A 112,999-nucleotide genomic window follows, 5' to 3' on the forward strand; every position below is an offset into this window, starting at 1 on the left:
CTCCCGGGAGCCAGGCGTTCCGGGGTTGGTCGCGCCAAGGACTTAGCGGACAACCTTCACATAGTCGGTTGCCGACGACCCAGACAGGCCGCGTGAGCCCTCGAAGACGACCTTCCAGGTACCGGACCAGTAGGCCGGAATCTTCGTGTAGAAGCTTCCGTCCGGGTTGGTCTCGATCGTGTCGACGTACTCCCACTTACCACCGTGTGCGCGGTGGAAGTACACCTTGATGTCCTGCCAGCCGAGGTGACGCCAGCTGTGCCAGCGGTGATCGTCGCGGCAACGGTTGCCGCCCACCACGTAGGCGTCGCCGTCCCACCACCAGTCGCCGTAGCACCGGGCGGTCTGAAGCTGGCCGGTGAGGGAAAGCTTCCGGCCCTTCTTGACGGGCTCAGGGCTCGCGTCGAAGTCCGCGATCCGCGTCGCGCGCGGTCCGCGGTGCCGGTCCGTGACGACCTTCACATAGAAGGACGACTTGGCCTTCACGACCTTGCCGTCGAAGCCGGTGGCCTCGACGTAGACGTTCCACTTCCCAGCCGGATCGTGCCGGTCGAGAACGATCGTCTTGGACCAGGTCTTGGTCTCCGAGCCGCCGGACGCCTTCGCCGCTCCGGGACACGGGTTGCAGTCGGACTGCCCGCCCTGTCCCGTCGGGTCGAAGTCGAGCTTGACGCTCTCCGCGGCCACGGTCTCGACCGTGGCCGTCACCGCGACGCGGTCGCGTCCACGGATGACCACGGGATCCGGGGTCACCTTGACGGACTCGATGCTGACCGCGGTGTCCGGCGCTGTGTCCGCCAGCGCCGGCGCCGCCACTGTGAGCACCGAAGCGCCCATAGCGGCCGCTACCAGGGTGGTAGCGATGCGTTTCATCATGCGGAACTTCCTCTCCCCGTAGAGAAAGGCATCCCAGTGGGGGTGTGCCTACGTCATAGACGCTTCCAGGCAGGAAAAAGTTGACTGGCAACCCCCAGCAAATAACCCCAAATCGGACATGTAACAATATCGTTATACTTGTAAATATACCTATTTGTCCTGGCTTCAAGTCTAATGTCGGGCTGTGCGGGAAACATAGGCGTAATGGCGTGTGCCGGGATACACGACCCGCCACGTGCCGCGTGCTCGTCTCACGCGCCTGGCGAAACGGCCCTCACCGTTGGTCCTCGCCTTGGCCACGCTCTTCCAGCCTTTCCGGCCGTGTTTCCTGTACTGCAGCGTGACCCGCTGCCGCGGGAACGACCAGTAGTCGAACCTGCCCGTCGGATCGACCCGCATGAGCGTCCCGGTCATCCGTACGGCCCGCCCCCGTTTCCGTACGCGGACGATCCGGACCCCGCTGAACGCGGTCCTTTTCCTGAACAGGAACGAGGAGGACGCGGTGGTCTTGCCCCCTCGGGTGTTCCTCGCGGTCGCGACGGCCCGCCAGCGCCCCGAGGGGTACCACCGGTTCAGGCCCACGGGAGGGTTGAAGCGCCACACCTCCCATCGGGCGGCACGACCTGCGGAGGCGGGAGGAAGGGCCCCGGCCGCGCGTGCGGCGGGCGTTCCCGGCGCGCCACCCCCGCGCCGGGCCGGGGCCGGTGGGCGGGACCTGCCGCGCCGTCCGGGGGGCTCGACCCGCAGGCTCACCCCGTTGGGCCCCGAGACGCCCCGCGCGACGACGACCACCACCAGCCTGACCGCGCCCTTGGCCCCGGCCACCGGGGTCCGCGGGCGGACTCTCACCGACCGGATCACCGGCCGGTCCGGGCCCGGCGGGGCCGTGTGCGCGGCCGGGCCCGAGGCGGCCACCGTCGATCCGCCCGGGGACGGTGGCGCCTTCATCGCGCGTCCGGCGAAGGAGGGGGGCGCCTCCGCCAGGACCGTGAGCGCGGCCAGCCCTGCCGCCGACGACGTGAGCAAACGTCTCATGGTCATGGCCTGGAGGCTAGGGACCGAGGGGTAACGGCCCGGGGCCGACACGCCCCCCGCCCGGTAAAGCACCCGCGGAGCAGCGGCCGGATCAGTCGTCGTACATCGCGTCGATCGCCTCGGCGTACTTGGCGTGGATGACGCGGCGCTTGAGCTTGAGGCTCGGCGTGAGCTCCTCGGTCTCGGCGGTCCACTCGACCGGGAGCAGCCGCCACTTCTTGACCTGCTGGACGCGGGCGAGCTTCTCGTTGGCGGCGGCGACGGCCGCCTCGACCTCCTTGACCACATCAGGGTGCTCGGCCAGGTCGGCCAGCGAGGTGAACTCGATGCCGCGGCCCTGCGCCCACACCGGGGCGACCTCGCCGTCGAGGGTGAGGACCGCCACGACGTAGGGCCTGCGGTCGCCGTACGCGAGCGCCTGGCCGATGATCGGGTGCTCCTTGAGGAAGTTCTCGGTGTTGGCCGGGGAGATGTTCTCGCCGCCGGCGGTGATGATGAGCTCCTTCTTGCGGTCGACGATGCTGACGAACCCGTCCTCGTCGACGGAGCCGACGTCGCCGGTGTGCAGCCAGCCGTCCTCGTCGAGAAGCTCGGCGGTGGCCTCGGGGCGGTTGAGGTAGCCCTTGGTGTTGGCGGGGCTGCGCGTGATGATCTCGCCGTCGTCGGCGATGCGCACCTCGACGCCGGGCCCGGGGCGGCCGACCGTGCCGAGCTTGTACTGCTCGATGCTGTTGGCGGTGAACGCGCCGCTCGTCTCGGTCATCCCGTACACGTCGAGCACCTTCAGCCCGAACCCGGCGAAGAACCGCTGGACCTCGAGCGGCATCGGGGCGGCGGCGGTGGCGAGCCAGCGGGCGTTCTCCAGGCCGATCAGCGAGCGGATGATCGACAGCAGCGCCGCATCGGCACGCTCGTACGCCGCGACGACCTCGGGGCTCGGGACCCGGCCGTACTGGGAGCCCTCGATGTAGGCGAGCCCGGCGGCCATGGCCGCGCGGACGTTCTCCTGCTGCTCCTCGGGCTGGGTGCTGAGCAGAGCCTGCAGGCGGGCCATCATCTTCTCGTAGACCCTCGGCACGCCGAAGAACAGCATCGGCTTGACCTGGCCGAGCACCGCGCCGAGCTGGGCCAGGTCGGTGCAGAAGTGGACGTGGCAGACCTTGAACACCGGCAGGTACAGGCTGAGCACGCGCTCGGCGATGTGGGCGTAGGTGAGGTAGGAGATCTGCGCGCCGTGGGAGGGCAGCATGGTCATGCGGTCGGTGGCGACGACCTCGAAGAAGATGTTCTCGTGGGTCAGCGGCACGCCCTTGGGGTTGCCGGTGGTCCCGGAGGTGTACAGCACGGTGAGCACGTCGGTGGACTGGACGGCCGCGGCGCGCGCCTCCACGGCGTCGGGATCGGCCGCGAGGGATCGCTCGCCGAGGTCCAGGAAGTCGTCCCAGCTCATGAAGAGCTCGCCCTCGGGCGCGCCCTCGACGACGATGACCTTGCGCAGGCCCGGCAGCTCTCCGAGGATCGGTTCCCAGCGCGCGAGGTCGGCGGCGCTGCCGAGCACCACGATCTTGGCATCGACGTCGCGGGCGACGAAGGCCACCTGCTCGGGCGCGAAGGTGGAGTACACCGAGCACGCCATGCCGCCGGCGTGGACCGCGCCGAGGTCGGCGAGCACGTGCTCGCTGCGGTTCACCATCATCAGGGCGACGGCCTCGCCGGGCGCTAGACCGAGGGCGCTGTAGGCGGCGGCGATCGCGAGCACCCGCCGCCTGGCCTCCCCGTAGGTCATGGTCGTCCAGCCGCCGTCGGCGGGGTCGGAATAAGCGGGGGCGTCGGGAAAGCGTTCGGCGGTGAGCTTGAGCTGTTCGCAGATGGTGCGACCCGCGATCTCCTGCTCGATCTCGGAACGTTCCGCAAGGACCCGGGGGTCGGCCATGTCACGCCTCCAGAAAGTGCTCACTTGCACGAGTGGAGTGCATCGCACCACAGGCTGTTCACCGTAGACAAGTCCCACGAAGTGAGAAGAACGGCCGCGCTTGCCTCCATCGGTCAATGGGCATTCATTCAACCACGGAGCGTGATCAAGTAAGGAGGATATTTGCCTATGTTGGCATATTTACCACATTAAGCCACAAAATGGATATTAGCCTCTCTTCCGGCCAATAGGGCAAGCCAGGTGGCCGGGGAGGCGTCACGGGGTACGGGGGTGGACCGGCATGGCCGGAGATGTCGGCTCGCGCGTGCAGGAAAGGACGATCTTCGGGCATCCGCGCGGTATCGTCACGCTCTTCCTCACCGAGATGTGGGAGCGGTTCAGCTTCTACGGCCTGCGCGCCATCCTGTACTTCTTCCTCATCGCCACCGCCGCCGGTGGCGGTCTCGGGCTGCCCAAGCCCACCGCCACCGCCGTCGTCGGCGTCTACGGGGCACTGGTCTACCTGCTCGCCCTGCCGGGCGGCTGGATCGCCGACCGGATACTCGGGGCGCGCAGGGCCGTGCTCACCGGCGGCGTGATCATCATGCTCGGCCACATCTGCATGGCCCTCCCGATCAGGGGCGCCGCGCTGATCTGGCTCGGCCTGGGCCTCATCGTGGTCGGCACCGGGCTGCTCAAGCCCAACATCTCGACCATGGTCGGCCAGCTGTACCCCGAAGGGGAGAACGCGCGGCGCGACGCCGGATTCTCCATCTTCTACCTCGGCATCAACCTGGGCGCCTTCGCCGCCCCCTACGTGGTGAGCAACCTGGCCAAGGACGGCCGCTGGCATCTCGGCTTCGGCGCGGCGGCGGTGGGCATGGCCATCGGCCTGACCCAGTACATCCTCGGCAGCCGTCACCTGCGCGGCGTCGGGGAGACCCCCGGCCACCGCCTCACCCCCAAGGAGCGCCGGCACTTCGGCCTGATCGCGCTGACCGGCCTGCTGGCCGCGACGCTGGCGGTCGTCGTGTGGGCGGCGACCGGCACGCTCACGGTCGACCGCTTCACGGTCGCGCTGACGGTGCTCACGATCGTGGTCCCGGTCGGCTATTTCGCCTACATCCTGCTCGGCAGCCACAACCTGACCGCCGACGAGCGGCTGAAGATGAAGGCCTACATCTGGCTGTTCGTCGCCGCCGCGATCTTCTGGATGATCTACGACCTGGCGCCGACCGTGCTGAACGAGTTCGCGGCGGAGAAGACGGACCTGCGGATCTTCGGCCACCCCATCACGGCCGCCACCACGCAGTCGTTCAACCCGCTGCTCATCATGATCTTCGTGCCGGTCTTCGCGGTGCTGTGGGTGCGGCTCGGCGACCGGGTGGGGGCCGCCCAGAAGTTCGCCTTCGGCCTGTTCATGATCGGCGTCAGCTTCGTGGTGATGGCCATCGCGGCCGCCCTGGCCCAGTCGGGCAGGATCTCGGTCTGGTGGCTGTTCCTGGTGTACCTCATCCAGGTGTTCGGTGAGCTGTCCCTGAGCCCGGTAGGCCTGTCGGTCACCGTCGAGCTGGCCCCGCACGCCTTCAGGAGCCAGATGCTCGGCGTCTGGTACCTGTCGTTCGCCGTCGGGGACGCCATCGGAGGGCAGACGGCGCGGCTGCTGAGATACGTGTCCGAGCCCGTCTACTTCCTCACGCTCGCCGCCATCGCGATCGCCGCCGCCGCCGTCCTGATCGGGTTCTCCCACCGGCTACGCGTGCTGATGGGAGAGCGGTGACGCCCGCGCGGGCCGTCCCGGCTCACAGGGTCGGCGTCAGCGGAGCCGCGCGTGCGCCATGGACGCCGAGGGACGAGCCGAGTGCCCGGGCCATGGCCAGGCGCCGGGCCGCGTCGGCCAGAGGCCGCGGTGGCATGGTGAACGGCAGGCGCAGGTAGCGCTCCAGCGTTCCGTCCACGCCGAACCACGGGCCGGGCGCCAGCCGTACCCCCTGGGCCGCCGCGGCGTCGGCGAAGGGGGTGGCGACCGGGGCGTCCAGCCGCACCCACAGCGAACCGCCGCCCCGCGGCACGGTGAACCGCCATTCGGGCAGCTCCGCGCGGAGGACCTCGACCAGCGCCGACCGTGAGGCCCCGAGGGTGCGCCTGCGTTCGGCCTTGGTCTCCTCGATGCGCTCGAACAGGCGGGTCACCACCAGTTGCTCGAAGAGCGGGGCGGCGATGTCCACCGAGGAGCGCAGCACCGCCAGGCGGCGGATCAGCGCGGCCGTGCCCCGGATCCAGCCGATGCGCAGCCCGCCCCACCACAGTTTGGAGGCCGACCCGATGCTGATCACGCGGCTGTCGGTGTCGAAGGCCGCCAGCGGAGAGATGGCCGGCACCTCGTCGATGGCGAGCTCGGCCCAGCTCTCGTCCACCACCAGCGTCGTGTCGTAGCGTCGCGCGGCCCCCACCAGCGCCGCGCGGTCGCCGTCGGCCATCAGCAGGCCGGTGGGGTTCTGGAAGTCGGGGATCACGTAGGCGAGCCGCGCCGCCGACTGGCGCATGGCGCAGCTCATCAGCTCCAGATCCCAGCCCTCGTCCGGTATGCCGACCGGGACCAGCCGCGCGCCGCGCATGCGGGCGGCGTCCAGCCCGTGCGGGTAAGTGGGGGACTCGACCACGACCGGGTCGCCCTGGCCGGCCAGGAGCGTCATCAGCAGGTGGATGGCGTGCTGCGCGCCCAAGGTGACCAGGATCTGGTCGGGCCGGGTGGCCAGGCCCCTGGCGCCGTACCGCGCGGCGATGGCCTCGCGCAGCGGCGGCAGGCCCACCGCGTCGTAGCCGGCGCCGAGTCCGTAGCGGGGGTAGGCCTCGGTCGCGGCGGCGATGGCGTCCGGCAGCAGGCCGGTCGCGGCGGGGGCGGCGCTGTGCAGCGGGAGCAGGCCGTCGCCGTCGGGGGCGACCCACGGGTTCTCGGTGCCCTGCGCCCCCGGGCCGGGAAGGGCGGTCCAGCTGCCGGACCCCTGGCGGCTGTCGAGGTATCCCTGCTCACGCAGCCGGTCGTAGGCGGTGGTCACGGTGGTACGGCTGACGCCGAGCGCCTGCGCCAGGTGGCGCTCGGCGGGCATGCGCACCCGTATGGGCAGGCGGCCGTCCAGGATCAGCGTGCGCACGGTCTCCGCCAGCACCCGGTAGTACGGCCGGGCCTCCGGGGAGATGCCGACGAGCCTGGCGAGCTGTGGTCCGCTCAGATGGCGCTCCATATGGCCACTTTCTCTGATTGGCTCTTTAGTTGCAAGCCAATGACCGCAGACCATTGCTACCACTATGAGCGAACTCTCCCTCCCCCGTGTCGAGTCCTTTCCCAGCCGCCTGCTCCGCCTGTACGCCGGCCTGGCGCTGTACGGCGCCGGGGTCGGCGTACAGGTCGAGTCCCGGCTCGGCAACAACCCCTGGGACGTGTTCCACCAGGGCCTGGCCGTCCGCACCGGCTGGTCCATCGGGACGTGGATCATCCTCGTCGGCGCCATCGTGATGGTCTTCTGGATCCCGCTCAGGCAACGCCCCGGCGTCGGCACGCTCAGCAACATCATCTTTCTCGGGCTCTTCGTCGACCTGACGATCTGGCTGGCCCCGACGCCGGACGCCCTTGTGGTGCGGTGGATCTACCTGCTGGCGGCGGTGGTGTTCGTCGCGGCCGCCACCGGGCTCTACCTCGGGGCGGGGATGGGCCCGGGCCCCAGAGACGGCCTGATGACCGGCCTGCACCGGCTCGGGCTGTCGATCCGCACGGCACGCACCCTGATCGAGCTGACCGTGCTCGCCGCCGGCTGGCTGCTCGGTGGCACCGTCGGCGTCGGCACGATCGTGTTCGCGATCGCGATCGGACCGCTCACGCAGTACTTCATGCAGCTCATGCGTCCCGGGCGGTGATCCGGCGCGTGTTTCGGGATCAAGCCGTCCATCGCCGAGGTAAGTGGCGGTGGCCGAACCGTACTAGCGTGACGGCATGCGGATCGAGGACTACGCCATCATCGGCGACATGCAGTCGGCCGCCCTCATCGGGCGCGACGGGTCGGTCGACTGGCTCTGCCTGCCCCGTTTCGACTCCCCCGCCTGCTTCTCGTCCCTGCTCGGCGAAGATCGCAACGGCCACTGGTGGATCGGACCGGCGGGACCGGACCGTCAGCTGAGCACCCGCCGGCGCTACCGGGAGAACACTCTGGTCCTGGAGACCGAGTGGGACACCGCCGGCGGCACCGTCCGGGTCACCGACTTCATGCCGCCCCGGCAGTCCAACCCCGACCTGGTCCGCATCGTCGAGTGCGTCGCGGGCAGCGTGGAGATGGCCACCCAGATCCGCATCCGCTTCGACTACGGCCGCATCGTGCCCTGGGTGCGCCGCAACGACGGCCAGCTCCAGGCCATCGGCGGGCCGGACTCGGTCTGGCTGCACTCCCCCGTGCCGCTGCAGGGCGGCGACTACGCCCACCGGGCGACGTTCAGGATGTCGGCGGGCGACCGGCTGGCGTTCGTGTTCACCTGGCATCCCTCCCACTCCCCGAAGCCCGAGCAGATCGACCCGTTCGCGGAGCTCGAGGAAACCGAGCGCATGTGGCGCGACTGGGTCGCCCGGTGCGACCCCCACGCCGAGGACCGGTGGCGTGACGCGGTCATCCGCTCGCTGATCACCCTCAAGGCGCTGACCTACGCCCCCACCGGCGGCATCGTGGCCGCGCCGACGACCTCCCTGCCCGAGGACCTCGGCGGCATCCGCAACTGGGACTACCGCTACTGCTGGCTGCGCGACGCCACGATGACGCTCGACGCGCTCATCTGCGCCGGGTACGTCGAGGAGGCGCGCGACTGGCGCGAGTGGCTGCTGCGCGCCATCGCGGGACGGCCGCAGGACCTCCAGATCATGTACGGCGTGGCCGGCGAGCGCCGCCTGCCCGAGATGGAGCTCCCCTGGCTCGACGGCTACGAGGACTCCCGCCCGGTGCGCATCGGCAACGCCGCCGTCGACCAGTTCCAGCTCGACGTCTACGGCGAGGTGATGAACTGCCTGTACGTGGCGCGGGCGTCGGGGCTCGCGGCCATCTCGCGCACCTGGGCCATCCAGCGATCGCTGATGGACTTCCTCGAGTCCCACTGGGACGAGCCCGACGAGGGCCTGTGGGAGGTCCGAGGGCCGCGCAGGCACTTCGTGCACTCCAAGGTGATGGCCTGGGTGGCCGCCGACCGCTCGATCAGGCAGATCGAGCGGTTCGGCCAGAACGGCCCGGTCGAGCGCTGGCGGGCGCTGCGTGACCGCATCCAGGCGGAGATCATGGAGAAGGGCTACGACCCGGTCAGGAACACCTTCACCCAGTCGTACGGCTCGCGCGAGCTGGACGCGGCCCTGCTGCTGATCCCGCAGACCGGGTTCCTGCCCCCGAGCGACCCCCGGGTCACCGGCACCATCGCGGCCATCGAGCGCGAGCTGATGTCGGACGACTTCGTGCTGCGCTACCCCCTCGCCCAGGACAACTCCATCGACGGCCTGGTGGGCGGCGAGGGGGCGTTCCTGGCGTGCAGCTTCTGGCTGGCCGAGGCGCGGGCCATGGTGGGCAGGCGGCGCGAGGCCGCCGAGCTGTTCGAGAGGCTGCTGTCGCTCCGCAACGACGTGGGGCTGCTGGCGGAGGAGTACGACCCGCGCTACGGCCGCCTGGTCGGCAACTTCCCGCAGGCCTTCAGCCACGTCCCGCTGATCCACACCGCCCAGACGCTGTCGCGCACGAGCACCACGCCTCGCTACGCCGACCTCCTGTGACGGCTCCGCCGGGGACTTCGCGGAGCCGGTGAGCCCTACCGGCCCTGGGCGAGGTCGGCGAGCAGGCGGGCGAACTCGGGGGGCGGGGCGACGACGAGGCGGCGCTGGCCGTCCTGGATCACCAGGTCCGCCTGGATGCGGGTCAGCCGCCCGTGGTTCCACCAGTAGACATGCGGGCTGAGACCGTCCTCGCGGGAACGGTACTCCCGGCGGGCGAACAGCCACAGCCGCTCGATGGCACGCATGACCGACAGGCCGTCGATGGGGTGGACGACCATCTCACCGGGATGGGGAAGCGCCACCATGAGACCGTCGGGCGAGACCAGCAGGTAGTCCTGGATCCGGCGCAGGTGCACGGCCGAGCTCACCGTCGAGCCGGTCATGATCCAGGCCGGGGTGCCGTCGAGGTCGACGCGGTGGGCGGACAGCTTCTCGTCGGCGAGCACGTTCCCGGCCGCCAGGTCGAGGGCCTCGGCCGGGGAGATGGGCCAGCAGAAGGCCTCCTCGGGCCGTACGGGACGGCCGGACACGGTGAGGATCTCGACCAGGTCGGAGCCGACGTGCCGTCCGATCAGCCGGGACGGGTCCTCGTCGAGGCTGTCGGCGAGCACCACTCGGGTGCGCAGCAGCGGGCGGATCTCGGCGAGGTCGCACACGTCGGGCAGGTCGTCCGCCCGGGCGACGGCGCGGGCCAGGTGGTCCGACACCAGCACCGGCCAGTCCTCTCGGGAGCGTCGTCCCGCCTCGCGGCGCAGCCCGGTGAGCTGTACGGTGATCCGCCGCGGTCCGGCGAGGACCACTGAGGCTCCGCCGGCCTCGAACACGCAGGCGTAGCCCAGGTTTTCCGCCACGAGCGCGAGCAGGGAGTCGAGATCGACCTCTTCGACCGGGCGGCGAGGCGCTTCGGCCCGCCGGTCCCGATATCGCCTGATCCAGCCCACGCAGGCTCCCTACTACCGCTTCGTCTTCCCCCGGACCAGCGCTACAGTGCCGTAGCAGGGTCGCGGAACAGGCAAGTCAAAGAGCACGATTCGGTATCAATCACCGCGTCTGCGCCCATCCATGCCGTGAACTGTGGTGTTCCGTGCCCGATGGGCAATCCGGCGATCATGGGCACCTCCAGCCCGGCGAGCCGCTCGATCAGCACGCCCAGCGGGTCTCCGCACCTCTCCCAGGAGCCGAGCACGATGCCGATGGCACCGTTCAGGCAGCCGGCCTCGAGAAGCTGGGTCAGCATGCGATCGATGCGGTACGGCTCCTCGCCGATGTCCTCCAGCAGCACGATGTGCCCCTTGCCGCGCATGGCGTACGGGGTGCCGCACAGGGCCGCGAGCAGCGAGAGGTTGCCCCCGGTCAGCGGGCCCTCGGCATGCCCGGGCACGATCACCTGGTCGCCGGCCACCGGAGCGGGCGTCTCCAGCTCGAACAGCGACGAGGTCAGGTGGGCGAGCGAGACCGCATCGGGCCCTCCGGCGTCGCCCAGGGTCTGGCAGGCGGGCATCGGCCCGAAACAGCTCGCCACGCCGAGCCGTACGGCGAACGCCTGGTGCAGGGCGGTGACGTCGCTGGATCCGAGCAGGATCTTGGGCCGGGCGGCTCCCATGACGGTCCAGTCGAGCAGGCCGAGCAGCCGGGTGGCGCCGTAACCGCCGCGGGCGCAGATCACCGCCCGGATGTCCGGGTCGCACCACGCCTCCTGCAGGTCGGCCGCCCTGCCCGCGTCAGAGCCGGCCAGATATCCCCGGCGGTTGAGCACCCTGGGCATCACGACCACGTCCAGGCCGAGCTCGGCCAGGATCTGCCGCCCCCGCGCGAGACGCACCGGATCCACCGGTCCCGAGGGCGCGACGACGGCCACCCGGTCGCCGGGACGCAACCGGGCCGGGATCCAGAGCCGCTGGCTGGTCATCGGGATACTCCGGGACGGTCACGCGCTACCGGTTCACGAAAGGCCAAAAGGCATGAAACTGCGGAAATGCCCGCAACAATGAGTAGTCTTACCCAGGTGACGCCATGTGCCACCGACGGGCGGGGCGTGGCCGGTTCGTTCACCTCGCAAAGGGTGTCAGACTGTCCTCACTTATGCGACCCCCGCCCCACATTCTCGTGGTCAACGGCATCAAGGTCCGCAGGCCGGTGTTCGTGCTCGGCGCCCCGCACTCCGGCGCGGATCTGCTCGCGCGTGCCCTGAAACGCTCTCCTGGCTTCCACGTGACCATGGGCAGGACGGCGGTCGCGCACGTCGTCTACGCCTTCGCGCGGCGGCCGTCGATCATGCGCAGGAAGGGCGGCGGCGCGGTGCGGGTGCTCCGTGACGCGCTCGCAGAAGCCTGGCAGATCATTCCCGGCGCCTGTGCCGAGTGCCCGGCGTCGTGCCGGGAGGCCGGGGCGGTGACCGGCGCGGGCCCGTGCGCCTCCCCCGCAGGCATCGTCCGGTTCGGTGACGCCAATCCCGACCTGCTGTACAGCGCCCCGGTGCTGCTCCAGGCGTTCCCCGACGCCCGTTTCGTCCAGCTCATCCGTGACGGCAGGGACGTCACGGCCGACATGCTCGCCGACCGCGCCTCCATGAGCTGGTCGCGGCCGGGCATGCTGAGCGACGAGACCGAGTTCCCCAACCCGTTCCTCGGCGTCAACGCCAGCGAGCACCGCGACAAGTGGACGACGATGCGGCCCGCCGGCAAGTGCGCCCTGCGCTGGCGCAGCGCCGTGCGACTGAGCGCCGCGCTGCGCCAGGAGCTGCCCCGCGACCAGCTCCTCACCCTCCGCTACGAGGACATGGCCGCCTCACCGGGCGAGACGATCGCCGCCATCTCCGGCTTCCTGGAGACCCGGGTCTCCAAGGTGGCCCTGTACGGCACGACCGCGCCCAAGGTCGGCGCGTGGCGCGCCCGGCTCAGGCCGGACGACGTCACGCTCGTGGAGAAGATCGCCAAGGAGGAGCTCACCCGGCTCGGCTACCTCTGACGTCGTGGCCTAGCGGCGCGCGGCTCGCGGATCACTCTGGTGCTCGAACTGGGTGCGGTAGAGCTCGGCGTAGGCGCCGTTCTGGGCGAGCAGCTCGTCGTGGCGGCCCCGCTCGGCGATGTGGCCGTCCTGGACCACCAAGATGGCGTCGGCTTCGCGGATCGTGGAGAGCCGGTGCGCGATGACCAGCGAGGTCCTTCCCGCCAGCGCCGTCTTCAGCGCCCGCTGGACGGCGGCCTCCGACTCGGAGTCGAGGTGCGCCGTGGCCTCGTCGAGCACGACCACCTGGGGGGCCTTCAGCAGCAGCCGGGCCAGCGCCACCCGCTGCTTCTCCCCGCCCGACAGCCGGTAGCCCCGGTCGCCGACGACCGTGTCCAGGCCGTCCGGTAGCGCCTCGATCAGCTCTCCGATCTGCGCGGCGCGCAGCGCCTCCCAGATCTCCTCGTCGCTCGCCCCCGGGCGGGCGTACCGCAGGTTGGCGCCGATCGTGTCGTGGAACAGGTGGGCGTCCTGCATCACGACGCCCACGGTGTCGCGCAGGGACGCCAGGGTGGCATCGCGCACGTCGACCCCGTTGACCCGCACGGCTCCGCCGGTCACGTCGTACAGCCGCGAGACCAGCGAGGTGATGGTGGTCTTGCCCGCGCCCGAATGCCCGACCAGCGCGATCAGCTCGCCGGGCCGGGCGGTGAACGTGACGCCCTTCAGCACCTCCTGGCTCGGGCCGGTGTCGGGCCGCGCGACCGACTCCAGCGACGCGAGCGACACCTCCTCGGCGGCCGGGTAGCGGAACTGGACGTCGTCGAACTCGATCGTGACCGGCCCGCTCGGCACCGGCCTGGCGTCGGGGGCCTCGGCGACCATGGGCTTGAGGTCGAGCACCTCGAAGACCCGGTCGAAGCTCACAAGCGCGGTCATCACGTCGACGTGGACGTTCGACAGGCTGGTCAGCGGGCCGTACAGGCGCATGAGCATCGCCGCCAGGGCCACCAGCGTGCCCAACGGGAAGGCCCCGTCGACCACGAGCACGCCGCCCGCGCCGTACACCATCGCGGTCGCGAGCGCCGCGACCAGGCCGAGCGCGACCCGGAAGACGGTGGCGTACATGCCCACCGTGATCCCCACGTCGCGCACCCGGCCGGCCCGCTCGCCGAAGTGCGCGGCCTCGTCGTCCGGGCGGCCGTACAGCTTGGCGACCATGGCCCCGGCCACGTTGAACCGCTCGGTCATGACCGAGCTCATCTCGGCGTCGAGTTGCATCTGCTCGCGGGTCAGCTTGGACATGCGGCGCCCGACCCACCGCGCGGGGAGGACGAAGATCGGCAGCAGGATGAGGGCGACCAGCGTGACCTGCCACGAGAGGACCAGCATGGCGCCGAGCACCACGACCAGGCTGACCACGTTGGACACCACGGCCGAGAGCGTGCTGGTGATCGCCCGCTGCGCGCCGATGACGTCGCCGTTCAGACGCGAGACCAGCGCGCCGGTCTGGGCGCGCATGAAGAACGCCACCGGCATTCGCTGGACGTGGTCGAAGACCTCGGTGCGCAGGTCGTAGATCAGGCCCTCGCCGATGCGCGAGGAGAACCAGCGCTGGGTCAGGCCGAGCCCGGCGTCCACCACCGCCAGGACCGCGATCACCATGGCCAGCTTCACGACCACGTCGGTACGGTGCGGGATGATGCCCTGGTCGATGATCGACTTCAGCAGCAGCGGGTTGGCGATCACGATGACCGCGTCGAGCACCACCAGCCCCAGGAATCCGGCGATCTGCCAGCGGTACGGCCGCGCGTATCGGGCGATGCGCGGCACCGTGCCCGGCGTGAGCCGCTCCTTGGTCACCGAGCTGTCGCGCCGCAGCGACCTCATCGTCTGGGGCCCGAATCCCCCGCCCAACATCGCCATCGTGGTGCTTCGCCGATCCTCTCCCCGCGTGTTCGGTACGGCGGCGCGTGCCCCCGTCTCCTCCTCCGGCGGAAGCACGAGAACCGGTTGCATGATTCCCGGGTCAGCTCAGGGCGAACGATCACTCCCTTGAGCCGGCACCCCGCCACCGGCCCTCTGTTCGGCTCTGGCGATTATCCTCCCAGGTCAGGGCTGGTCTTACTACTCGGAGCCGGCTGGGCGGCCACCGAACAGCGCCCTGATGCGGACGGCCTGCTCGGCACGCTCGGCGGCGCTCTGCTCCTCCAGGGTCCGCCCCCCGGCGCTCTGGAGCAGTCGCTTGGTCGCGGCCGCCGCGTCCCTGTCGGTGGTGAGCAGGGCGGCGGCGAGCCTCCTGGTGGCCGCCGACAGCTCTTCGCCCGGCACCACCTGCTCGGCGAGACCGAGCCTGAGCGCCTCCTCGGCCTCGACGACGCGGGCCGTGAGACAGATCTCCACGGCCCTGGCCAGACCGATCAGATCGACCAGCGGCTTGGTGCCGGTCAGGTCAGGGACCAGCCCAAGCGCGGGCTCTTTCATGCAGAACTTGGCGTCGTCGGCGAGTATCCGCAGGTCGCACGCCAGGGCCAGCTGAAACCCTGCGCCGATCGCGTGCCCCTGAACCGCCGCTATCGACACGATGTCAGGGCGGCGCAACCACAGGAAACCCTGCTGGAACTCCGCGATCCGCTCCTCCAGCGTGCCGCCGTCGAGCGCGGCCGCGGAGGCGAACGAACCCTGCCCCGGAACCCCTTCCGGGGTGAACATCCGCCGGTCGATGCCCGCTGAGAAGGACGGCCCCTCACCTCGGACCACGACGACACGCACCTGCTCCGGCAGCGTCCTGCCGATCTGAGCAAGCGCCGACCAGGTCGCGGACGTCTGCGCGTTCCGCTTATCAGGCCGGTCCAGTGTGATCGTCGCGATCTCGCCGTCCACCTCGAAGCGCAAACCGATCTCCGCGAGCTCCTCGCTATCGAGGGTCATGTCAGCCTCGCCGCGCACCCCTCCGGCGCGCGTCAGCGCTCCATCTGTGCCCGGCTCGGCATCCTGGCTCGCCGAGATCGCCGCCGCACTCCCCCCAAGCATCGCTTCCGGCATCGCCCGCTCCGTCCGTCATGTCGCTGTCCCGTCACGCCCGAACCCGGTGAGGTTCCAGAATGAGATTCTACCGGCGCGGGCGGGACGGGTCTCGACTGAACGGGACGAGCGGCTGCGGTCGCGCGTATCCGAGGCGGTTTTCTAGCGCTTCGACTTGCCTCGGGTGGCTCCCCCACGCCCCCGCAGAGTCACGCCGGACTCGCTGAGGATGCGGTGGATGAACCCGTATGACCTGCCCGTGGAAGCGGCCAGCGCGCGGATGCTCTCACCCGCGGCATAGCGCTTCTTAAGGTCGGCGGCCAGTTTTTCACGGTCGGCCCCGGTCACCCGGGTGCCCTTCTTCAGAGTCTCGGCCACGAGTACCTCCTGTAGTGCCAGACTTCCGCAGCGTTACTCACGCCATGATCAGTCATTTCAGCCGGATCGGCTACCTACTCCATGGGAAAAGATCCGTACCCGCTCAAATTAAGATCAGGCAAGTGCCACAAGATCGGAAAATTCATCGCTCCAAGCGTCTTCTACTCCGTCAGGTAGCAAGATCACCCTATCCGGTCGCAGGGCCGATACGGCACCCTCATCGTGTGTGACAAGGACAATTGCCCCAGAATAGGACCTCAACGCTGAAAGTACCTGATCGCGGCTGACCGGATCGAGGTTGTTCGTCGGCTCGTCGAGCAGCAGGACGTTGGCGCTCGAAAGCACCAGCGTGGCCAGGGCCAGGCGGGTCTTCTCCCCTCCGGAGAGCACGGACGCGGGCTTGTCGGCGTCGTCCCCCGAGAACAGGAACGAGCCGAGGACCTTGCGCAGGGCGACGTCGGGCACGTCGGGCCCGGCGGAACGCATGTTCTCCAGCACGCTGCGCCCGGGGTCCAGGGTCTCGTGCTCCTGGGCGTAGTAGCCCAGCTTGAGGCCGTGGCCTGGGCGAACCTCGCCGGAGTCGGGCTTTTCTATGCCGCCGAGCATGCGCAGCAGCGTGGTCTTGCCTGCGCCGTTGAGGCCGAGGACCACGACGCGGCTGCCCCGGTCGACGGCCGCGTCGACATCGGTGAAGACCTCCAGCGAGCCGTAGGACTTCGACAGGGCCGACGCGGTGAGCGGAGTGCGGCCACAGGGGGCCGGATCGGGGAAGCGGAGCTTGGCGACCTTGTCGCTGCGCCGCTCCTCCTCCACCCCCGCCAGCAGGCGCTTGGCCCGGCGCTCCATGTCCTGCGCGGCCTTGGCCTTGGTGGCCTTGGCGCGCATGCGGTCGGCCTGCGAAAGCAGCTGCGAGGCCTGGCGCTCGGCGTTGGCGCGCTCCCTCTTCCTGCGGCGCTCATCGGTCTCGCGCTGGGCGAGATAGGTGGTCCACCCGACGTTGTAAGTGTCGATGACACAGCGGTTTGCGTCGAGGTGCAGAACTTTGTTTACCGTCGCTTCAAGAAGGCCGACATCATGGCTAATAATGATCAAGCCGCCCTGGTGGGATCGTAAAAAATCACGAAGCCACCCGATTGAGTCTGCATCGAGGTGGTTTGTCGGCTCGTCCAGGAGGAGAGTCTCCGCTCCACTGAAAAGTATTCGCGCCAGTTCGACGCGGCGCCGCTGGCCACCGGAGAGGGTCTGGAGAGGCTGCTTCAGCACCCGGTCGGGCAACCCGAGGCTGGAGGCGATCGACGCGGCCTCGGCCTCGGCGGCGTACCCGCCGAGGACGTGCAACTGGTCCTCCAGGCGGCCGTACGCGCGCACCGCGCGGTCGCGGACGCGCACGTCGTCGGAGGCCATGCCGACCTCCGCCTGGCGCAGCTCGTGCAGCACCTGGTCGAGGCCGCGGGCCGAAAGGATGCGGTCGGTCGCGAGGACCGAGAGGTCGCCGGTGCGGGGGTCCTGGGGAAGGTAGCCGACGGCCCCACTCGTGGTCACGGTGCCGGCGGCGGGGAGGCCCTCGCCGGCCAGGATCTTGGTCAGCGTGGTCTTGCCTGCTCCGTTGCGGCCCACGAGGCCGATGCGGTCGCCGGGGTTCACCCGGAAGGACGCCCCTTCGATGAGCAGGCGGGAACCGGCGCGCAGTTCGATGTCAGACGCGATGATCATGATGAGGGAACACTCCCAGAACGGGGAACGAGGTCGAAGGACGTGCTTTCGGAGGCGGCCGGAGTGTCGTGAGCGGCCGAACGGCGCGGCCCGCTTCCATGCGTGCGCCGATCAATCGGGAGTGCGCATGCCTCATAGTGTACGGCCAGTCCTCCGGCGAGGCTTGATAGTTAAGAAAAAACTAATATGATGGCTCCCATGAGCGGAAAGTCCGGGCGTCCCCGGCTGCGGAACGACCGGCCCGACGCCTTCGCGGCGCTCGCCGACCTGACGCGCCGCCACCTGCTGGAGAAGCTGACGGCGGGCGAGCGCTCGGTCTCCGAGCTCATGGCCGATCTGGCCGTCACCCAGGCGGCCGTCTCGCAACACCTCAAGGTGCTGCGAGACGCGGGGCTGGTCGAGGTGAGACCCGAGGGAAGGCACCGGCTCTACCGGCTGCGGCCCGAGGGCCTGGCCGAGCCACGCGAGTGGCTGACAGACCTTGAGCGCTTCTGGAAGGAGCGCCTCAAGAGCCTGAGGGACGTGCTCGACGAGACCGAGATCGAAACCGGATCCGAGCACGAACCCGAAGCGGCACCGCCCGCCTGACCCATACGGGCGGCGCGCCCGGCACCCGGCCGTCCGCCTCAATCGAAAGGAAATCCCATGGCACTGCGATCGATCAGCATCGTCTCCATCCCCGTCTCCGACCAGGACCGGGCCGCCGAGTTCTACGAGCACAAACTGGGGTTCACCCTGGTCGCCGACAACCCGATGGGCGACCAGCGCTGGGTTCAGCTCGCGCCGCCCGGAGGCGGCGCCACGATCACGCTCGTCACCTGGTTCCCCGCCATGCCCCCCGGCGGCGTCCGCGGCCTGGTCATCGAGTGCGACGAGGTGGCCGAGACCCTGGAACGGTTCCGTGCCCAGGGCGTCACCGTCCACCAGGACGGCGTCGAGAAGGCTCCGTGGGGCACCTTCTTCACCTTCGAAGACCCCGACGGCAACGGCTGGGTGGCCCAGGAGTCCGCGTTTCCGGCCTGAGCCGTGAAAGCGGGCGGTCGAACCGCCGGCGGCGTGCGCGTGCCGCGCGGTCCCCGCCTGATCGCCGATGCCAATGCCGCAGGTCAGACCGGTGATGGAAGCGCTAAAGTTAAGACGTTGCAGCTACCGCTTACGCCCGTCCGGCACCTCGCGGAACGGGCGTGCTCTGATCGTCCGCGCGGCGTGACCATCCGGATGGCGATCCCGTCGACATCCCGCTATGAGCCAGGACACGGAGAACCTGATCCGGCTCGGACGGGAGGCATTTTTGAAGACGAAGAAGAGCCGGCCACGCACGCGGACCGGCGCCGGGTCGCCGCGTGCGAGACGCCATACGGGCCATGGGAGGGCATGGGACATGGTGGCGATCGCCACCGTCGTCCTGGCCGGCCGCAAGCTGCGCAGGAGGATCCTCCGGCGGATCGGAGACGTCTCCTACCGCCTCGCCGGGATCAACGAGATCGATGCCTACGACGAGATCGAGTCGGGGCGTGACCCGGCCGAGATCCTCCGGCTCATCCGGAACATCAACATCACCCTGGAGATCGTCGACCGGCAGCGGCAGTACGCCAACAACGTCTCCCACGAGCTCCGCAACCCCCTTTCCGGACTGCGGGTGGAGCTGGAGGAGGCCCAGCTCCACCCTGAGCAGACCGACATCCACCGCCTCGTCAAACAGGTGCTGCAAGGCATCGAGCGGCTCGAGGGCATCGTCGCCGACCTGCTGTTCCTGGGCCGGATCGGCAGCCAGAGCGAGGGCCGCGAAGTGCTCGACCTGGGCGAGATCGCGCGGCAGGAAGTCCTCGGGCGTGACGGGAAGATCCCTATCAGGTGTGCGATCGACCCCGGCGTGATGACCTGCGCCGTACGCGCCCAGATCAGCAGGCTCCTGACGAACCTGCTGGACAACGCCCAGCGTTACGCCGAGCATTTCGTGGACGTCGAGGTCCACCGGCGCGGAGACATGGCGGAACTGGCGGTGTCGGACGACGGCGAGGGGATCCCCGAGAAGGACCGCGAACGGGTCTTCGAAAGGTTCACCCGGCTGGGCACCTCCGCCAAGCGTGACGGCCCCGGCACCGGTCTCGGCCTGGCGATCGCGCGGGACGTCGCCAAGACCCACTCCGGGACCATCCACGTGGAGCCCTCCGCGACCGGCGGCGCCCGCTTCGTCTTCCAGATCCCCATATCCAGCTGCTGACGGCCACTACTCCCACAAGGCCCTGGACCACGAGAACGACCCGTCCTGCACCACACCCAACGAGGCCCCGGACCACGAGATCACCAGTCCTGCACCCACACCCAACGAGGCCCTGGACCGCGGAATCACCAGTCCTGCGCCCACACCCAACGAGGCCCTGGACCGCGGAATCACCCGTCGTGCGCCCCACGCCTCACGGGTGCGCGTCACGCCTCCGGGTCCACCACGCGGATCCGGACGGCGCGGAACTGCTTGGGCGTCTCCTGGAGCACGGCCAGTCGGGGGTCGGGCACGTCCAGGAACGGACCGCTCTCCAGGGCGAACAGCGCGCTCAACCTGCGATCCTCGCGCAGCGCGTCGATCGCCCTGCGGTCTCCCCCGAAGACGACCGCGTCCAGGGTCCCGGCCTGGGGCACGAGCACTCGTACGGCCACGTCGGCGGCGGCACGCGACGCCTCGCCGGCCTGCTTCTCCCTGCGGCGCGCGAAGCGGTGCTGGGACCATCCGCCTGCCGCGCTGCGCCCGTGGACGAGCCGGGAGCCCACCTTGGAAGAGACCAGCCGCCCACCCTCGAAGATCCCCGCCGCGTGTCCGCCCAGCCGTACCAGGAACACCCCGACCCGCCGGTCCTTCCCCGCATGGACGACGAGCGCCCGAAGAAGATCGCCGGAAGCCGAACTCGGCTCCACCTCTGAGACCGCCCCCGACCCGGCACCGGAAACCGCGTCCGGCTTCCCGCCAGAGACCGCTTCCGCCTCCGTACCAGAGACCGCTTCCAGCACTGTGAGCGGGGGGAAAGGCACGTGGCATTCGGCCACGGCACCGTCCTCGGCGCGCAGCCGTACGACGTCGGCGTCCAGCACCGCCTCGGCGGCGCCGTGCCGTTCGGCGAACCCGCGCAGCCAGCCTTCCAACCGCTCGGGAGCGACCGGCACCCATCGGCCCCCGCCTGCGGCCGGTCGTGACGTCATGACCCGGGACAGTACCCGACCCGCCACCGGCCAAGACGCCATCACCCGACCCCGCGACGCCATCACCCGACCCACCACCGGCCATAACGCCATCACCCCAGCCCGCGACGGGCCATGACGCCATCACCAGATCCACCACGGGCCATAACGTCGTCTCCACGGGGCGGGCAGCCCTGGGTACCCCGATCGAACGGGTGCCGGGAGGGCCTCCACACCCACCAGCCCGCTCAAACCTTCAACTTTCAAACCACCGCCCAGCCTGTCCACACGGATCACGTGGAGGTCGACTCTTACACCACCCCGCTGTCTCACCAGTCGGCGGATCTTCCAAAGCGCACCAGACGATCTTGCCGCCGGTCACCGGTAGGCGATAGCCCCAGCTGTATGCCAGTGCGTCCACGAGCTGCAGGCCGCGTCCGCTCTCGTCGTCAACAGCAGGCTCCCTCAACACCGGAGGCTTTCTGCCGGCGTCCCACACCTCCAGCACCACCAACCCGGTGGCCCGGTGGAGGTCCATCCAGATGTAATCAGGAATGCCACACCGTGCCGCTGATTCAAGGGATGAGCCGATATCCCTCGTCGCCTTGACGGCGTTCGTCACCAGTTCCGAGGTGATGAGTTCGGCGGTGTCGGTCAGCTCTCGGCACCCCCATGCCAGGAGCACCCGCCTGACGTGTTGACGCGCATAGAACGCGGCATCCGGCCGGGCTGAAATCTCGACGTACTGCTCCCGCATTCTGACACCGGCCATCAACCGCCTCCGTTACACGCAACCGTTTCGATCTCACAGGCATCGAGCAGGTCTCATTTCGCGACCGTGCTCATCAGTGGCCCGCCGGATACCGATTCACCCCACCATCCTGTACACGGTCGGCTACTTTGGGTATTCGATTAAGCCCACGGAAAGGCACTCTCGGAGTGGGACCTCGGTGGGTCTGTCGGATGTCATTCAGGCGGCGAGGAGATCAGATGGGCAAAATGGTCGACATCGACCCTGAGGAATCCCCGGCGGCGCGGTTCGCGTACGAGCTTCGCCGCAACCGGCTCGCCGCGGGGCTGACCCAGGGGCAGATCGGCCGGAGGATCGGATTCTCCGAGAGCATGATCGGCATGGTCGAGACGCTGAAACGCGACCCCACCGAAGGTTTCGCCCGGCTGTGTGACCAGGCCTTCGGCTTGGACGGCGTCATGCTCGGGCTTTATCTGGAGGCCTGGCCCCCTCCCCCGCCGGTCCCGGAGCACTTCCGCGACTGGGCGGCCGAAGAATTGCGAGCCACCACACTTCGGCTGTGGGATCCCCTCCTGATCCCCGGCCTGTTCCAGACCGAGGCGTATGCGCGACTAATCTTCGAGGACGAGCCGGGGATCTCTGCGGAACAAATCGATCAACGCATCATGGGCCGCATGCAACGCAAAAGAGTACTGTCCCGTGACGACCCACCCATGATCTGGGCGCTCATTGACGAGGGTGTCCTTCACCGCCCCATCGGAAGCCCCAAGGTTATGCGAGAGCAACTCGAATGCTTGGTGGAGTTGTCTCAGCGCCCGAGAATCACGATCCAGATAGTTCCGTACGGCTCCAGGGCGTCTGCGGGACTGCTCGGCGCCTTCGGGATAGCAGAAGTCCGCGGTACCGCTTATACCGTATATGTGGAGACTCAACCTCGGGGACGGACCATCGATGATCGCACAGTGATCATTCAGCTCCTCACTCGATACGACATCATCCGGGGTGAGGCCCACTCCCAATCCTTGTCCGTTGACCTGATCGAGAAAGCGGTACGGAGATGGATCTGAGTAAGGCCAAGTGGCGCAAGTCGAGCATGTCCGGCGGAGACGGCGGCATGTGCGTCGAGGTGGCGACCAACCTGCCGGACGTCGTCGCCGTACGCGACTCCAAAGACCCCGGCGGCCCCGCCCTCATCCTCACCCGCGGCAACTGGACCGCCTTCCTCGACAGCATGCGAAACGAAGCCCGACCCACCCGACCCGACTGAGTCCACCGACCTGACCCGGCGGAGCCTGCCGACCCGACCCGACCCGGTAGGCCCTGACCTGGGCGGGTAGCCCCGGGTGCCCCGATCAAACGGGCGCCGGGAGGGCCAACACGGCTACACCAGGCTGGTAGCGGCCCTGCGGGGCCTCGACCTCGCCGAGGCTGGTCAGCGCGGTGGCCTCGCCCCCGCGTTGGGGTTCGCGGCGACATGTCCAGGGACGTGGACGGCTGTTTCGCCTGACCGGTGAATCAGGGTGCGGCCAGGGCTGTACCCGATGCCAGGCATGACGGTGGCGGTCGACGCTGTTCCCATGACTCGCTTACTGAGACCCCGTGGCGGCCGGAGGACAGTGTCGATCCTCCTCGCCGTCCTGCTGGCGCTCTGCGCCACCGCCGGGCTCGGGTCGGCAGCGCTCGCCGCACCCACCCGCGCGCACGTCGTCGACGAGCAGCCGGTACGGTCCCGCGTCGTCGACCTGACCATCGACTCGCCCGCCCTCGGGACGACCGCGAAGGTACGGCTCCTCACCCCGGACGGCTGGCAGAAGCGCGGCCCCCGTGACCGCTGGCCGGTGCTCTACCTGCTGCACGGCCTCGGCGACTCGCACGAGACCTGGACCCGTGACAGCGACGTCGAACGGCTCGCCGAGCTACGCGACGTCCTGGTCGTGATGCCGGAGGCCGGATTCGCCGGCTACTACACGAACTGGTGGAACGACGGGGCGTACGGGCCACCGGCATGGGAGACGTTCCACCTGACCGAGATGCGCCGCATTCTCGAACGCGACTACGGCGCAGGAACGCGGCGGGTCGTCGCGGGCCTGTCCATGGGCGGCTACGGGGCTGTGGTCTACGCCGCTCGGCATCCCGGCCTGTTCCGGGCGGTGGCCAGCTACAGCGGGCCCGTGCACCTGCTGCATCCCGAGCACGTGGGCAGGTGGCGCGAGGCGTTCAAGGAGGCGCCGGAGTACCGCGGCCTCTGGGGCGATCCCGTCGCCCAGCGCGCGATCTGGGAACGCCACGACCCGTACGTGCTGGCTCGGCGGCTGCGGCCCGTTCCGGTGTTCCTGAGCTGTGGTGACGGGCGTCCCGGCCCGCTGGACAAGGCCGGAGCCGAGGCTGACGAAACTGAGGCGTTCCTGAACGTGCTGAACCTCTCACTGGCCAGGCGGTTGGAGCGGGTCGGGGTGCGGGTGTCCACCGACTTCTACGGGCGGGGCACGCATTCGCCGGCGTACTGGGAGCGGGAGCTCCATCGGTCGCTGCCCATGCTGCTGAGCGCGTTGCGGCCGGTCAGATAGCTCAAGAGGGCCGGAAATCGGGTGCCGGGAGCTCGCCCGGCCGCAGCCCCTGCTCGACCATCGTCGTCCTCACGAGCAGGAGCCCAACCCGAACACCGAGAACTCCTCGCCACCAACCCGGAACACGCGGAATCGGTCATGCGCTTGCTTGCCAGGACTGCTCCACCCGACGCGACCTCGGCGACCGAGCACCAGGCCGGCCCAACGCACGCCGCCGATCCCGAGCCACCCGCAACAACTCCACCGAATTCACCCGACCCCCGACTGTCCCCGCCGACGTGCGCCGCGGCGCGTACGGCGGCGATGAGTCGGCCTGGGTCGCTGATCCTGGCGATCAGGCGATCACTCTGACAGGCGAGGTGACCTTGCCTGTCGCGGCACTAGGGCCTGTGTCGAAAGTGGATCTTGGGGGTGAGATCGGCAACTAGGGGTCCCGGTAGTGACCGCTGCGAAAACAACGGAAATGCCGGTCAGAGCTGGCGAAGGCCCTTCCAGGGCGAGCCCCTTGAAGGGCCCCTGACCTGCATATCTGTTGGAATTTCGCCGATACTACTGGAACCCCAAGTTCTCGGCCTGGATGTCAGCGACCTCGTGCTGGAGGCCAGGCGCGGCAGCGTACGCCGCAAGGGAGGCGCCACCGACTGGATCTTGTGGCAGTCTGGCGCCGCCCGGCTGCTACCACGCCTGCTCGCCGGCCGCACCCGAAGCCCCGTCTTCCTCACCGACCGGCGTCCCGCCCCCGCCTGTAGCCCTGCCACGGCCGACCTCACTAAATCCCTCCGGGATGGGCGGGGTCAGGAGACGGATTGCGCCACCAAGGCCATGGCCTGCCGCATGGCGTTGCGTACCTCGTTGGGTCCGTCGCCGCGCTCCAGCGCGGTCAGTGCGGATGCGCTGATCGCGCCCACCATCGCGCCGACCAGGGCGGAGGCGGTGATCGTGTCGAGTCTGTCGGGGAATGCCCGCTGCAGCGCCTGGGCCAGTTCGGTCTGCGCGGTGAGGTAACGCTGCAGCAGCCGGGCCTGCAGCGCCGGCACCGAGGCCGCCAGCCGTGCGCGAAGTGCCGCGAGCCCGCTGGGGAGGTCGCTGTCCCAGGTGTTGGCGATCATCTGGTCCATCGCCCGCACCAACACCTCGGGCAGCCGTTCCCCGGCGCGGCGCTCGGCGATCGCCTGCAGCGCCAGATCGACGCGCACGTCGGCATTGGCCAGGAGTACATCCTCCTTGGCCTGGAAGTGGAGGAAGAAGGTGCGGGGGGACACCTCCGCGGCGTCGGCGATCTCGGCCACGGTCACATGGTCGTAGCCCTTGTCCTCGAACAGGCGCACCGCCGCCTCGATCAGTGCCTGCCGGGTGCGCAGCTTCTTGCGCTCCCGCAGTCCGTGTTTTTCCACCACGCAGGGCAGCTTAGTTCATCTTCCAAATTGATGCATACTATGAATCGCTACATAGACTGTAGTCAATGGAAGGTGATCATCCATGGGAAGTCTGGACCGACGCGTCGTCCTCATCACCGGAGCAGGGCGCGGCATCGGGCGGGAAGAGGCGCTGTTCTTCGCCGCCGAAGGCGCCAAGGTCGTCGTCAACGACCCCGGCGTCGCCATCGACGGCACGGGCGGAGACGCCGGCGTGGCCGCGAAGGTCGTCGAAGAGATCACTGCCCGCGGCGGACAGGCCGTGGCCAACACCGACAGCGTCGCCGACTGGGACGGCGCCCGCCGCATGGTGGAGACGGCCCTGGAGTCCTTCGGCGACCTGCATGTAGTGGTCAACAACGCGACCATCGAACGGAACATGGGCCTGACCGACCTGTCGGAGGAGGACTTCGACGACGTCGTGGCCGTCAAGCTGAAGGGCGCCTTCGCGGTGACGCACTGGGCGGCCCGCCACTGGCGCGACCGGTATCAGGCAGGGGCCCACGCCGACCGCGCCGTGGTCAACACCTCCTCCGGCTCCGGGCTGCTCAACCCGCTGCCCGCGCAGGTCCCCTACGCCGCGGGCAACGCCGGCGTCGCGGCGGTGACCACCGTGGCCGCCCTCGAACTCGGCCGATACGGCGTGCGGGTCAACTGCATCTCGCCCTCAATGGTCCGCACCCGCCTCACTCTCGCCGTTCCAGGCATGAGCCAGGAACCGCCGGCGGGCCGGTTCGACCCACTGCACCCAGCCGCCAGCGCGCCTGTTGCCGCCTACCTGGCCGGCGCAACCTGCCCGCTCACCGGCCAGGTGCTATCGGTGCGGGGCGGAACGGTCGCGGTCAACCACGGCTGGTCCCTCGGTGGCCACATCCACAAAGACGGGCTGTGGAGCGTGGAGGAACTGGCCGAGAAGGTGAAGGAGTTGCCGATGGACGACCCGTTCGACAAGCTCGCCCAGGCCCTGACCGGCGCACTCGGCACCATCGGACGCGACCAACTACAGGAGATGATCAACGCCCTGCTTGACCAGGGAGTCCACTCAGACGCGGCCTCCGCATGACGCGATGAACCACATCCCGGACCGCGTGCTCAGTCACGCGGTCCGGCACGGACGGCGCTCGGCCCCAACGGTCACGGGGCCTCAAATGACACCCGTCGCCCGATGAGCCTGCACGAAGGACAAACGACGGGCCTACGAGCCCGGCTTGGCCCCGCTCACCGACTGCCCGCAACGCTACTTTGTGGCTGGTCGACGCCCAGGCCGGCATCAGCCTCGCCCAGGTGTGGGGCGGCGGTGCTGCTGCGAGTGAGTAGGGGGCTACTCATGCCCTTGGCCGGGAGCTGCCATATCACTGGAGGAGCGGCGAGGGTGTCATCCTCACTCGAAGGAGATAACGGTGAAGCAGAGCAGTCGCTTACTCGAAGTCGCCGCGGTCGCCGGCGTCCTCACCCTGAGCCTCCAGGCCATGGGCGCACCGGCGAACGCGTCGGTCGGCGTCGCGCCCGGGTGCGCGGCCGCGTCGGCCTACTATGACACCGCTCCCGCGAGCGCCAACATCGCGATGCTGCGCAATGCCGTCCACTGCCTCATCGACACCGAGCGGGCCGCGGTGGGGCTGCCCGCGCTCACGCGCAAGAGCGCGCTGGACGCCGCGGCGTCCGCCCACGCCGGCGCCGCCGCGAGCCTGAAGTGGTGGAGCCCGGGGGCGGATTCGCACACCAACCCGCAGACCGGTTCGACGCCGTGGAGCCGGATCACCGGAGCGGGCTACTGCCCGAACCCCGTATCTTGGGCCTACGCGGAGACCACCTACACCGGGTGGGGGACCGGATACGGCACCCCGAGGGCCGCCGTCCACTGGTGGGTGCACGTCAGCACATACGGCCACCGCCAAATCGTGCTGAGCCCGACGCTGACCGATTTGGGCGTCGGCGTCGCGGTGGGAGCGGCGAACCCGGCTGGGGCAAGCGGGACCGGCGGCGGCACCTACGTCGTTGACTTCGGACGCTGCCAGCAGTGATGCGGTGCCCGGCATTGATGCTCGGACGGCGCCGCGGTGACCGGTCCGCGGTCACCCATCGGTGGCGGCCGCGCACGGCGAGGAGCGCGATGTCGTCGATCACGTCGTGCAGCATCGGGCGAGGACCTCGTCGCAGAAGCACGGCAGCAGCTGCCCGGCGAGCGAGGCCGCGTACCGGCGCAGCCGGTACGCGGCCATTCCCAGGGTGAAACCGGGTCCCTCGACCAGGCCGTCGGTGGAGAGCAGGACGGTGGCCCGTGACGGGATCCGCATGCGGCCGTCGGGCCGGTCGGTACGCAGGCCGGTGCCGAGCATCACCGAGATCGACACCGCGCTCACCGACCTGTGGGGAGCGAGCGCGCCGGCGACCTGGAACCGCAACCGCGCCGCCATCGCCTCCTGGCTGATCTGGTGCCAGACCAAGAAACACTGGCCCGCCCCGTCGGTCCCGGCCGACGCCGAACGCCGCAAAGGAAACGCCGACGAGACCCACGCGGTCGCCAAGACCCCATCCACCGGCTGCTGTTACGCCGCGACATCTCGCTCCTGGAGCACCGTAGTGCGCCCCCGGGATCACTCCTGAAGAGATCGAGCAGCGTGTGACCGGCCGAATGCTGCGTAAGAGGGCCCTGTCTCGTGATGACGGGCCAATGGTCTGGTCCGTCATCGACGAAGGGGTGCTGCACAGGCCGATTGGAAGCCCTCAGATCGTACGCGAGCAACTGGAATACCTGACGGAGGTGGCACGCCATCCCAAGGTTGCTGTGCAGATTGTTCCGTACGGCGCCAAAGCCGGCGCGGGGCTACTGGGAGCGTTCGGTATAGCGGAAATGCGAGGTATCCCATATACGGTATATGTGGAGGGCCAGCCGCACGGACGCACGATAAGCGATCGAGGTTTGATCGCGAAGCTCGTCACCCGATATGACACCATCCGGGGCGAGGCCCACTCCCAGCCCTTGTCCCTGAAGGTGATCGAGGAAGCGATACGCATATGGATCTGAGCCAGGCCAGATGGCGCACGTCCAGTCGATCCGAAGACGACGGTGGCATGTGCGTCGAGGTGGCGACCAACCTGCCCGACGTCATCGCCGTACGCGACTCCAAGAACCCGGCGGCCCCGCCCTCATCCTCACCCGCGGCAACTGGACCGCCTTCCTCGACAGCATGCGAACAGAAGCCCGACCCACCTGACCCGACCCGGCGCAGCCTACCGACCCGACCCACCCGACCCGATCCGGTAGGTCCTGACCTGGGCGGGTGGCCACGGGTGCCCCGATCAAACGGGTGCCGGGAGGGCCTCCACACTCGACCGGCGCGGTGGCCTCAAGCGGAGGGCGGGTTCGTGTCCAGGGTGTCGAGGCGGGTGCGGATGTCGTCGGCGGCAGGGACGCCGAGTTCGGTGTAGGCGCTCAAAGCCTGCCGCCAGTGCGACCGGGCCGAGGCCAGGTCGTCCAGGGCGTGGTAGGCGTGGCCGAGGCCGTCGTGGGCGCGGGCCTCCTCGTCGCGCTCGCCGATGTCGATCGCCAGGTTGAGCGCGGCCGTGTGCCGTTCGACGGCGTCGGCGGGGGCGCCGCCATGGCTGCGGGCGTCGCCGAGGCCGTTGAGCGCGCACGCCTCGCCGTAGCGCTCGCCGATCTCGCGGAAGATGTCCAGGGCCCGCAGGAAGTGCTCAGCGGCCCGCTCGTAGCGGCCCAGCCGGGCCTCGACCTCGCCGAGGTTGGTCAGCGCGGTGGCCTCGCCCCCGCGGTGGCCGAGCTCACGGAACAGTTCGAGGGCGCGCAGGTTGTGGGTGGCGGCCGGCTCGTCGCGGCCGAGCAGGACGAACACCGCGCCGAGGTTGGCCAGCGTGTTGGCCTCTCCGACCTGGTCGCCGAGTTCGCGGAAGAGGGCCAGGGCCCGGGTGTGGTCGTCGAAGGCGCGGCCGGGGAACCCCATCCGCGAGTGGAGGATGCCGAGGTTGCCCACGGTACGGGCCTCGCCCACCTGGTCGCCGATCTTCCTGAAGAGGTCCAGCGCCCTCTGCAGATGGCCCGCTGCCTGCTCATAGTCGCCGAGCTGCCAGTGAACGACGCCGAGGTTGGCCACGGCGCCGGCTTCACCGGCGAGGTCCCCGGCCTGCTGGGCGGCGTGGCGGGCGTGGGTGTGGGCGGTCAGCGCGTCGGCGAAGTGGCCGCCGTTGTCCAGGTAGGCGTAGAGGGTGGCGGCAAGCCGGACGGCGTGGCCGGGCAGGCCGTGCCCGGCGGCGTGGGCGCACACGGCCAGCAGCGCGGGCCTTTCGCTTTCCAGCCAGACTCGTGCGCTCGCCGTGTCGGCGACGCCGGGCGCGGGCGAGGCCGGCGGGGCGACGCGGGGACGGCGGTGCCGCTCGGCGGGGTAGAGCGTGTCCATGGCGGTGGCCGCGGTGGCGAGGTAGTGGTCGAACAGGCGGGTCAGCGCCGCGCGCCTTTCGTGCTCGTCGTCGTGCTCGGTGACCAGCCATCCGGCGTAGGCGCGTAACAGGTCGTGCATGTCGTACCGGCCGGCCGCCGCGGGGTGGACGAGGTGGGCGCGGGCGAGCAGGTCGAGGGCGCGGCGGGCGTGCTGGAGGCTCTGGCCGGTGAGGGCGGCGACGGCGTAGGAATCGAGGCCGGGTCCGGGGTGCAGGCTCAGCAGCCGGAACGCCCGGGCGGCGTCGGCGGGCAGCCGCTGGTAGGACCAGGAGAACACCGCACGCACCGCCGCTCGTGGATCTCCTCCGGCGTCGAGGTGGTCGAGCCTGCGCTGCTGGTCGGCCAGCTCGCCGGCCAGCTCCGCCAGCGAGGCGGCGGGCCGGGCGGCGGCCAGCTCGGCGACCAGCCGCAGCGCCAGCGGCAGCCGCGCGCACTGGCCGGCGAGGAGGGCGGCGGCCTCCGGCTCGGCCTCCACCCGGTCGCCGATGAGCGTGCGCAGCAGGGCGATCGCCTCGGGAGGGGGAAGCAGGTCGAGGTCGATCCGCTGGGCGCCGTGCAGGGCGACCAGACCGGCCAGGGAGTCGCGGCTGGTGACGACCACGACGCAGGTCGGCGAGCCGGGCAGCAGCGGACGGGCCTGCTCCACCGAGGAGGCGTTGTCCAGGACGACCAGCATGCGCCGTCCGCTGACCGCGCTGCGGTACCGGGCCGCCCGCTGGCCGATGTCCAGCGGGATGTCCTGCCCTGACATGCCGAGGGCGGACAGGAAGTCGGCCAGCGCGTCGGCCGCGGTCATCGGCTGCTGGGGGTCGTAGCCGCGCAGGTTCACGTAGAGCTGGCCGTCGGGGAACCGATCGCACACCCGGTGCGCCCACCGTACGGCGAGCGCGGTCTTGCCCACCCCGGCCGTGCCCGACAGCGCGGAGATGATCACGGAGGTGGGGTGGTGGGCGGTCTCGGCGAGGACCGCGTCGAGGCGGGCGAGTTCGTGGGCGCGTCCGGCGAAGCCGCGCACGTCCAGGGGCAGCATGGCCGGGACGGCCCGCGCCGGAGCGGACTCCTGCGGGTTCGGCTGGTTCAACGGGCTCGCCGGGCTCGCCGGGCTCGCCGGGCTCGGCTGGCTCGGCTGGTGGAGGTCGCCGCGGAGGATGGCCTGGTGCACTCTCTGCAGCTCGGCCCCCGGTTCGGTGCCGAGCTCCCCGGCCAGCCGCTTGCGCATGGCCGCGTAGCAGTCGAGCGCCTCGGCGGCGCTTCCCGACGCGTACAAGGCGCGCATCAGCGCCGCGACGAGCGGCTCCACCAGGGGATACTCGGCCACCAGGTCGCGCAGCCGGGCGGTGACGGTGCTGTGCTCGCCCGTCTGGAGCTCCGCGTCCGCCCAGGCGACGACCACGTCGAGACGCTGCCGTTTCCAGCCTTCGCGTACCCGTGCCGCCCACTCCCCCGTGATCCCGGCCAGGGGCTCGCCCCGCCACAGCGCCAGCGCCTCGCGCAGCAGGTCCAGCCGTTCCGCACCGTGTATTCCGGCGTTCCTGGCCCGCTCCGCCAGCCGCCGGAACCGGTGCAGGTCGACGCGTTCCGGTTCGGCCTCCAGCACGTATCCCCCCGCCCGGCGCGCCAGGGTGACCCGATCGTCCGCGCCGGAGGCGACCCGCTCCAGCATCCGGCGGATCCGCGTGAGATGGGCCTGCAACGCCCGCCGGGCCCCGTCCGGGAAGCCCTCCCCCCACACCCGCTCGATCAGTACCTCGACCGGCACCGGACGGCCGGCGTCCACGGCCAGCGCGGCGAGCACGCTACGGCGTTGCGGCGGCCCGACGTCCACCACACCTGCGCCCGTGATCACTTCCACCGGACCCAATAGCCGGAATTCCGTCACCTTGCCACCCCCGAGCTGGACTGACCCGTTTCCCCGTACGAATCACCGCCCACGACAACATATTGACAACATTTCCACCTATTCGTCAGCCCGAGAGTGAAAGAGAGCAGATCTGCCGACCAGTCATCAACGGGGAATAGGACAAAGGATGAAGAAAAGGCTGATAACCGCTCTCGGGATCGTCGGCGTGAGCCTCCCGATCCTGCTCACCACCCCCCCGGCGCACGCGGGGGCACTGGACGGGGACGTCACCAACCGGCTGTCTTCCAGCTACACCGTCAAGATCGCGACCTTCTCCGGCTCCAACCTGAACGAATCGTGCTCCGTGGACGGCGGCGCGACGTACAGATGCCGGACCTACTGGCTTCCGTCAGGACGGTCCGACGACCAGATCAACGGAACGAACTGGGACACCGACGCAGTAATGGTGGAACAGAGGTACAAGGTCGAGCGGTGGGGCGGCACCAGCAGCCATTGGGTGCCCGCGTTCAAGTGGACCAAGTTCTCCAGCATCGAGAACGCGACCTGCTTCTACGACGGCGCCCCCATCTGCGACATCGAGTAGACGTGGCGCTCGGCCGGGTCTCTCCCGCCCGGCCGAGCGTTGACGGGGGCACGGCCTCGGGGGCCCGGCGGTGCCTTCAGTCCCGGCCTCGGGGGCCCGGCGGTGCCTTCAGTCACGGACGCGGGGGCCCGGCGGTGCCTTCAGTCCCGGACACTCGCGGCTGGGGGCACCGAAGGACGCCTGTGCCGGCGGTCAGAGCCGGCCCTGGGCGTGGGCCCGCTGGACCGCCTCGATGCGGTTGCGGGCGTGGGTCTTCTGGATGGCCGTAGAGAGGTAGTCGCGGACGGTGCCCTCCGACAGGTGCAGGCGCAGGGCGATGTCACCGATCGTGGAGCCGTCGGCGGCTACGGCAAGGACGTCCCGCTCACGCTGGGACAGCGGGTTCGGTCCGGCGCTCAGCGCGGCGGCGGCGAGCGCCGGATCGATCACCCGCTCCCCGGCCAGGACGCGCCTGCCGGCGTACGGCGAGGCGCCCGCGGTCGGTTAGGCCAGGGCGAGCCCAGACCCTGGGTCTGGGCTCGTTGGACGGCTTTTCTCTGCGGTTGCGGGTGTGGGTCTTCTGGATGGCGGTGGACAGGTAGTCGCGAACGGCGCCCTCGGACAGGTGGAAGCGCGACGCGATGTCGCCGATGGTGGAGCCGTCGGCGGCGGCGAGGACGTCGCGCACGCGGACGGACAGCGGGTTCGGGCCGGCGCTGAGGGCGGCGGCCAGGCCGGGATCGAACACCCGCTCGCCGGCGAGCCGTCATCAGGAACGCCGCTTCCGACTCCCGGATTCCCGCAGGGAAGGCGCTATCCGGTCCGGTCCGGATTGCAGTTTTGTGACCGAGAGCCCGCATGGCGAGCGGAGTCACGAAAAGACACGGTGCCCGGCCGATCAATGATCGGCCGGGCACCAGGAAGCATGAGATCGCCGGTGATGACAACCGTTTCATCCTCACCCTACGCTGCCCGGCCGAGAAGAAAGCGCGCGGTCGATGCCGCCGACCATAAAGAAGGATCAAATCGAGGATTCACACCGTCGAGTCAGCTGGAGGAGAGAATGGTACGAAGCCTCAAAGCCTGGACCGTTGTGGCCGTCGTGGCGATATTCGCGGCGGTCGGGCTCAACACCGCACCGGCCTACGCCGATTCCGTAAGCTACTTCGATATCAGTGGGCCCTCCGGCTACACGATGGGCTCCATCACGTGGCACGACTACCGATCTGTCACGCTTCAGGGCAAGATGTGCGACCACCTCGGTTACGGCAGCACGGCACGGTTCGACTTCTACCTGGCGAACGAAGTTTATTACGACAAAGAAACTCGCACAGCCGACTACGAGTGCATACCATTCCACTGGACCCAGCAAGGGCCAAAGGGGGGTATACAGCAGGTCAACATACGCGTATGCGAGGTCGGCGGCGCGTGTGGATCTACGTCTATATTCTATAGATGGCTTGGCGAGTGATGCTGATCTGGTCGGCGACATAAGCGACTTGTGACAGAACCACTCAGCCATCGCTCGGCCTGGTCGACGGATCACGCACGAGCAGCCCGCATGGCGAGCGGAGCTCATACCGGCAACGGTAGGAAACGCCGGGACGATCCTCAGTGCCGGCCGTCCGGCCTCGGCGATGACATTTGTCATCGGCCACCCCGCCCGTACGACGAGCCGGCCGCGATCCGTGAGGGCCGTGGAGCCCGAAACCGGGAACGATCGAGCAGAATGGCTGCAGGGGGAGCACGTTCGCGAATGCCTGCGCGGCTCCTCCGGCCGAGGCGCCCCCGGCGGGGGCAGGCCTTCCGGTCGCTGTGGCGGATGGAAGGAGTGGCAATGACCTCTCGCGCACCACACGGTCTGCTTCCTCGCATGATCGCGGCGATGGTCCTGCTCATGCTCGTCTACGCGATCCCCACCGGGGCGGCCCTCTGGGCCGGGGTACCCTGGCCGGCGATCATCGCCGTGGTGGTGCTCGTCGTCGCCGCCCAATGGTTCGGAACCGAATACCTCGCCCGCCGGGTCGCCCACGCACGACTGGCCGGCCCGGAAGCGCAGCCTCAACTGCATGCCGTGCTGGACCGCCTCTGCGCGCTGAACGACCTGCCGAAGCCGCGTGTGGCGATCAGCCATGACCGGGCGCCCAACGCTTTCACGGTCGGCCGCTCCCACCGGCACACGACGATCATCGTGACGGCCGGCCTGCTGGACGCCCTGGAGCCGGACGAGTTGACGGCCGCGATGGCGCACGAGATCGCGCACATCCGCCATCGGGATGTGGCCGTCATGACACTGGCCAGCTCGCTCGCCATCTTCATGGCCTGGATCGGGCGCGGGACCGGCGCGGTCGCGAGGAGTGCGCCGGGCGCGTTCTTCGAGGCACCGATGCTGGGCGCGGCGGTACTGGTGGGAGGGGCCGCCGCGGGCCTGCTCAGCGCCCTCGCGCATCTGCCCCTGCGGGCGCTCAGCCGATACCGGGAGATCGCGGCCGACCACGACGCCGCCGAGCAGCTCGGACAGCCCGCGCTGCTCGCCGCCACACTCCTCAAGGTGAGCGACCGTAAGGGGATCCCGAAGACCGACCTGCGGGCCGCGGGGGTGCCCGCGATGGGCCTGGTGGCCGCCAGACCGGCCAGGTTCGCCTGGTGGTCGACACACCCGCCGATCACCAAGCGCGTCGACCGGCTCACCAAGACCTAGCGCGGAACGGCGCTCAGATGCGGCAGGCGAAGATGGCGGTCGCGAGGACGGCCTTGGCGCCGATGTCGTAGAGCTGGTCCATGATCTGCTGGTGGCCCTTGCGGGGGACCATGGCGCGGACGGCGACCCAGCCCTCGCGGTGCAGCGGGGAGACGGTGGGACCCTCCATACCCGGCGTGATCGAGATGGCTTCGTCGATGCGCTCGGCCCGGATGTCGTAGTCGATCATGACGTAGTCGCGGGCCACGAGCACGCCCTGCAGCCGCCGGACCAGCTGCGTGACGCCGACGGTCTCCTCGGCCCCCACCTGCTTGATCAGAGCCGCCTGGGAGTGGGCGATCGGCTCGCCGAAGACCTCCAGCCCGACGTTGCGCAGCGTGGTGCCGGTCTCCACGACGTCGGCCACGGCGTCGGCCACGCCCAGGCGGATCGCCGTCTCGACCGCGCCGTCGAGCTTCATCACCCTGGCCTCGACGCCCATCTCGGCGAGGTACTTGCCGAGCAGCCCGGCGTAGGAGGTGGCGATGCGCATGCCCGCCAAATCCTTGACCGAGGAGAACGCGCCGGGCCTGGCCGCGAAGTGGAAGGTGGAGACGCCGAACCCCAGCGGCATGATCTCCTCGGCGGGGGCGCCGGAGTCGAAGAGCATGTCGAGGCCGGTGATGCCGGCGTCCAGCGTGCCCTCGCCGACGTAGACGGCGATGTCGCGGGGCCGCAGGAAGAACAGCTCGCAGGAGTTGTCGGGGTCGATGACCACGAGCTCCTTGGAGTCCTTGCGGACGCGGTAGCCCGCTTCCTTGAGAATGGTCTGGGCGGCCTCGGTGAGGATGCCCTTGTTCGGTACGGCGAGGCGGAGCATGGCTTGGGTGAATCCTTCGGATCGGAGAGGACGAGGCCGGTCGGTGAAGGCCGGAAGGAGCCCGGCCTAAAGATGCTTGTAGACCTCGTCGAGCCCGATGCCTCGGGCGATCATGAGAACCTGCACGTGGTAGAGGAGCTGGGAGATCTCCTCGGCCGCCCGGTCGGTGGATTCGTACTCGGCCGCCATCCAGCTCTCGGCGGCCTCCTCCACGACCTTCTTGCCGATGGCATGGACGCCGGCGTCCAGGGCCGCGACGGTGCCCGACCCGGCGGGCCGGGTGCTCGCCTTCTCTGACAGCTCGGCGAACAGCTCTTCGAAGGTCTTCATGATCTCTCTCACGTCGGTGTGCCTGCCCGTCCAGAGTAGTCGGCCACGAGCGGAACACGTGCTAACCACCACATTCGCTCGATGACATCAGGCCTCCGGGCGTGTCCCGGCGTGATGGCGGGCCCTGAAAGGAATCCGGGGAGGTCCCGGAAGGAATCCCCCGGTCAGGGCGTTCCCCGGAGGACCAGCGCGGCGGCGCCGTACAGTCCCGCGTCGCGTCCGAGGGAGGTCGCCTCGACCCGCAGGCGGCGCAGGAAGGGCAGCCCGGCCCGCGCGGCGATCTCCTCGCGGAGCGGCGAGAGCAGGGTGGGTCCCGCCGCGGCGACGCCCCCGCCGATGACAACGTTGTCAAGATCGAAGAGGGCGGCCGCGGTGAGCACCGCCGTCGCCAGGGCCACGGCCGCGCGGCGGAAGGCCGCGACCGGCACCGGCACCCCCGCCCGCGCGTCCGCCGCCAGCGCGTCCGCGCCCGGGGCCTGCCAGGTGCTTCCCGCGCGCATCCCCCGGGCGGTGCAGGACCGGGATCTCCAGCCGTTCGCGAGCGCCCAGCGGACCATGCTGGGCCCGCTGGCGATCATCTCCACGCATCCCGCGCCGCCGCACGGGCAGGGCTCGCCGCCGGGCTCCACCGCGATGTGCCCGATGTGCCCGGCGTTGCCGGTGGGCCCGAGGTACGGCTCACCGTCGATCACCAGGCCGCCGCCGATCCCGGTGGAGACCACCATCCCGAGCATCGCGCCCGCCGGGCCGTACGGCCCCCGCCACCACTCGCCGAGCGCCATGCACTGGGCGTCGCCCGCCAGGCGCACCGGCACGCCGGGGACGGCGGTGCGCACCGTCTCCACCAGCGGGAATCCGCGCCACTGCGGGATGTTGACCGGACTGACCGTTCCGGCGCGCGGGTCCACGGGCCCGGCCGAGCCGATCCCCACGCCCGCGATCTCGGGCGCCCGCGCGGCGATCTTCGCCACCACCTCCAGCAACGCGCCCGTGGGGTCGCCCCTCAGCGGTACCTCGACCCCGGTGAGCGGCGAGCCGTCGTCCCGGACGGCCGCTCCGGCGATCTTGGTACCGCCGATGTCGAGGGCGAGGGCGACCCTCATCGCGCGGCCTCGTTGACGCAGCGCAGCACCGGATGGCGGGTGAGCGCGGCCGGGTCCAGCTCGCCGGGAGCGCGTACGAGGAAGGTCGCGGTGGCGCCGGGGAGCAGCGTGACCAGCATGTCGTCGACCTCGGCGGCCGGGTCGAGCCGGTCGGGGAACAGCGCGAGGTCGCGCACCAGCGTGCGCGCGGTCACGGTGACCCGCACGCCGCCCGGCACAGGTTCGGCCGCCACGTCGAACTCGGCCTCGGGGAACGCCACCTGCGGGTCCTCGGCGAAGAACCGCAGGGCGGCCTCCTCGCCGAGACGCGCCGTCAGGACCTCACTCGTTGGGTCGCCGGCCGTCGCGAGCGTCGCCGGGAACCGCACGGGCAGGGTGCCGCGCGCGGGAACCGTCACCTGGAAGGCGCCCTTGGCCAGGGGCTCCCCGGTCAGCGCGAGCCGGGTCACCGACAGCTCGCCGGTCCACTCCGCGTCGCGGTCGTTGACCAGCACCACCCCTCCGTCCTGGAAGGTGATCAGCCGGTCGGCGTAGACGCGGCGCAGCGCGTACCAGAGGGGCTTGCGGCGGGCGTCGCCGTCGATCGCAGCCCACGAGACCACCGGCCAGCAGTCGTTGAGCTGCCACATGATGGTCCCCATGCAGTACGGCGCGAGCGACCGGAAGCGCTCGATGCCGAAGGTCATGGCACGCGCCTGGTTGAGCTGGGTCCAGTAGTGCCAGTCGTCGAACGTCTCGGGCGCCGGGAGATGGTCGCCGAGACCGCGCAGCAGCTTGGCGTTGCCCTCGATGGCCTTCTGGTGGTGCCGCACGCCGGGCGAGTCGGGGGTCAGCGGGTCGTCGCCGAGCGCGCGGCGCAGCGTGGCGTAGGCGGGCGGCCCTTGGAAGCCGAACTCCGCGACGAACCGCGGCCTGTACTCCCCATACCGCAGGTAGTCCTCGCGGTTCCACACGTCCCAGATGTGGACGGTGCCGCGGGAGGGGTCGTTGGGGGGCAGGTCCGGGGCGCCGGAGTAGGGGCTGCCCGCCCAGTAGGGCCGCGCCGGGTCGAGGTCGGCGACCAGGCGCGGCAGCAGGTCGTAGTAGAACCCGGCGCCCCACGTCCGCCCGTCGAGCTTCTCCCGCCAGCCCCAGTCGGCGAAGCCCTCGACGTTCTCGTTGTTGCCGTTCCACAGCACCAGGCTCGGATGGGGAGCGAGGCGCACAATGTTGTCCCGGGCCTCCGCCTCGACCTCGGAGGCGAACGGCTCCTCCTCGGGGTAGGCCGCGCAGGCGAACGGGAAGTCCTGCCAGACCATCAGCCCGAGCCGGTCGCACCGGTCGTAGAACTCCGTGCTCTCGTACAGGCCGCCGCCCCAGATCCGCAGCAGGTTCAGGTTGGCCTCACACGCCTGGCCGAGCCGCTGGGCCAGGCGCTCGGGGGTGATCCGTGTGGGGAAGCAGTCGTCGGGGATCCAGTTGGCGCCCTTGACGAAGACGGGCACGTCGTTGACGACGATCGCGAAGGCGTCGTCGGCCCGGTCGAGCCGGAGCGAGCGGAACCCGATGTCCCTGGTCCAGGTGTCCCGGTTCTCCCCCGTGTCCTGCTCCGGGGCCTCCGGGCCGAGGCCGACCGTCAGCGGGTACATCGGCTGCTCGCCGTACCCGCGGGGCCACCACAGGCCGGGCTCGGGCACGCTCAGCTCCAGGACGGCCGCGCGCTCGCCCGGCGCGAGCCGCGCCTCGGCGGTGACGCCCGCCACCGACGCGGTCACCACGAGGGGGGCCGCCGGCCGGCCGCCGGCCGCGCGCTCCACGGTGACGTGCGCCTGGACGCGGCCGTCGCGTCCGTCCAGCGTGACCACGGGGCGCACGGACGCCAGGCGGGCGCCGCTCCAGGAGTGCAGGCCGATCCGCCGCCAGATGCCCGAGGTGACCAGGGTGGGCCCCCAGTCCCAGCCGAAGTTGCAGGCCATCTTGCGGATGAACTGGTAGGGCTCGTCATAGGATCCCGGGCGGTCGCCGAGCTCGGCCCGCCGCTCATCGATGTAGGAGTACGGCGAGCCGAACCTGACCTGAAGGCTGTTCTCGCCCTCACGCAGCAGGTGGCGCACGGGGAAGCGGTAGGACCGGTGCATGTTCGCCGTCGAGGCCACCTCGGCGCCGTTGAGGACCACGGTGGCCACGGTGTCCAGGCCATCGCAGACCAGGTCGATCTCGTCGTCCCCGCCGGAGCCGTCGCCGGACGCGTGCCAGGTGAAGGAGGTCGCGTAGGACCAGGTGGTACGGCCGATCCAGGTGAGCCGGTTCTCGTTGTCGTCCAGGTAGGGATCGTCGATGAGACCGGCCGCGAGCAGGTCGGTGTGCACGCAGCCGGGGACGGTGGCCGGGATGCCGGCGATGTCCACCTCGTCCGATACGGCGGTCAGGGTCCAGCCGTCGTGCAGCGGACGGTACATGCTCAAGTTTCCTCCTGTTGCGGAGATGGAGGCACGCTGAACCGGATAAGTATCGCGAAACTACGGCGCGTATGACAGAGGTGTCAACGGCGCATGGACGTCATGCTCCGGCATTCATCGGCACGGCCGTCCCGTCGAGGTCGATCCTGCGCTCCCCGGCAAAGGAGAGTGGTCCTGGTCATTACCGCAGCATGGGGCCGTAGTAAGGTACGGACAGCCGCGCTTAGTGTAGACCGGTTCAGCGAGGGGGCCCCTATGAAGCGACCGACCATCGCTGACATCGCTAAGCAGGCGGGTGTCTCCAAGGGGGCGGTCTCCTACGCTCTCAACGGCCAGCCCGGGGTGTCGGCGTCCACACGGGCGCGGATCCTGGCCATCGCGGACGAGATCGGCTGGCGCCCCAACAGCGCCGCCCGCGCCCTGAACGGCGCCCGCGCCGACACCGTGGGGCTGGCCCTGTGCCGTCCCGCCCGCTTCCTCGGCGTGGAGCCCTTCTTCATGGAGCTGATCAGCGGCATCGAGGGCGAGCTGTCCCCACGATCGTACGCGCTGATGATCCAGGTGGTCACCGACCACGACGAGGAGATGGCGGTCTATCGCCGCTGGTGGGGCGAGGGACGCATCGACGGCGCGATCATGGTCGACCTGCACTTCGCCGACTCCCGCGTGGCGGAGCTGGAGGCGCTCGGCATGCCGGTCGTCGTGCTCGGCGACCCCTCCAAGTCGGGCTCGCTGATCCCGGTCTGGTCCGACGAGGCGGTGCCCGTCCGCGAGACCGTCGAGTACCTCACGGCGCTCGGCCACCGCCGCATCGCCCGGGTCGCGGGACTTCCCAAGCTGCTGCACACCGTGCTGCGCGACAAGGCGTTCGACGTGGCCTGCGAGCGGCTCGGGGTGTCGGAGTCGGTGACCGTGCACACCGACTACACCGGCGAGGAGGGGGCCCGCGCGACCCGAAGGCTGCTCAGCTCACCCTCCCGGCCCACCGCCGTGGTCTACGACAACGACATCATGGCCGTGGCCGGGCTGTCCGTCGCCCAGGAGATGCGCCTCGACGTGCCCGGGGACCTGTCGATCGTCGCCTGGGACGACTCCCCGCTGTCGCAGGTGGTCCGGCCGCCGCTGACGGCGCTGAGCCGCGACATCCCCGCGTACGGGGCGCACGCCGCCCAGCGCCTGCTCTCGCTGATCCAGGGCGAGCGCGTGACGGGGTTCGAGGACCACGCCGCCCGCCTCACCCCTCGTGGCAGCACCGCTCCTCCGCCCGTCCGATCCTGACGCGGGGAACACCGGCGCGGGGAACACGACGAGGCCCAGGGCGGTGTCATGCCGTCCTGGGCCTCGTCGATCAGTCAGCGGTCGATTTTACGGGGCCGGTCAGCGGCCGTAGCCGCGTCCGCCGGAGCGGTCGGGCGAGCCCGAGGCGGGCCGGCCGCCGCGGAAGCCGGAGCTCCGCGTTCCCGGAGCGCCGCGGAAGTCGCCACGGCTCTCGGGACGGCGCTCACCCTGGTAGCCGCCCTCGCGGCGCTCCGGGGCGGCACGACGCTCGCCGTCCTCGCGGGGACGGTCGTGGAACCGGCGCGGACGGCGCTCGCCGCCGCCGTGGCCGCCGCCTTCACGGCGCGGGCGCTTCGCCACCGGGGCGGACGGCTCCCACACGGGGATCTCCACGCCACTCGGCTGCTGGGCACCGGCCACCTCGGCCAGGCGCGGGTGACCCGGCGTGGCCTTGAGGCGGAACGGCTCGACGCCGGCCCGGCGGGTCATCGTCTCGGTGGAGCGGCGCTCGTTGGGAAGCACGAGGGTCATGACGGTGCCGCGCTCCCCGGCGCGGGCCGTACGGCCGCCACGGTGCAGGTAGCTCTTGTGGTCCATCGGCGGGTCGACGTGCAGCACCAGGCTGACGTCGTCCACGTGGATGCCGCGGGCGGCGACGTCGGTGCAGACCAGCACCTTGACGGTGCCCTCGCGGAACTCCGCGAGGATGCGGGTGCGCTGGTTCTGCCGCTTGCCGCCGTGGAGGCCGCCGGCGCGGACGCCGACCCGGGCGAGCTGCTTCACCAGGCGGTCGACACCGTGCTGGGTGCGCACGAACATGATCGTGCGGCCCTCACGGTTGGCGATCTCCGCGGTGACGGCGAACTTGTCGTCACGCGTGACCTGGAGCACGTGGTGCTCCATGGTGACGACCGAGGAGGTGGCCGGGGACAGCGAGTGCGTCACCGGGTCCTTGAGGAAGCGGCGGACCAGCTTGTCCACGTCACCGTCGAGGGTGGCCGAGAACAGCAGGCGCTGGCTGTCCGCGGGCGTCTGCTCGAGCAGCGCGCTGACGACGGGGAAGAAGCCGAGGTCGCACATGTGGTCGGCCTCGTCGATCACGGTGACCTTGACGTCCTGGAGCGAGCACTCACCCTGCTGGATGAGGTCGGTGAGCCGCCCGGGGGTGGCCACGACGATCTCGACGCCGCGACGCAGGGCCTCGATCTGCCTGCCCATCGACATGCCGCCGACGACGGTCTTCAGCCGCAGGGACAGCCCCCGGCCGAGCGGCTCGAGAGCGTCGGTCACCTGCATGGCGAGCTCGCGGGTGGGGACCAGGACGATGGCGAGCGGGCGGCGCGGGGCCGCCTTGGCGCCAGAGACGATCTTCATGGTGGGCAGGCCGAACGCCAGCGTCTTGCCCGAGCCGGTCTGGCCCCGGCCGAGCACGTGGCGGCCCGCGAGAATGTCGGGGATGGTGGCCCGCTGGATCGGGAACGGGCTGGCGATGCCCTGCCGCGCCAGTCCGGTCACCAGCGGCTTGGGGAGGCCCAGAAGGGTGAACTCCGAGGGCCCTGCGGGGATCTCCGCGGTCGCCTCTACGGAAGCACCGGCGGGTACCGCGGTCGCGGAACCCGTCTGGCCGGACACCGCCGGGTCCGGCAGCGCGGTCGGCGCCGCCTCATCGTGCCCGGCAGCCATCAGGATGTCGGCGGGCATGGCGGTGTTAATGCTGGTCACGTTTTGTCGTGCCTTTCGATCGAAGAGACATGGCACGTCACTTCTGCGAAAGGACGAGCCGGGGCGTACGGCATGGGCCGTACTCGAACACGTGGGCATCCGGGGGGACGCCGAGTGGTGCGTTTATCGCGACACGCGAGCACCACTCATCATGGGCGACGAGAAGTCTAACCCAACCTGGTAAGGCCGCGATCAAGCGGGTACGGCCGGCAACTGACGATCAGGTGCCTGGGGTGGCCGAACCACAGTGGAGCAGGGCCGGGAGAGACGCCCGTGTGAACGTCACGCGCAGAACCCGGCAGGTGAAGCACCGTCCCGGCCGTGGCCGGGACGTTCGCGATCAGACGTTGAAGCCGAGCATGCGAAGCTGCTCGCGCCCATCGTCGGTGATCTTGTCGGGCCCCCACGGGGGAAGCCAGACCCAGTTGATCTTAACGTCGGAGACCATGCCATCCAGAGCGGAATGCGCCTGCTCCTCGATGACATCGGTCAACGGGCAGGCCGCACTGGTCAGCGTCATGTCGATGGTCGCGACCGGCGCCGCGCCAGAATCTCCGGCGTCAAGATTCACACCATACACCAACCCGAGATCGACCACGTTGATTCCCAGCTCGGGGTCGACGACGTCCCGGAGGGCTTCGAGGACCTCGTCCAGCGAAGTCTCACCATCGAACCCGGTGGGGGTCTCCACAGGCTTGCTCACGCCGCCGTCTCCTCGCCTAGTCGTGCTCGGGCCGCCCGTCGGGCGGGACCGCTGTTGTATCCGTCGACCGGCTCATCATGGTCTCTCATGCCGAGCTCCTCACCACCGCGTCCTTGTAGGCCATCCACGCGAGCAGGGCGCACTTGATCCTGGCGGGATACTTGGCCACACCGGCGAACGCCACAGCGTCCCCCAGCACGTCCTCATCGGGCTCCACCTGGCCCCTGCCCTGCATGAGCCGGGTGAACTCGTCCACGACCGCGAGGGAATCGTCCACGGTCGAGCCGGTGGTCAGCTCGTGAAGCACCGACGCGGCGGCCTGGCTGATCGAACAGCCTTGGCCATCATAGGAGACGTCCTCGACCTTACCGCCATCACCCAGTTTCACCCGCATCGTGACCTCGTCACCGCAGGTCGGGTTCACATGGTGGACCTCGGCGTCGTACGGCTCACGCAGGCCGCGGCCCTGCGGGTGCTTGTAGTGCTCCAGGATCAGCTCCTGGTACAGCGACTCGGCGATCATCTCTTATCCGAACACCTTCTGGACGTGGTGGAGGCCCCGGACCAGAGCGTCGATCTCGTCCGTGGTGTTGTACAAGTAGAAAGACGCCCGCGTGGTCGCCGGTATTCCGAACCGGAGATGCAGCGGACGGGCGCAGTGGTGGCCGACCCGTACGGCGACGCCGAACTGGTCATCAAGGATCTGCCCCACATCGTGGGGGTGAATGCCTGGAACCGTGAACGACAGTATGCCGCCGCGATCCTCGGCCGTGGTGGGACCGATGATCCGCAGCCCGGGGAACTCCCCCAGCGCCGCCAGCCCGTAGACCGTGAGCTCGTGCTCGTGGCGCTCGATGTCGGCCATGCCGACGCTCGTGAGGTAGTCGACGGCGGCGCCCAGCCCGATCGCCTCGACGATCGGCGGGGTGCCCGCCTCGAACTTGTGCGGCACCGGGGCGTAGGTCGAGTGGTCCATCCAGACCGCCTCGATCATCTCGCCGCCACCGAGGAACGGCGGCATGGCGTCGAGCAGCTCGTGGCGCCCCCACAGCACGCCGATGCCGGACGGGCCGACCATCTTGTGCCCGGTGAAGGCGACGAAGTCGACGCCGAGCGCCGCCACGTCGACCGTGCGGTGGGGCACCGACTGCGAGGCGTCCAGCATCATCAGCGCGCCGACCCGGCGCACCCGCGCGAGGACGTCGGCGACGGGGTTGACCGTGCCGAGGACGTTGGACTGGTGGACGATCGACACGATCTTCGTGCGCTCGTTGACCAGGTCGTCGAGCCCGGAGAGGTCGAGGCGGCCCTCGTCGGTGACGGGGAACCAGCGCAGCTTCGCGCCGGTGCGCTGCGCGAGCAGCTGCCAGGGCACGATGTTGGAGTGGTGCTCCATCTCGGAGACGACGATCTCGTCACCGGGGCCGATCGTGAACCGCTCGTCGGTGTTGGTCGGGTTGCCGAAGGCGTACGCCACCAGGTTGAGCGCCTCAGAGGCGTTCTTGGTGAAGATGATCTCTTCGCGGCTCGGCGCGCCGACGAACGCGGCCACCTTGTCGCGGGCGCCCTCGTAGGCCTCGGTCGACTCGCTGCCCAGCACATGCAGGGCGCGCCCGACGTTGCTGTAGTGCTGCTCCAGGTGATCACGCATGGTGTTGATGACCTGCGCGGGCTTCTGCGAGGAGTTGCCCGAGTCGAGATAGACCAGCGGCCTTCCGCCGGGCAGCTCGCGGGAGAGGATCGGGAAATCCTTCCTGATCCTCTCCACATCGAACATGCTCTCTGTCATGCACTCGCCTTCGTGTAACGCTCGTAGCCCTCGGCCTCGAGCTTGTCGGCGAGCTCGGGCCCGCCCTCTTCGACGATCCGGCCGGCCGAGAAGACGTGGACGAAGTCCGGCTTCACGTAGCGCAGGATCCGGGTGTAGTGGGTGATCAGCAGCACGCCGGTGTCGCCCTCGGCGCCGAAGCGGTTGACGCCCTCGGAGACCACGCGCAGGGCGTCGACGTCGAGCCCGGAGTCGGTCTCGTCGAGAATCGCGATCTTGGGCTTGAGCAGCTCAAGCTGGAGGATCTCGTGGCGCTTCTTCTCTCCGCCGGAGAAGCCCTCGTTGAGGTTGCGCTGGGCGAAGGCGCTGTCGATGGACAGGGCCTCCATGCCCTGCTTCAGCTCCTTGGTGAAGGTGCGCAGCTTCGGCGCCTCCCCGCGCACGGCCGTGACGGCGCTGCGCAGGAAGTTCGACACCGAGACGCCGGGGACCTCCACGGGATACTGCATGGCCAGGAACAGGCCGGCACGGGCGCGCTCGTCGACGGTCATCGACAGGACGTCCTCGCCGTCGAGGGTCACCGTGCCGGAGGTGATGGTGTATTTCGGGTGACCGGCGATCGCGTAGGCGAGCGTCGACTTGCCCGAGCCGTTCGGGCCCATGAGGGCATGGGTCTCCCCCGACCGGACGGTCAGGTTGACGCCGCGCAGGATTTCCTTGTCCTCCACGGCGACATGCAGGTCACGAATTTCGAGGGTGGACACTTAAGACTCCCCATTTTCAGCATTGTCAGCGCTGTCGAGCGAGACGAGCACGTCGTCGCCTTCGAGCTTCACTCGGTAGACAGGGACGGGCCGCACCGCCGGTGGTCCGGTCGGCTTGCCCGAACGGATGTCGAAGCACGATCCGTGCAGCCAGCACTCCAGCGTGTCGTCGTACACCTCGCCCTCGCTGAGGCGGACCTCGGCGTGCGAGCACACGTCGTGCAGGGCGAAGACCTCGCCGTCCTTGCGGACCAGCGCGACGGGCTTGCCCTCCACCTCGACGCCGACGACGCCGCTGTCGGGAATGTCGGACAGAGAGCAGACCTTCACGAACGTCATCGCGCGAGCTCCGCCTCCACGGCCGCGAGCACGCGGTCGCGAATCTCCTCTACCTCGATCTTCGCGATCAGCTGGGCGAAATAGCCGCGGATGACCAGGCGTCGCGCCTCGTCGTACGGGATTCCTCGCGCCTGCAGATAGAAGATGTGCTCGTCGTCCATGCGGCCCGACGCGGAGGCGTGGCCCGCCCCGGCGACCTCGCCGGTGAGGATCTCGAGGTTGGGCACCGAGTCGGCGCGGGCGCCGTCGGTGAGGATGAGGTTGCGGTTGAGCTCGTAGGTGTCGGTGCCGGTGGCCTCGACGCGGATGATCACGTCGCCGATCCACACGGCGTGCGCCTCGTCGCCCTGGAGCGCGCCGCGGTAGTCGACGTTGCTCCGGCAGTCGGGCACGGTGTGGTCGACCAGCAGGCGGTGCTCGATGTGCTGGCCGGCGTCCACGAAGTACAGCCCGCTCAGGTCGGCGTCGCCGCCGCGCCCGGTGTAGGACACCGACGGCGACAGGCGTACCAGGTCGCCGCCCATGGTGACGACGAAGCTCTTGAACGTCGCGTCCCTGCCCAGGTGGGCGTGGTGCTGCGAGACGTGCACGGCGTCGTCGGCCCAGTCCTGCAGGCTGACGACCTTGAGCGTCGCGCCGTCGCCGACGACGAACTCGACGTTGTCGGCGTAGACCGCGCTGCCCTGGTGGTCGAGCACGATGACGGCTTCCGCGAGCGGCTCGACCGCGATCACGATGTGACCGTAGGCCGCGCCGCCGCCCTCGCCGCGCACGTTGATCACGGTCGCCCTGGAGGTCACGGCCTCCTTGGGCACCGTGATCACGGTCGCCTTCTCGAACGAGGTGAACGCCTGGACGCTCACCCGGTCGGTCGGCGTGTACGCCCTGCCGACGCGGGGATCCTCGCGGCCGACGGTCTCGACGGAGACCTCCGGCGCGGCGTCCACGTGGATCACGACGTTGCCGGCGACCGGCGCCGTGCCGTCGTGCAGCCCGCGCAGGCGGGACAGCGGGGTGAACCGCCACATCTCCTCGCGGCCGTTCGGCACCGGGAAGTCCTCGAGCTTGAAGGAGGACTTCCCGCGCAAGGTGGAGAGAGGCTTGGAGTCGAGACCCATGGTCAGCCCACCGCTCCTTCCATCTGCAGCTCGATCAGGCGGTTGAGCTCCAGGGCGTACTCCATCGGCAGCTCGCGAGCGATCGGCTCGACGAAGCCACGCACGATCATCGCCATGGCCTCGTCCTCGTTGAGGCCGCGGCTCATGAGGTAGAACAGCTGGTCGTCGGAGACCTTCGAGACCGTGGCCTCGTGACCCATGGACACGTCGTCCTCGCGGACGTCGACGTAGGGGTAGGTGTCCGAACGGCTGATCTGGTCGATGAGCAGGGCGTCGCACTTGACGGTCGACGCCGAGCCCGCGGCGCCCTCCTCGATCTGCACGAGACCGCGGTAGGAGGTGCGGCCGCCGCCACGCGCGACCGACTTGGAGATGATCGTCGAGGACGTCTTCGGCGCGAGGTGCACCATCTTGGCGCCCGCGTCCTGGTGCTGGCCCTCACCGGCGAAGGCCACGCTCAGGGTCTCGCCCTTGGCGTGCTCGCCCATGAGGTAGACGGCGGGGTACTTCATCGTGACCTTGGAGCCGATGTTGCCGTCGATCCACTCCATGGTCGCGCCCTCGTACGCCACGGCGCGCTTGGTGACCAGGTTGTAGACGTTGTTCGACCAGTTCTGGATGGTCGTGTAACGGCAGCGGGCGTTCTTCTTCACGATGATCTCCACGACCGCGCTGTGCAGCGAGTCGGAGGAGTAGATCGGCGCCGTGCAGCCCTCGACGTAGTGGACGTAGGAGCCCTCGTCGACGATGATCAGCGTCCGCTCGAACTGGCCCATGTTCTCGGTGTTGATCCGGAAGTAGGCCTGCAGCGGGATCTCGACCTGGACGTTCGGCGGCACGTAGATGAACGAGCCACCCGACCAGACCGCGCTGTTCAGCGAGGCGAACTTGTTGTCGCCCACCGGGATCACCGATCCGAAGTACTCCTTGAAGAGCTCGGGGTGCTCCTTGAGACCGGTGTCGGTGTCGAGGAAGATCACGCCCTTCTCCTCAAGGTCCTCACGGATCTTGTGGTAGACGACCTCGGACTCATACTGGGCGGCGACGCCGGCGATCAGCCGCTGCTTCTCCGCCTCGGGGATGCCGAGCCTGTCGTAGGTGTTCTTGATGTCCGCCGGAAGCTCGTCCCAGGAAGCGGCCTGCTTCTCGGTGGAGCGGACGAAATATTTGATGTTGTCGAAGTCGATGCCGGAGAGGTCGGAACCCCAGCTCGGCATGGGCTTCTTGCCAAAAAGCCGGAGGCCCTTCAGGCGCAGGTCAAGCATCCACTCCGGTTCGCTCTTCAGCCCGGAGATGTTGCGCACGACATCCTCGGACAGGCCTCGGCGTGCCGTCGAGCCCGCCACATCGGAGTCGGACCAGCCGAACTTGTAATTCCCGAGGCCTTCAAGCTCCGGGCGGTCGGTGACAGTCACCTTCCGGTCTCCTTGCTCTCAATCGCTTGCCGCGAAGTGCTTATGGTCACGTCGGAGCTGTCTGACGTGTCTACGGTCGCGCTCCGCCGGGGGTTGATCGGTGCGTTTCTCTGTGACGCGAGGGCCCGCGGGCTCACATGGGTGGTGCACACCCCGTCGCCGTGGGCGATGGTCGCCAGCCGCTGCACCGGTGTGCCGAGCAGTTGCCCGAACGCCTCGGTCTCGGCCTCGCACAGCTGCGGGAACTCCGCGGCGACGTGCGCGACCGGGCAGTGATGCTGGCAGAGCTGCTCGCCTCCCGACTTGGCCTGGGTGGCCGAGGCGGCGTAGCCGTCGGCCGTCAGTGCCTCCGCCAGCACGCGCACCCGCTGGTCGGCGGGCACCTCGCGCATCGCAGGCTCTAGACGCTTGACCAGGCCGTTGACCTGGGATCTGGCGAACTCGGCCACGGCCTCCTCGCCCACACGCTCGGCCAGGAAGCGCAGCGCGCTTCCCGCGAGGCCGTCGTAGGCGTGCTCGAAGGCGCTGCGCCCGGCGTCGGTGATCACGAACAGCTTGGCGGGACGCCCGCGCCCCCGCTGCCCACGCGGCCGTGCCGTGCGAGGCTCTATCATGCCTTCGGCCAGCAACGCGTCGAGATGACGACGCACCCCGGCCGGTGTCAGCCCGAGCCGCTGGCCCAGCGCCGCGGCGTTGATCGGACCGTGTTCCAGGATCAGCCGAGCGACGCGCGCGCGAGTGCCACGCTCCGCGCCCTTCTCGGCGTACGTAATCCCGGTCACGTTTTTCACAACATCAGTGTGCCGTAATTCCTTCCCGTCAGACAACCGGATGTCCGGGTACCCCACATGGGGTTCATCACGCAGGGTAGCCTTACCTAACCCGCGGAGAATGCGGGACTGACCGGCCGGCGCCGGCGCTCCCGAGCCCGGCGGCGACAGGCACACCCCAGACCTGCAACCACATTAAGGACCGACTGATTCCTTAATAAAGCTCTGTTTACATGGCGCAAGCGGAACCAGGACCGGCTAGCGGGTGGGCCTGAGGGTGAGGACGGCGAAGGTCGCGCCCTGGGGGTCGGCGAGGACGGCGCACCGGCCCAGGGGAAGGTCCCGCGGCGGCCGGACCACCTGGCCGCCGAGCTCCTCGGCCAGGCACGCCGTCGCATCGCAGCCGGGGACGGCGAAGAAGACCAGCCAGCGTCCCGGGGCCTCCTCGGGGTACCTGTCGCCTACCGTCCGCATGCCCGCGACGGGCCTGCCGTCCACCAGCCACTCGGTGTACTCGGCACCGGTCGTGTCGGTGAGGCGGCGTGAGTCCCAGCCGAAGACGGCCGTATAGAACCCCCTGGACTCCAAGGGGTCGCGGGAGTCCAGCTCGTTCCAGCACATCGCGACCGGTTCGTTGACGAGCTGGGCGCCGTAGTGCCGTCCCGGCTGCCAGACCATGAAGGACACCCCCGCCGGATCCTCGAAGACCGCCGTGCACCCCTCGTCGAAGACCTGCACCGGGCCGATGATGATGCGGCCCCCTGCCTCCTTGACGTTCTCGGCGACGGACTCGGCGTCGTCGGTGGCGATGTAGGTGTTCCAGGCCGAGGGCACGTTCTCGCCGAACGTCGGGCCGATTCCCGCCACCAGCTTGCCGCCCTGCGTGAACCGGCCGTATCCCCCCGACTCCGGGTGCGGGTCGAACTCCGCCCGCCACCCGAACAGCCGCTCGTAGAAGCCGACCGAGGCGGTGAGGCCGGTGCTGGAAAGGTCCGCCCAGCAGGGCACGCCGGGCTTGTAGGCGGTACGCGTTGGCATGCCGGACCTCCTTGTAGGCGGATGTGGGCGCCTGTTCTGGCTCCCCGCGCCCGGCACGGCTCGCACGTGGTCGCGGCGGCGGCACGAGGACATGGCCAGCGTCACATGAAGAGCGTCCGGCGGGTCCGACGACCTCCCGCCTTGGCGCGAGGCGCCCGCAACCTTTACCGCCACCCGGCACGCACACGGCCCGGCACGCACACGGCCCGGCGGACCACCCGCCTGCCCCGCCCCGGCGATGACCGCCCCGGCCTTTGCCGCCACCCGGCACGAGGGGTCATGGTCCGCCGAAAGAACCACCCGGCGTGGTCCCTAAACTCGTCACCATGGACTCCCCAGCCGTCGCGCTCACCGATTTGGTCAAGCGATACGGCCGCACTGTCGCGATCGACGGGCTGACCCTGGACGCCGGCCGTGGCGCGGTCACCGCGATCCTCGGCCCGAACGGCGCCGGGAAGACCTCCACGGTCGAGATCTGTGAGGGGTTCAGGAAGGCCGACGGCGGCACCGTCCGGGTCCTCGGGCTCGATCCGATACGCCAGGCGGCCGAGCTCAAGCCCCGGGTCGGGGTGATGCTCCAGTCCGGCGGCGTGCCTCCGGCCGTCCGTGCCGGTGAGTGGCTGCGGCTGGTCTCCCGCTTCCACGCCCACCCGCTCGACCCCGGCGCCCTTCTCGACCGGCTCGGCCTCACCGAGCACGCCCGCACCCCCTACCGCCGGCTGTCCGGGGGGCAGCAGCAGCGGTTGTCCCTCGCCGCCGCCATCGTCGGGCGGCCGGAGCTGGTCTTCCTCGACGAGCCGACCGCGGGCCTCGACCCGCAGGCCAGGCACGCCTGCTGGGGGATCGTGCGCGAGCTGCGCGCCAAGGGGGTGGCCACGGTGCTGACCACCCACCACATGGACGAGGCCGAGAAGCTGGCCGACAAGGTCGTGATCATCGATCGGGGCAGGATCGTGGCCGAGGGCAGCCCGCAGACGCTCACGGGCGCCGAGCGGCAGCTCCGCTTCCGCGCGCGGCCCGGGCTCGGTCTCGACGAGCTGCTCACCGCCCTCCCCGCGGGCAGCGCCGCCAAGGAGTCCCCGAGCGGCCACTACGTCATCGAGGGACACGTCGGCCCCGAGCTCCTCGGCACCGTCACCGCCTGGTGCGCCGCCGAGGGCGTCACCGCCGACGACCTCAGCGTGGAGCGCCGCACCCTGGAGGACGTCTTCCTCGAGCTCACCGGAAGGGAACTGCGGTGACCGCCGCCCTTGATCTCACGCCGTCGCCCGGGGCCGCGCCCCTGCGCCGCATGGTCCTCGCCCAGGCCGGAGCCGAGGTGCGGTCGGTGCTGCGGAACGGGGAGCAGCTGCTGCTCACCTTGATCATCCCCATTCTCGTGCTGGTCGGCTTCTCCGCCATCCCGCTGCTGGAGGTGCCGGGCAGGCGGGTCGACTTCGTCGCCCCCGGCGTGCTGGCGCTCGCGATCATGTCCACCGCGTTCACCGGACAGGCGATCGGCACGGGGTTCGAGCGGCGGTACGGAGTGCTCAAACGCCTCGGCGCCACCCCTCTGTCACGCTCGGGGCTGCTGCTCGCCAAGACCCTCGCGGTGATCACCGTGGAGGCGCTCCAGATCGTCGTCATCGCCGCGGTGGCGCTCGCGATGGGCTGGCGTCCCCAGGGCGACCCGCTCTGGGCCGTGGCGCTGGTCCTCGCCGGCACGGCGGCCTTCAGCGGGCTGGCCCTGCTCATGGCGGGCACGCTGCGCGCGGAGGCCACCCTCGCCGCCGCGAACCTGGTCTACCTGGTGCTGCTCGGCCTCGGCGGGGTGGTCGTCCCGGTGACGGCGTTCCCGCACGCGGTACGGGCCGTGGTCGATCTGCTGCCGATCACGGCGCTGACCGACGGGCTGCGCTCGGTGCTGGCACATGGGAGCGGGCTGCCGGTCCGTGACCTGCTGGTGCTGCTGGTCTGGACGGCCGTGACCCTCGGCCTCGCCTCGCGCTTCTTCCGCTGGGAGTGACCTCCTCCGTCCCGGGACCGCCGTCCCGCGCCCTTTGACCCGCGCACGCCCCGACCTCCCCTTCCCCCGAGCGCACGAGCACGTGCGAGGAACGCGAGAAGAACTCGATGACCGCGACGTCGGCGTCCGCCTCCGCAGGGCCGTACCGCCCGGACCGCATCCGGCCCGGAGCCCTCCTACGGACGGCCACCGGCGCCGTGCCCCCGTCCGGGCTGGTGCTGCTCGCGATCCTGTCGGTGCAGATCGGCGCGGGCCTGGCCAAGAACCTGTTCACGCAGTTGCCGCCCAGCGCGGTGGTGTTCCTGCGCATCGCGACGGGAGCGGTGATCCTCGGCGTCGTGGCCCGGCCGCGGCTGCGGGGCATGACCCGCCGGGACCTCGGCGTCGGGCTCGCCTTCGGCGTGACGCTCGGCCTGATGAACCTCTCGTTCTACGAAGGGCTCGCCCGGCTGCCGATGGGCATCTGCGTGACCATCGAGTTCCTCGGCCCGCTCGGGGTCGCGGTCGCGGCGTCCCGCCGTCGCCTGGACCTGCTGTGGGTGGTGCTGGCGGCCGCCGGCATCGCCCTGCTGGCACCCTGGGGCGAGGGCGGCGACATCAGCTGGGTGGGCATCGGCTTCGCCGCGCTCGCCGGCGCCTGCTGGGCGGGCTACATCCTGCTGTCGGCCGCCGTGGGCGGGCGGTTCCCCGGGACGACGGGACTGTCCTTCGCCATGATCGTCGCAGTCGTCGTGATCGCGCCGATCGGGGCCACGACGGGCGGCGCCGGCCTGCTCAGCCCCGAGTTGATCCTGCTCGGCGCCGGCGTCGGCCTGCTGTCCTCGGTGATCCCCTACAGCCTGGAGCTGGAGGCCCTGCGCACGATGCCCAAACGCGTCTTCGGCATCCTGATGAGCCTCGAACCGGCCGCGGCCGCCCTGGTGGGCCTGCTGATCCTCGGCGAGTTCCTGGACGTGCGCGAGTGGGCCGCCATCGGCTGCGTGGTCGTCGCCTCGGTCGGCGCCACCCGCACCTCGACCTAGCCGCCTCGCCGGTACAGAAGTCCGCTGCAGAACTGACCCCGCGGGGTCATTCGGGGCGGTCGGCCCAGATGCCCCGGACGTGCTGGATGTGGTGGTCCATGATGCGCCTGGCCGCGTCCGCGTCGCCACGGATCAGGGCGTCCAGGATGTCGAGGTGCTCGCGGGCGGAGTCGGCGAGCGTGCCGCGTTCGGACATGGACTTCAGGCCGTACAGCCGCGCCCGGTAGCGCAGGTCGCGCGCGACCTCGACCAGGTGCGCGTTCCCCGCCAGCGCCAGCAGCTCCACGTGGAAGCGCAGGTCGGCGTTGACGTAGGCCAGCAGGTCGCCGCGCTCGGCCGCCGAGACGATCTCCTCGGCGACCGGCCGCAACTGCTCGAAGTCAGCTACGCGGGCGGCGTCGGCGAGGCGGGCGACGGTCGGGACCTCCAGCAGCTTGCGGATCTCGGTGAGCTCGTCGAGGTCGCGCTCCGACAGCTCGGTGACCCGGAAACCCTTGTTGCGCACGGCCTCGACCAGGCCTTCCTTGGCCAGGTCGAGCATCGCCTCCCGTACGGGGGTGGCGGACACGCCGAACTGCGCGGCGAGGACCGGAGCGGAGTACACGACGCCGGGGCGCATCTCGGCGGCGACCAGCGCGTCGCGCAGAGCCTGCGCCACCTGCTCGCGCAGGCTCTGGCGGCCGGTCATGACCGGCAGGTCGAGCCTGCCCGCCTCGCTCACGCCCGGCCCCGCCTCGGACCCGCTCGCCATGCCGGCATCCCTCCCCAGGCTCATCGGCCCGCCCACGCGTCATGGACGGCTGCCGCCACGACCAGATCCTCCCAGGCCATGCCCACGCTCTTGAAGACGCGCGGCCCGGGGCCCGGCTCGACGGCCCCGGCCACCAGGTCCGCGAGATTACCGGCCAGATGGTCGCCGGAGATCGCTCCTGACCGGATGGGCATGATGAGATCGCCCGCCTCCGCCAGCGCGGCCGACCGGGACTCGACCACCACGGTGGCACGGGCCACCAGGTCGTCGTCGATCTCCCGGGCGCCGGGCTCGTGCGAGCCCACCACGACCACGGTGGCGCCCGCGGCCACGAGGGCGCCGGGGAACAGCGGCTCCCGGGCACTGGTGCAGCACGCGATCACATCCGCCGACGCCACGGCCGCCGCCACCTCGGCCGGAACGCCCGCCGTCGCCGAAGGGCCGCCCGCCGGCCCCTCCGGATCGGCCGCCGTCCCCCACGCTTGGGCCGCCGCCGCCCGAAGGCCCAGGGCGCGGCAGCGTGCGGCGAAGTCGTGGGCTCGTGCCCGGTTCCTGGCCACGACGGTGACGTGCTCGATGGGCCGCACCGCGCGCAGCGCCTCGACGTGGCCCCATGCCTGCGGCCCGGTGCCGAACACCGTGAGCGACCGCGCGTCCGGGCGTGCCAGGTGCCGCACGGCGAGCGCCGAGACGGCCGGAGTGCGCAGCGAGGTCAGCGCGACGCCGTCCATGGCGGCCAGCGGCGTGAGGGTGGGGCCGTCGAGCAGCAGGTAGGTGCCCTGGATGCGGGGCAGCCCCCTCGCGGGGTTTCCCGGGGCGACGCTCGCCACCTTGATCCCCGTGTGGCCCCCGTACGCGGCGGGCATGAGCAGCAGTTGCCCGGCCGGCACGTCGACGACCGGGCGCAGCGGGCTGTCCTCGGGGTCGAGCCCTTCGCGGAGCGCCTCGCAGAGCGCCTCCACGGCCCGCTCCACCGGCACGAGCCGGCGAAGGGTGTCCCCGTCGATGTACGGCAGCGCGTTCATCGCAGCGTGAACCCCGGGCCGATGGGGTCGCGCGGGTCGAGGGTGAACCGGTGCGCGCCGGTGCGGTAGGCCATCCCGGTGATCTCGGGGATCACCGCATCGCCGCGCACCTCCGCGACCCTGCCGGTGAAGACCGAGCCCACGATGCTCTCGTGGGTCAGCTCACCGGTGAACCCGGCTTCGTGCAGCAAGGCGAGCCTGGCCGCCGTCCCCGAGCCGCAGGGGGAACGATCCACCTCGCCATCGGCGAACACGGTGACGTTGCGCTGGCGCCCCGGTCCCAGCTCGTCATAGAAGATCACTCCGTAGATCCCGGAGAGCCGGTCGTCGGCGGGATGCCGGGCGGCCGGATGGCCGGCGAGCGAGGCCTTGATCGACCGCCCCAGCGCGATCAGGCCGGTGAGGTGCCGCGGCTCCACCGCCAGCCCGAAGGCCGCGGCCGGGACGCAGGCGTACATGGCCCCGCCGTAGGCGACGTCGACCGTGACCTCGATCGGGGCGCCGGCGACGACGGCGGTCACCGGCACGTTCCGCGCGGTGACGTGGGAGGGAACGTTCCGGAACGTCACCGACTCGATGACCCCGCCGCGGCGGCGGACCCGGGCCGTGACCCGGCCGGAGGGCACGTCCACGACCACGTCGGTGTCCCCGTCGGGATCGGCCTCGACCAGGCCGGACTCCACCGCGTGGACGCCGAGCGCGATCGTGCCGTGCCCGCAGGCGGTGGAGTAGCCGTCCTTGTGCCAGAACAGCACCCCCAGGTGGGCGCCCTCGTCGTCGGGCGGGACCAGGAAGCATCCGTACATGTCGGCATGGCCGCGCGGCTCGTGGCAGAGCAGCCTCCGCACCCGGTCGATCTCGGGTGCGGAAGCGTTGGCACGGCGTTCGAGGACCGTGGCCCCGGGGATCTCCGGGCCTGTGACGATGCGGAACGGCTCGCCGCCGGTGTGGTAGTCGGTGGTATGGATCTCGACCGGACCGCCCGCCGCACCGGACGCGCGTCCGGGACGTTCCTGGTCGCCGATCCGCGTCACACCCGCCATCAGAGCCCGCCCAGGTAGGCCTCGACGACCCGGGAGTCGCCCCGAAGCTCCGCCGCCGAGCCGTCGAGGACGCACTCACCGTTCTCGATCACGTACCCCCGATGGGCGATCTTCAGCGCCGCCTTGGCGTTCTGCTCGACCAGCAGCACGGAGACGCCCTCGGCGTTGACCTCGCGGACGAGTTCCATGACGGAGGCGACCACGAGCGGCGCCAGCCCCATCGAGGGCTCGTCGAGGAGCAGCAGCCGGGGTCCTGAGACCAGCGCGCGGCCGATGGCGAGCATCTGCTGCTCTCCGCCCGACAGCGTGCCGCCCTGCTGCGACCGCCGCTCGGCGAGGCGCGGCAGCAGGGCGTACACCCGGTCGATGCGCTTGCGGATCTCCGCCTGGTCGCGGACGAGATAGCCGCCGATCTGGAGGTTCTCGTGCACGGTGAGCGTGCTGAAGACCCGGCGCCCCTCGGGGACGTGGACCAGGCCGGCCTTGACGATGGCCTCGGGTTTGGTCCGGGTCACCTCCCTGCCGTCGAAGACCACCTTTCCGGAGGTGGGCCGTACGAGGCCCGACACGGCGGACAGCGTGGTCGTCTTGCCGGCGCCGTTGTTGCCCAGCAGGGCGACGATCTCACCGTCCTGGACGGTGAGCGACATCCCGCGCAGGGCGTGCACGCCGCCGTAGTGGACGTCCAGCGCGTCGATCTCAAGCCCTGCCATCGTCGCCTCCCCCGGTCCTGGCGTCCGCGTCCGCGCCGTCGTCCGCGGAAGATCCGGCGCCCGCGGAAGATCCGGCGCCCGCGGAAGATCCGGCGCCCGCGGAAGATCCGGCGTCCGCGGAAGATCCGGCCGACTCCGGGGTTCCGGCGTCGGCGTCGGGGTCGGCCGGTCGGTCCTCCTCGTCGTCCTTGCCGAGGTAGGCCTCGATGACGCCGGGGTCGCGGCGCACGTCCTCGGGGCGGCCGTCGGCGATCTCGCGACCGAAGTTGAGCACGACCACGCGCTCGGACACCTCCATGACCAGCCCCATGTCGTGCTCGATCAGCACGGTGGCGATGCCCAGCTCGCGGATCCTGCGGATCAGGCCGAGCATCTCGGCCTTCTCGCCGTGGTTGAGCCCGGCCGCGGGCTCGTCGAGCAGCAGCAAATCCGGCTTGCGGGCCAGCGCGCGGGCGATCTCCACCCGGCGCTGCTCGCCGTACGGCAGGGCACGCGCCTCACCGAAGCGGTCGCCGCGCAGGCCGACGAAGTCGAGCCAGTGGTGGGCCGTTTCTGTGCACTCACGCTCGGTTCGCCGGTAGCGCGGCGTGTGCAGCAGCGCGTCGACGAAGTTCTGCCTGAGCCGCAGGTGGGCTCCCGCCCGGACGTTGTCCAGCACCGACATCTCGCCGAACAGCCGCAGGTTCTGGAACGTCCGGGCGACGCCGAGACCGGCGATCCTGGAGGGCCGCATGCCGTTGATCTGGCGGCCCTTCAGGGTGATCCGCCCGGCGGTGGGCCGGTAGAACCCGGTCACGCAGTTGAAGGCGGAGGTCTTCCCCGCGCCGTTGGGACCGATGACCGAGACGATCTCGGCTTCCCCGACGGAGAACGACAGGCCGTCGATGGCCAGCAGGCCGCCGAAGGACAGCCGCAGGTCCTCGACCGACAGCAGGCTCATGAGCTCGCCTCCCGGGAGCGGTGCGGCCACAGTCCTTGCGGGCGGACCAGCATGACGATGATGAGCAGCACGCCGAAGGCGAAGAACCGGTAGTCGGCGAAGTCGCGCAGCACCTCGGGGAGCACGCTGATGACGATGGCGCCGATGACCACGCCGGGAGTCGAGCCCATGCCGCCCAGCACCACGGCCATCAGCACGAGAGCCGACTGCAGGAACGTGAAGCTGCCCGGGGAGATCGCGGACAGCTGCCCGGCGAACAGCACTCCGGCCAGGCCGCCCCAGATCGCGCCGGCGATGTAGGCCGCCAGCTTGACCTTGTAGGTGTGCACGCCCATGGCCTCCGCGGCGTCCTCGTCCTCGCGGACGAACCGCCAGGCCCGCCCGAGCCGGGACCGCCCGAGCCGCGAGGCCCCGATCACGGCGATCGAGACGATCACCACGGTCAGGTAGTAGAACACGACCGGGCTGCCGGTCAGGCTGGGGATGCCGTAGATCCCCGAGGGGCCTCCGGTGACGTCCAGGTTGTTGGCCGTGATGCGGATGATCTCGCCGAAGCCCAGCGTGACGATCGCCAGGTAGTCGCTGCGCAGCCGCAGCGTGGGTGCGCCGATCACGATGCCCGCGACCACGGTGACCGCGATGACGGCGGGCACCGTCACCAGCAGCGGCAGCCCGAACCGCGTGCTGAGCACGCCGCTCGTGTACGCCCCGACGGCGAAGAAGGCGACGTATCCGAGGTCGAGCAGCCCGCAGAAGCCGACCACGATGTTCAGCCCCGAGGCCAGCATCACGAAGATCGCCGCACTGGTCATGACAGACAGCGCGTACGGTGTGGCGATCACGAACGGCGCGAGCAGGGCGAGGGTCAGGCCCACGAGCCCCGCCCACTTGCTGTCGAGCAGCCAGGAGGCCGCGCGGCCCGGTGCCGTGGCGGGACCACGGGCCCCCGTGCGGGCCGTCATACGCGTTCCGTCACGCGCTCGCCGAGCAGGCCGGTGGGCCGCACGGACAGGAACAGGATCAGTACCCCGAACGCGAACACGTCCCGCCATTCGCCGCCGAGCCAGTAGGTGCCGAAGGACTCCAGCAGGCCGAGCAGCAGGCCGCCGAGCATGGTGCCGGGGATGTTGCCGATGCCGCCGATGACCGCGGAGGTGAACGCCTTGAGCCCGATGAGGAAGCCCATCAGGAAGTCGATCTTCCCGTAGTAGGCGCCGGCCATCACCCCGGCCGCGCCCGCGAGGGCCGATCCGAGGAAGAACGTCCGGGAGATGACCGAGTTGACGTCGATGCCCATCAGCGCGCTGGTGCGCGGGTCGAGCGCGATGGCCCGCATCGCCCGGCCCTCACGGGTCCGGGTGACCAGCAGGTTCAGCCCTACCATGAGCACCACGGCCACGATGATGAGCGCGAGCTGCTGGAGGGTGATCCGGGCGCCCAGCACCTCGACCGAGGTGCCGCCGAGCCGTACCGGATAGACCTGCGGGTCGGCCCCGGCGGCGGCCCGCATGCCGTACTCCAGCGCGAACGACGCGCCGACGGCGGTGATGAGCAGCGACAGCCGTGGCGCGTTGCGCAGCGGACGGTAGGCGACCCGTTCGATGACGACGCCGGACAGGCCGGTGACCACCATCGTCAGGAGGAGCACGCCGAGGAGCAGGGGAAGTGCCATGCCCGGCGAGATGCCGCCGACCGCGCCGAGGATGGCGAATCCGGTGAAGGCGCCGAGCATGTAGATGTCGCCGTGGGCGAAGTTGAGCAGCTTCATGATCCCGTAGACCATGCTGTAGCCCAACGCCACCAGCGCGTAGAACGAGCCGACGAACAGCCCGTTCCAGATCAGCTGTGACATGTCAGGTTTCCTTTGGAGCCGGAGCCACCGGAGGCGCGTGCCGGGATGGGGCGGCCGGTGGCGGCCGGGGAGCCGGAACGGCCGGCGCCCGCACGCGGGCGCCGGGTACGCGGGGAGGGGATGCGAGCCGTTCCGGGAAGAGAGGCGCGCAAGGTCACTTCAGGGCGTCCTGGAGGGCGAACTTGCCGGACTTGACGACCAGGATCTGGAAGCCGCCGGTGGCCAGGGTGTGGTCGGCGGTGAACTTCAGCGGGCCGGAGAACATCTGGAAGCCGTTGATGCCCTCCAGCGCGGCGATGACCTTCGCGCCGTCGGTGGACCCGGCCTGCTTGACCGCCTCGGCGGCGAGCCGCACGGCGTCGTAGGCCTGGTTGGAGTAGGGGCCGGGGCCGGCGCCGTACTTCTTCGTGTAGCTGTCGATCCAGCCCTCGGCGCCCTGGAGCGTCTCGGGGGTCTGGGTCATCGTGGCGAACACGCCCTCGCCCGCCTCGCTACCGGCGATCTCCGCCAGCTTCTCCGACACCGAGCCGTCGCCGACCATGATGCCGCCCTTGTACCCGGCCTGGCGGAGCTGCCGGATGATCAGGCCGCCCTCCTGGAAGTAGCCGGTCCAGTAGACGAAGTCCGGCTTCTTGGCGAGGATGTTGTTGATGTTCGCGCTGTAGTCGCTCTCCTTGGGCGTCACCGCTTCGAGGAGCGCGGTCTCGGCGCCGCCGGGGGCGTCCAAGAGCTGCTGCGTCCTGACCGCGATGTCCTTGGAGTAGCTGGTGTTGTCGTGCACGAGCGCGACGCTCTTGGCGCCCTGCTTGGTGATCCAGGCCATGGCGGCGGTCGCCTGCTGCGAGCCGGTGCCGTTGATCAGAAAGACGTGCTTGAGGTGCTGATCGACCAGTTCCTGCGAGTTGGCCGCAGGGATGATCATAGGGATGTTCGCCTTGCCGAAGACCGGCAGGGTGGGGAGCGTGGCGCCGGAGCAGTAGCCGCCCACGGAGATCTTGATGCCCTGGGTGACCAGCTTGTTGGCGCCGGCGACGGCCGTCTGGGCGTCGCAGGCGTCGTCCGCGACCTTGAGCTCCAGCTTGCGGCCCAGGACGCCGCCCTTGCCGTTGATCTCGTCCACCGCGAACTGGGCGGCGTTCTTCATATACGGGCCGATGGCCGCCTCGCTGCCGGACTGCGGGATCAGCATTCCCAGGGGAATGGGACCCTTGTCGCCCCCGGCGTCCGAGCCGCCGCCGAGGAGGCCCTGGCCACAGCCGGCCGTCAGCATGCTCACGGCGGTCGCGAGCGAACAGATCACGGCTATTCGGGATTTGCCCATCTTGCATCTCCTAGCGAAACAACGCTGTCCCAGCATGGTGTGTGACATTGCACATGCACCTAAAAGCCACCGTCAAGGCCCGAGACCAGACCGTTAGAAGGTCGGTAGCAGCCCGTCAACACCCCGCGAAGCAGGTGAGAACGGACAAAGTCATCGGACGGGCCGATCACGGGCCCACCGATGGGGCATGCCGGTGGGGGCGCCTCCCGGTTTTCCCGGAGACGCCCCGGGGTGCGGTCAGCTCCCGGCGGGGCCGAGGGCGACGGTGTGGGTGGAGGTGTAGAACTCCTGGGCCGCCTTGCCCTGCTCGCGCGGGCCGTAGCTGGAGTCCTTCTCGCCGCCGAAGGGCAGGTAGAAGTCCACACCGCTCGTCGGGCTGTTGACCTTGACCAGCCCGGTGTCCAGCCGCGCCGAGACGTCGAGCGCCCGGTCCAGGTCGCGCGTGTAGACCGCGGAGGCCAGTCCGTACGCCACCCCGTTGGCCAGCGCGACCGCCTCGTCCACCGAGCTCGCGTCCTGCACCAGGCAGATCGGCCCGAACACCTCGTCGCAGGCGAGCACATGGTCGGCGGGCACCCTGTCCACCAGCGTGGGCGCGGCGTACCAGCCGTCCCGGTCGAGCGCCTCGCCGCCGGTGAGGACCCGGCCGCCGGCCGTGGCCGACACCACCCGGTCACGGGCGGCCTCCTCGATCAGCGGGCCCACGGCGGTGCCCGGGTCGGCCGGGTCGCCGACGCCGAGCTTGGCGACCGCGGCCAGCAGCGCCTCGCGGACCTCCCTGGCGTTGCCCACCGTGATGACCCGCTTGGTGGCGGTGCACTTCTGCCCGGCGTACCCGAACGCGGCGGCGGCGATCTGCGCCGCCGCCGTCTCGAGGTTGGCGTCGTCGAGGACGATGCTGGCGTTCTGACCGCCCATCTCGGCCTGCACCTGCACGCCCCGGCCGGCCGCCGCCACGCTCACCTTGCGCCCCACGGCGGCCGAGCCGGTGAAGGACACGACGTCGGCCGCCTCGACCAGCGCCCCGCCCTCCTCGGCGTCGCCGGCGACGATCTGGAACAGGTCCTCGGGAAGGCCCAGCAGCTCGGCCAGGCGCAACGCGCAGCCGAGGGCCTGCGGCGCGGGCTTGAGCACGACGGCGTTGCCGAAGGCGAGGGCCGGCGCCGCCTTCCACAGGGGGATGGCCAGCGGGAAGTTCCATGGCGTGATCAGCCCGGCCACGCCGCGCGGGCGCCTGCGGGTGTAGGCCAGCCCGGCGCCCGACGGCTCGTGCATCGCGCCGATGGGGTCGAAGACCTGCTGGGAGTAGTAGCGCAGGATCGCGACCGACCGCGCCACCTCGCCCTTCGCCTCGGTGACCGGCTTGCCGACCTCCCGGACGACCAGCGCGGCCAGCTCGTCCGCCGCCGCGGCCACCTTCTCGGCCGCCGCCGCCAGCGCGGTCGCGCGCTCCGCGGCGTTCGCCTTGCCCCACCGCCCCTGCACGGCCCGCGCCCGGCGCACCGCCTCGGTGACGCCCGAGGCCCCGGCGGCCGGGACGCCGGCGACCACGTCGCCCGGGTTCTGGGGGGACCGGCTTTCGACAACGCTCATCGTGAATCCCTCTCCAACTTCAAGGTGGGACGGCTCCGGAGCGGGGTGCCATGTATCCCGCTACACGGAAACCTAGTCCACGTCATGCATTGATCAGATGGCAAGACCCGGCCCGCAAGGCCCGCCTCTTGAGCCCCCCGGGCCGCGGCAGGCGTCACAGCAGGAACCCCTCGGGGAAGGGATCGGTCGGATCGAGGAAGTGCTGCGCCGTGCCGGTCACCCACGCTCTGCCCGTGATCGTCGGGACGACGGCCACGCGCCCCGCCACCTCGGTCCGCTCGACCAGCCGCCCGGTGAAGCGGGTGCCGATGAACGACTCGTTGACGAAGTCCTCACCCAGCCCCAGCTCACCCCTGGCGTGGAGCTGCGCCATGCGGGCGCTGGTGCCCGTGCCGCAGGGCGAGCGGTCGAACCAGCCGGGATGGATGGCCATCGCGTGGCGCGAGAGCCGGGCGTCCGACCCCGGAGCGAGGAACTGGACGTGGTGGCAGCCGCGGATACCCTCGTCGAGCGGATGGACCGGCTCGTCCGCCTCGTTGATCGCCGCCGAGATCGCCAGCCCGGCCTCGAGGATCCGCTGGCCCTGCGAGCGCTCGAACGTCAGCCCCACCGACTCGATCGGCAGGATCGCGTAGAAGTTGCCGCCGTACGCCAGGTCGTAGGTCACCTCGCCGATGCCGGGCACCTTGACCGTACGGTCGAGCCCGACGCTGAACGACGGCACGTTCTCGATCGTCACCGCCCGCGCCGCGCCGTCCTCCACCTGGACCGAGGCCACCACGAGCCCGGCCGGGGTGTCGAGCCGCACGGTCGTGACGGGCTCGGTGACCCGCACCATCCCGGTCTCCACCAGCACCGTGGCGACCCCGATGGTGCCGTGGCCGCACATCGGCAGGCATCCGGACACCTCGATGAAGAGCACTCCGTAGTCGGCGTCCGGGCGGGTCGGGGGCTGCAGGATCGCGCCGCTCATCGCCGAGTGGCCGTGCGGCTCGTACATCAGCAGCTTGCGGATGTGGTCGAGGTTCGCCAGGAAGTGCTCCCTGCGCTCGGCCATGCTCGTGCCCGGGATGACGCCCACTCCCCCGGTGACGACCCGGGTGGGCATCCCCTCGGTGTGCGAGTCGACCACGTGGTAGATGTGCCTCGATCTCACCATGACCTCACCGCAGCCCTTCGGCCAGCGCCTTTTCCGTGGCCGCGCGGACGAGCGCCTCGTGCTCCGCCGACAGCGGCACACGCGGCTGCCGGCAGGGGCCGCCGTGCAGGCCGGCGAGGTCCATCGAGAGCTTGATGGCCTGGACGAACTCGGTTTTCGCGTCCCAGCGCAGCAACGGGTGCAGCGTACGGTACAACGGCATCGCGGTGGCCAGGTCCCCCTCGGCCGCCGCCCGGTACAGCGCCGCGCAGGAGGCGGGCAGCGCGTTGGGGTATCCGGCGACCCAGCCCACCGCCCCCGCGAGGACCAGTTCCAGGACCACGTCGTCCGACCCCACCAGCACGTCGAGCCCGGGGGCCAGCTCCGCGATCTCGTACGCCCGGCGCACGTCGCCGGTGAACTCCTTGACCCCCACGATCAGGCCCTCGTCGAACAGCCTGGCCAGCAGCGAGGGGACCAGGTCCACCTTGGTGTCGTAGGGGTTGTTGTACGCCACGATCGGAAGGCCCGCCTTGGCGACCTCCCGGTAGTGGGCCAGCACCGCGCGTTCGTCGGCACGGTAGGCGTTCGGCGGGAGCAGCATCACGACCTGGCAGCCGGCGTCCCCGGCCTGCTCGGCCCAGCGGCGTGACTCGGCCGCGCCGTAGGCCGCCACACCGGGCATCACGCGGTCGCCGCCGATCGCCGCGACCGCCGTCTCCACCACGCGGGCGCGCTCCTCGGGGGTCAGCGTCTGGTACTCCCCGAGCGAGCCGTTGGGGACCACACCGTCGCATCCCTGCTCGACCAGCCGGCGGCAGTGCTCCGCGTAGCCCTCCTCGTCCACGGTCAGGTCGTCGCGCAGTGGCAGCGCCGTCGCCACCATCACTCCGCGCCAGGGCTTCTCACGGGTCGTCATCGGGGGTCCTCTCCTTCTGGGTGTCCTGCTAGGTCGCCGAGCCGTACGGGCTGGGCGATCGGCCGGCGTGGCGCCTGCTGTGCCTCACCCGCCAGGCACGCCACGGCGTAGCCGCACATGCGGCCCTGGCACCAGCCCATTCCCGGGCGGGCCAGCAGTTTCAGCGAGCGGGCGTCGACGGCCCCGAGGGCCCGCGCCTCCTTGATCCGGGCGTAGGGCACTTCCTCGCAGCGGCAGATCAGCGTGTCGTCGCGCAGCCAGCCCTTCCAGCCCTCGCGGACGGGATAGGCGTCCTGCAACGCCCCGCCGAACGCGGCGAGCCGGGCCCGCTTCCTCCTCAGGCGGTGGACGGGAGCGACCGGACGGCCCAGGTCCGCGGCGACGGCCAGCCCGGCGATCCGGCCCTCGGCCTCGGCCGGGTCGGCGCCGCCGACACCGGTCGGCTCGCCCGCCGCGTAGACGCCAGGGACGCTGGTGCGCATCCCCGCGTCCACGGTGACGACCGGGCTGCCGTCCCTGTCGGCGTGGGTGGCGCAGCCGAGCTGGGTGGCGAGCTCGATCTGCGGGACGAAGCCGTAGCCGACCGCGAGCGCGTCGCATTCGATGACCCGGCTCGGCCCTGGAACCCAGTGGCGGTCGAGCCTCGCCACGGTGACGTGGGTCAGCTCGTCGCGCCCGTGCGCGGCGATCACCGCGTGGCGGCCGGCCAGGGGCACCCGGTGCCTGGCCAGGCGGAGGCCGTATCCCGCGCCCTGGGCCAGCTTGCCCGGATGGGTGATCATGGCGAGGCCGGCGCCGAACAGGCCGTTGGCCTCGAAGACCCCGGCGACGTCCGCGCCCGCGGCGGCCAGTCCGGCCGCGACGGGAAGCAGGAACGGCCCGGTACCCGCGACGACGACCCTGCGCCCGGCCACGACGAGATCCCCCTTGAGCAGGGCCTGCGCGCCTCCCGCCGTGAACACGCCGGGAAGGTCCCACCCGGGGAACGGGAGCGGCCGGTCGTGCGCGCCGGTCGCGATCAGCAACCGCCGGGCCAGGACGGTCTCGCGCCGCTCATCCCTGGCGCCCGCCAGGCAGTGGACGGCCACCACGCCGTCCTCGGCGGTGCGGGCCGGTGTGCCGGCGTCGCCGGCGCCGACCGGCGTGCCGTCGCCGACGTGCGCCGCGACCTTCTCCACGGCCCAGACCCGGTGGCCGAGCCGGAGTTCCACCTCCTCCGCCCCGCCCAGAGCCTCCGCCAGCCGGGTGAACCGGGTGAAGCCGTGATGCAGCGCTCCGGGGCGCCGGGCATGGAAGCCCGGGGGCGCGTGCCGGAAGTACTGGCCGCCGAGCCGCGCCGCCGCGTCGATCAGCACGACGCTCAGCCCGGCGCGGGACGCCTCGACGGCGGCGGCCATCCCCGCCGGTCCGCCCCCGACGACGGCGAGATCCCTCACCGGCGGGGCATCCGGTGGTCTCATCCGGTCGTCACCTCGTCCCCGGGCAGCGCCTCGATCTGGCAGGCGCGCAGGGACGCCTCGCCGTTGACGGTGATCAGGCAGTCGAAGCACACCCCGATGCCGCAGAACAGGCCACGGGGACGCCCGCCGAAGCGAGTCGTACGCCAGGACCTGATCCCGTTGGCGTACAGGACGGCGCCGACCGTCTGCCCCGGCACGGCGGTGACGGGGCGCCCGTCCACGGTGATCTCGAAGCCGGGCTCGGGCCGCGCGCCGACGAGGCGGCCGGCGTGCGGCGGTCCCGTCTCCGGCGCGGCGGTGGTACCCGGCTGTCCGGGGTGGGGCGAGGTCGTCACGCCGCGAACCTTTCCGGGCGGAAGGGACTCAGGTCGAGTTCGGGGGCCGCGCCGCCGAGCAGCCGTGCGATCAGATGGCCGGTCGCGGGGGCGAGGCCGATGCCCGCGCCCTCGTGCCCGCAGGCGTGGAAGAGGCCGGGCGCCCGGGGATCCGCGCCGATCACGGGCAGGTGGTCGGGGCAGTACGGCCGGAAGCCGCAGTAGGTCCTGATCACGCGGCGGTCCGCGAGCACGGGGAACAGGGTGACGGCCTGGCGGGCCAGCGTCTCCAGCACCGGGATCGACGTCGTCCGGTCGAAGCCGACCCGCTCGCGGCTCGCGCCGATGAGGACGGTGCCCGCGGGGGTGCCCTCGATCACCGCACTGGCCGAAAGGCCGGCGGAGTCGCTCGCCACATCGGTGACGTAGGCGGCGGTGTAGACCTTGTGCCTGATCAGCGGCACGCCGAGGCGGCCGGAGATGGGCTCGGTGACCAGGATGAACCCCCGGCGCGGCAGGATCGGCAGGTGGACCCCGGCGAGCGCGGCCAGCTCGCCGCTCCAGGTGCCCGCGGCGTTGACCACGGCACCGGCCGGGATGTCCCCCTTGTCGGTGCGGACCCCGGTGACCCTGTCGTGGTCGCGCAGGAAGCCGGTGACCGTCACCCCCGTGCGCAGAGTGGCTCCGGGAGCGTGCTGGATCAGCCGTGCGGCGGCGAGCATGGGCTGGACCTGGGCGTCCTGCGAGTAGAAGACGCCGCCGGCCAGGTCGCGGGTCAGGTGCGGCTCGTAGCCGGGAAGCTCGCTCGGGGACACGGCCGTGTGCTCGACGCCGGCACCGGCCTGGGCCTTGGCCAGCAGGGTCAGGGCGTCGAGGACCTCGGGGGTGCCGGCGACCACCAGCCCGCCCTTGGGCTCGAACTCGAATCCGCCGAGGCCGGCCAGCTCGCGCCAGAGGCCGTTGGACAGCAGGGCCAGCTCCAGCTCGGGACCGGGCTCCTTGTCGGAGACCAGGAGGTTGCCCTCGCCCGCTCCGGTCGTGCCCGCGGCGACCGGCCCGCGATCCACCACGGTGACGGACAGGCCGGCCCGCGCGGCGAAGTACGCGCACGCCGCTCCGACGACACCCGCGCCCACCACCACCACGTCGGCCATCCGCACCCCTGCCAGTCGCTCGCCGAGTCAGTAATATGTCACATATCCAATGGCGCAATCAATCCTGATTTTTGGTGTTTTAGGCGCTGTACCCCCTCATGTGTCACAACAGCATCGGAGCAGAGGGTTAAAGACCGGGGCGGCGACCCGCCCGCCTACGATGAGTGCCGTGACCGCAGCAGACCAGCCCCAGAGCCGCGCCGGGGACACGCGGCCGCGCGCCTTCCTCGACGGGCTCAGGAGCCGCGCGCTCGACCTGTTCCACTCCGCATGGTCCCCCACGCCCTTCACCGTCAGGCGGTGGGCACTGGCGGCCGTGGTCGTCAACGCGGGCATCACCGTGACGGGCGCCGCCGTGCGCCTCACCGGTTCGGGCCTCGGCTGCCCCACCTGGCCTCGCTGCACTCCCGGCAGCTTCGTACCCGCCGCTCACGACGCGCACTCGCCGGTGAACATGGCGATCGAGTTCGGCAACCGGCTGCTCACCTTCCTGGTCCTCGCCGTCGCCGCAGCCTGCGTGGTCGCGGTGCTGCGCGTGGCGCCCCGGCGTTCCAGCCTGGTGCGCCTGGCCTGGATCCAGCCGATCGGCGTCGCCGTCCAGGCGCTGTGGGGCGGCCTGGTCGTGCGCAGCCTCCTGAATCCGGTGACGGTCAGCGTCCACTTCCTGCTGTCCATCGGCATGATCGCGGCGGCGTTCGCGCTCTACGCCCGCTCGGGAGAGGGCGACGCCCCGCCACGGCGGCTGGTCCACCGCGACATCCGCACGCTCGGCTTCGTCCTGGTGGCCGCGACGCTGGTGCTGCTCATCGCGGGCGTGGTGGTCACCGGCACCGGGCCGCACTCGGGCGACGAGGCCGCCTCGCGGTTCGACTTCGACATCGAGACGATGGCCCGGCTGCACGCCGACACCGTGTGGGTCGTGCTCGGGCTGACCTTCGCGCTGCTGTTCGCCCTGCACGTCACCGACTCCCCCGGCCGGGCGCGGCGCGGGGCGCTGATCCTGCTCGGCGTCGAGCTGGCCCAGGGCGTCATCGGCTACGTGCAGTACTTCCTCGCCGTGCCGGCGCTCCTCGTCGGCCTGCACGTCCTCGGGTCGACGCTCGTCTGGATCGCGACCCTGCGGGTGGTCTTCCTCATGCGGTCGCGCGGCCCTGGGGGCAGGCTCGCGTCGGGCCACGACGAACTGGACGTCGTGGGCGTCTGACCGTCCATGATCCGCCTTCGCGTCCCCCGATGGGCACGGGCGGCGCGGCTCGATCCCTTCCGCTGGTCGCGACCGGCGCGGCGGCGCGCGTTCCTCGCGGCCGTCACGCTCAGCGTGCTCGCCCTCGCTCCGATGACCTGGGCCTGGCTGTCCACCATGGGCCACCGGGTGACGGCCGGCGCGGGCCCAGGGTGGACCGGGAAGGTCCCGGCCGCCCCGGTGGCCCTGGTGCTCGGAGCCGGGCTGTACCACGGGTCCCCCACGCCGATGCTGGCCACGCGCCTCGACATCGCCGCCGAGCTCTACCGGGCGGGCAGGGTCAGGGCCCTGCTGCTCTCCGGCGACAACAGCCGCCCGGGGCCAAGACCTCCGTCTATGCCGTGCGCGAGTTCGCCGCCACGGCCAAGGGATTCCTCGACGCCGTCGTGCTCAAGTCGTCCCCGGTCTTTCCCGGCCCCCGCGAGACCTCTCTCGACCGGTTCCTCGTCTCCCTCCCCTAGGGCGTGGCGAAAGTTTCATCGGCGGGACCGGGCGCGGGGGTCGCGAGCTGGGTGTTCCCCTCGGCCATCCCTGGTGGACCGGCAGGAGCTATCTGGTCACACGGCCGCGCGGTAAGATCCCGATCGCGCATGGGAGCGCTCCCAAACAGTCTCGCCCCTGCCAGGAGACGGAGGTGACGCCGGTCGGAAGGTGCCACGACACCGCGTATACGTCCGGCTCGGACGCTGCACCGTGAGGCGGAAGTGCCTCTCCGCCTCACGGCCCGCGTCCGGGTCTTTCGCGTGCCCGGGGGCTACCCGCAGCTCACCTCCGTGAAGGTGGGCGGCGTGGCGCCGTTCATGGTCGCGAGGAACCCGGCGGTCGCCGATGCCCCCGGTGCCAGCTTGGGATTCGACTCGGGCGCGTGGATCATGCCTATCGGCCCGCTCTGCATGGACGTCCCGCCCCAGGCCTGGGTGATCTTGATCCCGAACGGCATCGTCCACTGGACGAACCACTGGTTGATCGGGGCGGCGCCGTTGTTCTTGATCGTCACCGAGCCCTGGAACCCGCCCGACCAGGACTTCGCCAGCTTCACGGTCGCCGCGCACGAGATCGGCGCAGGCGTGGAGGGAGGCGATGTGCTGGGCGCGGGGGTGCTCGGCGGGGGCGTGCTGGGCTGGGGGGCCGACGAGCCGCTGAAGATGACGTCAGAGCAGCCGTAGAAGGTCTCCTGGCTGTCCGACCGGTACGACACCGAGTAGACGATGTGACGGCCCGACTTGCCGGGCAGCCTCCCGGAGAACCGGTAGGCGCCGTCGCTCGCCTCAGGCTCGGGATCGGCGGTCAAGAACGGCTGCTCCTCCAGGTCGGCCCAGGTCAGCGGCCTGGTGGGGTTGTAGCCGTCCTTGGTGACATAGAGCTTGACCCCACCGGGGTGCGGCACCGATGCGCCGTAGACGAAGTCGTACATGGCACCGGACTGCACCACGGTCGCCGGCCAGTCGGCCCGCGCCGCGTCGTAGGCGGCGTACTTCGCGAACCCGCCGCTGCAGAGCTTGCCGTCGGGGACGAACCCCCGGGTACGGCCGCCGCCGTCGGAGCGGCGCACTCCGTACCAGTCGTAGAGCGGCTGGGTGCCCCCTACGGCGACGGCCTGGGCGCAGGCGGGATTCTTCGGCTTGATCTCGTTGCTGGAGGTGAGCCCGTCGTTGTAACAGGCGTAGGTCCTGCTGGCGGGTGCCTGCAGGGCTCCGTGGGCGAGGGCCGAGCGCTGTAACAGCAGCATCGTCACCCCGGCGGCCACGACCGCCAGCGCGGTCAGGATCGCCACCGTTGCCTTGGTCGTCACAGGGGTTCCTTCTCATGTCGCGGATGCCGCAAGGGGACGGCGAGGGCGAGCGCGCACGCGTCTCGTACCGGGCACGTTCGGAGGGCGGGTAGATCTCGCCGGTCTGGAGCCGTGGCGAGACCTCACATGGCGCCCGGCCACAGCCGTGCGCCTCCTCATGCTCAGCCACCCGGAAATGCGTCGGAAGTGGCCACTGACATCCGCGTAGCGCGATTGAAACACGCGATCCCCGACCGGGCAAGCCCACCGGCCCACCGCTAGAGCACCACCACCGGCCACGCGAAGACCGTCGCCGGCCGCGCGAAATTCTCACCGGCCCTTGCCTTCGGGCCCCGACGGTCCGCTACTGGCGACCGCCCGGGCGTCCCGGCGGAGGGCCGTACGGCCCCGGATCGCGCGGGAACCCGTCCTGCGGGGGGTACGGGGAGGTGGGGTGCCGCGTGTCGTGGCCGGGCGCGTACCCGGGCGGAGCCATCCCCTTGGCCATGGTGGCCTGGTGCCGCTCGGGGGCCGGGAACGCCGCCTTCGCCCCGCTCATGCAGGCCAGGAGGGCTTCCCTGTTCGACTCGAAGGTGTTCCTGTCGATCACGCCGCGCACCCCCCGCTCGTGCAGCAGGCCGAGCTCGGTGGCCGCCATCTGGTAGTCGCGCATGGCGTGCAGGCCGGGCGGCCCACCGTAGGCCTTGGCCCACTGGCGGGCCTGCCTGCGCCCCTTCAGCGAGGACAGCATGTAGAGGTCAACGTCGGTGACCAGGCCGAGCCCTCCGTAGGGCGGCAGGTAACGCTGGATCAGGCCAACGATGCGCTGGCGATCCTTGACGATCACTCCGAGCTCGACGAAGAACAGGATCATCAGTAGCAGGTAGGCCAGCGCCAGGCCCTGGAACCCTCCGTAGGAGGTGAAGCCGTTCCAGATGCCGTGCAGCGTCATCGCCCCGAGCCAGCCCAGGAAGAGGACCCCGCCCCGCACCGGGCCCCGGCTCTGCGCGGCGTAGGCCACGGCTATGCCGATCATGGAGGTGAACAGCGGATGGGCGAACGGCGAGAGGACCCCGCGGAGCACCACGGTCACCGCCAAGCCCTGCACCCCGTGCTGGTCCTGCGCCATGATGTAGTAGCTGACGTTCTCGCTCATGGCGAAGCCGAGGCCGACCATGCTGGCGTAGATGATGCCGTCGGTGAGGCCGTCGAGCTCGTGGCGGCGCCACCGCAGCAGCCCAAGGAGCACCAGGCCCTTCATGGTCTCCTCGACCAGGGGCGCCCCGAAGGTCGCCACCAGGTTGCGCGCGCCGACCGCGTCCTGGGTCGCGATCGTGACGTATCTCAGGTTGAGGCTGTTCAGGACGCCGGCCACCAGCACGGCGATGCCGGCCCCCCACATGAACGCGAAGGCCAGATCCTTGCCCGGCTCCGGCTCCATGCGGTCGAGCGCCAGCACCCCGGCGAGCAGCAGCGGCACCGGCGCGAGCGCGAGGGTCAGTGCGATGAAGAACTGGACCGGATCGCCGTTGAAGACGTCGAACGAGAACGACACCAGCGCGCAGATCCCCGCGACGACGAGCCCGCTGATCAGCCCGACCGAGGGTCGCTCCCTCAGCACCCGGCGGGGATCAAGGTTCGTCATGTTCGCGAGCGTAATCGACCGGGCACGACGTGTCCGCCGCCCCCCCACCGCATCCGGACGGCTCGCACCCCGTGATCACCGCACCACCCCGCACCTGACCCGCTCCGAGCCTTGGGGTTTTCCCCGGGATCAACCTTCCCACACCTCGACAAGCGCCTTAATTCAGTGGAGCTCACCCCCGAATCAGGGCATTCTGCACGCGTGACGCCCCTGCGACACGATGACCTGCAATTTCCCGGAGGAGATGCCCCATGCCGGCGGTACGCGAAATGCGAGCAGCGGACATCGAAGCGGTGTCGTCCGTGCGCATAGCCGGCTGGAGGTCCGCCTACCCGGGCATCGTGCCGCGATCACATCTCGACGCCCTGTCCCTGGAGGACGACGTCCTGGCCCGCCGGGAAAGGTTCGCCCGCCGCGATGGCACCACGCTGGACCTCGTCGCCGAGGACGGCGGTACCGTCGTGGGCTGGCTGTCCATGGGGCCGTGCCGCGACCCCGACGCCCGGCCAGACGACGGCGAGATCTACGCCCTGTACGTCCGCCCCGACCTGCTCGGCACGGGCGTGGGGCGGGCCCTCGGCGAGGCGGCCCTGCGAGCCGCCGGGGAACGGCCTTTCCGCAGGCTCCTGCTGTGGGTGCTGGAGGACAACACGCGGGCACGACGGTTCTACGACCGCGCCGGGTTCCGACCCGACGGCACCCGAACCCTGTGGGAGATCGCGGGCACCTCCATCCCCGAGCTGAGATACCGCGTCGAAGTCCCACCGACGGGCGAGCACGAAACGGTTCGGCCATGAAATGTGTCCACCCGGTGTCAGATCGGCCCCTGTTGACCGCGCCCAGGCCGGGGCTGCGGGGAGGTTGGGTCGAGCGTTTGATTTGATCTGGTGGAGGCCCTCCCAGCACCCGTTTGATCGGGTACTCGGGTGCTGCCCACCCGGAAGGGGACCTTCCATCGGACGGGAGCGTGGGGTGGGGAGGGAGCCGACCCGGCGGGGTCGAACCCTGCCGGGGACGGCCCCGGATGGGACCTGCCGCAGACGGGAGCGTGGGGTAGGACGGGCTCAACGCGCCCGGGGTCGAGAACTGCCGCGAGACGGGGGCGGGGGTTGAGGGCCGCGGGGGGTTGGGTCGAGCGTTTGATTTGATCTGGTGGAGGCCCTCCCGGCACCCGTTTGATCGGGGTACCCGGGTGCTGCCCACCCGGAAGGGGACCTTCCATCGGACGGGAGCGTGGGGTGGGAGTGAGCCGACCCGCCGTGGTCGGAAACTGCCGCGAGACGGGGGCGTGGTCGGAGCGAACTGCCGCGACCGGGGCGTGAATTCAGGGACGAGATCTACCGAGGTGAGCACTGTCAGAGGGAGTTGCGGACACAGAGGTGGTTTAAGAATTTCTCCTGGTCGCCAGCGCGACATTGTGAAGCAAAGACGACCATCAGGTGGTCCTTGATGGTTGCTGGACCCACATCCAAGGCGCCCCACGCGGGTGGGGCGCACCCCTTGAACCGCGCTGCGGTCGTGTGGCAGTTCCACAGCTGGGTGGGCAGCAACCGGGTACCCCGATCAAACGGGTGCCGGGAGGGCCTCCACAAGCTCAGGTCAATTGCTTGACCTGCCCCTCGACGTCCCCGCCCGTCGCCATCACGCTGCCCCACCACACTCCCCTGCTGCCGCAACTCCACAGCTGGGCGGGCGACGACCGGGTACCCCGATCAAACGGGTGCCGGGAGGGCCTCCACAAGCTCAGGTCAATTGCTTGACCTGCCCCTCGACGTCCCCGCCCGTAGCCATAACGCTGCCCCACCACACTCCCCTGCTGCCGCAACTCCACAGCTGGGTGGGCAGCACCCGGGTACCCCGATCAAACGGGTGCCGGGAGGGCCTCCACACCGTCAGATCAAACGCTCCACCAACCCCACAACACCCCCGCCCACCGCCATCACGCTGCCCCCACCACACACCCCCTCCTGCCGCAACCCCACAGCTGGGCGGGCGGCAACCGGGTACCCCGATCAAATGCGTGCCGGGAGCAGGGCTCGGTTTGGGACTGGCCGCATTGGGCGTCGTCACCGCGCTCAACTCTCGTCTCTGCGGCTAGCCCGCTTCTGAGCGGCGGCGGAGGGCGGCGTCCACGGCGCTGGGGGCCAGTACGTGCTCCATCGCCATGACGGCGGTGCCGACGATGCCCGCGCGGTCGCCCAGCGTGCTGGTGACGATCTGCAGGTTCCTGGTCGTGTACGGCAGGCTCCGCCGGTAGAGGCTCTCCCTGATCCCCGTCAGGTAGTGCTCGCCGGTCTCGGCCATGTCCCCGCCCAGTACGACCACGCCGGGGTTGAGCAGGCTCACCGCGGTGGCCAGCACGACGCCGAGCGTGCGGCCGGCCTCCTGGGTGAACGCGATCGCCGACGGGTCGCCCGCCTGCACCAGCCTGACCACGTCACGGCTCGTCTCCTGGCCGAGTTGCTGGGCCAGGGCATGCCCGCTCGCCAGTGAGGCGACGCATCCACGCGAGCCACAGGTGCAGACGCGGACGTCGGTCTCCCGCAGGCGCACATGCCCGATGCTCCCCGCCGCCTCGTCGACGCCGCGGTAGATGCGGCCGTCGATGACGATCCCCGCCCCGATGCCGGTGGAGACCTTCACCAGCAGCAGGGAGGGGCAGCCTCGCCAGGACGACCACCACTCGCCCAGGGCCATCGCCTTCGCGTCGTTGTCCACCAGGATCGGCACGTCGAAGGTCTCGCCGATCGCCTCCTTGATCGGATGGTCGTCCCAGCCGGGCATCAGGAAGGACCTGATCACCCGGCCGGTGTTGTAGTCGACCGAGCCGGGCAGGTCGATGCCGATACCGCACACCCGCGCGGTGTCGTGCCCCGAGGTGTCCAGCAGCCGCTGGAACGCCTGCCGCACCCAGGTGAGCACCGGCTCGGGACCGCGCTGGATGCGCATCTCGGTGTGCTCCTGGGCCAGGGACCTGGCCGCCAGGTCGGTCAGCGCGACCGTGGCGTGGCTCGCGCCGAGGTCGGCCACCAGCAGCAGGTGGTGGGCCGGGTCGACGTCGAGCACCGAGGGCGGCCGCCCTCCTCCGGACGCCCCGACGCCGGACTCGTGGATGTAGCCGCCCTCGATCAGGCGATCGACCCGGTCGGTGATGGTGGACCTCGAAAGACCGGTGTACGCGATGAGCTCCTTGCGGGTACGGCAAGAGCCCTCCCGGATGAGCTGGAGGACCTGGCCTGCCGTCAACATCGCGTCAGCCCTTCTCCGCCCCCGCCGTGAGGCCCTCCGTCAGGAGCCGCTCGCTCGCGAAGAAGACCACGACGATGGGCAGTGTCAGAACCACCGATCCTGCCATGAGAACGGTCGTGGGGATCTCGATGCTTCCGGCGAGCTGGGACAAGCCCAGGGAGACCGTCCAGCTCTCTCGCTTTTCCACCAGGAAGAGCAGGGCGAACAGGAACTCGTTCCAGGCGATCATGAAGGCGTACAATCCCGTGGCCATGAGCGCGGGCTTCGACAGGGGCAGCACGACCCGCCAGATCGTCTCGATGCGGCCGCACCCGTCGATCGCGGCCGCCTCCTCCACGCTCCGCGGCACGGTCTCGAAGTAGTTGCGCAGCATGTAGACCGTGACGGGGACCGTCTGCGCGATGTACACCAGGATCAGCCCGACCAGTGAGCCGCGCAGCCCGAGCATGGTGAACAGCACGAACAGCGGGATCGCCAGCACGATCGCGGGGAACAGGTAGACCGCCAGGAACAGGAAGTGCACCTGGCGGCGGCCGAAGAAGCGCAGCCTGGCCACCGCGTAGGCGCCGGGGATCGAGATCAGCAGGGTGACGGCCACAGAGACGATGGCGATGATCGCGCTGTTCCTCATGAAGGTGAGGAATCCCTGCCTGCCCAGCACGTCGGCGTACGTCGACAGCGTGAACCTGCGCGGCCACAGCGAGCCGGGGTCGAGGATCAGCTCCTGGATGTCGCGCACCGAGAGCATCACCATGTAGAGGAACGGGAACGCCGTCGCCAGGAACAGCACGGCGATCACCAGGGGCTTCAGCACCCGGAACAGCCCGCGCTCGAAGCGGTCCCTGCTCATCGGCCGCGCCGCGATGTCGCTCATCCGCGCTCCTCGCTTCCGGAGAAGAACTTCAGGTAGATCGCCAGGAAGACGACCAGGACGACGGCCAGCACGATCGCCTGGGCGGCGGAGGCGCCGATGTCGTCACGGGAGGTCAGGAAGTCGTAGACCCGCACGCTCACGACCTCGGTGCCGGCGCCGCCCCCGGTGAGCAGGAAGACGTCGTCGAACTTGGTGAAGGTGAAGACGAACCGCAGCACCGACAGCAGCGCGATGACCCGCCAGAGCTGCGGCATGATCACGTGACGGAACCGCTGGGTGGGCGTCGCACCGTCCACCACCGCCGCCTCGTCGAGCTCGGACGGGAGCGCCTGAAGCCTGGCCAGGATGAACAGGAAGGCGAAGGGGAAGTAGCGCCACGCCTCGAACGCGATCACCGTCAGCAGCGCCACCGGCACCTCGATGCCGAGGAAGGTGCCCTTGGCCTGGGTGAGGAAGGCGATCGGCTCGCTGAGCCAGGTGTTGACGATGCCGTACTGGGGGTTCAGCATCACCTCCCACAGGAAGGCCACGGCGACCACCGGGGCGACGTAGGGGATGAGGATCGAGGCTCTGATCAGCGTCCTGCCCTTGAACCTGTCGCGCAGGGCCAGCGCGGCCACCAGGCCGATCGCGATCGACAGGAAGGTGCCCGCGGTCGTGTAGACGAGGGTGTTGACCAGCGCGGACCAGAACCCCGGCTCGGCCAGGACGTAGGTGAAGTTCTCCAGCGTGTAGTGGCCGAAGACGCCGACCCGCCTGATGTTGATCAGGCGCACGTCCTGGAAGGCGAGCATGACCGCCCAGAGCAGGGGGGCGACCACGACGGCCAGCGTGATGACGAGGGTCGGAGAGATCAGTAAGAGTCCTGCCCTGCCCTCCCGCTGGCGCAGCGTCCGCACCCGTGCCGGGGCACCCGCCGAGGGCTCCGGGCGCTCCGGGCTCGCCACCGCGGATCGGGGGCGCTCGCCGCGCCTGTCACCACCGGACCGAGGGCCCGCGCCCTCGGAGCCGGAGGCCGCCGACCCGGCCGCCACACCCTCCGAGCCGGAGGCCGCCGATACGGCCTCCGTGCCCTTGGAGCCGGAACCGGTCGACGCCGGGCCGGTGTCCGCGAGGAGGCCGGGGCGCTCCTGCTTTTCCGGGGCAGGCATCAGCGGATCCCGCGCTTGATCGTCTCCACGTCGGTCTTCGCCTGGGCCGCCGCGGACTGCGGGGTGAGCGAGCCGCCGACGACCCCGCTCAGCGCCTTGGGCACCGGCAGCTCGCCCATGGTGGCGCCGACCAGCTTGCCCTGCCCCTGCGGGATGCCCCAGCGGGCGAAGGTGTCAGGGCTCTTGCGCAACGCGTCGAGCACCTCGGCGGGGTAGATGTCCGCGAGGGGCTTCTTCGTGTCGACACCGGCGGGCAGGGTGTTCCACTTGTCCGCCAGCTCCTTGCGGGTGGGGACCTTGCCCTCCGGAGCCATGCCGATCCACCGCTCGTAGCCCTCGTTCATCATGAAGGAGACGAACTTCTGGGCGGCGTCCTTGTTCGCGTCCTGGGTCACCGTCCAGGAGACGATCTCACCGTACTGCGCGGGCTCGCTCCCGTCGGGCCCTTTCAGCGCGGTCACCACCCCGGTGTTCTCGGCCAGCCACTTCTTGTCGTCGCGGCATTCGGCGCAGCTCGGCAGCGCGTCGTTACGCAGCCCGGCCATCTCGTCGAGGATGAACGAGGACCAGATCGTCATGGCGGCCTTGCCGGCGAAGTACGTCGCCCTCGTCGAGTCGACGTCCTGCTTGCCCTTGACCGAGTAGTTCTTCGCGAGGTTGGAGTAGAACTCCAGGGCCTTCACACACGGAGGCGAGTCAAGGGTGATATTTCCTGAATTGTCGACGAGCTGACAGCCATTCGCCAGCGCGACGTGCTCGAAGCTCTGCGCCGTGAAGGAGTCCTTCGGCGCGATGGCGAGCGTGATCCCCGCGATCCCGCCGGTGTTCAGCTTCTTGGCCGCCGCCTCCAGCCGCTCATAGGTGTCGGGGGCCTCCAGCCCGGCCTTCTCGAACAGGTCCTTGCGGTAGAGGATCAGCTGCGCCCATCCGTCGCTGGGGACGGCCAGCAGCTTGCCGTCGGCGGTGTCCAGCTCCAGGGCCCTGGCAGAGAAGGTGTCCCGCCCGAGTGCGTCGACGATCTTGCCCGGCGTCTCGGTGTCGAGCAGGTCGTTGGCCTCAAGCTCGCGCACCGCCGCGAGCGGGAGCGCGCCGATCACGTCGGGCAGGTCACCGGCCGCGGCGGCCGAGGTGACGACCTGGCTGAACTGGTCCTCCGCCACTCCCACCAGGTTGACCGTGATCCCGGTCTTCTTGGTGAAGTCGGCGGCGATCGCCTTCTGCACGTTCATCCGGTCGGCGAGGTTCTCCTCGGTCCAGACCGTGATCGTCTGCGCGCTCTCCTGGGGGGTGTCCTCACCACACGCCGCCACGGAGGCCGCGAGCAGGGCGACGGAGAGGACGGCTGTTACCTTTTTCGGCATGGCACACTCCTGATAAGGGGTTGAGCCGCCCTTACCCCATCACAAGCTCGCGCAACGTCCGGTGAGCTATACCGAGACCGGCCTGTACCCGAGCTGTGTTCCCGCTCCAGACCGGGTCTTCGTGCTCGACCGAAACCACCCCGTCGTAGCCGCCCTCGTAGAGGGTGTCGATCAGCCGGGCCCAGTCGACCTCGCCGAGCCCTGGCACGCGGAAGCGGTACCAGCCCTTCTCGCCGGTGACCGGCCCGTAGAAGCCGTATCTCTCGATCTTCCCCGGCAGGATCTGGGTGTCTTTCGCCTGAACATGGGCTATTTCCGAAATGTACGGCACGATCGCCGTGACGGGGTCGATGCCCAGCCCGACCAGATGTGACGGATCGTAATTGAGCTTGAGGCCCAGAGTGAACATCCACTCCCAAAGCTCGGGCGAATAGGCGAGGTTGCCTGGATAGCCGTCGGGGTGCCAGCTCTTCATCAGGCAGTTCTCGATCACTATGGTGACCCCCCGCCCGCCGGCGTACTCCACCAGCGGCTCGAACACCGCCTCGGCGAGCTTCATGTTGGCGGCCACGGAAAGCCCGGGATCGCGGCCCACGAACGTGCCCACCGTGGGACACTCCAGCGCCACGGCGGCGTCGACGCACTTACGCACGTGATCGTTCACCCGCTCGCGGTCCGAGGGGTGCAGGTTGTTCTCGTAATAGGCGATCGAGGAGAGGGTCAGCCCGGTCTCGTCGAAGATCTCCCTGACACGCTCGCATTCGGCTTGGTCGAAACGGTCGACTCTGATGTGATCGCGGTGATCCGTCGCGGGCCATCCGCCCACTTCCAGGGCATCGAAGCCACGGTCGGCCGCCCATCGGGCCACGTCGGAGAGATCAACCTCCGCCAGGCACACGGTCAGGAACCCCAGTTTCATTTAAGTACCTCCCCACAAGTCCTGGACTTTAGCCTGTTTTCGTTGTGACTATCGTAGGGAAAGATGTCCTAAGTCGGTGACTTTTGTTTGACTAAAAAGTAAAAGTGGGGACATGCACGTCATCACCATTCAAGAGCCAGGGGTCGTAAGCGTCTGCCTGGAGCCGGTCAGCGGCCTGTCACCGGGATGCGTGCGCGTTCGCACGATCTACTCGGGAGTCTCCGCGGGTACCGAGCTCACCGCCTACCGCGGGACCAACCCCTACCTCAACCGCAGTTGGGACCCCGAGCGCCGCATCTTCACCGAGGGCCGGACCCACGCCTACCCGCTGTCGGGCTGGGGGTACCAGGAGGTCGGCGAGGTGGTCGAGGCGGCCCCGGACGTCGCCGACCCGCCGATCGGCGCCCTGGTCTGGGGCGTGTGGGGTCATCGCGCCGAGACGGTGCTGCCCGCGGCCAAGCTCCTCGGGCACGTGCTGCCCCCCGGCGTGGATCCCCTGGTCGGCGTCTTCGCCCGGGTCGGCGCCATCGCCCTGAACGCCGTCCACGCCGCCGACGTGCATCTCGGCGACCAGATCGCCGTCTTCGGCCAGGGCGTCATCGGACTGCTCGCCACCCGGCTGGCGGTGCTCAGCGGCGCCAGGGTCGTGGCCGCCGATGCCATTCAGGCCCGCCTGCGGCTCGCCCGGCGGTTCGGCGCGGCCGAGACGTTCGACGTCCTGTCCGGCTCGTGCGCGGAGTTCCTGCGCAAGCGGGTGGAGGGCGCCGACACCGCGATCGAGCTGAGCGGCAGCCAGCAGGCCCTGCACGAGGCGATCAGGTCCGTGCGCAGAGGCGGCAGGGTCGTGGCCGCCGGCTTCTACCAGGGCGAGGGGTTCGGGCTGCGGCTCGGCGAGGAGTTCCACCACAACCAGGTCCAGCTCGTGTCCTCGCAGATCGGAGGGGTGGCCTCCTGGCTGTCCCACCGCTGGGACGTCGAGCGGCTGCAGCGCACGTTCATGGAGCTCGCGCTGAGAGGCGAGGTCGACACCGGCGCCCTGGTCAGCCATGTGGTGAACGTGGCCAACGCCGCTGAGGCGTTCGATCTGCTCGATCGGAGTCCCGCGGACGTGCTCCAGCTGGTCTTCGAGTTCACGAAGGGACAGGCGTGATGAGGCTCTCCGTACAGGAGCAGTTGCTGCCAGGACGCTCGCTTCAGGAGAAGTTCGTCTTCGCGGTGGACGCCGGATTCGACGCCATCGAGCTACGGGGCAAGGGCGACTTCCACTTCGCCGGCCGCCTGCCCGAGCTCAGGCAGGCGCTCGCGGACGGCGTGGTCATGCCGACCGTCTGCGTGGACATGTCCCACTTCATCGGCGACTTCGACGCGGCAAAACGCGAGGACGCGGTCCGGCAACTGCGCTCGCAGCTCACGGTGATCGGCGAGCTGGGCGGTACCGGCGTGATGACGCCCGCATCCTGGGGCCAGTTCTCCCGCAGGCTGCCGCCCTTCGAGCCGCCGCGCTCCTCCCGCGAGGACGGCGAGGTGCTGGCCGAGGCCCTGGGCGCCCTCGGCGAGCACGCCGCCCGCCAGGGGGTGCTGATCATGCTGGAACCGCTGAACCGCTACGAGAACCACATGGTCAACAGCCTCGCCCAGGCGGTGGAGCTGTGCTCGATGGACTCCATCAGGGTCGCCGGGGACACGTACCACATGAACATCGAGGAGGACGATCCCTGCCGCTCGCTGATGGACGCCGCACCGTTCCTCGCGCACATGCAGATCAGCGAGTCCAACCGCAACCAGCCCGGCACGGGACACCTCGACTGGGCCGCGCAGCTGGCCACTCTCGACGCGATCGGCTACGACGGCGACCTCGCCCTGGAATGCCGCCTGCGCGGCGAGCCCGAGATCGTCCTGCCGCAGACGGCCGCCTTCATCAGGAAGTTCCTGTGATGCCGCACGAAACCACCCCGCCCCCTGCCACGATCCCGCCGACCGACACCCCACCCCATGCCACGGTCCCGCCGACCGACACCCCGCCGCGCGCCTTGGTCCCATCGACCGACACCCCGCCGCGCGCCTTGGTCCCGCCGATCGACACCGCGGCGCCTGCCGGGACCGTGCCGCCGAACCACGCCGCCCTGGTCCGCCAGGCCGTGCGCGTCCTGGTCGCCAACTGGGAACGCGGCCACACCGTCCCCTCCCGGCGGCTCTACCCGCACCAGTGGAGCTGGGACTCGGCCTTCATCACCATCGGCAACGCGCGCTGGTCGCCGCGCCGGGCCAGATCAGAGCTGCTGACCCTGTTCGGCGCCCAGTGGCGCGACGGCAGGGTGCCGCACATCGTGTTCAACCCCGACGTCCCCGAGAGCGCCTACTTCCCCGGCCCGGGCTTCTGGGACGTACGCGCCCCGTGCGGCGCCGCCACCTCCGGCATCGTGCAACCGCCCGTGCACGCGCCCGCCGCGTGGCGGGTCTACCTCGCCGACCCCGACCGCGCCTTCCTGCGCAGGATCTACCCCCGCCTGGTGGCGCAGCAGGAGTTCCTGCGCACCGCTCGCCGCTCACCCGAAGGGCTGCTGTCGATCGTCCATCCGTGGGAGTCGGGCATGGACAACAGCCCGGCGTGGGACGTTCCGCTGGCGGCCGTGGACCCCGGCCCCCTCCATGTGGAGCGCCGCGACCTCGCGCACGTCAGCGCCGACGAGCGGCCGACCGACCGCGACTACGCGCGCTACACCGCCCTGGCCCTGGCCTACCGCGACACCGGCTACCTGCGGGCGGGCGCGTTCGCCGTCCAGGACCCGCTGTTCAACGCCGCGTACGGCGCGGCCGAGGCGGCCCTGGCGAAGATCGCGGCCGCGTGCGGCCTCGACCCGGCGCCGCACCACCGCGAGGCGGCGAGGATGACCGCGGCGATGGTGGAGCACCTCTACGCCGACGGTCTGTTCCACGCCCGCGACGCGCTCACCGGCCGCCTGCTCCGCTCGAACAGCGCGGCCGGGCTGGTGCCGCTGATCCTTCCCGACCTGCCCCGCGACATCGCGGGCGCGCTGATCGGCACCGCGCTGGGCCGCTTCCAGTTCGAGCGGGGGGGCCTGCTGCCCAGCTTCGCGCCGGGCACGCCGGAGTACGACCCCGCCCGCTACTGGCGCGGGCCGAGCTGGCTCAACCTCACCTGGCTGGTCTGGCAGGGCCTGCGGCACCGGCGGCCCGATCTCGCCGCCTCGCTCGCCGAGGGCATGATCAGAGCGGTGGCCCACGCGGGCATGCGCGAGTACTTCGACCCCATCACCCTCGAAGGACACGGGTGCCTCGACTTCAGCTGGTCAGCCGCGCTGTTCCTCGACGTCGTGGCGCAGCACGGCCTGGAGGGCGTGGCGGCGCCTCGCGGCCAGGTCGCCGAGAAGAGCGGGAGCCTCACCGAAGTCCACGATGTCGGTGATCATGTGCTCGCGTAGCAGCGGCCCACGCCGCATGAGCAGGGCGATCGTCTCGTGCGAGAGCCGTTCCCTGTCCCAGGCGTGGGCGAGGCCGCGCGGCACCCTGCCGATCTGCGCGCAGCGCAGGCTGAGCCCGTTGTGGTGGAACTCCTCTCCCAGACGCACCTCGTCGGCGCCACGGGTGTAGAAGGCCAGGTCGATGACGCTGCCCTGCGGCCGGAGCAGCCTCAGCGCCATGGCCAGTGCCCTGGTCTGGCCACGGCACTGGAAGACCACGTCCGCGCCCCGGTCCTTCGGGCCGTGACGCCAGCGCTCCTTCAGCACCACGGCCGCGTCGTCATCGGCCGCCAGCACCCGGGCGCCGAGCGCCTCGGCGACGCTCAGGCGCTCGGGCGTCTCGTCGACCACCACGACCTCCGCCGCGCCGTGCTCGATGGCGAACGAGGCCACGAGCAACCCCACCACGCCCGCGCCCGTCACCGCGACCCGCCGGCCCCGCACTCCGTCACCCAGCCCTTGCACCGCCGGGCCGTACAGGTCGGCGGCGGCGTGCAGCAGACCGTTCGCGCAGATCGGGCCCATGTGCGCGACGTAGATGCCGAGCAGCGGATCGAGCTCGCGCGGCAGCTCGACGAACCTGTCGGCCATCGGGTCGGCCACGTATCCCGTGCGGTGCCCGTAGGCCATCGCGACGACCGCGCCCTCCTGTACGGCCCGCGTCCGGCTCTCGGCGACCCTGCCCACCTGCATGTAGCCGATGCCGCGCACCGGATACTCCACCGAGGGCGTGCCCGGCAGGAAGAGGCCGAGCTCGGCGTCCCAGGTGGAGTTCAGGTAGGGGTTGCCGCCCTTGAGGTAGGTCAGCTCCGTCCCCGCCGAGACGCCGCTGTAGAGGGTCTCGACCCGGAACCCGCCGTCGGGGACCTGGCCCGTCTTCTCCTCCGCCAGGGTCACCGCGCCCGGCGCGTCGACGCTCAGCGTCCTGATCCGCGTCATCTCACGCACGCTCCCGATGTGCGCCGGGGCACGTCTCTGCCCGTTCTCCCGGGTCTCAGGCATCGAGCGTCACCGGCCCTCCCTCGGCGGCCGACCGCGCGACCGCGTGCGCCAGGCGGTGGGTCCTCAGCGCCTCCTCGTACGGCGCGCGCACGTCGGCCTGCCCTCCCTGCACCGCGTTCACGAACTCCCTGTCCACGCGGGTCTTGGCCTCCCCGGGCTCCTCGACCACGGTGTCCCCGTTGACGACCAGCCGCGTCTCGGTCACGTCCAGCACCAGGCCTTCGGCGTGCAGTTCGAGACCGATGCGGTGCTTGCGCTCCAGCAGGCTGGTGGCGGCGAGCAGCCCGGCCGCGCCGTCACGGAAGCGCAGGACCGCGGCGGTGGCCCGGTCGATCTCCCCCTCGGGGGTGCTCCCGTCCGGCACCGCATGCACCATGGCCACCTCACCGACCAGCACTCTGGCCAGGTCTAGCACGTGGACCGCCTGCTCCAGCACCTGCCCGCCGGACATGTCCCGCCTGATCCACCAGGGCACGGGAGGGAGCTTGTCGAGCCAGTGGCCGAGCGCCAGCCGCACCGGCCGGCCGTCGAGCAGTTCCCGCGCCCGCGCCAGGGTGTCCAGGTAACGCCAGTGATGGCCGACCGCGGAGACCAGGCCTCGCTTGGCGATCTCCGCCGCGATCTTCTCCGCGGTCGTCAGGTCGAGGGCCAGCGGCTTCTCGACGAAAATCGGAAGGCCGGCTTCGAGCGCGTCCAGTTCAGGCGTACCGTGCGCGAAAGGAGGCACGCAGACGTAGACCGCGTCGAGGCCGCCCGCCTCCAGAAGGTCGGTGTGGCGGCTGTACGCTCGGGCGCCGTGTTGAGAGGCCAAGGTCTCGGCCTTGTGGAAATCGGTGTCGGCGATCCCGCCGATTTTTACATCCCGGAAACCGGAGAGTACGTCAGCGTGGCGTACGGCGACATTTCCAGCACCGATAATGCCGATACGGGTCGTTGAGGTCACGCAGCGGCATATGCCTCATCTGAGGCTCGGCAAACAAGATGTTCAAATCGCTCTGTCCGGGGCAGCTTTGTCGCCTGTCATGTCATCAGATCCGGGGGAAGCTGCATGCAGAAAGATTCTGGTAGATCGCTGCGGATGCCGTCGCTGGTCAGGGACTGGTTCGGGCCGCACACCAGCTCCGCGGCGGACTGGCCGCCGGACCTGCTCATCCGCGCCAAGGGGACGGTGACGGTGAGCGTGGTGCTGCCCGCGCGTGATGAGGAAGGGACGGTCGGCGAGATCGTTTCGGTCATCCGCCGGGACCTCGTCGAAACGGTCCCGCTCGTGGACGAGATAGTCGTCGTCGACTCGCGGTCCACCGACGCCACCGCCGCCCGTGCCGCCGCGGCGGGCGCGCGGGTGGTGCACCAGGACGACGTGCTGCCCGGCCTGCCCCCGCTGTCGGGCAAGGGCGAGGCGCTGTGGAAGGGGCTGGCCGCCTCTACCGGGGACATCGTCGTGTTCGTCGACTCCGATCTGCGCAATTTCGGCGCCCACTTCATCTCCGGGCTGCTCGGCCCGCTGCTCACGCAGCCCGGCACCCATTTCGTGAAGGGCGCCTACGAGCGGCCGCTGATCGGCCTCGACGGGGTCGTGCAGCGCGGCGCGGGCGGCAGGGTCACCGAGCTGGTGGCCAGGCCGATGCTCAACCTGTACTGGCCCGAGCTGGCCGGCTTCATACAGCCGCTCGGCGGGGAGTACGCGGCCAGGCGCTCGGTGCTGGAGCAGGTGCCCTTCGTCACCGAGTACGGCGTGGAGTTCGCCCTTCTCGTCGACCTGCTCGAACGCGTGGGGCTCGACGCGATGGCCCAGGTGGACCTCGGCCACCGCGAGCACAGCCACCAGTCGACCGCCGCGCTCGGCCGGATGGCCGGGCAGATCATGCTGACCGCCTGGTCCCGGCTCGAACGGCAGGGCCGCATCGTCGCCTCGGAGGCGCCCGCGACGCGCCTGCTCCAGTTCGACGCCGACGGGGAGGCGAACCTGAGCGACGTCGGCGTGGCCGAACGACCTCCGCTCGCCTCGCTGATCAACCCCCCGGTCGTCCCGGACGTCTCGGTGAAGGAGGACGTCGCATGAACGTGCTGATCAACGCCGGCCCGTGGCTGCCCGTACCGCCGTCCGGCTACGGCGGCATCGAGAACATCGTCGCCACACTGATCCCGCCGCTGCGCGAGCGAGGGGTTCGCGTGGTGCTCGCCGCGGCGGGCACCAGCTCGATCGAGGTGGACGAGCTCATCAGCGTCTTCGACGAGGGGCAGTTCTCCCACCTGCAGAAGCCGTACAACCAGGTCATGGGCATCGCGCACGCGCACCAGGCCAAGGTGGTCGCCGAGCTGCGCCGCCGCGACGACATCGACCTGGTCCACGATCACCTGGAGGTGGTCGGCCCCGCCGTCCTGTCGGCCCTCAGCGGGCCGCCGGTGCTGCACACCCTTCACTGGGACCTGGGCAAACACGCCGCCTTCTACGGAGCATTCCCCACGTCGATCGCGGTCAACGGGGTCTCCCAGTCACAGCTGCTGCGGGCTCCCGCCGCGCTGAAGGCGGCCGCGCTCGGTTCCATCCACCTGGCCACCCCGCTCGCCGACGCCGATGTGCGCGTGGAGCGGGGCGAGCACCTGGTGGTGATGGGCCGCGTCTGCCGGCTCAAGGGCCAGCACATCGCGGCCAGGATCTCCCAGAAGCTCGGCCTGCCGCTCGTGCTCGCGGGCCCGGTCACCGGGCTGAACTCCGCCGCGGAGCTCGACGCGGTGGTCGAGGACCCCGACCACCCGCTGCACGGGCACCCCGACGTGCGCTACCACGCCGACGAGGTCACCCCCTACCTCGACGGGGACCTGGTGAAGTGGGTGGGCTCGGTCGAAGGCCGGGAACGCGACCACCTCTACGCCTCCGCCCGCGCGGCGCTGTTCCCCATCTTGTGGGACGAGCCGGGCGGCACCGCCGTGGTCGAGGCCCTCGCCCTCGGGGTCCCGCCCATCGGCCTGCGCCGCGGCGTGCTCCCCGAGATCATCGACCACGGCCGCACCGGCTTCCTCGCCGACACCGAGGAGGAACTGGCCGAGCTGATCATGCGCGTCGACGAGATCGACCCGGAAGAGTGCCGCAAGGAGGCCCGCACCCGCTTCTCCCCCGCCGTCATGGCCGACCGCTACCTGGAGTTCTACGAACGCACCCTGAACTGGCGCCGCGCCCGCGCCTGACGCGCCGCAGGCCACGTCCCGGCCGTGCCGCCCGCGTCACCCGGGCGGCCGGCTCGGATCGGGCTCGTTACCACGGGAGCGGGCCCTGGTCGCCGAAGCAGCCGCCGGTCGGGCCATCGTCGTCGAGGGTGGCGAGCCGCACGGCGATCGCGGCGCCGTCGGCGGCGGTGCGGGTGAGGCCGGGAACGGCCTTGGTGAAGCCGGTGGCGCACGGTCCCGGGTCCGCCGCGTTGACCAGGACGCCGTGCGCGCGGAGCTCCTTGGCGTACTGGACGGTCAGCGAGTTGAGCGCGGTCTTGGACGGGACGTACGCCACCGAGGCCGGCCGGTGGGTGAAGTGCCCCTCGGGATCGGCCATCAACGTCAGCGACCCGAGGCCGCTGGTGACGTTGACGATGCGTCCCGCGGGCGAGCGCAGCAACAGCGGGAGCATCGCGGTGGTCACGCTGATCACGCCGAAGACGTTGGTCTCGAACACCTCCCTGACCACCTCCAGCCGGGCGCCGGTGGGACCCTGCCCCCCGGGGTCGCCCAGGATCCCGGCATTGTTCACCAGGACGTCGAGCACGCCGAAATGGTCGTCGACATAGCGCGCGGCCGTCGTGACCGACGTCCGATCGGTGACGTCGAGTGGGAGCGCGCGCACGTCGGCGGAGGCGGACCGCAGCGCGGCCGCCGCCTCCTCTCCCCGTCTCCGATCCCTGGCGCCGAGCAGCACGGTCATGCCCCGCTCGGCCAGCTGAGCGACGATCTCGCGCCCGATCCCCTGGTTGGCGCCGGTGACCAGCGCCGTCGTGGGCAGGGCGGTGGTGTTCTCCGTCATGGCCGGATACCGTTCCCCGCGTTCATCCCCGGCCGGACGCTCCCCCGGTCATGCCGGGCTCGGTGCGGCGTTCCCCGCGGAGCAGTTCCACGATCGCGGCGATGTCGGCCTCGCCCCACTCCCCTTCGGCCGCTTCGTGGTAGCGCCGCTCGACCAGCCCGGCGATGGGCAGCGAGAGCCCGTTCGACTCCGCCACCCGCACGAGGTGCCCCACGTCCTTGGCGCCGAGCCTGGTGGCGAACCACCCCTGGTGATCACCGCTGATGACGTCGTCGAGCCGGTTGCGGATGCTGGGCGAGACGGTGGGCCACTGGTCGAAGACCTCGCGCAGCAGCTTGACGTCGAGCCCGGCGGCCTCCGCCGTGGCCACCACCTCGGCGACGACGGCGATCTGGGAGATCAGCATGTAGTTGTTGAGCAGCTTGAAGGTCGTCGCGCTGCCGGGGTCCTCACCGCAGAACCAGTGGACCGAGAAGACGCCCGGCCACAGGGGCTCGAGCCGCTCGATCAGGTGGCGTTGCCCTCCCAGCAGGCCCGATGCCATGCCCTGGAGAACGGTCTGCGGCGCGGCGATGATGGGCGCGGCGACGAACCGCCGCCCTGGGGCGACCTCCTGGAGACCGCGGGAGGTCTCTGGAGAGACCGTGCTCATGTCGACCACGACCGGCGCTTCCGGAGCGGGGCCGAGGTCGGCCAGCCGTCCGATGACGTCCGTGACGGCCCGATCGTCGGCGAGCGACATCAGCACCGCCTCGGCGCCGCGCGCGGCCTCCATCGGCGAGGACGCCTCGACGGCACCGGCCTGGACCACCTCGGCGGCCTTCCCGGGCGTCCGGTTCCAGACCTTGACCTCATGTCCCTGCCCGAGCAGCCGCCTGGCCACCGCCCGCCCCATGTTGCCCATGCCAAGTACAGCTATCTGCATACGTCATTCCCCCTTGACACCATTGTCACGGCTCGTCCACCACCGGCGATGGAGGCTCGCTGGAGGAACATCGTGCCGAGGTGCCAAACCGGCACTTTGGGGAATACCGATAGAGAGGTCGCTCGTAACAAGGGACGAACCACGGCATGCCGGGGGAACGGCATGCCACTGGGAAGCACAATACGTGTCGTGGCATCTCGCGCTAGAAGCGCGTGCCGTTCCATCCTCCGCCATCCAGCCTTCGACGGCCCGGCCGATCCCAATCATTCACCGGCTGCGCGTGCGCGAGCCTGTACCCACATATTCCCGACTCATAGAGGACACGTATCCCTGTCGGCTCTTAATGAGGTGAACTGCTTATACGTTTGCTCCAGGGGAACTTCGAACGGGGGCATGAATGGGCAATCATCGATACAGGAGGAGCTCGATCCGCCTGGCTCTCATCAGCGGGATCAGCATGGCGCTGATCGGCGCCGCGACCCCGGCGACCTCCATGACGCCCGTGACGGGCACCGCCGCGCCGGTCGGCTCGCCGGTGCCGGAATCCGGCAGAACAGACCCCGATCTCACCGCTCTGCGCCACATCTGGGAGCGGCAGGCGGAGGCCTGGGCCCGGGGAGACGGCAATGCGTATGCCATGAATTACACCCCGGATGCCGACCTTGTGAACATCAAAGGCGAGCATCTCCACAGCCGTCCCGTCATAGCCACCCAAATCCAGCGTTACTTTAATAATCAACTCAAGAACACCCATCTCCTCAGGCTGGAGGAGAAGGTCCGTCTCATCTCTCCCACGATGGCGATCATCGTCCGCAAGGACTGCGTGCTCTACGGCGCGGAGAAGTCCTGCCGCCCGGACACCCTCTCGCTCAACACCAGCGTCGCCGTCAAGCACCTGGGCAAATGGATGATCACTTCTTTCCACAACACCCTCGTCATGCCGCAGGACGATCAGCGGCCGCCGTTCAGAATCTCCTCTACGAGCTGACCAGGTGCCGGCGACCAAGCCACCGGCACGTTTCCAATCACTTCGAACGGGGGCACTGATGGGCATTCATCGATTCGCGCGGGGAGCAGCCTGCCTGGCCGTCATGGGCGGGCTCGGGATGGCGTTGGGCGGCGCCGCCATGCCCGCGGCGGGCGTGGCGCCGACCGGGGGCGCGCTGTCGGCTCCCTCCGGTTCCCGTTCCGCGGGGACGGACCGGGCCGACACCGACCTCGCCGCTCTGGCCCAGCTCTGGAACCGGCAGGCGGACGCCTGGGCGAAGGGGGACGGCAACGCATACGGCGCGACCTACACCAAGGACGCCGACTTCGTGAACGTCACCGGCGAGCACCTGCGCGGCGGTCCGGAGATCGCGGTCGCGTTCCAGGGCTACCTCAACGCCCAGCTCAAGAACACCCGCATCCACACGCTGGAGGAGAAGATCCAGTTGCTGTCCCCCACGCTGGCCTTCATCGTCCGCAAGGGGTGCGTGTTCTCCGACACGGCGAAGGTCTGCCGTCCGAACACCCTCTCCATGAACACCAGCATCGTCGTCAAGGACTCCGGCCGATGGCTGGTCAGGTCCTTCCACAACACCCTGATCGCAGGCTGGGTCGAGCAGCGGGCGGCGAAGAAGTCGGCCTCCCCCGCGGCGGGCGGGCTGCCTTCCCGATGACCTCGGAGGGACCCGGCCGGAGGCACGACGCCCCGGCCGGGTCTCTGGCGTACGGGGGCCGGTCCCGCCTGGCGGCGGGACCGGCCCCTGACGCTTTCAACCACTTTCGCCTTATAAAAGGCGCTGTGACTGGTTTGTTATGGGCTGACCACTTGAGAAGATCATCACACCTCTATACAGTCCCACCGGAGACGAGCCCTACACCCACGGCGACTTCCATTGCCGCGAGGCCGGGCCACCATGCGGATCGGGCTGCCCGGGTCGGCGGCCTCCTACGGCCATGCGGCCGGCGGAGGAGACCATATGAGCGGCAAAGGATTGAACGGCACCCCACTGACGGCGGACTTCGCCAACGGCGGGGTCTCGTACTGGTACCGGCAGATCGGCGTCCCCGAGCGCCGCACGGCCCTGCCCGGGCCCCGCGAGTACGACGTGGCGATCGTGGGCGGTGGCTACACCGGCATGTGGACCGCGTACTACCTGAAGAAGGCGCAGCCCGATCTTCGCATCGCGATCCTGGAGAAGGAGTTCGCCGGGTTCGGCGCCTCGGGCCGCAACGGCGGCTGGCTGTCGGCCGAGTTCGCCGGGTCCCGTGAACGGCACGCGGCCGCGCGCGGGCGGCAGGCGATGATCGATCTCCAGCACGCCATGTTCACCGCGGTCGACGAGGTGATCGAGGTCATGCGGGCCGAGGGCATCAACGCCGACGTCCACAAGGGCGGCCTGGTCCACGTGGCGACCAACCCGGCGCAGAACCGCCGCATGCACGCGGAGCTCGCCGATCTTCGCTCGTGGGGGTTCGCCGAGCAGGACATGCGGCTCCTCTCCCGCGAGGAACAGGACGATCGCATCCGCGTGGCCGGGGCGATCTCTGCCACCTTCAGCCCGCACTGCGCGCGCATCCAGCCCGCGAAGCTCGCGGTCGGGCTGGCGCGCGTCGTGACCGCCCTGGGCGTCGACCTTTTCGAGGGCACCACCGTCACCGAGATCCGCCCGAGGGCCGGCGGCAAGGAGGGCAGGGCCGCGGCCGTCACCAACCGGGGCACGGTCACCGCCGAGTACGTCATCCGCGCGACCGAGGGCTTCACGGCCGGCATCCAGGGCCAGCGGCGCCAGTGGCTCCCCATGAACAGCTCGATGATCGTCACCGAGCCGCTCTCCGACGAGGTGTGGGACAAGATCGGGTGGCGGGACCACGAGCTGCTGGGCGACGAGGCTCACGCCTACTGCTACGCCCAGCGCACCGCCGACGGCCGCATCGCCATCGGCGGGCGGGGCGTGCCCTACCGGTTCGGCTCCCGCACCGACGTGCGCGGCGCCACCCAGCCGCAGACCGTGGCCGCGCTCCGCAAGATCATGACCACGCTGTTCCCCGCCACCGCCGGGGCGAGGATCCACCATTCGTGGTGCGGTGTGCTGGGCGTGCCGCGCGACTGGTGCTCCACGGTCCACCTCGACCACGCCACCGGCCTCGGCTGGGCCGGCGGGTACGTCGGGAGCGGCGTCACCACCACCAACCTGGCCGGACGTACGCTCCGCGACCTGGTGCTCCGGCGGGAGACCGAGCTGACCGCCCTGCCGTGGGTGGGCCGCCAGGTGCGCCAGTGGGAGCCCGAGCCGCTGCGCTGGATCGGCGTGCAGGCGATCTACGCCCTCTTCCGCACCGCCGACCGCCACGAGAGCGCCCAGATGGGCCGCACCTCCGCCTACGCCCGCCTGGCCAACCTCATCTCCGGCCGCTGACGCCCTCCCGTGTCGTCCCCGCCGCTCGCCGAGCGGGCGGGGGCGACGGCGTTCAGCGTGCCGAGGCGGGCTCAGCCGCGGTTGCCCCAGGACGTACTCCATGGGCACGGTCCGGAAAAGTCACTCCTCCAGCGCGGTGAGCATGCCATGAAGGTGGGCGGCGGCGGTCTCGATGTCCTCATAGTCGTACTGCGCGGCCCGGACCTCGGCCGACAGGACGGCGCACTTGTGCAGCTTGTCGAAGTCGCCGTAGGGGAACCTGAACCGTGTCTTGGTGTTCTCCCCGTGCTCGTCGTCGATGCCGAGGAACCACAAGGAGTACTCGCCGAACCCGTGCTCGGCAATGAACTGGTCCTCCTGCTCGGGCGTGGGCCGGTGCACGTCCCATTCGGCCCGCTGGTCAAAGACGATCCGCCTGTCCTTGACCAGCTTCCTGGCATGCTCGTACGCCTTCAGGTTCAGACTCATCGCCATGGCCGTCGCGCCCCCTGGTCCAACGTCTTCGCCGAGCCGCAGACGCGTCCCCACCTGCGGCCCTTGCGGATCTCTACCCGGCCAGAGCACCGCCGACCCGCAGGCGTCAGAGCAGGGAGTCGATGGCCACGGCGAGGAAGAGCAGGGCCAGGTAGGCGTTGGACCAGTGGAAGAAGCGCATGGGACGCAGGGCGACGCCGGTCTTGCCGGCGTTGACCCGGGCCAGGAGGCGGTAGACCTCCCACAGGCACATCGCGCCGAGGGCGGCGGCCGCGATCGCGTAGAACGGCGTGGTGCCGGCGACCGGCCACAGCAGGAGCGAGCAGATCACGGTCGCCCAGGTGTAGGCGACGCTCTCCAGCACGACCCGCCGCTCGCCCGCGACCACCGGCAGCATCGGGATCTTGGCGGCGGCGTAGTCCTCGCGGTAGCGCATGGCGAGAGTCCAGGTGTGCGGGGGCGTCCAGAAGAAGACCACGCCGAACAGCACCAAGGGCGCCCAGTCGACCCGCCCGGTGATGCCGGCCCAGCCGATGAGCACCGGCATGCAGCCCGCGATGCCGCCCCAGACGACGTTCTGCGAGGTGCGGCGCTTCAGCAGCATCGAGTAGACGAAGACGTAGAACAGGATCGCGGCCAGGGAGAGCCCGGCGGCCGCCCAGTTGACGGTGAGCCCGAGCCCGAGGGTCGACAGGGCTCCGAGCACGATCCCGAAGATCAGCGCGTTCCTCGGCGACACCTCGGCCATCGCCAGCGGGCGGCGCCGGGTGCGGCGCATGGTGGCGTCGATGTCCCGGTCGATGTAGCAGTTGAGCGCGTTGGCGCTGCCTGCCGACAGGGTGCCGAAGACGAGGATGGCGACGGCCTTCCCGAGGGGAGGGAATCCGTGGGCGGCCAGGAACATCACCGGGAGCGTCGTGATCAGCAGCAGCTCGATGATCCGCGGCTTGGTCAGCGCGACGTACGCCCGCACGGTGGCGAACGGCGAACGTCGCTCGCCTGCGATGGGGGCCGTCGGTGGCTTGGTGGTCAGCACCGTCAAGGCGCTTCCAGCGGGTGCGGGGTCAACGCGTAACCTCTGATTAGAGCGGATCCGTGAATGCGGGCATGAGCCAACGCTGAGGACTCACTGTAGTGCGGGGGGTCACCGGTCCCGGCATCGGGGGCGAATGCCGCGGTAGCGGGTGCCTCAGATCGGGGGTTCATCCACGCTGGTGAACGGCCCTTCCCATGACCGGCCATCCGGCTCGCGTTCTGTGACGAGAATCGCGTTCCAGACGGCCTGTCGGGGGCAGGGTTCTAGGGACGTGCACGCCCACTTTCCCCGGTCACATGTCAGACGCACGATGCATCTACGGTGGAGGGGATCGACCCGTTAGGGTCCGGTGTGGCATGAAAGCCCATACCGGACGGGCGGACGAGCCGAGCCCGGCGCCATCCAACCAATAGGAGATCGAGCAGTTGAGTAGCGAACTCGTGCCAGACCTTGAGTGGGGCGACCTCGATCGGCGCACGGTCGACGTCGTACGCGCCCTCGCGATGGACGCGGTGGAGAAGGCGGGCTCGGGCCATCCCGGCACCGCGATGAGCCTGGCGCCCGCCGCGTACCTGCTGTTCCAGAGGGTCCTGCGTCACGACCCCTCCGACCCGGCCTGGACCGGACGTGACCGTTTCGTCCTGTCGGCAGGGCATTCCAGCCTCACCCTCTACATTCAGCTCTTCCTGTCCGGATACGGCCTTACTCTGCACGACATCGAGTCGTTGCGCCAGTGGGACAGCCTGACCCCCGGACACCCCGAGCACGGTCACACGATCGGCGTCGAGACCACCACCGGGCCGCTCGGCCAGGGCCTCGGCAACGCCGTCGGGATGGCCATGGCCCAGCGGCGTGAGCGGGGCCTGCTGGACCCCGACGCCCCGCCCGGCGAGAGCCCCTTCGACCACCAGATCTGGTCGATCGTGTCCGACGGTGACATCGAGGAGGGCGTCAGCCACGAGGTGAGCTCGATCGCGGGCCACCAGAAGCTGGGCAACCTCAATGTGATCTACGACTCCAACCACATCTCCATCGAGGACGACACCGCCATCGCGCTGTCGGAGGACGTGGCCAAGCGGTACGAGGCGTACGGCTGGCACGTGATCTCCGTCGACTGGACCGAGACCGGGGAGTACGTCGAGAACGTCGAGGAGCTGTACCGCGCCTACCGCGCCGCGCTGGAGGAGACCGAGCGCCCGACGCTGATCAAGCTGCGCACGATCATCGGGTGGCCCGCGCCGAACAAGCAGAACACCGGCAAGATCCACGGCTCCGCGCTCGGCGCCGACGAGGTGGCCGCCACCAAGGAGATCCTCGGCCTCGACCCGGCGAAGAGCTTCGACGCTCCCCAGGAGATCCTCGATCACGCCCGCGAGGTCGTGAAGCGCGGACGCGCCCTGCGCGCAGAGTGGGACAAGAAGTTCGAGAGCTGGCGGGCCGCCAACCCGGAGCGGGGCGCCCTGTTCGACCGCATGAGCGCGCGCAAGCTCCCGGCCGGCTGGGAAGAGGCACTGCCGACCTTCGAGGCGGGCAAGTCCATCGCGACCCGCAAGGCCTCGGGCCAGGTGCTGAACGCGCTGGCCCCGGTGCTGCCCGAGCTGTGGGGCGGCTCGGCCGACCTGGCCGAGTCGAACAACACCACGATGGAGGGCGAGCCGTCCTTCATCCCCGAGGAGTACCAGACCAAGGCGTTCCCGGGGAACCGGTACGGCCGCACCCTGCACTTCGGCATCCGCGAGCACGGCATGGGCTCGATCCTGAACGGCATCGCCCTGCACAACGGCACCCGCCCGTACGGCGGCACGTTCCTGGTCTTCAGCGACTACATGCGCCCGGCCGTCCGGCTGGCGGCCCTGATGGGGCTGCCGGTCACCTACGTGTGGACGCACGACTCCATCGGCCTCGGCGAGGACGGCCCCACCCACCAGCCGGTGGAGCACCTGTGGGCGCTGCGCGCGATCCCGGGCCTCGACGTGGTGCGCCCCGCCGACGCCAACGAGACCTCGGCCGCGTGGAAGGCCATCCTCGACCACACCGACCGTCCGGCGGCGCTGGCGCTGACCCGGCAGAACCTGCCGGTGTACGAGGGCACGGCCGACTTCGGGAAGGTCGCCAAGGGGGGTTACATCCTGGAGGAGGCCTCCAACGGGCAGCCCGTCGTGATCCTCATCGCCACCGGCAGTGAGGTGGAGCTCGCCGTCGGGGCGCGCAAGCTGCTGGAGGAGCAGGGGTTCCCGGCCCGAGTGGTCTCGATGCCCTGTGTCGAGTGGTTCAACGAGCAGGACGACGCCTACAAGCAGACGATCCTGCCTCCGGCCGTGCGCGCCCGGGTGGCCGTGGAAGCGGGAATCGCCCTGGGCTGGCTGCAGTTCGTAGGTGAGGAGGGCGTGGTTGTGAGCCTTGAACACTTCGGCGCCTCGGCGCCGTACAAGACGCTGTACGAGCAGTTCGGCCTCACCGCCGAGCGTGTAGCCGCCGCCGCCAAGGGCAGCCTCGCCAAGACCGGGGCCGACAAAGGCCAGACCACCGGAAACTAGGGAAGAGTCATGAGCGAAAACCTGAAGCGCCTGACCGATCAGGGCGTGTCGATCTGGCTCGACGACATCAGCCGTGAGCGCCTGCGCACCGGCAACCTCGAGGCGCTGATCCGCGACAAGTACGTCGTCGGTGTCACGTCCAACCCGACGATCTTCGCCTCCGCCATGAGCAAGGGCGACGCCTACGAGAGCCAGCTTCGCGACCTGGTGGTGCGCGGCGTCGACGTGGGAGAGGCCGTCAGGGCGATCACGACCTTCGACATCCGCTGGGCCGCCGACGTGCTGCGGCCCGTCTTCGACCGCACCGACGGGGTCGACGGCCGGGTGTCCATCGAGGTCGACCCGCGGCTGGCCAACCAAAGCGCCGAGCAGACCGCCGCCGAGGCGCGGGCACTGTGGTGGCTGGTCGACCGGCCGAACGTGTTCATCAAGATCCCCGCCACTCTCGACGGGCTGCCCGCGATCACCCAGGCGCTCTCGGAGGGCATCAGCGTCAACGTCACGCTGATCTTCTCGCTCGAGCGCTACCGCGCGGTCATGGACGCCTGGCTCGAGGGCCTGGAGCGCGCGAAGGCCAACGGGCTCGACCTGTCCAAGATCGAGTCCGTGGCGTCGTTCTTCGTCAGCCGCTTCGACACCGAGGTCGACAAGCGGCTGGAGAAGATCGGTACCCCGGAGGCGCTGGAGCTCAAGGGCAAGGCCGCGATCGCCAACGCCCGCCTGGCGTTCGCCGCGTATGAAGAGGTCGTGAACACCCCGCGCTGGCAGGCGCTCAAGGACGCCGGGGCCCGCCCCCAGCGCCCGCTGTGGGCCTCCACGGGGGTCAAGAACCCCGAGTACCCCGACACCATGTACGTCGACCAGCTCGTCACGGCGGGCACGGTCAACACCATGCCGGAGAAGACCCTCGACGCGGTGGCCGATCATGGGAACATCGATGGCGACACCGTCCGGCCCTTCTACGAGCAGGCGTGGAACACCATGGCCGCGCTCAAGCAGGTCGGCATCGACTACGACGACGTGGTGAGGGCCTTGGAGGACGAAGGCGTGGAGAAGTTCGTCACCTCGTGGAACGAGCTGCTCGGCACCCTTGAGACCGAGCTGAAGAAGGTCGGTTAGAGCTCTGGCGGCCCTCGATCTCTGATTCCCAGGTGCACCGGCCGGGCGCCGACGGAGCCGGGCCGGGGCGCTTGCGGGAGTCATCGGCTCGTGCGCGGCGCGGAGGCGCCCGACCCCTCGCGAGGAGAAACCTTTAAGGATGGATATGTCCGTAACGTTCGGTGACGAGGCGGTAGCCGCAGAGGCCTCCGTGGCCGTGCGGAAACTCGTCGAGGAGGGCGTGCCACAGGCGCTGTCCAACGGCGACCCCACCCTGTGGGGGCCCGAGGCCGAGGCGGAGGCGAGGGTCCGGCTCGGCTGGCTGGACCTGCCCACCACCTCGCGAGCGCTGCTGCCCGAGCTCGTCAAGCTGGTCGAGCGCGCCCGCGCCGAGGGCCTGGAGCACGTCGTGCTCGCGGGCATGGGCGGCTCTTCCCTGGCCCCCGAGGTCATCTGCGCCACGGCGGACGTGCCGCTGACCGTGCTGGACACCACCGACCCCGGCCAGGTGCGCCGGGCGCTCGCCGACCGGCTCGACCAGACGATCGTGGTCGTGTCCAGCAAGAGCGGCACGACGGTCGAGACCGACAGCCACCGGCGCATCTACGAGAAGGCCTTCCGCGACGCCGGCATCGACCCCGCAGGCCGGATCGTCGTGGTCACCGACCCCGGCTCTCCCCTGGAGCGACTCGCGATCGAATCCGGATACACCGTCATCCTGTCCGACCCGAACGTGGGCGGCCGCTACAGCGCCCTGACCGCGTTCGGCCTGGTGCCGAGCGCGCTGGCCGGGGCCGACGTCGGGCAGCTGCTCGACCAGGCCGCCGAGGTGCGTCCCCTGCTCGGCCAGGACGACGGCAACCCCGGCCTCGACCTGGGCGCGGCGCTGGGCGCCGCGGCACTGGCCGGGCGCGACAAGCTCGTGCTCGACGACAGCCTCTCGGGTATCAACGGGTTCCCCGACTGGGCCGAGCAGCTCATCGCCGAGTCCACCGGCAAGCAGGGGAAGGGCATCCTCCCCGTGGTCGGCAGCGACCCGACCGACGCCGACGACGAGATCGTCGTGGGTGTGGACACCGAGGCCGCCGTGCAGGTCGACGGACCCCTGGGCGCGCAGTTCCTCGTGTGGGAGTACGCCACGGCGATCGCTGGGCGGCTGCTCGGCATCAACCCCTTCGACCAGCCGAACGTCGCCGAGTCGAAGGAGAACACCGCGCGCATCCTGCGGGAGGCCGGCGACGGCCCCCTGCCCACCGGCACCCCGACGCTGGTCGACGGACCGGTGGAGGTCCACGGCGACCTCCCCGAGCACGTCAAGGACCTGCCCGGCGTCTTCACCGCACTGCTGGAGGACATCCCCGACCGCGGATACCTGGCGATCCTGGCCTTCCTCGACCGCGAGGCCGCCTTCGACGTCCCGGTCCCGCAGGACGCCTCCTTCGAGCTGATCACCGACATCTGGGCCGCGCACGACCCCGCCAGCCTCCAGGGCCTGCTGGCGATCAGGACCGAGCGGCCGGTCACCTTCGGGTGGGGCCCTCGCTACCTGCACTCGACCGGGCAGTACCACAAGGGCGGCCCGCAGAACGGTGTCTTCCTGCACCTCACCGGTGCGGTGCAGAACGACCTGCAAGTGCCCGGCCGACCGTACACCCTGGGCAGGCTTGAGCTGGCCCAGGCGCTCGGCGACCTGGACGCGCTACGCAAGCGGGGCCGTCCGGCCGTACGCCTGCACCTGACCGATCGCGAGGCCGGTGTGAGGCACCTGCTCAGCGCCGCACGGGAGGTTTGATGAACGACAGCGAGCAGCCGGGCTCGCCGCGCGAGAGCGGTCCCGCGAGTCCCGCCGATCCGGTCCCCGCGACGCCCGGCCCGGCCGGTTCACCGGCCGAGGGCGGCCCCGCGCCGTCCGCGCACGAGGTGGAGTTGGCGATCCGCTCCGAGGACCGGCCCCAGAAGGTATCACCCGATAACTCGCTGACGGCCGCTCAGTCCGCGGCGAGCACCGCGACCACCATGGAAGTGATGGAGGCGAATCCGCTGCGCGACCCCCGCGACAAGCGGCTGCCCAGGGTCGCCGGCCCCTGCGTGCTGGTGCTGTTCGGCGTGACCGGCGACCTGGCCAAGCGCAAGCTCCTGCCCGCGATCTACGACCTGGGCAACCGAGGGCTGCTCCCCCCGGGCTTCTCACTGGTCGGCTTCGCCCGGCGCGACTGGGCCCACCAGGATTTCGCCCAGATCACCCATGACGCCGTCAAGGAGCACGCCCGCACTCCCTTCCGGGAGGAGGTGTGGAAGCAGATCTGCGAAGGGCTCCACTTCGTCCCCGGCTCCTTCGACGACGACGGCGCCTTCGACGCGCTGGCCATGGCGCTCAAGGAGATCGACGAGACGCGGGGCACCGGCGGGAACTACGCCTTCTACCTGTCGACCCCGCCGAAGGCCTTCCCGGTCATCGTCGAGCAGCTCAAGCGCACGGGACTGAGCAAGCCGCCGCCGGGCTCGTGGCGCCGGGTGGTGATCGAGAAGCCGTTCGGGCACGACCTCAAGAGCGCGCGGGAGCTGAACCAGGTCGTCGACTCGGCCTTCAAGCCCGACTCTGTGTTCCGCATCGACCATTACCTGGGCAAGGAGACCGTCCAGAACATCCTGGCGCTGCGGTTCGCCAACACGCTGTTCGAGCCGATCTGGAACCGCGGCTACGTCGACCACGTGCAGATCACGATGGCCGAGGACATCGGCGTGGGCAGCCGGGCCGGGTACTACGACGGCATCGGCGCGGCCAGGGACGTCATCCAGAACCACCTGCTCCAGCTTCTGGCGCTGGTGGCCATGGAGGATCCCACGGCCTTCGGCGCGGCGGCGCTACGCAGGGAGAAGGAGAAGGTCCTGGAGGCCCTCACCCTCCCGCACGATCTCCGGCTCGCCACCGCCCGGGGGCGGTACACCGCAGGCTGGCAGGGCGGCGTGCCCGTCCGCGGCTACCTGGAGGAGGACGGAATCCCCCCGGACTCCAAGACCGAGACCTACGCCGCCATCAAGCTGGAGATCGCCAACCGGCGCTGGGCCGGCGTGCCGTTCTACCTGCGCACGGGCAAGCGGCTCGGCAGGCGTATGACTGAGGTGGCCGTGGTGTTCCAGCGGGCGCCCCACCTGCCGTTCAGCAAGACCGACACCGAGATCCTCGGGCAGAACGCCCTGGTCATCCGGATCCAGCCGGACGAGGGCATCACGGTGCGGTTCGGCTCCAAGGTGCCGGGCACGGCCATGGAGGTCCGGGACGTCAACATGGACTTCGCCTACGGCGAGGCGTTCCTGGAGTCCTCACCGGAGGCCTACGAGCGGCTGCTGCTGGACGTGCTCATCGGCGATCCGCCGCTGTTCCCGCACCAGCGCGAGGTCGAGCTGTCCTGGAAGGTCATCGACCCGATCGAGGAGTTCTGGGCCAAGAGCGACGAGCCGCCGGAGGACTATCCGGCGGGCACGGGCGGCCCGAAGTCGGCCGACGAGCTGATGGCCCGCGACGGCCGCACCTGGAGGAGGCTGTGATCCACGCGACCACGACAGGGTCCGCCGTCCCGGCCAGGCCGGGAGACCTTCGCACGGCACGGGCAGGCGTTGTCCGGGCGGGGCTCCGGACAGGAACGGGGGTGGCACTGTGACCAGTTACCTCATGGGGTCGACCACGGCATCGGAGATCTCGTCCCAGCTCACCAGGCTGCGGCACCAGGTCGGGGCGCCCGCCGTCGGCATGGTGCTGACGCTGGTGGTGGTGTGCGACGAGAGCCACCAGTACGACGCCGTCCGCGCGGCCTCCGAGGCGTCCCGCGAGCACCCCTCACGCATCCTCGCGGTGATCCCGAGGGAGCGCGAGGAGGCGACGCGGCTCGACGCGGAGATCCGGGTCGGCGAGCTGACGACCGGCGAGGTCGTCCTGCTCCGCCTGTACGGCGAGCTGACCGAGCACGCCGACTCGGTGCTCTCCCCGCTGCTGCTGGCCGACATCCCGGTGGTGGTGTGGTGGCCCGGCGACGCGCCGGCGGCACCGGCGAAGGACCCGGTCGGCGCCTTCGGCCAGCGCCGCGTCACCGACGCGCGGTCCGCCGACGACTCGGTGGAGGCGATCAGGAGCCGCATCGACGGCTACTCCCCGGGCGACACCGACCTGGCCTGGACCCGCATCACCCCGTGGCGCAGCCTGCTGGCCGCGGCGTTCGACCAGCCGGTCGGCAAGATCCTCGACGGCTACGTCGAGGCCGAGCCCGACCATCCCAGTGCGGCGCTGCTGGCCGTGTGGCTCTCCCAAAAGCTCGACGCCCCGATCAGGGTGACGCAGTCGCAGGGCCCCGGCCTGACGAAGGTGTACCTGCGCCTCGACGAGGGCGAGGTCGTGGTCGAGCGGCACGACTCGCGCACCGCCACCCTCGTGCGGCCCGAGCAGCCCGACCGGCAGGTCGCCCTGGCCCGCCGGCCCACCTCCGACCTGCTGGCAGAGGAGCTACGCCGCCTCGACCCCGACGAGGTGTACGAAGAGGCGATCAGGAACGTCGCCCACTACGACGTCTCCTGACCGATGGCCGCTGATCGAGGCAATGGCTCGGCCGAACCATGGGTCGTGACCGCATACCGCCGGTCTTGACCTGGGTGCCCGGTACCCTCACCTTTCCCCCGATATGTCGGGAGACGGCCGGGTGCCGGGCACCTCCGTAAGAGAAGGACGGTTTTCGTGAGTGTTCCATCGGTTCTCATCCACCGGGACGCCGACCTGCTGGCCAAGGCCGTGGCCGCACGCCTGATCACCGGGCTGGTGGACGCCCAGGCGGCCAAGGGATCGGCGCACCTCGTGCTGACAGGCGGTGGCATGGGCATCTCGACACTGGCCGAGGTGGCCGCGACCCACGCGCGTGACGCGGTGGAGTGGCCGCGCCTGGACATCTGGTGGGGTGACGAGCGGTTCCTGCCGACCGGCGATCCTGAGCGCAACGAGACGGGCGCCCGCAGCGCGCTGCTCGACCACGTCGATGTGGACCCGGCCCGCGTGCATCCGATGAAGGGCCCTGATTCGGGGCTCGACGCCGAGGAGTCGGCCGCTCTTTACGCCGAGGAACTGCGCAAGGCCTCGCGGCCGGAGGACCACGGGCCGGTCCCCTCCTTCGACATCCTGATGCTCGGCCTCGGGCCGGACGGCCACGTGGCGTCGCTGTTCCCGGGCATGCCCGCCCTCTACGACGAGCGTCCGGTCGTGGCGGTGCACGGCGCCCCCAAGCCGCCCCCGACCCGGATCTCGATGACGCTGCCCACGCTGCGGGCGGCACGCGAGGTCTGGGTGATCGCGGCCGGCGAGGAGAAGGCGGGAGCCGTACGCCTCGCCCTGCAGGAGTCGGGCCCCATGCAGGTTCCGGCGGCCGGGGCGCGAGGGCGGTCGCGCACGCTGTTCCTGCTCGACCGCGCCGCCGCCTCCAAGCTCCCTCCCGGGCTCGGCCGGCCCGCCTCCCCCTGACCCCGTGACCGCCCTCCGGCGTCAGCCGGAGGGGACGAGCGCGTCGATCTCGGGGAGTATGGCGCGCTTGCCGTCATCGTCCAGGAACGAGGCTTGTACGGCGTTGCGCGCCAGGGCGGCCAACTCGGCGGGCCCGAGGCCGAAGACGTCGGACACGACCTGGTACTCGCGGCTGAGCGTGGTCTCGAACATGGGCGGATCGTCGCTGTTGACGGTGACGAACAGCCCTTCCTCCAGCAGGCGCGGCAGCGGGTGGGAGGCGAGGTCCGGCACCTGGCGGGTGCGGACGTTGGAGGTAGGGCAGACCTCCAGCGGGATCTGGGTCTCCCGCAGGTGGGCCATGAGCCGGGGGTCGTCCACGCACCGGATGCCGTGGCCGATGCGCTCGGCGCCGAGCCCTTCGATGACCTCCCAGATCGTCTCGGGCCCGGTCATCTCCCCTGCGTGCGGCACGCTGTGCAGTCCGGCCGCCTTGGCCGCCCGGAAGGCGTCCCTGAAGACGTCGCGGTACTTGGGGCGTTCCTGCTCGATCCCGGCCAGCCCGAAGCCGACCAGGTTCTCCGGCGGCTCGGCCAGCGCGTGGTCGAGGGTCACCCGCGCGGCCTCGGCCCCGTACTCACCGGGGATGTCGAACACGTAACCCACGCGCACGCCACCCTCGGCCGCCTGACGCGCCGCCAGGTCCAGCGCCTCGGTGATGGCACGCCGGGACATGCCCGTGCTCTGGTGGGCGTACGGCGTGACGGTCAGCTCGATGTACCTGACATTCTGGGAGGCCAGGTCACGCGCGGCGCCGGTGACGAGGGTCGCCAGGTCTTCCGGCTCGCGCACCAGGCGGTTGACGGCCTCATAGATCTGAGCGAAGTGGGCGAAGTCCCGGAACTCATAGAAGGCCCGCAGTTCCTCTTCGCTCGTGGGCACCGGGCTGCCGGGGTACCGCCGGGCCAGCTCCAGGACCGTCGGAAGCGAGGCGGACCCCACCAGGTGAAGGTGCAGTTCCACCTTCGGCAAGGCGGCGATGAACGCTTCGGTGGACGCGATGCTGTTCGTCATAGCGCCCGACCCTAGGCAGCCCGGTGACCCGTACGAAAGTGATTTATCGCAAATCTCACATCATGTTGTCAGGTTCGCCTGCGATCCCGGGCGGACGGCGGCCAGGAGCCGGTTGTTCCCGTTCTGCCACAGCGTGCCGATCTCGGTGAAACCGGCGCCCCGCAGCGCGTTCACGTGCGTGGAGAGCTCGCCGGACTCCGAGCCGTGGTGGTCGGCGGCCGCCGCCCTGCGCTCCCGCTCGTCACGCAGGCCTGACAGCACCGGGTCCGCGGCCACGGCGTCCCACCACTGGCGCCAGTCCTCGGGCATGCCGTCGGCGAAGCGCCGCCGGGTCGCCCGATCGTGGATGACCTGCTCCAGCTTGGCGAGGGCCGGGGAGACGTCCTCGACGCCGAGGTGGTCGCCGTTGAGGAACAGCCCCCCGGGGCGCAGCACCAGGGACAGCTCGGCGAACATGGCGCGAAGCCCCGCCTCGGGCAGCCAGTGGAGCGCGGTCGTGCTCACGGCCACGTCCACCGGGCGGTCGAGGCGGAGCACCGATGCCCATCCGGCCGCGCGCAAGTCGAGGTCCTCGAAACGCAGGCCGGACTTGTCGGCGTGAGCGGCGCGCCCTAGCGCCAGAAGGAGCGGATCGGCGTCGATCGCGACGATCGTGGCCTCGGGGAGGCGGTCGAGCAGGCGGGCGGCCAGCGAGCCGGGGCCGCATCCGAGGTCGAGCACCAGCGGGTCCGGCCGACCGGCACCGGCCTCCACGGCGTCGATCAGGGCGGTGAACCGCTCTTCCCGGTCGGGCAGGTAGCCCTCCTGCTGGCGGTCCCACCGCTCGATCCAGTCCTGCGCCGTCTCACGAGAAAGAATGGACATGAAAGCCTCCGCGTTACTGTCGTTTAGCATCTCGATAGTGACACCCTAGGATGTAAGGATGTAACTGGTCAAGTGAACTTCAACAGTCACTCCGATGCCGCAGTGGCGGTCGCCGTCTTCCTGGTGAACAAGCTGACGGCCGGTGAGGCACGAGGAAGGGCCTACTCGCCGCCGCCGAAGGGCGCGGAGCGACGTACCGCGGCCACCGAGGCGCTGCGGGCCGGCGGCTGGCGTTCCCGCGAGGCCACCGACACCGAGGCCGATGAGCTCGCCGACGTCGCCACCGAGCTACGTGTGGTCTTCGACGCGGTCGAGGCCGACGACGTCGACACCGCGGCCCTGCAGGTGAACCAGCTTCTCGACGGCACCCAGGCACGTCCCCACCTGGAACGGCACGACGGCGAGCCATGGCACCTCCACTTCCACGGCAAGAACCAGACACTGCGCGACGACTGGGCGGCGGCGTGCGCCACCGGCCTCGCCATCGTGCTCGGCAGCGACCTGCACGACCGGCTCGGGGTGTGCACCGCGCCGCACTGCGACCGCGTCTACGTCGACATCTCGCGCAACGGCACCCGCCGCTTCTGCTCCACCGCATGCCAGAACCGCGTGAAGACCGCCGCCTTCCGCGCCCGCGCCAGCCACTCGTAGACCCCTGAGGCGGCCTGATCCGCAAGACCGGCCGCAGTTGACCCGTATCGGACTTCAGCGCCGCGCCAGCGCAAGCACGCTCAGCCCGAACATCAGGACGCCCAGAGGGAGGTGAACCGCCGGTATATGCGCGATGCCGAGCACGACCTGGACCGAGGCGAGGACAAGGAAGCCGGACGCGTGCCAGATGGGCCGGGGCGAGCCGCCGCCCGGCTTCCACGCCAGCACCGCCGCGAGCACATACAGCACCGACGCCCCGTACATCACCCGGGCTCCGACACTGTGCGGGGTCTCTCCGTAGGGCGAGGTCAGCAGCAGTCCAGCGGAGACCGCCTGAAGGAAGATGGTCAGGGTCTGCAGGGCGATCGCGATCTGCAGAAACGAGAAGCGGCGCTGTGCCATCGCCTGGGTCGCCATGCCACGGTCCCCTTTCCGCCCGGGGGCGGTCGATCGATAAGGTCTCACCAGCCCGACGACACGGGCCCGCGAAAGGTAAGGCGAGGAGGCGATCGGGGGCATGGGGACGGCTGGGACGAGCACCGATGAGATAGCCGGTGAGCGGCGCCAACTGATCAATGTCGCCTACCGGTTGCTCGGTTCACTGGCCGAGTCGGAGGACGCCGTACAGGAGGCCTACGCGCGCTGGTACGCGCTGCCGCGAAGTCGGCAGGACGAGATCGTGTCCCCCGGCGCCTGGCTGACGACGGTGACCGGCCGCATCTGCCTGGACGTGCTCGGCTCGGCGCGGGCTCGGCGTGAACGCTATGTCGGCGTGTGGTTGCCCGATCCGCTGCCCGACCACGCCGAGTGGGACCACGGCCACGGCGCCGACCCCGCCGACCAGATGATCATGGACGAATCGGTGACCATGGCCTTCCTCGTCGTCCTGGAGTCGATGACACCCGCCGAGCGGGTGGCGTTCGTCCTGCACGACGTCTTCCGGTACCCCTTCGCCGAGATCGCCGGCATCATCGGCCGGACCCCTGCGGCCTGCAAGCAGCTCGCGGCCTCCGCCCGGCGCAGGGTGCGCGTCACGCGGGCTCCGGTGACGGCGGCCGGACAGGCCGACACGGTGCGGCATGTCAAGCAGGCATGGGAGACCAAGGACATCGCGGCCCTCGTCGACCTCCTCGACCCCGCAGCCGTGATGACCGCCGATGGCGGCGGCATGGTCGATACCGTCCTACGCCCGATCGAAGGCGGTGTGCGCATCGCCCAGTACATGGTCGCCATCGCCGACAACGCTCCGGGGCTCGAACTCCTGGAGCGGTCGGTCAACGGTGTGCCAGGCCTGGTGGCCCTGCGTGCCGGCGCCGTCATGACCGTGGCCTCGTTCGATGTCGCCGACGGCCGCGTCACGCGGATCTGGGCGGTCCGCAATCCGGCGAAGCTGCGGCCGTGGCTGCGGGACCGCTAGGCCGCGAGGAGCCGGTCGTATCGGTGCGCGAACTCTGAGGAGTCCCCCGCGACCACGCGCAGCGGCGCCAGCTCCTGCAGCGTCCGCCTCGACCCGGCCACGTACGGAAGCAACTCCAGCCCTTCCGCCAGGGCATCCCCTTTCGCTCCTGACCTCAACAGCGCATTGGCCAGGCAAGCACGGCCGAAGGACCGGTTCCGATCCGTCTCCCACGTGTCCACGGATCGCTGGTAGAAATCGACGGCGGCCTCCGGCTTCCCGAGCGAGATCGCCGTCCGGCCTTCGAAACTCAAGATCTCCGCTTCGCTGACGAAGTCGATCCAGAACGGGTCGTCATCGCGGCCTCCGCGTTCGAATTCGCGCCAGGCGGTCGCGATCGACCTGCGACACGCGAGTTCATCGCCGAGCGCGGCATGTGCGGAGGTCTCTCGTAGTGCGAGTAGAGCGTACAAGCGCGGTGTGCCCCAGTGACGGGCCGCATCTCTGGCCGTGGTGACATAGCGCAGGGCTTCCCGCGCGCGCCCTCGGCTCCGCCGGCCGAACCGTGCGGCCTGCATGGCGAGCAGGGATGCGGTTTGCACGTGAAGCCGCTGATCGTCCGCATGATGGGCGTACACGTATGCCTCGTCGTACAACCTCCTGGCGAGATCTTGATCGCCAGAATCGTAGGCGCACCAGCCCGCGCAGAGACTCAACTCTCCAACCGTCGACAACAGCCGCAGGCCCACCGCCTCGGTGTAATCAGCCTCATCGAGCATCCGCCGTGCCCGTACGAGCTGGCGCAGAGCAGGCTGAAGGAGGCTTTCACCGCCCACTCGCTGATCTTCAGCGGAGAGGCGGTGGATTGTCGCTTTGAGGTGCTTGAGGTGAGCGGTGTCGACCCGGGCCGGCACATTCAAGGAGCCCCACCCCATGCCGGCCGCCAGGCTCCCGGCCAGAACCCCGGTGAAATGCCGACGATCAATCTCCATATCTTGCTTTGTTCCCTCAAATGCCACACTTTCCACCGGTTTGCCGGTGAGCAGTGGCATCAGAGCATCACGCGGCATATCAATGGCATCAGCGAACCGGAGCAGCTCGCGGACGTCATACAGAGTGTCGCGCTCGCCGCTCTCGATGCGGTTGACCGTGCTCTGCGACCAGCCCACCAGGCTTGCCAGCTCAAGCTGGCTCAGCCCCATCGCCGCGCGCACGATGGCGACGAACGCCGGCATGTCGGCGGAGGCCAGCGCCTCACGCATCGGCGCGGAGTCCCACAGCCACACGGGCACCACCGGACGCGCGCCCCGGCGATCCCGCAGGCACGGAGCGCACATCGCATCGCCGCTGTAGCGGCTCAGCCTCGTACGCCGGCAGCGCGAACACAGCCGCTCCTCCACTCGCCCAAGCCCTTTCATGAAGCCAGGTGATCTCCCCTGGCACGCGGACGGGAAAGGCCGATTCTCGTCACATATATCCCGTGGGGAAATCCGCCGGACGCGTCACCGTACGGCCCACCGGCCGTACCGGCGATGCCAATGTGTCATGACCCGACGTCACCGATCAATGACAATACGGTGTTTCCCTTTCGTCCTTTCCGGCAGACGCTGACAGCCGCCCGAGAACAGGATGCCGGGCGGTGAGGGAAAGGAATGCCGATGCTTTCCGGCGAGCGTGTGAGCCACGTTTTCGTGGTCGTTTCCACCATCGACCAGGTGCCCCTCGCCCGGCACGAAACGGCGAGGATTCTGGCGTCGTGGCACATCGACACGGAGACCGCGTTCACCGCCGGCCTGATAGTGACGGAACTGGTCGCCAACGTGGCCGAGCACGCCGCCGCCGAATCCCCCACCGCCACGGTCATGCTCGCCGCCGACGCCCACTGGCTCACCGTCGCCGTGCACGACACCCACCCGCGCCTCCCGCGCGCCCTGGCGACGCCTCACGACGACGGCGGCCGGGGGCTGCGTATGGTCATGCTCCTGACCGAGGAGGCCGGAGGTCTGCACACCGTGGAACCGACCGCCTGCGGCGGCAAGCACATCGTCGTCCACCTCCCGCTTCGCGTCGGCCTGCCGGCTTGAATCTCCTCCAGGGGGAGGTGCCAGGGTGGGGGCATGGACGGCGACACGCTTTACTCGATCGGTGATCTGGCCAGGCGTACCGGGCTGACGGTCAAGGCCATCCGGTTCTACTCCGACCGCGGGATCGTGCCGCCCACCGACCGCAGCCCGGCCGGCCACCGCCTCTACGACATCGACGCCGTCGCACGCCTGGATCTTGTACGGACGCTGCGCGACCTCGGCGTGGACCTTCCCACGATCCGCAGGCTCCTGGACCGGGATATCTCGCTTCCCGAGGTCGCCGCGGCGCACGCCGAAGCACTGGCGGTGCAGATCTGGACGCTGCGCCTGCGGCGCGTGGTGCTGACGGCGGTGGCCGAGCGCGGGTCCACCCCTGAGGAGATGGATCTCATGCACAAGCTGGCCAAGCTCTCCGAGGACGAACGCCGACGCCTGATCGGCGACTTCCTCGACACCGCCTTCGGCGGGCTGGGCGCCGACCCTGGATACGCGGGGATCATGCGCTCGATGACCCCCGAACTGCCCGACGACCCCGACGCCGGGCAGGTCGAGGCGTGGGTGGAGTTGGCCGAGCTGTCCCAGGACCCCGATTTCCGCGCCGGCATGCGGCGCGTGGCCGAGCTTTACGCGGCCGAGCGCGCCCAGGGCGGCGGCACCACCGTCCCGCGCCGCGACATCGCCGCTGCGGCCCGTGACCTGGCCCGCCCCGCCCTGGCGACCGGCGTCGACCCGGCCTCGCCCGAGGCCGATCCGATCGTCGCGGCGGTCACGGCACACTACGCGGACCTCTTCGGCCGGCCCGGCGACGCCGACCTCCGGCGCAGGCTGCTGACCCGGCTGGAGGCCACCAACGACCCTCGCAGGGAGCTGTACCTCCGGCTCCTCGCGGTGATCAACGGGTGGCCGGCGCCCGAAAGCCTGGCGCCGGAGCTCGACTGGTCGATCGAGGCCTTGCGTGCCCGGACACCGGCGGCGTGACGCGCGTCCCACGCGGCGCGAAGGGCGGGAGGTAATCCCCACCCCCAGCCCGCCGACCCGAGCCTCAGCAGGCATCAACCGTGAAACGGTTCGGCGAGGAACCCATGAAATGGTCCGGCGAGAATAGGCCCCGACTCACCCACCCACCCCCGGTCGCCCGCCGCTAACGGCGCCGGCTTCACCACCCCGCCCCCCGCCGCATCGGCGCCGCACCACACGCTCCCAGCACCGGAAGGTAATCCCCACCCCCAGCCCACCGACCCGAGCCTCAGCAGACATCAACCGTAAAACGGTTCGGCGAGGAACCCATGAAATGGTCCGGCGAGAATAGGCCCCGACTCACCCACCCACCCCCGGTCACCCGCCGCTGACGGCGCCGGCTTCACCGCCCCGCCCCCCGCCGCATCGGCGCCGGTCGAGAAGTCCCAGCGGTAACGGGGGTTGCGGACCGCAAGCCATCGTGACGAGACATGATCGCGAGCTAAGAATCTGAAGGCGGCGACCGAACCGGGGGTCATGGGGCCGGATTTAGGTGAGGTCTTGTTGGTGAAGGGTCGAGTGAACCGTACGGCTCACCTCGCGGCGGATGCGAGCGTCGATCACTTTCGGTGCCCCGGTGGTGTGTTGCGGCGCCGACGCGGCGGGAGGAAGCGCGGTGAACCCGGCGCCGAGTACGGCGGGCAGCCCGGGGTGGGCGGGTGAGCCGGGGCCTATTCTCGCCGACCACACCGCACATTCATGCTCACCGATGTCCGACCATTCCGATCATCCCGATCATTACGCACGTTCATGCCCGCCGATGGCCGACCAGTCCGATCATTCCGACCATCACGCACGTTCATGCCCGCCGATGGCCGACCAGTCCGATCATTCGGACCACTACGCACGTTCATGCCCGCCGATGGCCAGGTCGCAGCGGATACGAGCGCCGACCACCTCTGGCGCCCCGGTGGTGTGTTGCGGCGCCGACGCGGCGGGAGGAGACGCGGTGAACCCGGCGCCGAGTACGGCGGGCAGCCCGGGGTGGGCGGGTGAGCCGGGGCCTATTCTCGCCGACCACACCGCACATTCATGCTCACCGATGGCCGGACCATTCCGACCATCACGCACGTTCATGCCCGCCGATGGCCGACCAGTCCGATCAGGCGAGGGCCTCGACGCGGGCGGGGACGTGTTTGTGCCAGGGGGTTCCCGCGTACGGGTCGCGGTCCTCGGAGGCGGTCAGCTCGTTCGGCGCGGCACCCGTCGTGACCTCGCCGTGCTCACCCGGATAGGACAGTCCAAGGCCGTTGGGGAGGGAGATGTGCCCGGCCTGCAGGGTGTCGGTGATCTCGACGGTGGCCTCCACCGAGCCCCGCTTGGTCGTGACCCTCGCCACAGAGCCGTCGTACAGGCCGAGGCCCGCCGCGTCCTTGGGGCTGATGCGCAGCACGCCCGCCACGTCCCGTTTGCGCCAGGAAGGGTCGCGGAAGATGGTGTTGGCGGTGAAGGCGCGCCGCTCCCCCGCCGACAGAACGAAGGGGAAGTCCGGCCGCGCCACGGGTCCGGGGCCGAGGGTCCGTAGCTCTTCGAGCAGGTCGGGCAGCGCCAGGTGGATCTTCTTGTCAGGAGTACCGAGGCGCTTCCAGCCGTCTCCGGGCTCGTCGACGGTGAAGACGACGCCGGAGGGGTTGGCGAGGATCGCGTCGAACAACCGGTCGCCGAGCTCGAGCCCTTCCCCCTCGATGCCGGCTCGCCGCACCGCGTCGGGGTGGGTCATCGCGACCTTCACGGCCTGCGCCCACAGCGAGGCGGCGGCCGCCGCGCCGTCCGGCAGGGTCGGGCCGAGCGCCCGGTAGAGCAGGACCGGCGCGACCTTGGCCGCCGCCGGGTCGGCCAGCGCGGCCAGGAAGGCCTCCGCGAAGGCCGCTCGGCTCCGCTCGGCCGCCTCGCGCAGCGGCCGCACCTGCTCCTCGGTGACCGCGCCGATCGCCTCGCACAGCCGGGCGTGGATCTCCGGTTCCGGCAGCAGGTCGGTGCCGGGAGGCGGGTCCAGCACCGGAGGCCGCAGGTGGAAGTAGTTGGCCGGTGTCTCCAGGTTGAAGAACGTCGCCTCCCACTTCTCGAACTGCGAGGGCGCGGGCAGCACGTAGTCGGCCAGCCGCGCGGTCTCGGTCATCGCGACGTCGATCACCACCAGCAGGTCGAGCGCGCCCAGCGCCTCGCGCATCCGCCGTGAGTCGGCGAGCGA

102 protein-coding genes and 1 pseudogene (1 of these 103 cut by a window edge) are annotated in these 112,999 nt (G+C 70.2%); 41 read left to right on the forward strand and 62 right to left on the reverse strand.

The window, feature by feature from the left end:
• Positions 1-42: 42 nt before the first annotated feature.
• From ABD810_RS24845 to ABD810_RS24855, 3 genes are all read right to left on the reverse strand, one after another.
• The gene (locus tag ABD810_RS24845; RefSeq protein ID WP_344945049.1) at positions 43-876 is read right to left on the reverse strand and encodes a hypothetical protein; all 834 of its coding nucleotides are present in this window, start codon (positions 874-876) and stop codon (positions 43-45) included.
• A 171-nt stretch (positions 877-1,047) separates the two neighbouring features.
• A complete protein-coding gene (locus ABD810_RS24850; RefSeq protein WP_344945052.1) occupies positions 1,048-1,911 on the reverse strand; it encodes a hypothetical protein in 864 nt (287 codons plus the stop codon).
• A 91-nt stretch (positions 1,912-2,002) separates the two neighbouring features.
• On the reverse strand, positions 2,003-3,844 hold the full coding sequence (locus ABD810_RS24855; RefSeq protein WP_344945054.1) for an AMP-dependent synthetase/ligase: 1,842 nt from the start codon (positions 3,842-3,844) through the stop codon (positions 2,003-2,005).
• Positions 3,845-4,124: 280 nt separating this feature from the next.
• Between ABD810_RS24855 and ABD810_RS24860 the strand changes: the two genes are divergently transcribed.
• Positions 4,125-5,603, forward strand: a complete 1,479-nt coding sequence (locus ABD810_RS24860; protein ID WP_344945057.1) for a peptide MFS transporter — start codon at positions 4,125-4,127, stop codon at positions 5,601-5,603.
• 22 nt (positions 5,604-5,625) lie between these two features.
• Here ABD810_RS24860 and yczR read toward each other — a convergent pair whose 3' ends face one another.
• On the reverse strand, positions 5,626-7,068 hold the full coding sequence (gene yczR / locus ABD810_RS24865; RefSeq protein ID WP_344945060.1) for a MocR-like transcription factor YczR: 1,443 nt from the start codon (positions 7,066-7,068) through the stop codon (positions 5,626-5,628).
• A 64-nt stretch (positions 7,069-7,132) separates the two neighbouring features.
• Between yczR and yczE the strand changes: the two genes are divergently transcribed.
• On the forward strand, positions 7,133-7,738 hold the full coding sequence (gene yczE / locus ABD810_RS24870) for a membrane protein YczE (RefSeq protein WP_344945064.1): 606 nt from the start codon (positions 7,133-7,135) through the stop codon (positions 7,736-7,738).
• A 76-nt stretch (positions 7,739-7,814) separates the two neighbouring features.
• Positions 7,815-9,617 carry a glycoside hydrolase family 15 protein gene (locus tag ABD810_RS24875; protein ID WP_344945067.1) on the forward strand — a complete coding sequence of 601 codons (1,803 nt, stop codon included), beginning with the start codon at positions 7,815-7,817 and terminating at the stop codon, positions 9,615-9,617.
• Positions 9,618-9,652: 35 nt separating this feature from the next.
• Here ABD810_RS24875 and ABD810_RS24880 read toward each other — a convergent pair whose 3' ends face one another.
• Together ABD810_RS24880 and ABD810_RS24885 are read right to left on the reverse strand one after the other, a co-directional pair.
• Positions 9,653-10,558 carry a hypothetical protein gene (locus ABD810_RS24880; protein ID WP_344945070.1) on the reverse strand — a complete coding sequence of 302 codons (906 nt, stop codon included), beginning with the start codon at positions 10,556-10,558 and terminating at the stop codon, positions 9,653-9,655.
• Between the two features lie 41 nt (positions 10,559-10,599).
• Positions 10,600-11,526 carry a S66 peptidase family protein gene (locus ABD810_RS24885; protein WP_344945073.1) on the reverse strand — a complete coding sequence of 309 codons (927 nt, stop codon included), beginning with the start codon at positions 11,524-11,526 and terminating at the stop codon, positions 10,600-10,602.
• Positions 11,527-11,699: 173 nt separating this feature from the next.
• Between ABD810_RS24885 and ABD810_RS24890 the strand changes: the two genes are divergently transcribed.
• Entirely contained in the window at positions 11,700-12,584 is an 885-nt protein-coding gene (locus tag ABD810_RS24890; RefSeq protein ID WP_344945076.1) for a sulfotransferase family protein, read from the forward strand.
• Positions 12,585-12,593: 9 nt separating this feature from the next.
• Here ABD810_RS24890 and ABD810_RS24895 read toward each other — a convergent pair whose 3' ends face one another.
• From ABD810_RS24895 to ABD810_RS24910, 4 genes are all read right to left on the reverse strand, one after another.
• Positions 12,594-14,489 (reverse strand): ABC transporter ATP-binding protein, encoded by a 1,896-nt coding sequence (locus ABD810_RS24895; RefSeq protein ID WP_344945423.1) that lies wholly within the window; start codon positions 14,487-14,489, stop codon positions 12,594-12,596.
• A gap of 201 nt (positions 14,490-14,690) precedes the next feature.
• Entirely contained in the window at positions 14,691-15,494 is an 804-nt protein-coding gene (locus ABD810_RS24900) for an enoyl-CoA hydratase/isomerase family protein (protein WP_344945079.1), read from the reverse strand.
• Between the two features lie 255 nt (positions 15,495-15,749).
• Positions 15,750-15,965, reverse strand: coding sequence for a helix-turn-helix domain-containing protein (locus ABD810_RS24905; RefSeq protein ID WP_093173121.1), 216 nt, complete (start codon positions 15,963-15,965; stop codon positions 15,750-15,752).
• 114 nt (positions 15,966-16,079) lie between these two features.
• Positions 16,080-17,678, reverse strand: coding sequence for an ABC-F family ATP-binding cassette domain-containing protein (locus tag ABD810_RS24910; protein WP_344945095.1), 1,599 nt, complete (start codon positions 17,676-17,678; stop codon positions 16,080-16,082).
• Positions 17,679-17,876: 198 nt separating this feature from the next.
• On the opposite strand from ABD810_RS24910, the gene ABD810_RS24915 reads away from it, so the two are divergent.
• From ABD810_RS24915 to ABD810_RS24925, 3 genes are all read left to right on the forward strand, one after another.
• A complete protein-coding gene (locus ABD810_RS24915; protein ID WP_344945098.1) occupies positions 17,877-18,266 on the forward strand; it encodes an ArsR/SmtB family transcription factor in 390 nt (129 codons plus the stop codon).
• Positions 18,267-18,323: 57 nt separating this feature from the next.
• Positions 18,324-18,701 carry a VOC family protein gene (locus ABD810_RS24920; protein WP_344945100.1) on the forward strand — a complete coding sequence of 126 codons (378 nt, stop codon included), beginning with the start codon at positions 18,324-18,326 and terminating at the stop codon, positions 18,699-18,701.
• A gap of 358 nt (positions 18,702-19,059) precedes the next feature.
• Positions 19,060-19,902, forward strand: coding sequence for a sensor histidine kinase (locus ABD810_RS24925; RefSeq protein WP_344945103.1), 843 nt, complete (start codon positions 19,060-19,062; stop codon positions 19,900-19,902).
• Positions 19,903-20,108: 206 nt separating this feature from the next.
• Here ABD810_RS24925 and ABD810_RS24930 read toward each other — a convergent pair whose 3' ends face one another.
• Together ABD810_RS24930 and ABD810_RS24935 are read right to left on the reverse strand one after the other, a co-directional pair.
• Entirely contained in the window at positions 20,109-20,873 is a 765-nt protein-coding gene (locus ABD810_RS24930) for an acVLRF1 family peptidyl-tRNA hydrolase (RefSeq protein WP_344945106.1), read from the reverse strand.
• A gap of 235 nt (positions 20,874-21,108) precedes the next feature.
• The gene (locus ABD810_RS24935; RefSeq protein ID WP_344945109.1) at positions 21,109-21,624 is read right to left on the reverse strand and encodes an ATP-binding protein; all 516 of its coding nucleotides are present in this window, start codon (positions 21,622-21,624) and stop codon (positions 21,109-21,111) included.
• Positions 21,625-21,842: 218 nt separating this feature from the next.
• Between ABD810_RS24935 and ABD810_RS24940 the strand changes: the two genes are divergently transcribed.
• The 3 genes from ABD810_RS24940 to ABD810_RS24950 all read left to right on the forward strand — a co-directional run bounded on the left by ABD810_RS24940 (position 21,843) and on the right by ABD810_RS24950 (position 24,170).
• Positions 21,843-22,670: a helix-turn-helix domain-containing protein gene (locus ABD810_RS24940; RefSeq protein WP_344945111.1), complete on the forward strand. Its 828-nt coding sequence runs from the start codon at positions 21,843-21,845 to the stop codon at positions 22,668-22,670.
• Entirely contained in the window at positions 22,661-22,870 is a 210-nt protein-coding gene (locus ABD810_RS24945) for a DUF397 domain-containing protein (protein WP_344945114.1), read from the forward strand. The genes ABD810_RS24940 and ABD810_RS24945 overlap by 10 nt, the downstream gene beginning before the upstream one ends.
• A 349-nt stretch (positions 22,871-23,219) precedes the next feature.
• The gene (locus ABD810_RS24950; RefSeq protein ID WP_344945117.1) at positions 23,220-24,170 is read left to right on the forward strand and encodes an alpha/beta hydrolase; all 951 of its coding nucleotides are present in this window, start codon (positions 23,220-23,222) and stop codon (positions 24,168-24,170) included.
• A gap of 794 nt (positions 24,171-24,964) precedes the next feature.
• On the opposite strand, the gene ABD810_RS24955 is transcribed toward ABD810_RS24950, so the two are convergent.
• Positions 24,965-25,567, reverse strand: a complete 603-nt coding sequence (locus ABD810_RS24955; RefSeq protein WP_344945120.1) for a TetR/AcrR family transcriptional regulator — start codon at positions 25,565-25,567, stop codon at positions 24,965-24,967.
• Between the two features lie 82 nt (positions 25,568-25,649).
• Between ABD810_RS24955 and ABD810_RS24960 the strand changes: the two genes are divergently transcribed.
• Positions 25,650-26,648: an SDR family NAD(P)-dependent oxidoreductase gene (locus ABD810_RS24960; protein WP_344945123.1), complete on the forward strand. Its 999-nt coding sequence runs from the start codon at positions 25,650-25,652 to the stop codon at positions 26,646-26,648.
• 337 nt (positions 26,649-26,985) lie between these two features.
• The gene (locus tag ABD810_RS24965; RefSeq protein ID WP_344945126.1) at positions 26,986-27,609 is read left to right on the forward strand and encodes a CAP domain-containing protein; all 624 of its coding nucleotides are present in this window, start codon (positions 26,986-26,988) and stop codon (positions 27,607-27,609) included.
• A 99-nt stretch (positions 27,610-27,708) separates the two neighbouring features.
• Here the strand turns inward: ABD810_RS24965 and ABD810_RS24970 are convergent, their stop codons facing one another.
• Positions 27,709-28,032, reverse strand: a complete 324-nt coding sequence (locus ABD810_RS24970) for a hypothetical protein (protein WP_344945129.1) — start codon at positions 28,030-28,032, stop codon at positions 27,709-27,711.
• 149 nt (positions 28,033-28,181) lie between these two features.
• Here ABD810_RS24970 and ABD810_RS24975 point away from each other — a divergent pair, with 149 nt between their 5' ends.
• Entirely contained in the window at positions 28,182-28,613 is a 432-nt protein-coding gene (locus tag ABD810_RS24975) for a DUF5753 domain-containing protein (RefSeq protein ID WP_425566954.1), read from the forward strand.
• A 47-nt stretch (positions 28,614-28,660) separates the two neighbouring features.
• Positions 28,661-29,017 (forward strand): hypothetical protein, encoded by a 357-nt coding sequence (locus ABD810_RS24980; RefSeq protein WP_344945428.1) that lies wholly within the window; start codon positions 28,661-28,663, stop codon positions 29,015-29,017.
• On the opposite strand, the gene ABD810_RS24985 is transcribed toward ABD810_RS24980, so the two are convergent.
• Positions 28,936-31,920: an AfsR/SARP family transcriptional regulator gene (locus ABD810_RS24985; RefSeq protein ID WP_344945133.1), complete on the reverse strand. Its 2,985-nt coding sequence runs from the start codon at positions 31,918-31,920 to the stop codon at positions 28,936-28,938. The two genes, ABD810_RS24980 and ABD810_RS24985, sit on opposite strands and share 82 nt — an antisense overlap.
• Positions 31,921-32,068: 148 nt before the next feature.
• Between ABD810_RS24985 and ABD810_RS24990 the strand changes: the two genes are divergently transcribed.
• On the forward strand, positions 32,069-32,485 hold the full coding sequence (locus ABD810_RS24990) for a hypothetical protein (RefSeq protein WP_344945136.1): 417 nt from the start codon (positions 32,069-32,071) through the stop codon (positions 32,483-32,485).
• Positions 32,486-32,677: 192 nt separating this feature from the next.
• Here ABD810_RS24990 and ABD810_RS24995 read toward each other — a convergent pair whose 3' ends face one another.
• A complete protein-coding gene (locus tag ABD810_RS24995; RefSeq protein ID WP_344945139.1) occupies positions 32,678-32,914 on the reverse strand; it encodes a helix-turn-helix domain-containing protein in 237 nt (78 codons plus the stop codon).
• Between the two features lie 121 nt (positions 32,915-33,035).
• Between ABD810_RS24995 and ABD810_RS25000 the strand changes: the two genes are divergently transcribed.
• Together ABD810_RS25000 and ABD810_RS25005 are read left to right on the forward strand one after the other, a co-directional pair.
• Positions 33,036-33,935 (forward strand): hypothetical protein, encoded by a 900-nt coding sequence (locus ABD810_RS25000; RefSeq protein WP_344945142.1) that lies wholly within the window; start codon positions 33,036-33,038, stop codon positions 33,933-33,935.
• A 366-nt stretch (positions 33,936-34,301) separates the two neighbouring features.
• The gene (locus tag ABD810_RS25005) at positions 34,302-35,165 is read left to right on the forward strand and encodes a M48 family metalloprotease (protein WP_344945144.1); all 864 of its coding nucleotides are present in this window, start codon (positions 34,302-34,304) and stop codon (positions 35,163-35,165) included.
• A gap of 13 nt (positions 35,166-35,178) precedes the next feature.
• Here the strand turns inward: ABD810_RS25005 and hisG are convergent, their stop codons facing one another.
• The 4 genes from hisG to ABD810_RS25025 form a co-directional block, all read right to left on the reverse strand.
• Positions 35,179-36,024 carry an ATP phosphoribosyltransferase gene (gene hisG / locus ABD810_RS25010; RefSeq protein ID WP_344945146.1) on the reverse strand — a complete coding sequence of 282 codons (846 nt, stop codon included), beginning with the start codon at positions 36,022-36,024 and terminating at the stop codon, positions 35,179-35,181.
• A gap of 66 nt (positions 36,025-36,090) precedes the next feature.
• Entirely contained in the window at positions 36,091-36,354 is a 264-nt protein-coding gene (locus tag ABD810_RS25015; RefSeq protein WP_344945149.1) for a phosphoribosyl-ATP diphosphatase, read from the reverse strand.
• A 164-nt stretch (positions 36,355-36,518) separates the two neighbouring features.
• Positions 36,519-37,457, reverse strand: coding sequence for an ROK family protein (locus ABD810_RS25020; RefSeq protein WP_344945152.1), 939 nt, complete (start codon positions 37,455-37,457; stop codon positions 36,519-36,521).
• Positions 37,454-39,901, reverse strand: a complete 2,448-nt coding sequence (locus tag ABD810_RS25025; RefSeq protein WP_425566949.1) for a glycoside hydrolase family 2 protein — start codon at positions 39,899-39,901, stop codon at positions 37,454-37,456. The genes ABD810_RS25020 and ABD810_RS25025 overlap by 4 nt, the downstream gene beginning before the upstream one ends.
• A gap of 249 nt (positions 39,902-40,150) precedes the next feature.
• Here ABD810_RS25025 and ABD810_RS25030 point away from each other — a divergent pair, with 249 nt between their 5' ends.
• Complete coding sequence (locus tag ABD810_RS25030; RefSeq protein ID WP_344945154.1) at positions 40,151-41,173, forward strand: LacI family DNA-binding transcriptional regulator; 1,023 nt, start codon at positions 40,151-40,153, stop codon at positions 41,171-41,173.
• Between the two features lie 99 nt (positions 41,174-41,272).
• Here ABD810_RS25030 and ABD810_RS25035 read toward each other — a convergent pair whose 3' ends face one another.
• The 10 genes from ABD810_RS25035 to ABD810_RS25080 all read right to left on the reverse strand — a co-directional run bounded on the left by ABD810_RS25035 (position 41,273) and on the right by ABD810_RS25080 (position 50,810).
• On the reverse strand, positions 41,273-42,895 hold the full coding sequence (locus ABD810_RS25035; RefSeq protein WP_344945157.1) for a DEAD/DEAH box helicase: 1,623 nt from the start codon (positions 42,893-42,895) through the stop codon (positions 41,273-41,275).
• A 340-nt stretch (positions 42,896-43,235) separates the two neighbouring features.
• A complete protein-coding gene (locus ABD810_RS25040) occupies positions 43,236-43,598 on the reverse strand; it encodes a metal-sulfur cluster assembly factor (RefSeq protein ID WP_344945160.1) in 363 nt (120 codons plus the stop codon).
• An 85-nt stretch (positions 43,599-43,683) separates the two neighbouring features.
• Positions 43,684-44,121 (reverse strand): Fe-S cluster assembly sulfur transfer protein SufU, encoded by a 438-nt coding sequence (sufU, locus tag ABD810_RS25045; RefSeq protein ID WP_344945163.1) that lies wholly within the window; start codon positions 44,119-44,121, stop codon positions 43,684-43,686.
• A 3-nt stretch (positions 44,122-44,124) separates the two neighbouring features.
• Positions 44,125-45,387: a cysteine desulfurase gene (locus tag ABD810_RS25050; RefSeq protein ID WP_344945166.1), complete on the reverse strand. Its 1,263-nt coding sequence runs from the start codon at positions 45,385-45,387 to the stop codon at positions 44,125-44,127.
• The gene (gene sufC / locus ABD810_RS25055) at positions 45,384-46,130 is read right to left on the reverse strand and encodes a Fe-S cluster assembly ATPase SufC (protein WP_344945170.1); all 747 of its coding nucleotides are present in this window, start codon (positions 46,128-46,130) and stop codon (positions 45,384-45,386) included. The genes ABD810_RS25050 and sufC overlap by 4 nt, the downstream gene beginning before the upstream one ends.
• A complete protein-coding gene (locus tag ABD810_RS25060; RefSeq protein WP_344945172.1) occupies positions 46,131-46,469 on the reverse strand; it encodes a non-heme iron oxygenase ferredoxin subunit in 339 nt (112 codons plus the stop codon).
• Positions 46,466-47,587 carry a Fe-S cluster assembly protein SufD gene (gene sufD / locus ABD810_RS25065; protein ID WP_344945174.1) on the reverse strand — a complete coding sequence of 374 codons (1,122 nt, stop codon included), beginning with the start codon at positions 47,585-47,587 and terminating at the stop codon, positions 46,466-46,468. The genes ABD810_RS25060 and sufD overlap by 4 nt, the downstream gene beginning before the upstream one ends.
• Before the next feature lie 2 nt (positions 47,588-47,589).
• Positions 47,590-49,002, reverse strand: coding sequence for a Fe-S cluster assembly protein SufB (sufB, locus tag ABD810_RS25070; RefSeq protein WP_344945177.1), 1,413 nt, complete (start codon positions 49,000-49,002; stop codon positions 47,590-47,592).
• A complete protein-coding gene (locus ABD810_RS25075) occupies positions 48,999-49,784 on the reverse strand; it encodes a helix-turn-helix transcriptional regulator (RefSeq protein WP_344945180.1) in 786 nt (261 codons plus the stop codon). Before ABD810_RS25075 ends, sufB begins: the two co-directional genes overlap by 4 nt.
• Before the next feature lie 246 nt (positions 49,785-50,030).
• Positions 50,031-50,810 carry a VOC family protein gene (locus ABD810_RS25080; RefSeq protein ID WP_344945183.1) on the reverse strand — a complete coding sequence of 260 codons (780 nt, stop codon included), beginning with the start codon at positions 50,808-50,810 and terminating at the stop codon, positions 50,031-50,033.
• Between the two features lie 326 nt (positions 50,811-51,136).
• Here ABD810_RS25080 and ABD810_RS25085 point away from each other — a divergent pair, with 326 nt between their 5' ends.
• From ABD810_RS25085 to ABD810_RS25095, 3 genes are all read left to right on the forward strand, one after another.
• Positions 51,137-52,051, forward strand: coding sequence for an ABC transporter ATP-binding protein (locus ABD810_RS25085; protein ID WP_344945434.1), 915 nt, complete (start codon positions 51,137-51,139; stop codon positions 52,049-52,051).
• A gap of 50 nt (positions 52,052-52,101) precedes the next feature.
• Positions 52,102-52,815 carry an ABC transporter permease gene (locus ABD810_RS25090; protein ID WP_344945437.1) on the forward strand — a complete coding sequence of 238 codons (714 nt, stop codon included), beginning with the start codon at positions 52,102-52,104 and terminating at the stop codon, positions 52,813-52,815.
• A gap of 107 nt (positions 52,816-52,922) precedes the next feature.
• A complete protein-coding gene (locus tag ABD810_RS25095) occupies positions 52,923-53,837 on the forward strand; it encodes an EamA family transporter (RefSeq protein ID WP_344945186.1) in 915 nt (304 codons plus the stop codon).
• Between the two features lie 46 nt (positions 53,838-53,883).
• Here ABD810_RS25095 and ABD810_RS25100 read toward each other — a convergent pair whose 3' ends face one another.
• The 14 genes from ABD810_RS25100 to ABD810_RS25165 all read right to left on the reverse strand — a co-directional run bounded on the left by ABD810_RS25100 (position 53,884) and on the right by ABD810_RS25165 (position 68,060).
• On the reverse strand, positions 53,884-54,588 hold the full coding sequence (locus ABD810_RS25100; RefSeq protein WP_344945189.1) for a GntR family transcriptional regulator: 705 nt from the start codon (positions 54,586-54,588) through the stop codon (positions 53,884-53,886).
• A 20-nt stretch (positions 54,589-54,608) separates the two neighbouring features.
• Complete coding sequence (locus ABD810_RS25105; RefSeq protein WP_344945192.1) at positions 54,609-55,613, reverse strand: ornithine cyclodeaminase family protein; 1,005 nt, start codon at positions 55,611-55,613, stop codon at positions 54,609-54,611.
• Positions 55,610-56,656, reverse strand: coding sequence for a proline racemase family protein (locus ABD810_RS25110; RefSeq protein WP_344945194.1), 1,047 nt, complete (start codon positions 56,654-56,656; stop codon positions 55,610-55,612). Before ABD810_RS25110 ends, ABD810_RS25105 begins: the two co-directional genes overlap by 4 nt.
• Positions 56,656-57,369 carry an ABC transporter ATP-binding protein gene (locus tag ABD810_RS25115; protein ID WP_344945196.1) on the reverse strand — a complete coding sequence of 238 codons (714 nt, stop codon included), beginning with the start codon at positions 57,367-57,369 and terminating at the stop codon, positions 56,656-56,658. The genes ABD810_RS25110 and ABD810_RS25115 overlap by 1 nt, the downstream gene beginning before the upstream one ends.
• A complete protein-coding gene (locus ABD810_RS25120) occupies positions 57,356-58,309 on the reverse strand; it encodes an ABC transporter ATP-binding protein (protein ID WP_344945199.1) in 954 nt (317 codons plus the stop codon). The genes ABD810_RS25115 and ABD810_RS25120 overlap by 14 nt, the downstream gene beginning before the upstream one ends.
• A complete protein-coding gene (locus ABD810_RS25125; protein ID WP_344945202.1) occupies positions 58,306-59,271 on the reverse strand; it encodes a branched-chain amino acid ABC transporter permease in 966 nt (321 codons plus the stop codon). Before ABD810_RS25125 ends, ABD810_RS25120 begins: the two co-directional genes overlap by 4 nt.
• Complete coding sequence (locus ABD810_RS25130) at positions 59,268-60,161, reverse strand: branched-chain amino acid ABC transporter permease (protein WP_344945205.1); 894 nt, start codon at positions 60,159-60,161, stop codon at positions 59,268-59,270. Before ABD810_RS25130 ends, ABD810_RS25125 begins: the two co-directional genes overlap by 4 nt.
• A 154-nt stretch (positions 60,162-60,315) precedes the next feature.
• Positions 60,316-61,482, reverse strand: coding sequence for a branched-chain amino acid ABC transporter substrate-binding protein (locus ABD810_RS25135; RefSeq protein WP_344945207.1), 1,167 nt, complete (start codon positions 61,480-61,482; stop codon positions 60,316-60,318).
• Between the two features lie 237 nt (positions 61,483-61,719).
• The gene (locus tag ABD810_RS25140) at positions 61,720-63,075 is read right to left on the reverse strand and encodes an aldehyde dehydrogenase family protein (protein ID WP_344945209.1); all 1,356 of its coding nucleotides are present in this window, start codon (positions 63,073-63,075) and stop codon (positions 61,720-61,722) included.
• Between the two features lie 154 nt (positions 63,076-63,229).
• Positions 63,230-64,231 carry a proline racemase family protein gene (locus ABD810_RS25145; RefSeq protein ID WP_344945440.1) on the reverse strand — a complete coding sequence of 334 codons (1,002 nt, stop codon included), beginning with the start codon at positions 64,229-64,231 and terminating at the stop codon, positions 63,230-63,232.
• Between the two features lie 7 nt (positions 64,232-64,238).
• Positions 64,239-65,132, reverse strand: coding sequence for a dihydrodipicolinate synthase family protein (locus ABD810_RS25150; protein ID WP_344945212.1), 894 nt, complete (start codon positions 65,130-65,132; stop codon positions 64,239-64,241).
• Positions 65,129-66,592 carry an FAD-dependent oxidoreductase gene (locus ABD810_RS25155; RefSeq protein WP_344945215.1) on the reverse strand — a complete coding sequence of 488 codons (1,464 nt, stop codon included), beginning with the start codon at positions 66,590-66,592 and terminating at the stop codon, positions 65,129-65,131. The genes ABD810_RS25150 and ABD810_RS25155 overlap by 4 nt, the downstream gene beginning before the upstream one ends.
• The gene (locus ABD810_RS25160; protein ID WP_344945218.1) at positions 66,589-66,927 is read right to left on the reverse strand and encodes a (2Fe-2S)-binding protein; all 339 of its coding nucleotides are present in this window, start codon (positions 66,925-66,927) and stop codon (positions 66,589-66,591) included. The genes ABD810_RS25155 and ABD810_RS25160 overlap by 4 nt, the downstream gene beginning before the upstream one ends.
• A complete protein-coding gene (locus ABD810_RS25165) occupies positions 66,924-68,060 on the reverse strand; it encodes an NAD(P)/FAD-dependent oxidoreductase (RefSeq protein ID WP_344945220.1) in 1,137 nt (378 codons plus the stop codon). The genes ABD810_RS25160 and ABD810_RS25165 overlap by 4 nt, the downstream gene beginning before the upstream one ends.
• A 169-nt stretch (positions 68,061-68,229) precedes the next feature.
• Between ABD810_RS25165 and ABD810_RS25170 the strand changes: the two genes are divergently transcribed.
• Positions 68,230-69,264, forward strand: a complete 1,035-nt coding sequence (locus ABD810_RS25170) for a COX15/CtaA family protein (RefSeq protein WP_344945223.1) — start codon at positions 68,230-68,232, stop codon at positions 69,262-69,264.
• A 793-nt stretch (positions 69,265-70,057) separates the two neighbouring features.
• Here the strand turns inward: ABD810_RS25170 and ABD810_RS25175 are convergent.
• A complete protein-coding gene (locus ABD810_RS25175) occupies positions 70,058-71,095 on the reverse strand; it encodes a lytic polysaccharide monooxygenase auxiliary activity family 9 protein (RefSeq protein WP_344945225.1) in 1,038 nt (345 codons plus the stop codon).
• Positions 71,096-71,438: 343 nt separating this feature from the next.
• Positions 71,439-72,719 carry a PrsW family intramembrane metalloprotease gene (locus tag ABD810_RS25180; protein WP_344945228.1) on the reverse strand — a complete coding sequence of 427 codons (1,281 nt, stop codon included), beginning with the start codon at positions 72,717-72,719 and terminating at the stop codon, positions 71,439-71,441.
• Between the two features lie 251 nt (positions 72,720-72,970).
• On the opposite strand from ABD810_RS25180, the gene ABD810_RS25185 reads away from it, so the two are divergent.
• Positions 72,971-73,516: a GNAT family N-acetyltransferase gene (locus ABD810_RS25185; protein ID WP_344945230.1), complete on the forward strand. Its 546-nt coding sequence runs from the start codon at positions 72,971-72,973 to the stop codon at positions 73,514-73,516.
• A gap of 1,297 nt (positions 73,517-74,813) precedes the next feature.
• Here the strand turns inward: ABD810_RS25185 and ABD810_RS25190 are convergent.
• From ABD810_RS25190 to ABD810_RS25210, 5 genes are read right to left on the reverse strand one after another with little or no spacing between them, the layout of a single operon-like run.
• Complete coding sequence (locus ABD810_RS25190; RefSeq protein WP_344945233.1) at positions 74,814-75,968, reverse strand: ROK family transcriptional regulator; 1,155 nt, start codon at positions 75,966-75,968, stop codon at positions 74,814-74,816.
• Between the two features lie 4 nt (positions 75,969-75,972).
• Positions 75,973-76,842 carry a carbohydrate ABC transporter permease gene (locus ABD810_RS25195; protein ID WP_344945236.1) on the reverse strand — a complete coding sequence of 290 codons (870 nt, stop codon included), beginning with the start codon at positions 76,840-76,842 and terminating at the stop codon, positions 75,973-75,975.
• Positions 76,839-77,993 (reverse strand): carbohydrate ABC transporter permease, encoded by a 1,155-nt coding sequence (locus ABD810_RS25200; protein WP_344945239.1) that lies wholly within the window; start codon positions 77,991-77,993, stop codon positions 76,839-76,841. Before ABD810_RS25200 ends, ABD810_RS25195 begins: the two co-directional genes overlap by 4 nt.
• Positions 77,993-79,354 (reverse strand): ABC transporter substrate-binding protein, encoded by a 1,362-nt coding sequence (locus ABD810_RS25205; protein ID WP_344945242.1) that lies wholly within the window; start codon positions 79,352-79,354, stop codon positions 77,993-77,995. The genes ABD810_RS25200 and ABD810_RS25205 overlap by 1 nt, the downstream gene beginning before the upstream one ends.
• 31 nt (positions 79,355-79,385) lie before the next feature.
• A complete protein-coding gene (locus tag ABD810_RS25210; RefSeq protein ID WP_344945245.1) occupies positions 79,386-80,273 on the reverse strand; it encodes a sugar phosphate isomerase/epimerase family protein in 888 nt (295 codons plus the stop codon).
• A 112-nt stretch (positions 80,274-80,385) separates the two neighbouring features.
• Here ABD810_RS25210 and ABD810_RS25215 point away from each other — a divergent pair, with 112 nt between their 5' ends.
• The 3 genes and pseudogenes from ABD810_RS25215 to ABD810_RS41100 all read left to right on the forward strand — a co-directional run.
• Positions 80,386-81,423 carry a zinc-dependent alcohol dehydrogenase gene (locus ABD810_RS25215; protein WP_344945248.1) on the forward strand — a complete coding sequence of 346 codons (1,038 nt, stop codon included), beginning with the start codon at positions 80,386-80,388 and terminating at the stop codon, positions 81,421-81,423.
• Positions 81,423-82,208 carry a sugar phosphate isomerase/epimerase family protein gene (locus tag ABD810_RS25220; RefSeq protein WP_344945250.1) on the forward strand — a complete coding sequence of 262 codons (786 nt, stop codon included), beginning with the start codon at positions 81,423-81,425 and terminating at the stop codon, positions 82,206-82,208. The genes ABD810_RS25215 and ABD810_RS25220 overlap by 1 nt, the downstream gene beginning before the upstream one ends.
• A pseudogene (locus tag ABD810_RS41100) lies at positions 82,208-83,575 on the forward strand (MGH1-like glycoside hydrolase domain-containing protein); the annotation flags it as partial. The gene ABD810_RS25220 and the pseudogene ABD810_RS41100, both read left to right, overlap by 1 nt.
• A gap of 9 nt (positions 83,576-83,584) precedes the next feature.
• On the opposite strand, the gene ABD810_RS25225 reads toward ABD810_RS41100, so the two are convergent.
• On the reverse strand, positions 83,585-84,757 hold the full coding sequence (locus ABD810_RS25225; protein ID WP_344945253.1) for a zinc-dependent alcohol dehydrogenase: 1,173 nt from the start codon (positions 84,755-84,757) through the stop codon (positions 83,585-83,587).
• On the reverse strand, positions 84,750-85,700 hold the full coding sequence (locus ABD810_RS25230; RefSeq protein WP_344945256.1) for a Gfo/Idh/MocA family protein: 951 nt from the start codon (positions 85,698-85,700) through the stop codon (positions 84,750-84,752). Before ABD810_RS25230 ends, ABD810_RS25225 begins: the two co-directional genes overlap by 8 nt.
• 105 nt (positions 85,701-85,805) lie before the next feature.
• Between ABD810_RS25230 and ABD810_RS25235 the strand changes: the two genes are divergently transcribed.
• Both ABD810_RS25235 and ABD810_RS25240 read left to right on the forward strand, forming a co-directional pair.
• A complete protein-coding gene (locus ABD810_RS25235; RefSeq protein WP_425566950.1) occupies positions 85,806-86,819 on the forward strand; it encodes a glucosyl-3-phosphoglycerate synthase in 1,014 nt (337 codons plus the stop codon).
• Positions 86,816-87,946 carry a glycosyltransferase gene (locus ABD810_RS25240; protein WP_344945259.1) on the forward strand — a complete coding sequence of 377 codons (1,131 nt, stop codon included), beginning with the start codon at positions 86,816-86,818 and terminating at the stop codon, positions 87,944-87,946. The genes ABD810_RS25235 and ABD810_RS25240 overlap by 4 nt, the downstream gene beginning before the upstream one ends.
• A 67-nt stretch (positions 87,947-88,013) precedes the next feature.
• Here the strand turns inward: ABD810_RS25240 and ABD810_RS25245 are convergent, their stop codons facing one another.
• On the reverse strand, positions 88,014-88,769 hold the full coding sequence (locus tag ABD810_RS25245; protein WP_344945262.1) for an SDR family NAD(P)-dependent oxidoreductase: 756 nt from the start codon (positions 88,767-88,769) through the stop codon (positions 88,014-88,016).
• A 22-nt stretch (positions 88,770-88,791) separates the two neighbouring features.
• Entirely contained in the window at positions 88,792-89,694 is a 903-nt protein-coding gene (locus ABD810_RS25250; protein ID WP_344945265.1) for an NAD(P)-dependent oxidoreductase, read from the reverse strand.
• 457 nt (positions 89,695-90,151) lie between these two features.
• Here ABD810_RS25250 and ABD810_RS25255 point away from each other — a divergent pair, with 457 nt between their 5' ends.
• The 3 genes from ABD810_RS25255 to ABD810_RS25265 all read left to right on the forward strand — a co-directional run bounded on the left by ABD810_RS25255 (position 90,152) and on the right by ABD810_RS25265 (position 93,098).
• Positions 90,152-90,682 carry an SgcJ/EcaC family oxidoreductase gene (locus ABD810_RS25255; protein ID WP_344945268.1) on the forward strand — a complete coding sequence of 177 codons (531 nt, stop codon included), beginning with the start codon at positions 90,152-90,154 and terminating at the stop codon, positions 90,680-90,682.
• Positions 90,683-90,740: 58 nt separating this feature from the next.
• Positions 90,741-91,355 (forward strand): SgcJ/EcaC family oxidoreductase, encoded by a 615-nt coding sequence (locus ABD810_RS25260; RefSeq protein WP_344945271.1) that lies wholly within the window; start codon positions 90,741-90,743, stop codon positions 91,353-91,355.
• A 303-nt stretch (positions 91,356-91,658) separates the two neighbouring features.
• Positions 91,659-93,098 carry an NAD(P)/FAD-dependent oxidoreductase gene (locus ABD810_RS25265; RefSeq protein WP_344945275.1) on the forward strand — a complete coding sequence of 480 codons (1,440 nt, stop codon included), beginning with the start codon at positions 91,659-91,661 and terminating at the stop codon, positions 93,096-93,098.
• A gap of 120 nt (positions 93,099-93,218) precedes the next feature.
• On the opposite strand, the gene ABD810_RS25270 is transcribed toward ABD810_RS25265, so the two are convergent.
• The gene (locus ABD810_RS25270) at positions 93,219-93,566 is read right to left on the reverse strand and encodes a hypothetical protein (protein WP_344945278.1); all 348 of its coding nucleotides are present in this window, start codon (positions 93,564-93,566) and stop codon (positions 93,219-93,221) included.
• A gap of 112 nt (positions 93,567-93,678) precedes the next feature.
• The gene (locus ABD810_RS25275; protein WP_425566951.1) at positions 93,679-94,614 is read right to left on the reverse strand and encodes a heme o synthase; all 936 of its coding nucleotides are present in this window, start codon (positions 94,612-94,614) and stop codon (positions 93,679-93,681) included.
• A gap of 419 nt (positions 94,615-95,033) precedes the next feature.
• Between ABD810_RS25275 and tkt the strand changes: the two genes are divergently transcribed.
• The 6 genes from tkt (at position 95,034) to pgl (ending at position 103,743) form a co-directional block, all read left to right on the forward strand.
• A complete protein-coding gene (tkt, locus tag ABD810_RS25280) occupies positions 95,034-97,145 on the forward strand; it encodes a transketolase (RefSeq protein ID WP_344945281.1) in 2,112 nt (703 codons plus the stop codon).
• 9 nt (positions 97,146-97,154) lie between these two features.
• On the forward strand, positions 97,155-98,264 hold the full coding sequence (gene tal, locus ABD810_RS25285) for a transaldolase (protein ID WP_344945284.1): 1,110 nt from the start codon (positions 97,155-97,157) through the stop codon (positions 98,262-98,264).
• 139 nt (positions 98,265-98,403) lie between these two features.
• On the forward strand, positions 98,404-100,035 hold the full coding sequence (locus tag ABD810_RS25290; protein WP_344945287.1) for a glucose-6-phosphate isomerase: 1,632 nt from the start codon (positions 98,404-98,406) through the stop codon (positions 100,033-100,035).
• A 224-nt stretch (positions 100,036-100,259) separates the two neighbouring features.
• Positions 100,260-101,792, forward strand: coding sequence for a glucose-6-phosphate dehydrogenase (gene zwf / locus ABD810_RS25295; RefSeq protein ID WP_344945450.1), 1,533 nt, complete (start codon positions 100,260-100,262; stop codon positions 101,790-101,792).
• A 109-nt stretch (positions 101,793-101,901) separates the two neighbouring features.
• Positions 101,902-102,813: a glucose-6-phosphate dehydrogenase assembly protein OpcA gene (locus ABD810_RS25300; RefSeq protein WP_344945289.1), complete on the forward strand. Its 912-nt coding sequence runs from the start codon at positions 101,902-101,904 to the stop codon at positions 102,811-102,813.
• Positions 102,814-102,969: 156 nt separating this feature from the next.
• Positions 102,970-103,743, forward strand: coding sequence for a 6-phosphogluconolactonase (gene pgl / locus ABD810_RS25305; protein ID WP_344945291.1), 774 nt, complete (start codon positions 102,970-102,972; stop codon positions 103,741-103,743).
• Between the two features lie 21 nt (positions 103,744-103,764).
• On the opposite strand, the gene add is transcribed toward pgl, so the two are convergent.
• Both add and ABD810_RS25315 read right to left on the reverse strand, forming a co-directional pair.
• The gene (add, locus tag ABD810_RS25310) at positions 103,765-104,796 is read right to left on the reverse strand and encodes an adenosine deaminase (protein WP_344945294.1); all 1,032 of its coding nucleotides are present in this window, start codon (positions 104,794-104,796) and stop codon (positions 103,765-103,767) included.
• 60 nt (positions 104,797-104,856) lie between these two features.
• Positions 104,857-105,660, reverse strand: a complete 804-nt coding sequence (locus ABD810_RS25315; protein WP_344945297.1) for a class I SAM-dependent methyltransferase — start codon at positions 105,658-105,660, stop codon at positions 104,857-104,859.
• Between the two features lie 72 nt (positions 105,661-105,732).
• Here ABD810_RS25315 and ABD810_RS25320 point away from each other — a divergent pair, with 72 nt between their 5' ends.
• Entirely contained in the window at positions 105,733-106,311 is a 579-nt protein-coding gene (locus ABD810_RS25320; RefSeq protein WP_344945300.1) for a CGNR zinc finger domain-containing protein, read from the forward strand.
• A gap of 54 nt (positions 106,312-106,365) precedes the next feature.
• Here the strand turns inward: ABD810_RS25320 and ABD810_RS25325 are convergent, their stop codons facing one another.
• Complete coding sequence (locus ABD810_RS25325; protein WP_344945302.1) at positions 106,366-106,728, reverse strand: hypothetical protein; 363 nt, start codon at positions 106,726-106,728, stop codon at positions 106,366-106,368.
• 100 nt (positions 106,729-106,828) lie between these two features.
• On the opposite strand from ABD810_RS25325, the gene sigJ reads away from it, so the two are divergent.
• Positions 106,829-107,728: an RNA polymerase sigma factor SigJ gene (gene sigJ / locus ABD810_RS25330; RefSeq protein WP_344945305.1), complete on the forward strand. Its 900-nt coding sequence runs from the start codon at positions 106,829-106,831 to the stop codon at positions 107,726-107,728.
• Here the strand turns inward: sigJ and ABD810_RS25335 are convergent.
• On the reverse strand, positions 107,725-108,969 hold the full coding sequence (locus ABD810_RS25335) for a helix-turn-helix domain-containing protein (protein WP_344945307.1): 1,245 nt from the start codon (positions 108,967-108,969) through the stop codon (positions 107,725-107,727). The two genes, sigJ and ABD810_RS25335, sit on opposite strands and share 4 nt — an antisense overlap.
• A gap of 396 nt (positions 108,970-109,365) precedes the next feature.
• Here ABD810_RS25335 and ABD810_RS25340 point away from each other — a divergent pair, with 396 nt between their 5' ends.
• Both ABD810_RS25340 and ABD810_RS25345 read left to right on the forward strand, forming a co-directional pair.
• On the forward strand, positions 109,366-109,791 hold the full coding sequence (locus ABD810_RS25340; RefSeq protein ID WP_344945309.1) for an ATP-binding protein: 426 nt from the start codon (positions 109,366-109,368) through the stop codon (positions 109,789-109,791).
• Positions 109,792-109,824: 33 nt separating this feature from the next.
• Positions 109,825-110,769 carry a MerR family transcriptional regulator gene (locus ABD810_RS25345; protein WP_344945311.1) on the forward strand — a complete coding sequence of 315 codons (945 nt, stop codon included), beginning with the start codon at positions 109,825-109,827 and terminating at the stop codon, positions 110,767-110,769.
• Between the two features lie 1,141 nt (positions 110,770-111,910).
• On the opposite strand, the gene ABD810_RS25350 is transcribed toward ABD810_RS25345, so the two are convergent.
• Positions 111,911-112,999, reverse strand: partial view of a molybdopterin-dependent oxidoreductase gene (locus tag ABD810_RS25350; RefSeq protein WP_344945314.1) — the end only. It continues 1,164 nt past the right edge of the window; only the last 1,089 of its 2,253 coding nucleotides appear in the window; its start codon lies beyond the right edge, outside the window — the gene reads right to left on this strand; it ends in the stop codon at positions 111,911-111,913.

Source organism: Sphaerisporangium flaviroseum, assembly GCF_039537005.1.
In the GTDB taxonomy this organism is placed as follows: Bacteria; Actinomycetota; Actinomycetes; order Streptosporangiales; family Streptosporangiaceae; genus Sphaerisporangium; species Sphaerisporangium flaviroseum.

What these genes read in the sequence shown, in the direction of transcription:
- ABD810_RS25335 (WP_344945307.1), bottom strand. Translation starts at nt 108,969, where the DNA reads ATGCGTGAGGCGCTGGCCTCCGCCGACATGCCGGCGTTCGTCGCCATC.
- ABD810_RS25235 (WP_425566950.1), top strand. Translation starts at nt 85,806, where the DNA reads ATGCAGAAAGATTCTGGTAGATCGCTGCGGATGCCGTCGCTGGTCAGG.
- ABD810_RS24960 (WP_344945123.1), top strand. Translation starts at nt 25,650, where the DNA reads ATGGGAAGTCTGGACCGACGCGTCGTCCTCATCACCGGAGCAGGGCGC.
- ABD810_RS25020 (WP_344945152.1), bottom strand. Translation starts at nt 37,457, where the DNA reads ATGAGGGTCGCCCTCGCCCTCGACATCGGCGGTACCAAGATCGCCGGA.
- ABD810_RS25240 (WP_344945259.1), top strand. Translation starts at nt 86,816, where the DNA reads ATGAACGTGCTGATCAACGCCGGCCCGTGGCTGCCCGTACCGCCGTCC.
- ABD810_RS24850 (WP_344945052.1), bottom strand. Translation starts at nt 1,911, where the DNA reads ATGAGACGTTTGCTCACGTCGTCGGCGGCAGGGCTGGCCGCGCTCACG.
- ABD810_RS25135 (WP_344945207.1), bottom strand. Translation starts at nt 61,482, where the DNA reads ATGGGCAAATCCCGAATAGCCGTGATCTGTTCGCTCGCGACCGCCGTG.
- tal (WP_344945284.1), top strand. Translation starts at nt 97,155, where the DNA reads ATGAGCGAAAACCTGAAGCGCCTGACCGATCAGGGCGTGTCGATCTGG.
- yczE (WP_344945064.1), top strand. Translation starts at nt 7,133, where the DNA reads ATGAGCGAACTCTCCCTCCCCCGTGTCGAGTCCTTTCCCAGCCGCCTG.
- ABD810_RS24845 (WP_344945049.1), bottom strand. Translation starts at nt 876, where the DNA reads ATGATGAAACGCATCGCTACCACCCTGGTAGCGGCCGCTATGGGCGCT.
- ABD810_RS24910 (WP_344945095.1), bottom strand. Translation starts at nt 17,678, where the DNA reads ATGATCATCGCGTCTGACATCGAACTGCGCGCCGGTTCCCGCCTGCTC.
- sigJ (WP_344945305.1), top strand. Translation starts at nt 106,829, where the DNA reads ATGGGGACGGCTGGGACGAGCACCGATGAGATAGCCGGTGAGCGGCGC.
- ABD810_RS25115 (WP_344945196.1), bottom strand. Translation starts at nt 57,369, where the DNA reads ATGGCAGGGCTTGAGATCGACGCGCTGGACGTCCACTACGGCGGCGTG.
- ABD810_RS25200 (WP_344945239.1), bottom strand. Translation starts at nt 77,993, where the DNA reads ATGCCTGCCCCGGAAAAGCAGGAGCGCCCCGGCCTCCTCGCGGACACC.
- ABD810_RS25110 (WP_344945194.1), bottom strand. Translation starts at nt 56,656, where the DNA reads ATGGCGGGTGTGACGCGGATCGGCGACCAGGAACGTCCCGGACGCGCG.
- ABD810_RS25090 (WP_344945437.1), top strand. Translation starts at nt 52,102, where the DNA reads ATGGTCCTCGCCCAGGCCGGAGCCGAGGTGCGGTCGGTGCTGCGGAAC.
- ABD810_RS24915 (WP_344945098.1), top strand. Translation starts at nt 17,877, where the DNA reads ATGAGCGGAAAGTCCGGGCGTCCCCGGCTGCGGAACGACCGGCCCGAC.
- ABD810_RS25140 (WP_344945209.1), bottom strand. Translation starts at nt 63,075, where the DNA reads ATGAGCGTTGTCGAAAGCCGGTCCCCCCAGAACCCGGGCGACGTGGTC.
- ABD810_RS25185 (WP_344945230.1), top strand. Translation starts at nt 72,971, where the DNA reads ATGCCGGCGGTACGCGAAATGCGAGCAGCGGACATCGAAGCGGTGTCG.
- ABD810_RS24945 (WP_344945114.1), top strand. Translation starts at nt 22,661, where the DNA reads ATGGATCTGAGTAAGGCCAAGTGGCGCAAGTCGAGCATGTCCGGCGGA.
- ABD810_RS24980 (WP_344945428.1), top strand. Translation starts at nt 28,661, where the DNA reads ATGTGCGTCGAGGTGGCGACCAACCTGCCCGACGTCATCGCCGTACGC.
- ABD810_RS25315 (WP_344945297.1), bottom strand. Translation starts at nt 105,660, where the DNA reads ATGTCCATTCTTTCTCGTGAGACGGCGCAGGACTGGATCGAGCGGTGG.
- ABD810_RS25125 (WP_344945202.1), bottom strand. Translation starts at nt 59,271, where the DNA reads ATGACGGCCCGCACGGGGGCCCGTGGTCCCGCCACGGCACCGGGCCGC.
- ABD810_RS25080 (WP_344945183.1), bottom strand. Translation starts at nt 50,810, where the DNA reads ATGCCAACGCGTACCGCCTACAAGCCCGGCGTGCCCTGCTGGGCGGAC.
- hisG (WP_344945146.1), bottom strand. Translation starts at nt 36,024, where the DNA reads ATGCTCCGCCTCGCCGTACCGAACAAGGGCATCCTCACCGAGGCCGCC.
- ABD810_RS25265 (WP_344945275.1), top strand. Translation starts at nt 91,659, where the DNA reads ATGAGCGGCAAAGGATTGAACGGCACCCCACTGACGGCGGACTTCGCC.
- sufU (WP_344945163.1), bottom strand. Translation starts at nt 44,121, where the DNA reads ATGATCGCCGAGTCGCTGTACCAGGAGCTGATCCTGGAGCACTACAAG.
- ABD810_RS24895 (WP_344945423.1), bottom strand. Translation starts at nt 14,489, where the DNA reads ATGGCGATGTTGGGCGGGGGATTCGGGCCCCAGACGATGAGGTCGCTG.
- ABD810_RS25030 (WP_344945154.1), top strand. Translation starts at nt 40,151, where the DNA reads ATGAAGCGACCGACCATCGCTGACATCGCTAAGCAGGCGGGTGTCTCC.
- ABD810_RS25270 (WP_344945278.1), bottom strand. Translation starts at nt 93,566, where the DNA reads ATGAGTCTGAACCTGAAGGCGTACGAGCATGCCAGGAAGCTGGTCAAG.
- zwf (WP_344945450.1), top strand. Translation starts at nt 100,260, where the DNA reads ATGGAAGTGATGGAGGCGAATCCGCTGCGCGACCCCCGCGACAAGCGG.
- ABD810_RS25005 (WP_344945144.1), top strand. Translation starts at nt 34,302, where the DNA reads ATGACCTCTCGCGCACCACACGGTCTGCTTCCTCGCATGATCGCGGCG.
- ABD810_RS24935 (WP_344945109.1), bottom strand. Translation starts at nt 21,624, where the DNA reads ATGGCCGGTGTCAGAATGCGGGAGCAGTACGTCGAGATTTCAGCCCGG.
- ABD810_RS24875 (WP_344945067.1), top strand. Translation starts at nt 7,815, where the DNA reads ATGCGGATCGAGGACTACGCCATCATCGGCGACATGCAGTCGGCCGCC.
- ABD810_RS25060 (WP_344945172.1), bottom strand. Translation starts at nt 46,469, where the DNA reads ATGACGTTCGTGAAGGTCTGCTCTCTGTCCGACATTCCCGACAGCGGC.
- ABD810_RS25180 (WP_344945228.1), bottom strand. Translation starts at nt 72,719, where the DNA reads ATGACGAACCTTGATCCCCGCCGGGTGCTGAGGGAGCGACCCTCGGTC.
- ABD810_RS25225 (WP_344945253.1), bottom strand. Translation starts at nt 84,757, where the DNA reads ATGCCTGAGACCCGGGAGAACGGGCAGAGACGTGCCCCGGCGCACATC.
- ABD810_RS24890 (WP_344945076.1), top strand. Translation starts at nt 11,700, where the DNA reads ATGCGACCCCCGCCCCACATTCTCGTGGTCAACGGCATCAAGGTCCGC.
- ABD810_RS25345 (WP_344945311.1), top strand. Translation starts at nt 109,825, where the DNA reads ATGGACGGCGACACGCTTTACTCGATCGGTGATCTGGCCAGGCGTACC.
- ABD810_RS25015 (WP_344945149.1), bottom strand. Translation starts at nt 36,354, where the DNA reads ATGAAGACCTTCGAAGAGCTGTTCGCCGAGCTGTCAGAGAAGGCGAGC.
- ABD810_RS25340 (WP_344945309.1), top strand. Translation starts at nt 109,366, where the DNA reads ATGCTTTCCGGCGAGCGTGTGAGCCACGTTTTCGTGGTCGTTTCCACC.
- ABD810_RS24855 (WP_344945054.1), bottom strand. Translation starts at nt 3,844, where the DNA reads ATGGCCGACCCCCGGGTCCTTGCGGAACGTTCCGAGATCGAGCAGGAG.
- ABD810_RS25260 (WP_344945271.1), top strand. Translation starts at nt 90,741, where the DNA reads ATGGGCATTCATCGATTCGCGCGGGGAGCAGCCTGCCTGGCCGTCATG.
- ABD810_RS25195 (WP_344945236.1), bottom strand. Translation starts at nt 76,842, where the DNA reads ATGAGCGACATCGCGGCGCGGCCGATGAGCAGGGACCGCTTCGAGCGC.
- ABD810_RS25190 (WP_344945233.1), bottom strand. Translation starts at nt 75,968, where the DNA reads ATGTTGACGGCAGGCCAGGTCCTCCAGCTCATCCGGGAGGGCTCTTGC.
- ABD810_RS25155 (WP_344945215.1), bottom strand. Translation starts at nt 66,592, where the DNA reads ATGAGACCACCGGATGCCCCGCCGGTGAGGGATCTCGCCGTCGTCGGG.
- ABD810_RS25210 (WP_344945245.1), bottom strand. Translation starts at nt 80,273, where the DNA reads ATGAAACTGGGGTTCCTGACCGTGTGCCTGGCGGAGGTTGATCTCTCC.
- ABD810_RS25255 (WP_344945268.1), top strand. Translation starts at nt 90,152, where the DNA reads ATGGCGCTGATCGGCGCCGCGACCCCGGCGACCTCCATGACGCCCGTG.
- ABD810_RS25100 (WP_344945189.1), bottom strand. Translation starts at nt 54,588, where the DNA reads ATGGCGAGCGGGTCCGAGGCGGGGCCGGGCGTGAGCGAGGCGGGCAGG.
- ABD810_RS25165 (WP_344945220.1), bottom strand. Translation starts at nt 68,060, where the DNA reads ATGGCCGACGTGGTGGTGGTGGGCGCGGGTGTCGTCGGAGCGGCGTGC.
- sufD (WP_344945174.1), bottom strand. Translation starts at nt 47,587, where the DNA reads ATGGGTCTCGACTCCAAGCCTCTCTCCACCTTGCGCGGGAAGTCCTCC.
- ABD810_RS25325 (WP_344945302.1), bottom strand. Translation starts at nt 106,728, where the DNA reads ATGGCGACCCAGGCGATGGCACAGCGCCGCTTCTCGTTTCTGCAGATC.
- ABD810_RS25245 (WP_344945262.1), bottom strand. Translation starts at nt 88,769, where the DNA reads ATGACGGAGAACACCACCGCCCTGCCCACGACGGCGCTGGTCACCGGC.
- ABD810_RS25215 (WP_344945248.1), top strand. Translation starts at nt 80,386, where the DNA reads ATGCACGTCATCACCATTCAAGAGCCAGGGGTCGTAAGCGTCTGCCTG.
- ABD810_RS24990 (WP_344945136.1), top strand. Translation starts at nt 32,069, where the DNA reads ATGAAGAAAAGGCTGATAACCGCTCTCGGGATCGTCGGCGTGAGCCTC.
- ABD810_RS25150 (WP_344945212.1), bottom strand. Translation starts at nt 65,132, where the DNA reads ATGACGACCCGTGAGAAGCCCTGGCGCGGAGTGATGGTGGCGACGGCG.
- ABD810_RS24920 (WP_344945100.1), top strand. Translation starts at nt 18,324, where the DNA reads ATGGCACTGCGATCGATCAGCATCGTCTCCATCCCCGTCTCCGACCAG.
- ABD810_RS24885 (WP_344945073.1), bottom strand. Translation starts at nt 11,526, where the DNA reads ATGACCAGCCAGCGGCTCTGGATCCCGGCCCGGTTGCGTCCCGGCGAC.
- ABD810_RS24925 (WP_344945103.1), top strand. Translation starts at nt 19,060, where the DNA reads ATGGTGGCGATCGCCACCGTCGTCCTGGCCGGCCGCAAGCTGCGCAGG.
- ABD810_RS25105 (WP_344945192.1), bottom strand. Translation starts at nt 55,613, where the DNA reads ATGAACGCGCTGCCGTACATCGACGGGGACACCCTTCGCCGGCTCGTG.
- ABD810_RS25250 (WP_344945265.1), bottom strand. Translation starts at nt 89,694, where the DNA reads ATGCAGATAGCTGTACTTGGCATGGGCAACATGGGGCGGGCGGTGGCC.
- ABD810_RS25095 (WP_344945186.1), top strand. Translation starts at nt 52,923, where the DNA reads ATGACCGCGACGTCGGCGTCCGCCTCCGCAGGGCCGTACCGCCCGGAC.
- ABD810_RS24900 (WP_344945079.1), bottom strand. Translation starts at nt 15,494, where the DNA reads ATGACCCTCGATAGCGAGGAGCTCGCGGAGATCGGTTTGCGCTTCGAG.
- ABD810_RS25205 (WP_344945242.1), bottom strand. Translation starts at nt 79,354, where the DNA reads ATGCCGAAAAAGGTAACAGCCGTCCTCTCCGTCGCCCTGCTCGCGGCC.
- ABD810_RS24860 (WP_344945057.1), top strand. Translation starts at nt 4,125, where the DNA reads ATGGCCGGAGATGTCGGCTCGCGCGTGCAGGAAAGGACGATCTTCGGG.
- ABD810_RS25290 (WP_344945287.1), top strand. Translation starts at nt 98,404, where the DNA reads ATGGATATGTCCGTAACGTTCGGTGACGAGGCGGTAGCCGCAGAGGCC.
- ABD810_RS25220 (WP_344945250.1), top strand. Translation starts at nt 81,423, where the DNA reads ATGAGGCTCTCCGTACAGGAGCAGTTGCTGCCAGGACGCTCGCTTCAG.
- ABD810_RS25120 (WP_344945199.1), bottom strand. Translation starts at nt 58,309, where the DNA reads ATGAGCCTGCTGTCGGTCGAGGACCTGCGGCTGTCCTTCGGCGGCCTG.
- add (WP_344945294.1), bottom strand. Translation starts at nt 104,796, where the DNA reads ATGACGAACAGCATCGCGTCCACCGAAGCGTTCATCGCCGCCTTGCCG.
- ABD810_RS25130 (WP_344945205.1), bottom strand. Translation starts at nt 60,161, where the DNA reads ATGTCACAGCTGATCTGGAACGGGCTGTTCGTCGGCTCGTTCTACGCG.
- ABD810_RS25050 (WP_344945166.1), bottom strand. Translation starts at nt 45,387, where the DNA reads ATGACAGAGAGCATGTTCGATGTGGAGAGGATCAGGAAGGATTTCCCG.
- yczR (WP_344945060.1), bottom strand. Translation starts at nt 7,068, where the DNA reads ATGGAGCGCCATCTGAGCGGACCACAGCTCGCCAGGCTCGTCGGCATC.
- ABD810_RS24940 (WP_344945111.1), top strand. Translation starts at nt 21,843, where the DNA reads ATGGGCAAAATGGTCGACATCGACCCTGAGGAATCCCCGGCGGCGCGG.
- ABD810_RS25085 (WP_344945434.1), top strand. Translation starts at nt 51,137, where the DNA reads ATGGACTCCCCAGCCGTCGCGCTCACCGATTTGGTCAAGCGATACGGC.
- ABD810_RS24930 (WP_344945106.1), bottom strand. Translation starts at nt 20,873, where the DNA reads ATGACGTCACGACCGGCCGCAGGCGGGGGCCGATGGGTGCCGGTCGCT.